We start from the raw sequence: 115,343 nt of genomic DNA, 5'->3' as shown, positions 1-115,343 counted from the left end.
GGAAATCTTGGAGCAGCAGCAACTGCCGCTCGGTGTTGCCGCCCGACACCGGCACGACGACCATGCCCAGCAGTTCGGCGCCGTAGTGCATGCCCAGCCCGCCGGTGAAGAGGCCATACCCGTACGCGTTGTGAAACACGTCGCCCGGCCGCGCCCCGCTCGCCGCGAGCGACCGCGCGCAGACCTCCGCCCACATCCCGAGGTCGGCCCGCGTGTAGCCCACCACGGTCGGCTTTCCCGTCGTGCCGGACGAGGCGTGCAGGCGCACCACCTGCTCGAGGGGCACCGCGAACAGCCCGAACGGATAGTGATCCCGCAGATCGGACTTCCGCATGAACGGGAGCCGACGCAGGTCGTCGAGCGACCGGATCTGCTCCGGGCGGACGCCGGCGCGGTCCAGCGTTGCGCGGTAGAACGGCACCCGCGCGTGGGCGCGGGCGACGAGATCGGCGAGGCGCCGGCGCTGCAGCGCCTCCAGATCGGGACGGGGCATCGTCTCAGCGGTCCGGTTCCAGATCATCCCGCGACCTCCCTTATCTCGCCGCTTCCGGGTCCGGCGCGGCGCGGCAGCCCGAGCGCCGCCGCGAACGTGGTGGCCGCGCCGGCGAACGCCGGCAGAAAGGCCGCCGCCGGCAGGCGCGTGACGTCCCACGCGACGCCGCCGAGAAGCGGCAGCAGAAACGAGTACGCGTAGCCGGAGGCGAACATACCGGCCGACACGTGATGCACCTCCGCGGCTTCCGCGACGAGCGGCGGCAGCGCCATCGACAGCACGAGCCCGAAGGCGCAGCAAAAGCCGATCACCCCGGCAGCCGGCACCCACAGGGAGGGCGGCGCCGCCAGGAACAGGGCGAGACTCAACGCAATCGCAGCCGGCACGACGAGGAGCGGCGCGCGGCGTCCTGTGATCGCGCGCGCGACAACCAGTGCGATCGCCGACGCCGGCAACTGGCCGGCGTTCAGCGCCGCGAGGCACGGGCCGATGAGGTCGGCGCGGCCGGCGGTCCGCAGGTAGTCCGGGATGAAGGCGTTGCTGCCGAAGTACGCGGTCCCGACGCCGCCGAGGATGAGGCCGAGCCGCCAGGTCTCCGGACGCCCCCAGTCGGGCCACCAGCGTGCCTCCGGGCCGACCGCGGCGTCCGGCAGTCGCCCCCCGAACCCCAGCACCAACCCGGCGGTCAAGAGCGGCAGCACCGACCACACCGCGAGCGCGGCCGGCCAATTTCCACGAACCACCGGCAGGACGAGCGGCAGCGTGAGCGCCGCGCTCAGAGTCTCCCCGACCAGCAGGCCGTTCACGTAGAGCGCGGTCGCGAAGCCGACGCGGTCGGGACACCACCGCGCGACCAGCGCCGGGACCGCGGGCTGCATCACGGCGATGCCGGCTCCCATGACGAGCGTCATCGCGAACAGCGTCACGACGGACGGGCCGACGCCGCGCAGCGCCGCCGAAACCGCGACGATGACGAGGCCCGCGATCGCCGCCCGACGCGCCCCCGCGCGTGCGATCAGCAGCGACCCGGGCACGGCCGCGGCGGCCATCATCAAGGCGGGCAGAGTGGTCAACGCGCCGACCGCCGCTTCGCTCAAACCGAGGTCGCGATGGATCAAGATGAGCAGCGGCGGCAGCGCCAGCATCGTTACCCGCAGGTCGACACCGGCCAGCCACAGCACGGCCAGGCGGGTGGGAGTCGATCGCTCCGTGTCGGTGCCGGACGTCACCAGGGATCGGAGTAGCGCTCTTCCTTCCAGGGGTCGCCGCGGATGTGGTAGCCGTTCTGCTCCCAGAAGCCGGGGCGCTCCTCGCGCATGAACTCGAGTCCTCGGACCCACTTCGCGCTCTTCCAAAAATACAGCCGCGGCACGACGAGGCGGCACGGCCCGCCGTGCTCGGGCGGGAGCGGCCGCCCGTCGTGGGTGAAGGCAAACAGCACGTCCTCCTGCGTGAGGTCGTCGAGCCGGAGGTTCGTCGCATAGCCGCCGTACGAGTGGACCATGACGAAGGCGGTCCCGGGGCGCGGATGCGCCCGGGCGACGACCTCGGACGCCGGCACGCCCTCAAAGAGGTTGTCGTAACGCGACCACGCGGTCACGCAGTGGATGTCGGCGCGGGCGCTCCGGCGGGGTAGCGCGATGAACTCGTCCCAGGTCCAGCCGGCCGGCGTCTCGACCTCGCCCTCCACCGTGAACATCCACTTGGCCGTGTCGATCTTGGGAATGCCGCCGTAATGGAGGACCGGCCACTTCTCCGTGAGGGTCTGGCCGGGCGGCAGCCGGGACGCGTCCATAGCGGCATTTCTTCGGCCCGGGGCGGCGGCGCCCCTCGAACCCCGAAAAGCGAAGACGGCGGCCGCCCGGCCGCCGTCTCTCATGCCGCGAACCCGCGGCGTTTACGGCTTGGTGGGACCGGCGCCGTCGACCGGCGCCGTCGACGGCAGCACGGGGTTCCGCGCGGCCGAGCCGGTGCGGTCGAACCACGGCGGCGTTGCCGCGCCGAGCGACTCGAGCGTGTCCGGCAGAAGGAACGCGCCCTGCCCGTGCAGACCGGCCTGCAGCTCGTGAATCAGCGACGGCTGCTCGGCGAGCTGCGGCACGGACACCCGCCGTTCGAGCGAGAGGGCCGCGGCAACGCCCACGGCCTGGCCTTCTTCCATCGTCGTCGGGATAACGCGGCACGACGCCGCGGCGGCGTACGTCGCGGAGATCGACCGGCTCGCCATCAAGAGATTCGCCGTGCCGTACGGCACCAGCGAGCGGAACGGGATCGTGTACACGAACCGCTTCGGCGCGTACGGATTGAACTCGCCCATCTTGTACGGATGGATGTCGATGGGGTAACTCGCAACGCCGACCGCGTCCCAAAACACCCGGCTGTTTACGATGTCGTTCGCCGTCAGCACATACAGCCCGCGGACGTGGCGCGTTTCGCGGATGTAGAGGTAGTCGGCGGTCCGGACCAGATCCGCCTTCGCGAAGCCGGGCGCCGTCTCACGCAGGAACTCCATCAGGGTCGGCAGCTCGACCTTCGCCCGCCGCATGCCGTCCGCGACCGAGGCCGGATCGGTGCCGTCCACGCCGAAGACGAGGAGCCCGTTGATCAGCACTGTGTGATTGTTCTGGAGCCCGATGTTGAGGTCGTAGATCGCGACGTTGGGCTCCACCGGCTTGTACATCCGCATGATCGGCCCGTAGCCCCAGACGTTGCCCTGGTAGACGCCGCCGCGCCGCATGTGCTGCTCGCGCACACCCGTCACGTAGTTGGTGACCTGATGCCAGTTGACGTCCTTGACCTCGAACACGAGCGTCGCCGACATCATCGCGCGGTCGATGCCCGAATCCTCTCGGCCGATCGTAAACGGCGCCCCGGCCATCGCCGCGATGTCGCCGTCGTCGGTCGCGTCGATCACGCGCTTCGCGCACACGGTCTGACGCTGTCCGCTCTTCGTGTCGTCGAATATGACGGCGGTCACCCACGGGCCGCTCATCAAGACCTCGACCGGCCTGCGGTGCAGCCGCAGCGTAATCAGCGGCTCCCGCTTGACCTCGTCCATAAAGACGCGCTTGGCAGTTTCGACGTCGAAGGTCATGCCGAGCTGTTTGTAGACGTCGGAGAATACGCCGCGCGCGAGATGCTCGCCCGTGAGGCCGAAGTCCATGTCGAGCATGTTCAGCATCGCGCCGGTGAGGTCGCCGCCGAGGTACGGCCGCGCTTCGGTCTCGTACACGGCCGTCCCGGTCCGGGCCGCCGCGACGGCCGCCGCCACGCCGGCGGGCGTGCCGCCGACCACGAGGAGCGGCGTCCGCACGTCGCAGGCATCCGTCACCACGCCGGCCGCGACCGGTGCCGCGGGGCCCATCGACAGCGGAGCCGCCACGCAAAACGCGAGCACGGAAGCCGCGAACACGCGGACTCCGCGCCGCACCGGCATCGACCTCCCAAGATTCATGCGTCCCCCCGACGCCACGGCGTCCAGTGCGCCATAGCGACCTCTCGTACCGCTTAATACGCCATTATAACAATGACGGTTCGCTCCGCAATAGTGTGAGGACCCGAGACGCGCGGCGCGGATACCGCCCCGGGCGAGTCCCCTCCCGTCTGAAGCACTCCCAAGCGGAGAACCCCGGCCGGGCCGGCGCAGCGCGGCAGGGCTGTCGCCGCCTCGGACACTATCAGTCTTCCCTTTTCCGCCAAACGTGTGAACGTTCTATAGAAAGGGCACGGCCCGGACGGCGCGGGGCGGCCGGGGGCGCTACCCGCTCGAGCGGACCGGTTGGGCGGTCTTGGCCGGCGGCCGGATGAAAATGCGGCAGAGGACGATGCTGAACTCGTAGAGCATGGCCATCGGGACGGCGACCAGCATCATCGTGACCGGACTCCAATCCGGCGTCCCGAACACGGCAATTGCCGCGATGATCATGTAGGCGATGCGCCACTCCCGCCTCAGCGTCTGGGGCGTGACCAACCCCAGCATCGCGAGCGACAGGATGACGAGGGGGGTCTCGAACGTCCCCCCCACGATCAGCAGAAAGAACAACACATACGAGATGTAGGCGTTCGCGGTAAGCAGCACCTGAAATTGGCTGCCGGCCTGCGCGAGCAGCCAGTGCGTGCTGATGGGCAGGACGAAGAGGTACCCGAAGACGAGCCCGATCGCGAACAGCACGCCGGCGAGCAGGGCGAGCGGAATGGTCTTGCGCCGCTCGTTGTCCGTCAGCGCCGGCGAGATGAACGCGTACACCTGGTACATGATCCACGGCATGCTGACGGCGAGCCCGAACAGGAACGCGATCTTGACCTTGACGAGAAACGGCTCCAGCACCGTGAGCGTGGTAAGCTTCATGTGCCCGGTCGGCCGCAGCAGCAGCGCGAGCAGCGGATCGACGAAGATGAAGCCGACCAGCGTCGCCACCAGGAGGCCGATGATCGACCGGGTCAGCCGGACGCGCAGCTCCTCGAGGTGCTCGATGAGCGTCATCGGCCGGTCGCGCGGGGTGTCGGAACGTTCGTCCGTCACGGCCTGCATTGATTCGTCAAGCCCGCGTCCGCGACCCTGTGTCGGCTATTGCGCGTCGCGCGCGAGCTCGGAGACCGTGACGAGGGCGTAGCCGCGCCGCCGCAGCTCGACGAGGATCGACGGCAGCGCCCGCACGGTGTTGAGCGTCGTGCTGTGCAGCAGGATGATCGCGCCCGGTTCGGCGCGGGCCAGCACGCGGTCGATCACAATGCGGTACGCCGGCAGCGCCCAGTCGCCGGAGTTCGACGTCCACATCGCGATGCCGAGCCGGTGCCCCCGGGCGTCCGCCGCGACGCCGGCGGTATAGTCGCCGCCGGGCGGCCGGAACCACTCCGCCGGCCGGCCGGCCGCGCGGTCGATCACGGCGGCGGCGGCCGCGATCTCGCTGTCGGCGACGAGGGCGGGCAGGGTCGTCATGTTGGGATGGTGGAACGTGTGATTGCCCACTTCGTCGCCTTCGGCGACCATTTCGGCGACCACGTACGGATAGGCGCGCGCGTGCTGCCCGATGACGAAGAACGTGGCATGCGCGTGGTACCGGCGCAGCACCGCCAGCAGGAGCGGCGTCGTCAGCGGACTCGGACCGTCGTCGAAGGTCAGCGCGATCTCGCGCCGGCGCGGGTTGCCGCGCCACAGCATGCCGCGGCTCTCGGCGCCGAAAAGCAGACCCTGCAGCCGCACCTTGGCATCGACGATCTGCTGGAGCAGCGTGCCCTGGAACCGTTCGGCCGCTTCATACGTGCGGTCGCCCGGAAGCACCGGCGCCCGCGCGCCGGCCGGCAGGTGCGGATCGTGCGCGACGGGCAAATGCGGGACCACCGCCCCTTCCAGTAGTTCGGGCGCGAGCCAGACGTGTCCGGCCGCCTCGAGCGCCGCGCGCGGATCGCCGCCGGGAGGCAGCGCGAGCAGGCGCGCGGAGGAAAGGGCCGCGGTGAAGGTCGCGTCGGTGCGGCGTCCGTCGAAGCGTCCCGCCAGGTGATAGTAGCCGCTGAGCGTGATCCGGTCGACCCGGGGGTCAGCCTGGGCGGCCACGGCCGCGAGCGCCCGCGCGGTGCCGGCGGCCTCCCGCGCCATGGCGCCGGACGCCCCGGTACGGTCCATTCCGTAGACGAACCAGATCCAGGCCAGCCGCGCGAGCCGGCCGTCGGGCAGCTTGGTCACCCCGTCGCTCGCCACCGTCACCTTGACCACGACCGGCATAAGGCCCTGGTCGACGAACGCCTGCCAGATGGGTGTTTCTTCGGCGTGGATGCCGGGCCCGATGGGGTGGGTGTTGTTCGTGATGTAGGGCGAGACGGGCACGGGTGGAACATCGGGCCAGCCGGACGGTGGCTGAGCCTTCGCCGGCAGCGCGGCCTCCGCGACGGCCGGAGCGAGCGCCGCGCGAAGCCAGCACGTGGCGCGCCCCACCCACGACGGGGCCCCGTTCTCGACACGTGCGGCGGTGCCGCCCAGCCGGAGCGGTGTATCCGACGAGCCGGCCGGCGGCACCGACCTGCCGACCCGCACGAGCTCGACGGACGCGACGTCGCCGACGAGCGTCATCGAGATGCCGTTGGCGTTCCAGTGCACGACGGTCGCAAGGCCGCGCGCCTGCACCGTGCCCTCGAACGGGCCGATGCGCACCGGCTGTCCGCCGGCCCCCCCCATCTGCGCCCCGCGGCTCTCGAACAGCCTGATGGTCGCGACGCCGTCGGAGAACACGAACGTCGCCGTCGGCGTGCCCTGAATCGTCGCGACGTTCGACCGGATGAACTGGTAACCGGGCGGCAGATACGCGGGCAGCTGCGGAATGAAGCCGACCCGCCGCGAGATCTCTTCGATCGTGAGTCCGGCGCGGGGGGCCGCCTGCGACGGACGCGTCTGGACGTGAGCGCCCGCCGGCGGCGAGACGATGAACAGACCCGCCGACAGCACGGGGTTGAGCTGTACGCTCAGGAACGCGGAAGTCTCCCGCAGCGCGCCGGCCGGGCCGTAGCTCTCCAGGCGCAGAATCAGGCGCGTCTCTACGTCGAGCCACAGCGTGAAGCGGGGCCGGCCGGGCAGGCGGCCCTGGATGTCGACGATGCGCGCGGGCCGGCCCGCGACGCGCTCCGCGCCGGCGAACCGGACGTCGTAGTTCGCGGCGAGTTGCGGCAGAAACTGGCGGATCAGAGCGTCCTCGTCGGTCTGCGGCGCCTGGCCTTCGATGTACCGCCCGCGGCCCGGCACGAACTCGGTCTGCCGCCCGCCGTTGATCACGACGATCCGCTCGGGCTGATCGCCGGCCGCGAGGTAATCCAGCCGCGTCCGGTCCGGCGCCTGATGGTAGATGCGCACCTCCGACGCGCGCACGGTCTGCGCCCACACGGTCACGGTCTTGGTGCCGGAGTAGCTCACCCTGCGCGGCGCGAGCGCGGCCTCCTGCAGCCAGCGGATCGGCTCAGTCTGGCCGGTCGCGGGGTACCCCGGCGCCGCCAGCGCGGCACGGTCCGAAGCGACGGCGGCTAGAAGCGCGCAAACCGCGAGGAATGCGATCCGCCTTTGATGGCACGATGGCCGCCGAGTCCGCCGGCAGGCGGTCCGGCGGCGGCGAAGGCGGAGGATCATCTTACCTCTGGACAGTCGACTCCGGGAGGGCCGTATGGGCGATAACGGTTCGGGTCACGTCGTCCGTCAGGCGATCGGACGAGGTCAGCAGATAGTCACGCACGTACGCATCCGGATCGAACGTCGTCCCACGCGGAGCGAACAGCCCCGACACCCAGCCCCCCGGCAATCCGATCACGACCAGCATCGTCGCCGCCGCCAGCGCCACCCGCAGCGGCCGCGCCACGGGCCGCGGCAGTACCGCCCACGCCGCAGCCCACGGTGACGGCCGGCGGGCTGCCTCGCGGGTGAGCCGCCAATGGATCCGGTCGGCCAGTCCCGCGGGCACCGCCGGTTCCGGCAGCTCCCGTAGAAGGCCGCGCAGACTCCGCAGCTCCTCGTACGCCCGGCCGCACGTCCCGCATACCTCGAGGTGCGCCTGCACGTGCTCCAGATCGGAGGCCGGCAGGGCGCCGTCGAGATACGCCGAGAGGTGGTCGGCAACGTGCAGGTCCTTCACCCTTCCCCTCCCCTGAGGTATGGCCGCAGCGCCGTGCGAAGTGCTTCGCGGGCCCGATGCAGGCGCGACCGAACGGTGCCCACCGGGCACTCGGCCGCGGCCGCGATTTCATCATACGAGAGTCCCTCGATGTCCGCAAGAACGACGACCGCCCGGAACTCCGGCGGCAGGCTCTCGAGCGCCGCCTGAATCGGCCCGTCGAGATCCTTGATCTCGGTGAGATGTTGCGGATCGGACGCGGTGTCGCCGAGCCGCGCGAGGAGCGGATCACCCTCCGGCGAGGCGGGCGCGTCGAACGACACCTCGGGCCGGCGGCCGCGGTGCCGGATCCAATCGATGTGGGTACGGTGCATGATCCGGTAGACCCACCGATCGAAGTACGTGCCGGGCTGGTACCGGTCGAACGCGCGAAACGCCTCCGCCACGGCCTCCTGCATCAGGTCTTCCGCGTCGTCCGCGTTGCCCGCGAGGCGGTAGGCCACGCGGTAGATACTGCGCAGGTGGCGGTTGAGCAGCTCCTCAAACGCCGCCAGGCGGTGCGCGCCGGTCTCCGCGGCCTGCGCCCCCGCGTTGAGTACGCTCAGCGCTGATACGGCTTCCGTCACGTCCGACCCCCGGGTAACGGCCTCCTTTTCGGAAGCGTTGCCGGCCGGCCGGAAGTTCCCCTCAGACACGGGGGTCTTCGGACCGGGGGGACCTTTGGACGCCCCCGGCCGGGTCCGGCCCGGCTTCGCGAGAGCCCGCCGGGCGGGCCGGCGTCTCCCGGACGTTGATCCGGTTCATCGCCGCCTCCAGCCCGTCGCTGACGACGGCGAGCGCGGCGCCGGCGGCGCGCTCGACGGCTTCGTCGATCACCGTGCGCTCGCCGGGGGCGAACCGCTGAAGGACGAACTCTTCCGCGTCCACGCCGGCCGGCGGACGGCCGATGCCGACCCGAAGGCGCGGGAACGCCTTCGTACCGAGATGCTCGATGATCGACCGGATGCCGTTGTGGCCGCCGGCGCCGTTGGCCGGCCTGAGACGCAACCGGCCGACGGGAAGGTCGAGGTCGTCATAGATAATGAGCAGATTCTCCGGCTTCACGCGGCGGCGCCGGGCGATCTCGGAGACGGCTTGTCCGCTGACGTTCATGTAGGTCTCGGGAATGGCGAGCAGCACCGGGGCCCGGCCGAACTGGGTCCGCGCTGTTCGGGCGAATCCGTCTTCGTTCAATTCCACGCCGAGCTTCTCCGCCACGCGGTCCACCACGTCGCGGCCGAGGTTGTGCCGCGTGCCTCGATACCGCCGCCCCGGATTGCCGAGCCCCACGATGGCGATCATCTCATGCGCTCATGTGCAACCGATGAATTTTCGGCGATAAGCATGAGGGGCGCGGCCCGATCCCACGCCCCTCATGCACCAAACCACGAACGCGCAGCCGAACCGCGTTACTCCTTCTTCTCGGCCTTGGCCGGCTTCGCCTCGGCCTTGGCGGGTTTGGCCTCCGCCTTCGCGCCGCCCTTGGCGGCCTCTTCGGCGGGCGTCTCGCCCTCCGCGGCCGCGCGGCCCACGACCTCGGGCTCCGCCGGCGCTTCGCCTTCCGCCGCCGCCGGCGCAGCCTCCTCTTCGACCGCCGGCGCGGAGACCGCCGCGATCACTTCTTCCGGCGGCGTCAAAATCTCGATGCCCTCTTCGACCTTCAAGTCGCCAACGTGGATCGACCCGCCGACGCGCAGCCCGCTGACGTCGACGGTGAAGCGGTCGGGAATCCGCGTCGGGAGGCACTTGACCTCGATCTCTCGGTGGATTTGCTCGAGTACGCCGCCGCCGGAAGTCACACCCTCGGGGGTGCCGGCGAGCACCACGGGCACGCTCACCTCGATCGCCTCGGTCAGGCTGATCAGATGAAGGTCGATGTGCAGGATCTCGCGGCGGATGTGATCGCGCTGGATTTCCTCGATCATCACGACCTCGGTCTCCGCGTTCCCGTCCTGCGCGATCCTGAGATCGATCAGCGCGTTCCGGCCGGCGGTCTGCAGCGCCGACACGAGCTCCTTACGGCCCACCGACACCGGGCGCGGCGTCCGGCCGCGGCCGTAGACTACCGCCGGCACCTGCCCCTCGCGGCGTGCGCGCTTGGCGCCGCTCTTGCCGGTCGCCGCGCGCACCTGGGCGCTCAGGCTTACCCGTTCCATGACAGGTCCCCTCCAATCCGTTCGGTACGACGGCACATTATAGCACTCAGCGGGGGCGCGGTGCTACGCCGGCACCGGCACGAGCCGGCTGAACGCGATCGACGCGTCAGTCAGCAGCCGCTCGGCGACGGGATCCGGGTACGGCTCGTCGTAGACGATGCGAATGAGGCCCGCGTTCACAATCATCTTCGCGCACGTCAGGCACGGTTGGTGCGTGCAATAGATCGTGCCGCCGGCGATCGGCACGCCGTGGTACGCGGCCTGCACGATCGCGTTCTGCTCCGCGTGGAGACAGAGGCAGGTGTCGAGCGAGGTGCCGGAGGCGGCCGCCGACGCGCAGCGCGCGCAGCCGCCCTCGCCGCAGTTCGGCAGCCCGCGCGGAGTGTCGTTGTAGCCGGTGCTGAGCACCATACGGTCCTTCACGATGATCGAGCCGACGTGCCGCCGCGTGCACGTCGACCGCGTCGCCGCGAGGTGCGCCAGGCTCATGAAGTACTCGTCCCAGGACGGACGCGCCACTAGCGCAGGGCCTCCACCGGCTCGGGGTAGATCGGGAAGGACGCGCACAGCGCGCGCACCTCGGCCCGGACGCGCGCCCGCACCGCCTCGTCGTCCGGCGCGCTCAGCACGGTATCGATCCAGCCGGCAACGATCCGCATCTCCGCGCCCCGCATGCCGCGCGTCGTCAGCGCCGGCGTACCGATGCGCACGCCGCTCGTCGTCATCGGCTTCTCCGGATCGAACGGGATCATGTTCTTGTTCGCGACGATATGCGCGGCCTCGAGCGCCCGTTCCGCCTTCCGGCCGGTGAGCTTCTTGCTGCGGACGTCGAGCAGGACCATGTGGTTGTCCGTGCCGCCGGAGACGACGTGGTAGCCGCGCCGCAGAAACTCCTCCGCCATCGTGCGCGCGTTCTCCACGATGCGCGCCGCGTAGGTGCGAAACTCTGGGTGCAGCGCTTCTTTGAAGCACACGGCCTTGCCCGCGATCACGTGCATGAGCGGCCCGCCCTGCATGCCGGGGAAGACCGCCTTGTCGATCGCCGCGGCGAGGCGTTCCTTGCAGAGAATCAGGCCGCCGCGCGGTCCGCGCAGCGTCTTGTGCGTGGTCGAGGTGACGATGTCCGCGTACGGCACCGGATCGGGATGGGCCCTGCCGGCCACGAGCCCGGCGAAGTGGGCCATGTCCACCATCATCACGGCGCCGACCTCATCGCAGATCGTCCGGATCTTCGGAAAGTCGAACTGCCGCGGATAGGCCGTCGCGCCGGAGACGACGACCTTGGGCCGGTGTTCGCGCGCAAGCTTCGCCAGTTCGTCGTAGTCGATCAGCTCCGTGTCCGCGCGAACCCCGTAGGGGATGATGCGGTAGAGCTGGCCGGAGAAGTTGACCGGGCTGCCGTGGGTCAGGTGGCCGCCGTGCGCAAGGTTCATCGCGAGCACCGGATCCCCGGGCTTGATCACCGCGAAGTACGCCGCCATATTCGCCTGGGCCCCGGCGTGAGGCTGCACGTTGGCGTGCTCCGCGCCGAAGAGCGCGCGCACGCGGTCGATCGCGAGGCGCTCCACGACGTCCACGTACTCGCAGCCGCCGTAGTAGCGCTTGCCCGGGTACCCCTCGGCGTACTTGTTGGTCAGCACGCTGCCGAGCGCTTCGAGCACCGCGCGGCTGGCGTAGTTCTCGGACGCGACCAGATTGACGTAGTAGCGCTGCCGCTCGACGTCGTTCGCGATGGCCTCGGCGACTTCGGGATCCGTGCGGCGCAGTTCATCCACAGCGCGTCACTCCTTCCAGCCCGAGGATGATCGCTCGGGAGGACGTTCACTCAAGATTCGGTGGGCCGCCGCCTAGGCCTGCGCCGGTTCGGCCAGGGGGCCCGTCACCTCGCGCAGTTCGTCCGCGGACACCCCGCCGGCGCGGACGATCAGCGGCGGCGTACGGGTGATATCGATCACCGTGGACGGATGGCCCCCGGGGCACGCGCCGCCGTCGAGGATCAGGTCCACGTGGCCGCCGAGGTCCATGCCGACCTCGATGGCGGTCACCGGCGCCGAGTTGCCGTGCGTGTTGGCGCTGGTGCCGGTAACGGGCATGCCGAGGGCGCGGCACAACGCGGCCGCGAGGACGGACCCCGGCAGGCGTACGCCGATGGTATCGCCGCCGCCCGCGAGCAGCGGCGGAAGGTGCGGCGCCCGCCGGCAGACGATGGTGAGCGGGCCCGGCCAGAAGCGTTCCGCCAGCCGCAGCGCGATTTCCGGCAGCTCCGGCACGAGCATCCGCCACTGGCCCGTGTCGGCGACAAAGACGGGCAGCGGTTCCGTCTCCGGGCGGCGCTTCGCCGCAAAGACCCGGGCCACCGCCACGCCGTCCAGGGCGCACGCCCCGAGCGCGTAGTATGTGTCGGTCGGAAACGCGACGAGCCCGCCGTCGAGCAGCGCGCGTACCGCCTGGCGCGGCACATCCTGCGAAGCCGGATGGACGCCGATGACCTGCATCGGGCGCGCCGGGTGTCCCCTGATCACGGAGTGTCCCCCGATCCCGCGGGCGCCGCCAGCCGCGTCGAGACGACAACACGATCGAGCCCCGCGTAGTCTTTGACGATCCTCGCCGGAGCGAACCCGCCGCCCGTCGCGATGAGCGCCGCGACCGCGCGAGCCTGGTGCCCTTCGGCGCAGGTCTCGAGCGCCAAGAGGCCGCCCGGCTTGAGATACGACGCCGCCCCCGCGATGATGCGTCGGTGAACGCCCAGGCCGTCCGGGCCGCCGTCGAGCGCGGCCCGCGGCTCGTGGTCGCGAACCTCTCGCGGCAGCGCGTCCACGTCCGCGCTCGGCACGTACGGCGGGTTGGCGCAGAGAGCGTCGGCGCCGGCGGCGGGCACCACCCCGGCGAGCGCGCCGAGGCCGTCGCCGCACCGCCAGGTAACGCGGCCAGCGAGGCCGAGCCGCTCGGCGTTCCCGCGCGCGACGGCGAGCGCGCCGCGCGAAACGTCGGTGGCGACGGCGCGCGCGCCCGGCAGCAGGTGCGTAAGCGCCAGGGCGATCGCTCCGCTCCCCGTGCCCACGTCGACGACGAGCGGAGCCGGACGCGCCGCGAGCGCGGCCGCGACGACCTCCACCAGCCGCTCGGTCTCCGGACGGGGGATCAGGACGCGCGGATCGACGTCGAGCGCGAGTCCGCAGAACTCCCGGCGTCCGACGAGATATGCCGACGGACAACCCGCCGCCCGGCGGGCGATGAGGGCCGCGTACGCGGCCCCGGACGCATCGCCGACCGGCGCGCGGGGACGCAGCAGCGTCTCCTCCCGCGTCAGGCCCGCGGCGTGCCGGAGCAGCAGGTCGGCCTCCACCCACGCGGCGCGCACGTCCAATCCGGCGTCGCGCAGGCGGGCGCGGCCCCAGGCGTGCGCCTCCTCACGCGAGGCGAATTCGCCCGCGACGAGACCCGGCCGCTCCGCGCGCGGGGCGGCCGGCCCGCTCCGATGCGGCGTCATGACCCCGCGGACGCGGCGAGACTTTCGAGGCGGTCCGCGGCGGCGAGCGACTCGATGACATCGTCAAGGTTGCCGTCGAGGACGTCCGGCAGATTGTGCACCGTCTTGCCGATGCGGTGGTCGGTTACTCGGTCCTGAGGGAAGTTGTAGGTGCGGATCTTTTCGCTGCGCTCGCCGGAGCCGACCTGCTTCCGGCGGGCCTCCGCGATCTCAGCGTGCTGCTTCTCGATCGCCTGCTCGAGCAGGTGCGCGCGCAGAATCCGCATCGCCTTCTCGCGATTCTGATGCTGCGACCGCTCGTCCTGACACGCGATCACGAGCCCCGACGGAAGGTGCGTGATGCGGACGGCGGTTTCGACTTTGTTGACGTTCTGGCCGCCGGCGCCGCCGGCGCGGTAGGTGTCGATCTGCAGCTCGTCCGGCCGGATGACGATGTCGACCGCTTCGGCCTCCGGCAGGACGGCGACGGTCGCGGTGGACGTGTGGATCCGGCCGCTGGCTTCGGTCGCGGGGACGCGCTGCACGCGGTGGACGCCGCTCTCGTACTTGAGCCGGCTGTAGGCGCCGCGCCCTTCGATGCCGAGCACGACTTCCTTGAAGCCGCCGAGGCCGGTGGGGTTGCTGGACAGGATCTCGGACCGCCAGCCGCGGCGCTCCGCGTAGCGCCCGTACATGCGCGCGAGGTCGCCGGCGAACAACGCCGCCTCTTCGCCGCCTGTGCCGGCGCGGATCTCGATGATGACGTCGCGTTCGTCGCGGGGGTCGCGCGGGAGCAGAAGCGCTTCGAGTTGCTGTTCGAGCGAGGTGCGCCGCGCGGTGAGCGCCGCGCGTTCAGCCTCTGCGAGCGCCTTCAGTTCGGGATCGGTTTCGGTGCGAAGGAGTTGCTCGGCTTCCTCCAGCTCGCGGCCGACGCGGCGGTACTCGGAGAACGCGTCGACGATCTCGGCGAGGCCGGCGTGCTCCCGAGCGACCCGGCGATACTGCGCCGGGTCGCCGAGCACGGACGGATCGGCCATCGCGCGGGTCAGTTCCTGATAGCGGGACTCCTGCGCGGCGAGCCGTGCGAGATACTCCTGGCGCACTCAGACCCCCCGCGGAGCGGGCGCGACGTCGGACGCGGGCTTAAATCTTGAGGCCGTACTTCTTGGCAAACTTCTGCACGCGGCCCTCGGAGTCGACGAACTTGCGCTGCCCGGTGTAGAACGGGTGGCACTTCGAACAGATCTCGACCCGGATGTTCTCTCGAGTGGACCCGGTCGTAAACGTCTCGCCGCAGGCGCACGTGACGGTGGTCTGGCGGTAATTGGGATGAATGCCGGTTTTCATGGCGGACTCCTTGGCGTCTTCGATGGGACAGGCCGAAGAACAACGACCAGCATTTTATCACGGCTGGACAGCTTGCGCAACGCGCACCGGTTACCGGGAGCGTCCCTGCGGCTCCCCTCCACTCCCCGGCTGTGCGGGCAGCACGGCCGACATCCTCGACACCGCTTCGTTCAACACCGCCTCCGGCTGCAGCAGCGTCGTGCGTACGTATCCCTCGCCGCTGCCGAAGCCCGTACCCGGAAACACCAGCACATTTGCCTGCTCCAGCAGCTTCACGCAGAACTCGTAAGAAGTCAGGCCCGCATCCGGAACACGGGGATAGACGTACAAGGCGCCGCGCGACCACCGGCCTCCCATGCCCAGCCGCTCGTACCCCTCCAGCAGGATCCGGCGGCGCGTCGCGTAGATGTCGTGCATCTCCGTGACGCACTCTTGCGGGCCGGTCAGCGCCGCGAGCCCCGCCGCCTGCGACACCGCCGGGGCGCAGATCGTCAACGTGTGTTTCACGATCTCCACCGCCGGAACGAGTTCCGCGGGCACCACCATGTAGCCGATGCGCCATCCCGTCATCGCGTAGGTCTTGCTGAAGCCGTTGATCACAATCGAGCGGCCGAAGAGGCCCGGCTCCGCCGCGATGCTGGCGTGCGGCGGACCTTCGTAGACGAATTTCTCGTAGATGTCGTCCGCGATCACCATGAGATCGTGGCGGAGCGCGATGCGCCCGAGCTCCGCGATCACCGCCGGCGGAATGACGGCGCCCGTCGGGTTGTCCGGCGTCACGACCACGAGCAGCTTCGTGCGGGGGGTGATCCGGGCTTCCGCATCCCGCGGGTCGATGACGAAGTCCGTCTCCTCACGCGTCGGCAGGAACACCGGCACGCCGCCGGCCAGGCGCACCGCGCGGGAGTATGAAGTATAGTGCCGGTCGGCCAGCAGCACCTCGTCGCCGGGATCGAGCAGGGTCTGAAAGGCGACGTACACGGCTTCCTGGGAACCGGCCGTGATGACGACTTGGGCGGCGCTCACCTCGGCGCCGTAGTCCCGCCGGCACTTCTCCGCCACCGCGTCGCGCAGGTCCGGCCGCCCCTGCCAGTGCGTGTAGTGCGTCGCGCCGGTGTCGAGGGCGCGCTTCGCGGCCTCGATGATATGGGCGGGCGTCGGGAGATCGGGGTCGCCGCGCCCAAGCGACACGACGCCCTTACGGCCCTGCGCGAGCGCGAGCAGCCGCTCGCGCTCGCCTGAGCGCACACCGGCGACGCGCTTGGACGCGCGCGCGGCCATGGAACGGTCTTGCGAGACGCTCAACGCTCTCCCTCCCGGTACCGGTGTCGGCCTATGCCGTGCCGATCGTCGAGTAGTCCCCGCACCACCCGCTGTCGTCCGTCACGCCTTTGACGCCCGAACGGAAGGCGGCCGGCACTGCGCATCGCAGAAAGACGAGATAGTCGCCCACCCTCCTAAGGCATCGACATCGGGCGCATCACGAGCGACCAGCCGCCGTCGATGAGCACGTCCTGGCCGGTCAGGTACGCGGACGCGTCGGAGGCGAGAAAGACGCACAGACCGACGATGTCTTCGGCCTTCGACACCCGCCCGAGCGGGATGAGATCGAGCGTCATCTTGTAGCGGGCCGATGCGGGGTCGGCCGGCCGGTCCGGCGACGCGATGGATCCGGGCGAAATCGAATTCACGGTGATGCCGTCCGCGGCCCATTCCACCGCGAGGCCGCGCGTGAGCGCAATCACCGCTCCCTTCGAGGCGCTGTAGGACGTGCGGCGCGCCATCCCCTTGCGCGCGGAGATCGACCCGATGTTGACGATGCGTCCCCGGCGCTGCCGGCGCATGTGCGGGTAAACCGCCTGACAGGCGTGAAAGAGCCCGCGGACGTTGACGCCCATGATCCAGTCGAAGTCCGCCGCGGTGTGCTCGACGGCCGTTTTGTCGACGCGCACGGCCCCGTTGTTGACGAGGATGTCGACACCGCCCCACCGGTCCGCGGCGAACGCGGCCATCCGCTCGCACGCCGCGGGATCGCTCACGTCGGTCGCGCACGCGGCGGCGCTCCACCCTTCCCGGCGGAGCGTCTCGGCCGCCGCCTCGCCGCTCCCTGCGTCCCGGTTTGCGATCAGGACGTGGGCGCCCGCACCGGCGAGGCCGCGGCTCAGCCCCAACCCGAGGTTCCGGTTGCCTCCGGTCACGATCGCGACCCGGCCCGCGAGCGAGAAAAGTTCCAGGGTAGGGAGACGTGCCGACAGTCCCATGCCCGTGCGGTCACCCCTTTCGCGGACGCTCTGCGCGTGGGAAGAAAAACGACGTTCCGTATTTGGTGGCCAAAATCTCGGTTCCTGCCTGTGGTGTTTCCAGAAACGCCAGGATTGGAAGGGGATTTCATTTCGGAAGGTGAAACGGCTACTAGGGCCGGAGATCCGTCCGGCGCACGGGGGGACCAATGCCGAAATCCGACTCCGTCAAAACGGTCAAGCGCTCGATCGACATTCTCAATTTGCTAGCGGAAGACGGCAACCAGATCGGCGTGATCGAACTGAGCAAGCGGCTCAAGACGAGCCAGAGTACCGTCTACCGGATTCTCTCGACGCTCGCGGCCGAAGGCTACGTGGCGCAGGATCCCCGCACCGAGAAGTACCGGCTCGGCCTCCAGGGCATCATTCTCGCCGGCGCCGCGCTCAACCAGCTCGAGATCCGCAAGCAGGCCATCTCGCTGCTCGAGCGCCTCACCGCCGCGACGAGCTGCAACGCGAACCTCGGCATCCTCCACCAGCAGCACGTGATGTATATCGCGCGCATCGACGGCCCCAAGAGCGCGCGGATGTACACGCCGCTCGGCCGGCGCGCTCCGGCGCACGCGACGGCGCTCGGCAAGGCGATGCTCGCCATTCTGCCGGAGGACCAGGTGAACCGCATCCTCGCCGACGATCTGGCGGCCTGCACGCCGCGCACGATCACGGACCGGGCCGCGCTCGCGCAGGAGCTGCGGCGCACCCGGCAGCGCGGCTATGCCATCGACGAGGAGGAGTTCCTCGCCGGCATTCGCTGCATCGGCGTGCCCGTGCGCGGGCCGTCCGGCACGGTCGAAGCGGCGCTGAGCCTGTCGGGGTCGGTCTTCCAAATCCGCGAGGAGGACATCGAGCAGCGCGCGCGGCTCCTCCAGGACGCCGCGTACGAACTGTCCGGCCGCCTCGGCTACCTCGTGTAGCAGTGGCGCTCCCGCGGGTCCTCGTCGTCACAACCGGCGGCACGATCGCCGGCGCGCGGCGAGCCTCAGGCACCGTCGAGCCGGCCCTCGGGCCTGCGGATCTGCTCGCGCGCATCCCCGCGGCCGCCTACGCGCGGTGCGACGTCGACCCGTGGCTGGCGATCCCGAGCAACGCGATGCGCTTCACCGACATGCTCGGCCTCGCCCGCCGGGTTAAAGCCGCGCTCTCGGATCCGGATCTCGCGGGCGTCGTCATCACGCACGGGACCGCCACCCTCGAGCAGACCGCCTATTTCGTCGACGTGACGCTCGGCGAGGACCGGCCGATCGTATTCACCGGCGCGATGCGCAACCCGACGCTGCCGAGCGAGGACGGGGCCCTCAATCTGCTGAACGCGATTCAAGTCGCCGCGTGCGACCGCTCCCGAGGCCTCGGCGTGTTGGTCGTCATGAACGGGGCGATTCACTGCGCGCGGGACGTAACGAAGACGCACTCCGCGAACGCCGCGGCGTTTCAGTCCCCGGAGTTCGGTCCGCTCGGCGCCGTCGACGAGGACTACGTCTTCTACGCGCGGCGGCCGTTCTCGCGGATCCGGGCGGTGATGCCCCCGGCCCTGACTGCCCGCGTGGAGCGCATCCCCTCCGCCGCGGACTCAAGCGACATGCTGCTGCGCGCGGCCGTCGACGGGGAGGCCGACGGCGTGGTCGTCGAGTCCGGCCGGCTGAGCGCGGCGCAGGTGGCCCTGCTGACCCGGGCGATGGGCCGAGGTACGACGGTGGTCGTAGCCAACCCCTACGGCGCCGGTCGGCTCCACCGCGACACATATAGGCACGAAGGCGCGGAAGCGCACCTCCTGTCGCTCGGCATGATCTTCACGGGCACGTCGGGACTCAAGGCGCGAGTGAAACTCACGGCGCTGCTCAGCGCCGGCCTCCCGCGGGAAGAGATTCGCGCCCTATTTCACGCGGAGTGGCAGTAGCGCAGCCGTTCAGGCGGTCGCCGACTTCCGGCCCCGGAAGAAGGCGTGCAGGTGGTCGACGACGTACGCGACGTCGTCCTCGGTCATCTGCGGATACAGCGGCAGCGTCATGATCTCGCGGGCGAGCCGCTCGCTCACCGGAAGCGCCCCCTCGCGCAGGCCCAGTTGCTCACGGTAGGGCGTGTCCAGGTGAATCGGCGTCGGATAGTGCACCTGCGTGCGGATGCCGTGCTCGTCGAGATACCGCCGCAGCGCCGGCCGCTCGCGCTCGCGCACGCGGACCTCGAACCGGACGTACGAGTGGTGGGCCCACGGCCGCTCGCCCGGCAGGTCGATCGGCAGGTCCCGCGCCGCGATCATCTGCCGGTAGACGCCGGCCCGGCGGCGGCGCTGCTCGATCCACGCCGGAAGCCGGCGCAGCTGCACCCGCGCGATGGCGGAGAGAATCTCCGACTGCCGGTAGTTGAATCCGACCTCGTCGTGGGCGGTCGTGACCGTTTCGTCGTCACGGCCGCGGTGGAACTGCTCCCCGCGCGCGTGATTCGCGAGATTGAAGACGCGGCGCACCCGCACCTCGTCGAACGACCCGACGGCTCCGCCCTCGCCGCCGCACGTCATCGCCTTGTTCTGAACGAAACTGTAGCAGCCCATCTCGCCGAACGTTCCGACCGAACGGTCCTTGTAGCGCGCGCCGATAGCCTGGCACGCGTCCTCGATGACGAGCAGATCGTGCTTCCGGGCCAGGATGAGAATCGGATCGAGGTCCGCCGGATGCCCCGCCGTGTGCACCGGCATGATGGCACGGGTGCGCGGCGTGATCGCCGCCGCGGCCGAGGCCGGATCCATATTGTAGATGTCCGCCTCGACGTCGACCGGCACCGGCCGGGCGCCGACGAGAGACACGCAGTGAGCCACGCTGACGAACGTGTTGGACGGGATGATGACCTCGTCGCCCGGGCCGACGCCCTGGGCGAGCCACGCGAGGTGCATCGCGGCGGTGCCGTTGGCGACGTTGGCGACGTGCGGACGCGGCCCGCCGGGCGCCGCGAGGAACGCGCCGAACTCTTCTTCCAGGGCCTTGCCCTCTGATGCCTCGTACGGAGACGTCCGGATGTAGTGGCCGGAATCCAGCACCCGGCACGCGGCATCTTTCATTTCCTGGTCGACGACGGGCCGGAACGCGACGATCCGAGTGGTCATGCGACCCTCCCGCGGTGCGCGATCGTGGACGGCCCCAAGAGGGTTCAGGTGCCTCGCACCGAAGTCCTGCGTACTTTGAAACACCGTTTCGCGCACGACACGCTCCAACCTCGGTTTCAACATATCAGTTCCAGAACCCGCCCAACGGTGGACAGCGGCAAGGACGGTGCCTGAGGTGACCAGCACGCCGTGGTACTGCATTCGCACGGAGTCCCGGCGCCTGCCGTCGTACGACATCCGGGTCGAACGCGAGATCCTCGAGGCCAAAGGCGTCCGGCTCGAGTCGATTGACATGGACGACCCCGCGGCGTTCGACCGAGTGGCCCCGAGGATCGACGCCGTTCTGCACTCCCGAGGCGTCCTGGACGCCGCGCGGATCGCGCGGCTCACCCGCTGCCGGATCATCGCGCACTACGGCACGGGTGTAGACCGGGTCGACGTCGCCGCCGCCACGGAACGCGGCATTTGGGTCACCAACGGACCGCGGTATGCCGTGGACGAGGTATCGTCGCACGCGATCGCCCTGCTGCTTGCGGCCGCCCGGAAGATCGTCGCCGCGGACCGGGCAGTCCGCGGCGGGGCCTGGCACATCAAGCCGATCGTGCCGCTCCACCGTATCGCGGGGCGGACTCTCGGCCTCCTCGGATTCGGCAACATCGCCCGGGCCACCGGACGCAAAGGGAAGGCGCTCGGCCTCAACGTCATTGCCTACGATCCGTACCTGAGCGAGTCGGTGTTCCGCGAGGAAGGCGTCCGCCCGGTGGATTTCCGCACGTGCCTCGCCGAGGCCGACTTGGTATCGATTCACCTGCCGCTCACCGACGAAACACGGGGCGTCGTCTCGAGGGAAGCGCTCGGATGGATGAAGCCGGGTGCTCTCCTCGTCAATACCTCCCGCGGCCCGGTCGTGGACGAGCCGGCGCTCATCGACGCGCTGCGCTCCGGGCGCCTGGCCGGAGCCGGGCTCGACGTGTTCGCGGCGGAACCGCTGCCGACGGATCATCCGCTGCTGGCGCTGCCCAACGTGACCGTGTCCGGGCACATCGGGTTCTATTCCGAAGAATCGATCCAGCAGATGCAGCGCGACGCGGCCGAGCAGGTCGTCGAGGCGATGGAAGGCCGGCCCCCCGCGTTTCTCGTGAACCGGCAGGTGCTCGAGCGGCCGGCCCGCTGAGGACCGCTACCGCGGAGGAGGAACGATCGTGGCTAAAGCGATGAAGGACCGCGTGTTGTGCGTCAGCGCGCACGCCGCCGATTTCTGCGTGCGGGCGGGAGGAACGCTGGCCCGGTACGCCGCGTCGGGCGCCGACGTCCGCGTCGTCGTCGTCAGCCCCGGCGCGCGCGGCGAGTCCAACGAGTTCTGGAAGGCACGCCAGGGCAAAACGACGGAGGACGAGGTCGCCGAGGTTCGCCGCGCGGAGGCGCGCGCGGCCGCCGAGATCTTGGGCGTCGAACTGGTCTTCTACGACTACCGCGACCAGCCGCTCACCTTCGACTACGAGCGGCTGATGCGGCTTGTTCGCGAGATCCGGACGTTTCGACCGCGGGTCATCATCACACACCCGGCCAAGGAACCCTACAATCCCGACCACACGACGGCATATGCGGCGACGATGGAAGCGGCGTACTACACCGGACTCGCCGGCGTCGAGCCGGACCTCCCGGTCCTGTCACCGACCCAGATCTTCGCGTGCGAGCCGACCCAGCCGCTCACGGAGATGACCGGGTTCGTCCCCGACCACTTCATCGACATCACGGACGTGATGGATGTGAAGATGCGCGCCACCGCGGAGTTCCGGGCGCAGCCGTACCACGTGGAGCGCTACCGCACGCGGTCGCAGCAGCGCGGCACGCAGGCGGCGTACATCGCGGGCGACCCCGGCATCAAGTTCGCCGAGGCGTTCCAGCGCCTCACGCCGTGGCAGGGACGGCTCTTCCCCTAGCCCGCGGCTAGCGCATCGTCACGGTCTCGAGCCGCTCGTTCCCGTCCGGCTGGGGCACCAGCCCGTCGACCCGCCGGCTCATCAGAATCGGGACGCCCGCGTGGGCGATCGGAATCAGCGGAATGTCCTGCGCGATCAAATTCTGGGCCTGCGCGTAGAGCCTCCCCCGCTCGGCCGGGTTGCCGAGGGACCGTGCCTGGGCGATGAGCGCGAACACCTTCGGGTTGTCGTACGAATGAATCGCGCTGTCGTCGTGGCCGCTGAAATAGAAGCTGAACCAGTCGTCCGGATCGCCCGTATCCCCGATCCACCCGTACATCCACAGCGGCAATTTTGTCAGGCGGTCCTTCCGATACGCGGCCCAATCCTCCGTCACCAAGTGGACGCGGATCCCGACTCTCCCGAAATCGTTCGCGATCGCCGTCGCAATCGACCTGGCGTCGGGGAAATACGGCCGGCTGACCGGCAGGTACCAGAAGTCCAGCGCGACGCCGTTGGCGTATCCGGCGTCGGCGAGCAGCTTTCGCGCGACGTCCGGGCTGTACGGATACACCGGCACGTTTCGTGAACGGCCCCACATCACCGGCGGCATGATCTGGTCCGCCACCTCGCCGAACTTGCCGTACAATGCGTGCACGATCGCCGTCTTGTTGATCGCACGGGCCATCGCCTCCCGTACGCGGCGGTCCCGCAGCAGCGGATCACGCAGGTCGAACTGGAGCCACCCGGTGCCAAACGCGGGCCGCGGCCCGACCCGTAGCGCCGGATCCGATTCCGCGGCCTGCACGCTGTCGGGATCCGGCAACTCCATCGCCTGAATCTCGCCGGCCTTCAGGGCGAGATAGCGCGCCGAGTTGTCCTTGATGATCCGATAGACGACGCGGGAAAGCCGGGGCAGGCCGGCGCGGAAGTACCGGGGGTTGGCCTGCAGCGTGATGTGGTCGGCCCGCGACCAGTCCACGAAACTGTACGGTCCGGTGCCGACCGGATGCGTCCCCGCCCCGTCCGCGCCGAACTGCCTCAGTGAGGCGGGGCTGGCGAAGTCGAACGCCGGGATCGCGAGATTGTTGAGCAGCGGTCCGAGCGGCGTCTTCAGGACGAACTGCAGCGTGTACGGCCCGGTGACCCGGACCTCATCCACGCCCTTCGCCATGAAGTCGTTCCAATAGGCGAAGTCGACGCCCTGGCCGTGATACGGATTGTGCGGGTCGGCCCAGCGGTCGACATTGAACTTGGCCGCCTCGGCGTTCCAGGGCGTGCCGTCGTGGAACATCACGCCCTGCCTCAGGGCGAACGTCCACGTCCGGCCGTCCGGCGAGACCGTCCAGGAGGTTGCGAGGTCGGGCTCGAGGGCGGTACCGCCCGCCTTCATTCGGACCAGGGTGTTGAAGATCTGCGTAACGACCGGACCGGCCTCCCCGTTGTACGTGGCCGGATAGTCGAGGCTGTTCGGATCCCCACCGAGCCCCCATACGAGCGCCGGACTCTCGGCGGTCCAGGCGGGCCGGACGCCCGGCGTCAGCAGGACACCCACGCCGAGCAAAGCCGCGATCAGGGCAAACACCCGGCGCGTCGCGCCGGTCGGAGCCGCTGAGATCATTCCGTTCATTCCCCCTATGCGGCGGCGCGGGCCGCCGGTGGTCAGTCGCGGTAAAATTGGGAGATGCGAGCGACCACGTACTCGGCGTCGGCGTCGTCAAGCCACGGGTGAATGGGCAGGGTGAGGATCTCTCCGGCGAGGCGTGACGCGACGGGATAGACCGCCGGGCTGGTCGGATAGTGCTCACGATAATACCGCATGTCCGGAAGCGGCTGCGGATAGTGAATCAACGCCTCGACGCCGGTCTCGACGAGAAAGTCGCGCAACCCATCGCGCCGGGGGGCGCGAACCACGTAGTGCAGGAACGCGTGCTTGGTCCACGGGTGCACGACCGGCGCATGAACGGGCACGCCGGCCTCGGCCAGAAGACGCGTGTACAACGCCGCGACCTCGCGCCGGCGCGCGTTCCACTCCTCGAGATGCCGGAGGCCGATCCGTCCAATCGCGCACGGGATCTCGTCCAATTGCAGATTTAGCCCCGGCCTGGCCGAGTCGCGATCGAGCGGCGACATACCCGACATCGGAGAATCGGCGAAGGCGATCTGCCGGTAGAACGACGGCGTAACTGAGAGGCGCCCCCATCCGTGCCGTGAAACTCTGGCCGCCTCCTCGTAGAGCCGCGCCGAATTCGTGGCGACGGCGCCGCCGGTCGCGCACATCGAGATGTTCTTGCTCCCGAGGCTGAAGACCGCGGCGTCCCCGAACGCCCCGAGTTTCTTGCCCTTGTATTCCGCGCCGAGGCCGTGGGCGCAGATTTCAATGACGCGCAGCCCCCGGGCGCGAACAATTTCGAGAATCGGGTCCAAGTCGACCGCGTGGCCGTACATGTGCGTGACGATGAGGGCCTTCGTGCGAGACGACAGCCGCGCGCGCAGCGTCTCGGCCGTCATGTTGGCCGTCGCCTCGTCGACGTCGCAAAACACCGGGACCGCGCCGAGGAACGCCGGCACTTCCGCGCTCGACACATAGACGTTGGCCGGGACGATCACCTCGTCCCCGGGTCCGATTCCGAGCGCGATCGCCGCGGCGAGAAGCGCGGATGTGCCGGAGTTCACCGTGAGCACGTGCCGTACGCCGAGGTAGGCTGCGAGCTCCTGCTCGAACCGGTACGCCTGCTCGCCACCGTAGTACACACCGCGATCGAGCTGCGCCAACACGGCCTTCCGGATTTCGTCCGTGATTTCGATGCGCTTCGACTGGACCTTCCGGGGCCGCAGCTTGGCGGATCGGTCGCGCGCAGTCATCCTTCCGTGTCCGCGTCAGGCCGCGGCGCGGTCTGCCTTGAAGAACGCGATCACGGCGTCGGCGACGCGGGCGAGCATCTCGTCGGTCATGTGCGGGCCGACCGGCAGGGAGAGGTTCTCGCGGCACAGCCGTTCCGCCACGGGGAACTGCCCCTCGCGCGTGCCGTACCGCGCCTGCACCGGCTCGAGGAGATGCAGCGGCAGCGGATAGTGCACACCGACCCCGATCTCGCGCGCCCGCAGAAACTCCACCATCGCGTCGCGCTTTGGGGTCCAGATCGCGTAGTGCAGATACGACGGGTTGGCCCAGGGCCGCGACGGAGGGAGCCGCACCGGCAGCGCCGCGTCGGTGAACCGTGTTGTGTAGTAGGCGGCCGCCCGGCGGCGGTGCTCGGTGAACCGCGCGAGCAGGGGAAGCTGGAGGCGCCCGAGCGCGCAGGCCATCTCGGAGAGGTGCATGTTGTAGCCGATCCAGCGCTGGTCGTACCACGTCGCGTCGGTGCGCCTGATGAAGCTGATCTTCTCGTCGCGCAGACGGCCCTGATCGCGCAGGCTGGAAATGCCTTCGGCGAGACGGCGGTCGTTGGTGACGACCGCGCCGCCCGTGCTGAACACCGTGATCATCTTGCCGGAGAAGCTGAAAAACCCCGCGTCGCCGAGGCCGCCCGCCTGGCGGCCCTTGTACTCGGCGCCGAGCGCGTGGGCCGCGTCTTCGAGCACGAACACTTCGCGCGCGCGGGCCGCCGCGACGATCGGGTCCATATCGCACGGAAAACCGTACATATGGAGCGGCACGATCGCGCGGGTTTTCGCCGTGATCGCGGCGGCCGCCGCGTCCGGACAGATGTTGCCGGTGCCGGCCTCAGCCTCGACGAACACGGGCGCGGCGCCGAGCTTCACGACCGCGGCGAGGACGCCGATGTAGGCATTCGCCGCCATGACAACCTCATCGCCGGGGCCGACGCCGCGCGCATCGAGCGCGAGCATTGTGACGGACGTGCCGGAGTTGGCGCTGACGCCGTAGCGCATCCCGCACCGCTCCGCGAGCTCCACCTCGAAGCGCTCGGTCTCGGGCCCGCCGAACGTCGTCCCGCTCTCGAGCACCTCGAGCGCTTTGCGCCGCATCTCGTCCGTGACGACCGGCGCGCGATAGGGAATCTTCATGCCCGCCCCCCTCCACCGTGTTCCGTCCGGCGCCGCGCGTCGGCGCGGCCGTGGTAGAACTCTGCGACCCCCGCCACGACGTACCGGATCTCGGCTTCGCCCACGGCCGGATGGCACGGCAGCGACAGAATCTCCCGGCAGGCCCGCTCCGTTTCGGGGAACTGGCCCTCGCGGTACGGCAGGCGGCCGGCAAACGCCGCGTGCCGGTGCACCGGCACGGGATAGTGCACCGAGGTCGTGACGCCCCGTCCTCGGAGGTATTCCATCAGCGCGTCCCGGGCGTCGAGCCGCACGACGTAGTGCAGGAACGTGTGCTCGGCGTACGGCAGCTCGACCGGCAGTCCGAGCGGGACGCCGGCGTCGCCGAGGCGCACCGTATAGTGCTCCGCGTTGCGCCGGCGCTGCGCGTTCCACGCCGGCAGGTGGTCCAGCTGGCACGACGCGACCGCGGCAACCATCTCCGTCAAGCGGAAGTTGTAGCCGAGGACGTGCGTCTCGTAGCCGGCGCGCCGGCCATGGTACCGGCGGTCGACCAGGTCCTGCGCCATCCGCTCGTCTGCCGCCGTCGCGGCGCCGCCGACCCCGCACGCGGAGATCCCTTTGTTGCTGAACGCGAACACGCCGACGTCGCCGAGCCCGCCGGTGGGCCGTCCCTTGTACCGGCCGCCGAGCGCGTGCGCCGCGTCTTCGAGGATGCGAATCCCGCGCGGCTCGGCGAGGCGCCGCAGCGGATCCATGTCGACGGCGTGGCCGTAGCTGTGCTGCACCGCGATCGCGCGCGTCCGCGGCGAGAGCGCCGCCTCCACCTGCTCCACCGAGATGTTGTATGTCCGCGGGTCGATGTCGACCAGGACCGGTGCGGCGCCGAGCTGCAGCGCGGCCTCGGGGACGCCGGCGTAGATGTTCGCGGGCATGACGACCTCGTCGCCGGCGCCCACTCCGCAGGCGTGCAGGCCGAGAAGCAGGCAGGCGCTGCCCGACGAGGCCGCGACGGCGCGCTTCGTCCCGCTCAGCGCGGCCAGCTTCGCTTCCAGCGCGTCGGTGTACGGCCCGAAGTAGTGAATCCGCCGGCGCAGCACGTCGGCGACCGCGCGCTGCATCTCGTCGGTCACCGGGTACGGGAACTTGTACGGGATCTCCATCGCGGCGCGCGCCTCAGACGCCATGGGGCTCTCCCGGTACCGCCGGCGGCAGGAACCCATGGCTCACCTCGGGATCGTCGACGGCCTCGGCGGGCACGCGGGCCAGTCCCGCGCGGTTCGCCTCGACGATCTTCGCGATCATCGCAAGATCGTCACCGTCCACCGCGATGCCGAGGCGCCCGAGCTCCTCGCGAATGCGTTCGGTTGAACCGCTCATGCCGCCGCCTCCGGAAGCGCCGGGTGCCGGCTGTGCCACGGCGTCGACTGCTCGTACGCGTGGGCGATGCGGAACAGAGTCGCCTCGTCGAAGTACCGGCCGGCAAGCTGCATCCCGACCGGCAGCCCCGCCGCGGTGAAGCCGCAGGGCAGCGACAGCGCGGGATGCCCGGACAGATTGAAGTGGCGCGTCCCCCAACTCGTGTCGGGCGGCTCCCCGGCCCGCTGCACCTCGACGGTGAACGCGGGGTGCGGCACCGTCGGCGTGACGATTGCGTCTACGCGGTCGAGCGCCCGCGCCACCTGGCGCGTCCAGGCCCCGCGAATCCGCAGCGCCGCCTCGTACTCGCCGCTCGTGTAGCAGGCGCCCGACGCGATGCGCCGGCGGGTGCGCGCGCCGTAGTCCGCGGCGCGCTCGCGCAGCTGCGCGGCGTGCAGCCCGTAGGCTTCGGCCATGATCAGAATGCCGCCGGGTCCGGCGAGGTGGCCGGCGAGCGGAAGATCGACCGGCTCGAGGCGGGCCCCCGCGCTCTCGAGGTGCCGCAGCGCCGCGCGCACGGCCGCGTCGACCTCGGGATCGAGCCCGTCGTAGAAATGCTGCTTCGGGACGCCGAGCACCATGCCGCGCAGGCCGGCATCCAGCCCGTCGGTGAAGTCCGGCACCGGGGCCCGCGCGCTGGTGGGGTCCAGCGGATCGTGGCCCGCCATCGCGCCGAGCAGCAGCGCGCAGTCGGCGACCGTCCGCGCCATCGGACCCACGTTGTCCATACTCCAGCTCAGCGGAATCAGCCCGTACCGGCTGACGCGCCCGTAGGTCGGCTTGAGGCCCACGATGCCGCAGAAGCTCGAGGGCACCCGGATCGATCCGCCGGTGTCGGAGCCGGTGGCCGCGGGGGCCATGCCGGCGGCGAGCGCGCTCGCGGACCCCGCGCTCGAGCCGCCGGTGTAACGGCCCGGATCCCAAGGGTTGCGCGCGATGCCGAAAACGTCCATCGTCCCGCACGCGTACTCGGTCGTGTTCGTCTTGCCGAGGATGATCATGCCCGCCTCCGCGAGACGGCGAACGTGCGTCGCATCTCGGTCCGGCACGTGCTCGAGCAGGCAGCGGGAGTGCGCGGTCGTGCGGACGCCCTTCGTCAGGCTGATGTCTTTGTGCGCGATCGGCAGACCGTGCAGCCGCGTGCGGCGGCCGCGCCCGCCGGCCATCTCCTGCTCGGCGCGCCTGGCCTGCACCGTCGCCGCCTCGGCGCAGACCGTCAGGTAGCTCACGAACCGGCCGTTGTACCGCTCGATCCGCGCGAGCGCCTCGGCCACGATCTCGACGGGCGACACCTCCCGGGAGTCCAAGAGACGGCCGAGTTCGGTGAGCGAGCGGTACGCGAGACCGGGCGCCACGGGGCCCTACCGCGCGGCGGCGGCCGCGCCGGCCGCCTCGTCCAAGCGCCCGCCGTAGAACTCGGCCACCTGATCGAGCACGTAGTCCACCCCGTCGCCGCCCATTTCCGGGTGCGACGGGAGCGTGGCGATGTGCGACGTGATTCGATCCGCCACCGGCCGCGGCCCGGGGTCCTCGCCGGTACGCGCGATGTACACCGGCTCGCGGTACACGGGATGCTTGTAGTGAATGCCGGCCTCGACGCCGCGCGTGCGGAGAAACGCGATGAGATCGTCGCGCCGCGGCACGCGGATCACGTAGTGGAACCACGCGTGCGACGCCCACGGCAACTCGACGGGGACCGCCGCGCCGAGGCCGCGCGCGGTGAGGCCGCCGGTGTACCGGCGAGCGTTCTCGCGGCGCACGGCGTTGTGCCGGTCGAGCCGCGACAGCGACACGCGGCCCACCGCGGCGAGCGACTCGCCGAGCGTATGGTTGAAGCCAACCAGGCTGATCCGGCTCCGGTACGCGTGGCCGCGTTCCCAACCGTGGCGCCGCAGCAGCGCGATGCGGCGCGTCCACTCCGGGTCGGCGGTAAAGGCCATGCCGCCCTGTCCCGCGACGGTAATCCCCTTGCGCGCGAAGCTCGTGAAACTCGCGTGTCCGATCGAGCCGAGCGGACGCCCCTTGTACCGCCCGCCGAAAGCGTGCGCGAGATCCTCGATCACGAACAGGCCTCTGCGGCGCGCCAGATCCATGAGCGGATCCATGTCCACGGGATGCCCGTAGAGGTGGACGGCCACGATCGCCTTCGTGCGCGGCGTCAGCACCGGTTCGACGGTCCGCGCGTCCAGGTTCGCGGTCTCGTCGAGCACGTCGCAGTAGACCGGCTTGGCCCCGGCCTGGATCGCGCATTCCGCGCCGCACACGTAGCCGTTCGCGGCGCAGACGACCTCGTCGCCGGGACCAATCCCCATCGCCAGCATCGTGAGGTACAGGGCCGTTGTTCCCGACGAAACGCCGACGCCGCGCGCGACGCCGAGGTAAGCCGCGGCCTCGCGCTCGAACGCCTCGACCTCGGGGCCGTCGTAGTACACCGGGCCCGGCGTGGGACGCAGCATGGCGTCCCGCATCTCGGCGTCGAACGGCGTCCAGAGACACCGGTACTTCACGGGAAGCGGCCCGCCGCCGGCCGGGTCGCGGCTACTCACGGTAGAACTGCCGGATGGCCTCCGCGACGTATCCGATGTCGTTGGCGTCGAGCGTCTGATAGCACGGCAACGTCAGGATCGTCTGCGCGAGCCGCTCCGTGACCGGAAACGTCCCCTCGGGCGCTCCGCAGTGGCGCTGGTAGGCGTGGTCGAGGTGAATCGGCGTGCCGTACTCCACCATGACGTGGATGCCGCGGGCCTCGAGATACGCGCGCAGCTCGTCGCGCCGCGGCGTCTGCGCCACGAACCGCATCATCGCATGCTCGGCGTACGGCTTGGCGGCCGGCAGCGTCAGGTCGTGGCGGAATCGGCTCAGCAGCGTCCCGTACAGTGCCGCGTTCTCGCGCCGGCGGGCGTTCCAGCCGTCGAGGTACTTGAGCTGGATCCGGCCAATCGCCGAGTGAAGCTCGTTCTGCCGGTAGTTGAAACCCACCAACTCGATCTGCTGGGCGCGGTAGATATGGTAGGCCTTGTGCCCCTCGAACCACCGCCGTCCGCGGCCGTGGTTGCACAACATCATCGCCGTCTCCCAGACCTTGGGGTCCGAGGTGACCATCATGCCGCCTTCGCCGCCGACGGAGATGCACTTGTTCTGCACGAACGAGAAGCAGCCGGCGTCGCCGAACGTCCCGAGATAGCGGCCCTTGTACTTGGCGCCGGCGGCGTGGCAGACGTCCTCCATCACCTTCAGACCGCGCTTCCGCGCGATCGCCATCAGCGGGTCCATATCGACCGCGTGGCCGTTCATGTGCACCGGCATGATGGCCTTCGTCCGCGGCGTGATCGCGGCCTCGACCTGCCCGACGTTCATGTTGTAGGTGTCGGGCTCGACGTCGACCAGGACCGGCTTCGCGCCGCAGAGGATGATGACGTCCGCGACAGAGGAGAACGTGTTCGGAACCGTGATGACCTCGTCGCCGGGCCCGACGCCGAGCGCCAGCAGCGCGATGTGCATCGCCGCGGTGCCGCTCGACATGTTGACGGCGTGGGGCGCGCCGATGTAGGCGCAGAACTCGTCCTCGAAGCGCTTGCCCTCGGAGTCCTCCAGCGGGAAACTGCGGATGTACTTGCCGCTGCGCAGCACGCGGGTCGCGGCGTCGATCATTTCGTCGGTCATGACCGGCTTGTAGCGGATCTCTCGGACGGGTGCCTCGCGCGCCATGGTCTCCCCTCCAGGAAAACGAGCAAGGAGATCGTTCGAGGAAAAGAGAAACAACCCCTCTACTATCTTCCGTATTCATCCCGAAAAACGAAATGGCGTTTTGATAATACGGTCACCATCTGTTAAGGGGGACGGGACAACGATGGCTCGTGGGTACCGAAGGTCTGACAGGTCTGATGGGAAGGGCGATCTCTCGCGGCGCGACCTCCTCCGCCTTGCCGGTGCCGGTGCCGGCTTTTCGTTCCTCGGCCTGCTCGAGGCGGCGCGCCCCGCCTTGGGCGCGGCCGCGTCGTCAACGCTCACCGTGGGCGGGGCCGGGTTCGACATCAAGACTCTGGACCCCGGTCGGGAGTTGGAGAACGGCGCCAACAACATCGACCACGCGACGTACGACTCGCTGGTGACGTTCGAGGGCGAGGATCTGAAGACGCCTAAGCCCTCGCTCGCCACCGCCTGGACCGTCTCGCAGGACGGCAAGACGTATACCTTCAAGCTGCGGCCGAACGTCAAGTTTGCGAGCGGCAACCCTCTGACCTCCGCGGACTTCAAGTGGTCGATCGACCGCGTGCGGTACCTCAAGGGCAACGCCGCGTTTCTGCTCGAGGGCCTGGACGAAGTGCAGACGCCCGATCCCCTCACGGTCGTCATCCGGATGACCGAGCCGCACCCGGCGATCCTGCCGATCCTCTCCAGCCCGGTGCTGAGCGCGATCGACAGCAAGCTCGTGGCGGCCAACGGCGGCGACGCGAGCCCGGACGCCAAGACCAAGGACCAAGCCGAGGCCTATTTGAACGCGCACTCCGCGGGCACCGGCGCGTTCACCCTGGACCACTACATCCCGAAGCAGGAGATCGTGCTCGTCAAGAACCCCAACCACTGGCGCGGTGCGCCGAAGATCGACCGTGTCGTCCTCCGCAACGTCGCCGAGCCGTCGGCGCAGGAGTTGATGATCAAGAAGGGCGACCTTGACGTGGCGACCGGTATCGGCGCCGACCAGGTCCGCAGCCTCGCCGGCGTTCCCGGCGTCACCGTGAAGACCAGCCTGGCCTCGACGCTCGTGTACGTGATGATGAACCAAAACCCGCAGGTCGGCGGGCCGTTCGCGCACCCGAAGGTCGTCGAGGCGGTCCGGTCCGCCATCGACTACAAGGGAATGCTGACCCTCGCGGGTAAGGGCGCGCTCCGCCAGGCCGGCATCATCCCGAACAACTTCCCGGGCGCGCTGCCCGCCGCCGAGGCGGCGCGGACCGACCGCGAGCACGCGAAGCGCCTGCTGAAGGAAGCCAACCTCGGCGAGATTTCCGGGACGCTTACGTTCGCGGGCGACCTCGTCTTCTACGGCATCCAGGCGAACCTGATCGCGCAGAAGGTACAGGAAGACCTCGCCACGGTCGGCATCAAGATCAACCTCAACGGCCTCCCGTACAGCGTCGCGATCCAGCAGTACCGCGACGGCAAGAACCAGCTCGGCATCTGGCAGTGGGCGGCCGACTATCCCGACGTGAGCGACTACCTCGTGTTCGTGCCGGGCCGCACGGTGGCCAAGCGTACAGGATGGATGCCGGAGGCCAGCCCGGTGGCGGCGCAGATCGCGCAGTTGGCCAAGACGACGGAAACCGAGATCGACACGGCGAAGCGAGTGGGGCTGTACGAGCGGCTCAACCGGATGATTGCCTCGTACGGTCCGTGGGCGCCGCTGTTCCAGCCGGTCACGCCGTACGCGTTCCGGTCCAACGTGCGCGGCGTTACCTTCGCGAGCGCCTGGATGGTCGACTACTACACGGTCAGCAAGACGTAGAGAAAGGCGGCGCGGGCCGGACGACGCCGGCGACGGTGGCGCATCCCGCCACCTAGTCCCGCGAGTGGGGCGACGGTGGCGCATCCCGCCACCCGGTCCCGCCCGCGCGGGACGAACGCGGCGCCGTCCGGCATTTTATGACGCTCTTCCGCTACATCGTCCGGCGGGTACTGCTGCTGGTCCCGATGCTGGTCGGGATCACGCTGCTGAGTTTCCTGTTGTCCCACGCCGTCCCGGCCGATCCGGTGGCGGCCAATCTCGGCGACCAGGCCGCCGCGGACCCGACGATCGTCGCCGCGTTTCGCCATCGCTGGGGGCTCGACCAGCCGCTCTACAAGCAGTACCTGATCTATCTCTGGAACCTCGTCCACGGCAACATGGGCGTCTCGATCTCCACGCGCCAGCCGGTGCTGCTCGACCTGCGGCAGCACCTACCGGCGACGATCGAGATCGCCGTCGCCGCGATGCTGCTGAGCCTCGTCGCCGGGATCCCGCTCGGGATGCTGGCCGCGGTCAACCGCGAACGGCCCATCGATCAAGCCGCCCGCGTCACCTCGCTCGTGGGCGTCTCCACGCCGGTGTTTTGGCTCGGCCTCGTCGCGATCGTCGTCTTCTACGCGCACCTCGGCTGGGCGCCGGCGCCGGGACGGCTCAGTCCGGTGATTACGCCACCGCCCTTCGTCACCGGATTCGTGCTCATCGACGCGATCCTCAGCCATCGCTGGGACGCGGCGGCCGACTGGCTGCAGCACCTCGTCCTGCCGGCCGTCGTGCTCTCGTCCTACAGCCTCGGCATCGTCACCCGGATGATGCGCGGCAGCATGCTGGAAGTGCTCGGCGAAGAGTACGTCCGCACCGCCCGGGCGAAGGGCGTCACCCGCTGGGCCGTCATCGTCCGGCACGCGGCACGCAACGCGCTGATCCCGATCATCACGATCGTCGGCCTCAGCTTCGGCGGGCTCTTGTCCGGCGCCGTCGTCACCGAAACGGTGTTCAGCTGGCCGGGCCTCGGCCTCTACGCGTTTAGCAGCGCCACGTCGCTCGACTTCCCGGCGATCATGGGCAGCGGCATCGTCGTGGCCGCGGTGTACGTCATGGTCAATCTGGTCGTCGACGTGGCCTACGCGTTCTTCGACCCGCGCATCCGGGTCGCGTGAGCGTGGACGCCGCGGTCACCACCACGGAGACGGCGCCCGTGCCCCGGCGGGCACGGCGCCGGTGGCGCCGCCTGCTGCCGCGTCAGCTCTCCGGCTCGCCGCTCGCGCTGCTTGCCCTCGCGATCGTCGCCGGCTGGATCGCCGCGGCCGCGCTCGCGCCGTCGCTCGCGCCGTACCCGCCGCTCGCGCAATCGATCGCCGGACGCCTGCAGCCTCCGGGCCCCGAGCACTGGCTCGGCACGGACCCGCTCGGGCGCGACATCCTGAGCCGCATTCTCTACGGCGCGCGCCTCTCGATCCCGGTCGGCATCGTGGCCGTGGCGCTCGCGGTCGTGCTCGGCACGCTGATCGGCGGGACCGCCGGCTTTCTCGGGGGGGTCGCCGACGAGGCGATCATGCGGGGCACGGACCTGATGCTCGCGTTTCCGACGGTCATCCTCGCCCTCGTCATCACGGCGGCGCTCGGCGCCGGCATCCGGAACGCGATCATCGCGATCATGGTCGCGTGGTGGCCGTCCTACGCCCGGCTCGTCCGCGGCCTCGTGCTGGCGCTGCGGGACCGCGAGTACGTGCTCGCGGCGCGCGCGGTCGGCGGTTCGCGCCCGCGGATCTTCCTCCGGCACGTGCTCCCGCAGACGATCTCGCCGGTGGTGATCCTCAGCACGCTCGACGTGGGCCACGCCATCCTCACCTTCGCGTCGCTGAGCTTCCTGGGACTCGGCCCGCCGCCGCAGATCCCGGAATGGGGCTCGATGATCGCCGCCGGGCGCAACTATCTCGACCAGTGGTGGATCAGCACGTTCCCGGGACTCGCGATTCTGACGCTGGTGTTGGCGATGAACGTGCTCGGCGACGGACTGCGCGATCTGCTCGATCCGCGCTTTCGTTCGCGATAGCCGCACGCGCGCCGGCGGCACACGGGAGGTTCAATGGAGACACGGCATCTCGGCACGACCGGACGGCGGCTCGGCATCGAGGTCGGCGGTACCTTCACCGACTGGGTGCTGTCGCGCGGAGACCGCATCGAAGCAACCGGCAAGGTCATGTCGACACCGTCCGATCCGGAGCGCGCGGTGCTGGCCGCCGTCGAGGAGTGCGGCGCGGCGCCGGCGGACCTCGCCGCGCTGATCCACGGATCGACGGTCGTCACGAACGCGGTCCTGGAACACAAGGGCGCGCGCACGTGCCTCCTCACGACGAAGGGATTCCGCGACGTGCTGCTGATCCAGCGCCAGGCGAAGACGCGCCTCTTCGACCTCTTCTACCGTCAGCCCGAACCGCTCGTGTCGCGAGACCACATCGTCGAAGTCGACGAGCGCATCGGCCCGGACGGCGCGGTGCGGCGGGCGCTGACGGACTTCGGGTTCGTCGACGACGTGCGCCGCTTGGCGGCCGGGGCAGGCGTCCGGTCGATCGCGATCTGCCTCTTGCACGCCTACGCGAATCCCGCGCACGAGCTCGCGGTCGAAGCGGCGCTCACCGCGGCGCTGCCGGGCGTCGCCGTCACCCGCTCGTCCGACGTGCTGCCGCAGTTCCGGGAGTACGAGCGCACCAGCACCTGCGTGATCAGCGCCTATGCCAAGCCGGTCGTGGACCGCTACCTTTCGCGCCTTGAAGAGGGTTTGCGGGCGCGGGCGTTCCGCGGGCCGCTGACGATCGTGCAGGCGAACGGCGGCACGGTACCGGCGCACGCCATCCGCCGGCACGCCGCGAAGATGATTCTATCCGGACCGGCCGCCGGCGTCGTGGGGGCCACCACCGCCGCGGTCGAGGCGGGGTTTCCGAACGTCATCACGTTTGACATGGGCGGCACCAGCACCGACGTCTGCCTGGTCACGGACGGCCGCCCCGGCGTGACGCGCGAGTACCGGATCGCCGGCCTGCCCCTCAACGTGCCGATGATCGACATCGCGACGGTCGGCGCCGGCGGCGGCAGCATCGCGGATGTCGACCGCGGAGGCATCCTCAAGGTCGGCCCGGAGAGCGCCGGTGCCAACCCGGGGCCGGCGGCGTACGGAAAGGGCGGCACGGCCTTCACGGTTACGGACGCCAACGTGCTGGCCGGGCGGATCCGGCCGGAGGCGTTTTTCGGCGGCCGGCTGCGGCTCGACGCCGGGGCGGCTGAGTCGGCGCTCGCCTCGCTCGCGGACCGCGTCGGGCTGCCGCGCCGGGAAACCCTCGACGGCGTGCTCCGGCTGGTGAACGTCACGATGGCGCAGGCGATGCGGCTGGTGTCGATCGAACGCGGCTACGACCCGCGCGACTACACGATCGTGGCGTTCGGGGGATCGGGGCCGCTGCACGCGGCCGCGGTGGCGGCGGACCTCGGCATCGCGCGCGTGCTCGTGCCGGTCAATCCGGGACTCCTCTCCGCGTACGGCCTGCTGATCGCCGACACGCGCCAGGATTTTTCCATCACCCGCGTGCAGCCGGCCGGCCGGGTCCGCGACGCCGCGGCCGCGGAGGTGTTCGCGGACCTCGAAGCCCGCGCGCGCCGCGAGTTCGAAGCGTACGAACGGCCCTGGAGCGACGTCCGCTGCCGCCGCGAGATGGACCTTCGCTACACGGGCCAGGCGTACGAGATCAGCGTGCCCGCCGACGGCCTCCGGATCGCCGATGTGGTGGAAGCGTTTCACGAGGCCCATCGGACGCGGTACGGACACGCCGTGCGCGATCAAGATGTCGAGGTGGTCGGCTACCGGCTGATCGCGGCGGCGCCGTCTCCGCTCCGCAGCGTCCGCTCGGCCCCCGGCGGGCGGCGCGGCGGCGCGCCGCCCGCCGCGGGATACCACCCGCGGGACGAAATCGAACCCGGCACGCGCCTCCGGGGGCCGTGCGTGGTCGAAGAGCCGACGGCGACCACGTACGTACCCGAAGGCTGGTCGGCCCGGGCGGACCGACTGGGGAACCTGGTGCTGGAGGCCGGCGAATGAATCCCGTGACCCTGTCCGTCATCGGCCACGCCTTCGCCGCGACCGCGGAAGAGATGGGCGTCAACCTCTACCGCTCGGCGCACTCGACGATCGTCCGCGAAGTGCGCGACATCGCGACGGCGATCCTCGACCCGCGCGGCAACACCGTCGCGATCGCAAACTACATCCCGCAGCTGCTGAACGCCATCGACCCCGCCGCCGCCGCGATCGCCGAGCAGTACGAGTTCGCCGGCCTCCAGGACGGCGAGGCCTTCATCACCAACGATCCGTTTCACGGCGGCCAGCACATCAACGACGTGCTGTTGTTCACCCCGATCCGCTTCGACGGACGGCTGCTCGGCGTCACATGCGCCAACGTCCACCACCTCGATCTCGGCGGCGGCGCCGCGGCCAGCAACGCCCGCGCCACCGACGTCTTCCAGGAAGGCATCGTCTTCCCGCCGATGCGCATCCCGCTGGACGCGGGGTGGCGGGCCAGCCCGTTCGGCAAGTTCTTCGCCGCCAACGTCCGCGCGCCGCGCACCGTGCTGGCCGATTTCGACGCGCAGATCGCCGCCTGCCGGACCGGCGAGGCACGGGTGAAAGCGCTCGCGCGCAAGTACGGCCCGGACGCGATCGCGGAGTTCACAACGAACGTCCAGGACTACGCGGAACGCATCTCGCGCCAGGCCATCAGCGCGATCCCCGACGGCGAGTACCGCGGAGAGGCGTACATGGAGGACGACGGCACGGACGCGGGCCCCTTCTACGTCCGCGTCGCGGTCCGCATCGCCGGCAGCGAGATGACGATCGATTTCTCGGGCACCGACGGCCAGGCCAAGGGCTTCATCAACGTGCCGTGGGGCTCGACGCTGTCGAGCGTGCGGACGACGGTGGTCGCGATCCTCGGCGTGACGCACATGCTCGTCAACGCGGGTAGCATGCGGCCGGTGCGCGTCACCGCGCCGCTCGGTTCGCTCGTCAATCCGCGCTGGCCGGCCGCGACGCGGGCGCGCACCAGCGCATGTTACAAGATCTTCGACGCGATCAACATGGCGCTCGCGCCGGTGCTGCCGAGGCAGGTCATGGCGCCGGGGTTCGACGCGCAGACGGGCATTACGTTCGGCCACCGCGCGGGCGGCCACACGCGCATCCTGTCCGAGGTGCTGGGCGCGGGCAACGGCGCGCTGTGGTGCCAGGACGGCGCCGACGGGATGATCATGCCGCTCACCAACGGCCATAATACGCCGGTCGAGTCGGTGGAGATCGAGTTCCCGTTTCTGGAGGTGACGCGGTACCGGCTCGTGCCGAACTCGGGCGGCGACGGCGAGTACCGCGGCGGCCTCGGGATGGAGCGCGCCTACCGGATCCTCGAAGACGACGTCACCTTCGGCCTGCATTCCGACCGCCACCGCCACGGCGCGCCGGGCCTCTTTGGCGGCGGCACCGGCGCGCCGGGCGCGTGCGTGCTGGTGCGCGACGGCGCGGCGCGCGTCCTCGGCTCGAAGGTGCACGAGACGCTGCGCCGCAACGACCGCCTCGTCGTGCGGGCGGGCGGCGGCGGAGGGTACGGACCGGCCGAACGCCGTTCCGAGGACCGCCTCGCGAGAGACGCGCGCGAAGAACGGCAGACGCGCGGCGCGCCGGTCCCCGAGCCGGCGGAAGACCTCTAAGCCGGCGGCTTCGGCCTAATCCGCGGTCACGGCCGATTTGGCGCCGGCGGCTCCGGCGGACGGCCTCGCCCTGAAGTAGCCGATCACCGCGTCCGCGACGTACGCCAGCAGTTCGTCCGTCATGTGCGGGCCGGCCGGGATCGACAGCGTCTCGCGGCAGAGCCGCTCCGCCACCGGAAACTGTCCCGCCCGCGTCCCGTACTGCTCCATGACGGGACGCGCCAGGTGCAGCGGCGTAGGGTAGAGCGCGATCCCCTCGATCCCGCGGGCGGCAAGCGCCTCGCGCAGCCCTTCGCGCTCGGGAGTCCAGACCGTATAGTGCAGGTACGACGGCGCCGCCCACGGCCGGGACGGCGGCAGCCGCAGCGGCAGCCCCGCGTCCCGGAAGCGCTCGGTGTAGTAGGCCGCCGCGCGGCGCCGGTGCGCGACGAACGACGGCAGCATGCGGAGATCGATGCGCGCGAGCGCCGCGCACAGCTCGGTCATGTGCATGTTGTAACCGACCCACCGCTGGTCGTACCACGTCGGGTCCGTCCGCCGCACGAAACTGATGTGCTCGTCCCGTACGCGGCCCTGGTCGCGCAGACTCGCCAGCCCTTCGGCGAGGTCCCGATCGTCCGTCACCGCGCCGCCGCCGGGTCCGAACGCCGTGATCATCTTCCCGGAGAAGCTGAAGAACCCCATGTCGCCGATGCCGCCGGCGCGCCGCCCCTTGTACTCCGCGCCGAGCGCATGGGCCGCATCTTCGATCACGAACAGCCCGTGGCGCCGCGCGGTTTCCATGATCGGATCCATGTCGCACGGAAAACCGTAGTCGTGAATCGCCACGACCGCGCGCGTACGCGGCGTCACCGCGGCGGCAATCGCGTCGGGGCGGACGTTGGACGTGTCGGCGTCGGCCTCGGCGAAGATCGGGGTCGCCCCGCGCTTTATCACCGCCGCCAGCACGCCGACATAGCCGTTCGCCGGCAGGATCACCTCGTCGCCCGGCCCAATGCCCTTCGCGTCGAGGGCCAGCAGGCAAATCGACGTGCCGGAGTTGGCGGTCGCACCGTACCGGCGGCCGCACCACGCGGCCAGCTCGATCTCGAAGCGCTCGGTCTCTTCCCCGCCGTACGTCCTTCCGGTCTCGAGAATCTCGAGGGCCTTCTGTCGCTGCTCGGGCGTCGGTATCATCTTGCGGTTGGGAATCTGCATGCGCACCACCGTAGGTGAGAGTCGCGATCGACCGGCGTCAGTCCGCCGTCGCCGCGTGTTCCGGGGCCGCAGCGGCCTCGGGAAATCCGTACAGTTCGCGCGCCGTCTCGTAAAAGATGCGCCGGTGGAGCTCGTCCGGCATGCGCGGGAACGCGTCCGTCGGCGAGTCGAAGTCCCAGTGCGCGTAATCCGACGCGAACATGAGCGTCCGCTCCGCGCGGTTCCACTTGAACACCTCGAGGAGATCGGCCGGCCGGTCCGGCTCCTCGAGCGGCTGCGACGTGAACCGGACATGCTCCCACACGTATTCGCTCGGCGGCCGCTTGACCCACGGCGTCTGATGCCGCAGCCCGCGCCAGTCGGCGTCGAGCCGCCAGAGAAACGGCGCGAGCCACGCGTAGCCGCCTTCGATGAACACGGCGCGGAGCTTCGGAAATCGCTCGAAGACGCCTTCGAAGATCATGCTCGTGAGATGCGTCATGTAGCCCTGCGGCCGGACTTGGCGGTTCTCGACGTAGTAGGAGCCGTAGCCGGCCACGGACGGCTGGCCGTTGATGCCGGCGCCTTCGCTGCCCGTGTGGAGCGCGAACGGCAGGCCGAGCGCTTCGCAGGCTTCGAGGATCGGCTGATAGTAGCGGTTGCCGTACGGCAGCCGCGCGCCGTTCGCAACCAGGACCTGGACGATGGCCGGATGGCGGCCGATCCGTTCGATCTCCCGGACGGCCTGCGGCACGTCCTGGGTCGCGATCAGCATCGCGCCGCGAAGACGGGCGTCCCGCGCCAGCCAGTGCTCGATCAGATAGTCGTTGTACGCGCGGGCGAGCGCGGCGGCGTAGTCGGCGTTCGGCAGCGTCCCGAGCGGCCGGAGTTCCTGGCCGAGCAGGATCGCGTACCGGACGTGGAAACGGTCGAGCAGCTGCGCGCGCATGAGATCCAGGTCGGAACCGGGGAACCCGTCCTTCGGCCAGGAGTCGCCGCGGTAGCCGCGGTCGCCGCCGTTCAAGTAGCCGACGCCGGGGAGGTTGATCCCCCACTCCCGCACGTCTTCCTGGTAGGCGCGGGGCAGGTACGGCCACAGCGAGGTCATCTTGCCGTCCTTGAATCGGTTGTGCACGTCGCAATCGATGATCGGCATCGCCCTGAGACCGTCGGTCACGTCCGTCCTCCTCCTTACGCGTGCAACACGACGAGATCGCCTTCGGTGGTGACTTCAAACGTCTCCAGCGTCACGTCCTCCTCGAGTTGCGCCGCCGCGGCGCCCCGCTCGACGGTGACATCGTACGTTTTCACACGCATGCGGTGCGGGTTGAAGTACGTGCGGCCGGTGGCGATCTCGAACTCCCAGCCGTGCCAGGGACATTGGATGATTTCCCGGTCGCGGCCGTAGACGTACTGGTACGGAGGGCCCGGCAGCGTGGTGCCCTTCACCCGGCCTTCGCACAACGGCGCCCCCTGATGCGGGCAGCGGTTGCGCAGCGCGTAGAAGCGACCGCCGATGTTGAACACCCCGATGGAACGTCCGTCGACCGTAACGATCCGCCGGCTTCCCGGCGGCAGCTCCGTGATCGTCCCCACGAGGTGCCGCCTCATACGTAGGTCTTCGCCGGTCGCCCCCAAACTCCCACAGCGCTGCACGGCCGCCGGCCGCGGTCGGCGGACGGTCCGGGCGGCGCCTACAACGCGGCGGTCGCGCCGCGGCGCAGCCACCGGCCCCGCCCGCGCACGGCCGTGACGCCGCTCCGATCGAACACGACGTCGCCGCGGCTGATCGTGTAGACCGGCCAGCCGCGGACCTCGCGCCCGTCATAAACGGAATAGCCGGCGCGCGAACGCATCGACGCGCCGTCGATCGTCCGGGATGCCTCGGGATCCCAGATCACCACGTCGGCGTCGGAGCCGACCGCGATCGTCCCCTTCCGCGGGTACAGACCGAAGAGCTTGGCGACGTTCGTGCTGGTGAGCTCGACGAAACGGGAGAGCGTAATCCGCCCGCCGCGCACGCCCTCCGAGTACAGCATCGGCATCAAGGTCTCGAGGTCGGCGACGCCGTTGCGCACCGTGGCCACGGTGAGCGACGGGTCGAGTTTCTGGCGCAGCGTCCAGGGGGCGTGGTCGGTGCAGACGCTTTGGACGTCGCCGCTGCGCAGGCCGGCCCAGATCGCCGCCACGTCGGTCGCATCACGGAGCGGCGGCGCGCCGGTGTACTTGGGACCGTCCGGCTCCTCGAGGCGCTCGCGCGTGAGATACAGGTACAGCGGCCGGGTTTCCACGTACACTGGAAGGCCCTCCGCGCGCGCCGCCCGGCAGCGGGAGAGCGCCGCCGCGGACGAGAGGTGCACGACGTAAATCGGCGCCCCGGTGGCCTGCGCGAGCGCGATCGCGCGCTCGGTCGCGACCGACTCGGTGTAGATCGGACGGCTGTCCGGGTAATATCGCAGACCCGCGCGGCCTTCCTCCGCGAGGCGCCCCTTGAGAAACCGCTGCAGTGCGCCGTCTTCGCAGTGCATCAGCACGATCAGGCCGCTCTTCGCGGCCGCGTCCATCGCGCGCAGATACATGTCGGCTTCCGCGTCGAAATTGTCGCGGCTCATGAAGAGCTTGAGGCTGGCGTGCCCCTGCGCCGCCAACGCGGCCACCTCGTCCACGGCGGCGGGCGTCGGCTCGGTGAGCACAGGATGCAGGATGAAGTCGACGGCGGCGTCGCGCGCAGCCGCGGCGAGATCGCGCTCCAGCGCATCCCGCAGGCGCTCGCCCGCCCACTGGAACGTCATGTTGCCGATCGTGGTGATGCCGCCCGCGATCGCGGCCTGCGACCCGGTGAAGAAGTCATCCACCCACAGCTCGCGTCCCGGTTCGGGGCGCGCCGCCTGGCTGAGGTGCACGTGGACGTCGACGCCGCCTGGAAAGACGTAGAGGCCGGACGCGTCGATCTCCCGGCCCGCCCGCATCTCCCCGCCGAGCTGCGCGATTTTCCCGGCGCAGATACCGATGTCGGCGACGCCGTCCGCGGCGGCGGTGACAACCCGCCCGCCGCGGACCACGAGGTCACATTCCATGGGCGGCTGAAAAAACGCTAGTTGAGGTACCGTGCGGGGTCGACGGGAACGCCGTTCCGCCGCACCTCGAAGAACAAGTGCGGCCCGGTGCTCCAGCCGGAGCTGCCGATGCGTCCGATGGCCTGGCCCGGCTCAACCTCCTCGCCGGGGTTCACGAGGGCGGCCGAGAGATGCGAGTACGTCGTCTGGAACCCGCCGCCGTGGTCGAGCACAACGATGCGCCCGTAGCCGGACTTCCAGCCCACAAAGAGGACCACACCGGCGCGCGCCGCGATGACCGGCGACCCGTAGCGCGTAGCGATGTCGACCCCGGTATGAAATTCCCTGGTTCCAAAGATCGGGTGCATGCGCCAGCCGAAGCGCGACGTGATGACGCCTCCGGACGGCCGCAGCAGTGCGAGGGACAACGCCTCGGCCGCCGCCGGTGGCGTCGCCGCGGCGGACGGGGCCGCCCCCCGTTCCGCCGGCACACCGCCGGCAACGTTTGCGCGCGGGGACAATTCGGCGTCGCCCCCCCTCGCCGCCGCCGGGGCCGCCTCGCGCCCAGTCCATGGAAGAGCGACGGCCGCCGCGAGCTGCAAGACCCCGGGCGCCGGGGCTCTCATCACGGCGGGTGTGACGTTCTCCCCGCCGGCCGCCGCCGGGCGATCCCCGATGGCCGGCGTCCCTCCGTAGCTGATGACAGCCGCGCCGATCCCGATTACCAGCATCCCGCACGTCGCGGCAGCGGCCGCGACAAACCGCACGCCGGCGGCCCGGCGCCTCTCGGACGAGGCCATGGATCCTCCTGGAGTCTTTCCGCGGATTTGCGGGGCGAACACAACTGGCAACCGTACGGTGAGCGGGCACCACGTCCCGCCCAGTCAGGGCGAGCGAGAGCCGGTGTCCGAGCAGTGTCTCGTGACTTGCCCCGACAACCTTGTTGGGGCGAAGCGGGGCAGATTCCTGCCGGTCAGTTGAGGTAACGGGCGGGATCCAGCGGCACGCCGTTCCGCCGCACCTCAAAGAACAGGTGCGGACCGGTGCTCCAGCCGGAGTTGCCGATGCGGCCGATCAGCTGGCCCTGCGTCACCCGCTGACCGGGGCTCACGAGGGCCGCGGACAGGTGCGAGTACGCCGTCTCGATGCCGCCGTCGTGATCGAGCACGACGATTCGGCCGTAGCCGGACTTCCAGCCGACAAAGCGGACCAGACCGGCGCAGGCCGCCACGACCGGGGAGCCGTACCGAGTCGCGATATCCATGCCGGTGTGAAATTCGCGACCGCCGAAAATTGGATGGACCCGCCAGCCGAACCGGGAGGTGACGATCCCGCCGGCCGGCCACAGCAGCGCGAGATGGCTCGCCGCACCGGAACCGGGGGCCGCCGGCAATGCCGCCGCGCGCGACGGGACGGAGGTGCGTTCGGGCGCGGCCGGGCGAACCGACGCCGCCGGGGCGGGAACCGGCGTTGCCGGGTGCGGAATGGTCAGCACGCGTCCGAGCTTGAGCACCGAGTTTTCGGTGAGACCGTTCGCGGCGGCCAGCGCATCGACGCGGACGCCGGCGGATAGGGCGATCGCCCACAGCGTGTCGCCGGCGACGATGGTATGGCGAGTCTCCGGCAGGGCGGCCGCGCCTTGAAGCTGCGGCGCGGCCGGCAGCGGCAGCGCGGGCATGCGGAGATGAACAGTCGCCGTCACGCCGGCCGGCGCATGCCGGCCGTCCCCCCCGATCGGCTCCCGCGCGAAAGCCGGCGCCGGAACCGCTGCGCAGACCGCGCTCACCACGGCCGCGGCCACCCGCCTCCACGAGGTCGGCATTGACCCTCCCATGGAAGTTCGGTTGTGCGTTACGGTGCGGGGGTTAAAACGGCAGGCGATCGTGCGCGAGGCGGACGCGGGCATGCGTCCGAACGATGTCCGGTGGCTCTCCCCCAATCGGGGGCTTAAGCCGGGGCCGCGCGGATTCCTGCTCCGCGCGGCCCCGGCTGTGTCGTGTGTCTCTCGACTGCGGTCGAGCCGTCCCAGACAGACCGGACGGGCTAAGCGTCCTCCTCCGCGCTCTTGATGATCGAGCGCAGGAAGCCCGCGTTGTTCGGCGTCTTGCGCAGCCGGTCGAGGATCAGCTCCGTCATCGCGACGGTGTCCAGCGACTCCAGGCTCTTGCGGAGCACCCAGACCTTCCGCAGCTCCTCCTCGGTGAGCAGCAGCTCCTCGCGCCGGGTCCCGGAGAGCTTGATGTCGATCGCCGGGAAGGTGCGGCGCTCCTGCAGCTTGCGGTTGAGGTGGAGCTCCATGTTGCCGGTGCCCTTGAACTCCTCGTAGATCACGTCGTCCATCCGGCTGCCGGTGTCGATCAGCGCCGTCGCGACGATGGTGATGCTGCCGCCTTCCTCGATCTTCCGCGCCGCGCCGAAGAACCGCTTCGGGCGGTGCAGCGCCGCGGGGTCGAGGCCGCCGGAGAGCGTCCGGCCGCTCGGCGGGATGACCAGGTTGTTCGCGCGCGAGAAGCGCGTGAGGCTGTCGAGCAGGACGACGACGTCGCGGCCGCCCTCGACGAGGCGCTTTGCGCGCTCGAGGACGAGGTCGGCGACCTGCACGTGCTCTTCCGGCGGCCGGTCGAAGGTGGACGCGACCACCTCGGCCTCCACCGAGCGGCGCATGTCGGTGACCTCTTCCGGCCGCTCGTCGAGCAGCAGCACCATCAGGTAGACTTCCTGGTGGTTCTGCACGATGCTCTGGCCGATCTTCTTCAGCAGGGTCGTCTTGCCGGCCTTCGGCGGGGAGACGATCATCGCGCGCTGGCCCTTGCCGATCGGCGCGAAGAGATCCACGATCCGCACGGTGAGGTCGCTCTGCGGCAGCTCGAGCTTGAGCCGCTCGTGCGGGAAGACCGGCGTCAGTTTTTCGAAATCGGGCCGCGAGCGCGCCTGCTCGGGGTCGAGGCCGTTGACGGCCTCCACCCGCAGCAGCGCGTAGTACTTCTCGTTGTCCTTGGGGGCCCTGACCTGCCCGAGCACTTCGTCGCCCACGCGCAGGCCGAACCGCTTGATCTGCGAGGGGGAGACGTAGATGTCCTCGGATCCCGGCAGATAGCCGCTCGTGCGGAGGAAGCCGTACCCCTCCTGCATGATCTCGAGGATGCCGGAGCGGAACATCAGTCCGCTCTGCTCGGTTTGGGCTTGCAAGATCTTCATAATCAGCTCCTGTTTACGGTAGCGTCGAACATTTTGGACGTTGAGTTCTTTGGCGAGGTCCTGCAGTTCGTTGAGATTCTTGCCCTCCAGCTCCGCGATTGGCACGCCCGCGCCACCTCCACGCCTCCCGGCCTAGAGGGCCGCGCCGCGGTGGCGCGGCCGGCCGGCGAGGTGCGGGCTCCGCGCTAGGGACCGGTCGCTTCGACGTACCCGGCGCGTCCCCGCGGGCCCGTGAGCAGCAGCAGCACCTTGTCGTTCGGTTTGAGATCCCCGGCCGCGGCCGGCTTGTCGTTCCGGTAGATCGCGACCTGCGGCGTCAGCGCGTAGCTCGTCACCGCCTTCTGGTCGTTGGCGATCGTGATGTCGCTCTTGCTGACGGACGCGAGCGTCCCCGACACATAGTTGAACCGCTTCTGGGCGTCCATGATCGCCGCCACCGCCCCCGCCGCCTCGCCGCGGGTCGTCGGCGCGTTCGGTCGGAACTGGTTGTTCGTCGCGGCCATCAGCTTGTGATCGATCGCCACGGCGACGTAGCCGTGGAGCGGCGCGGGAACGTCCGCCGCGTCGCTCACCGCGAGCTGCGCCTGCGACTTCTGCGTCGCCTCGCCCTGGAGGCCGAGCGCCCGCACGAGCAGCGCGGAGAATTCGGCCCGCGTCACCCGCGCCTGCGGCCGGAACGTGTTGTCGGGGAACGCGGTGAGGATGCCCTTCTGGAACTCGAGGTTCACGGTCACCGGCTTGTCCTTCAGCGGAAAGATCGCGGAGATATTGTAGGTGCCGGGCCCCACCACGTGGCTGTCCTGGTCCTTCTGCAGCCAGCGCGTGTTGAACGTCATCGACTTTCCGGCCGCGAGGAACAGCGGCTGCGGGTTCGCCACAAACGTCTGGCCGAGCGACCACCGCGCGATCTGCTCGTCGCCGCGCTTGATCACGAAGTCGTAGTACTGCGTCGTCGGAAACTCGAACTTCACGTCCGCCTTGCCGGTGTTCGTGATGGTGAAGGTCAGGTCCACCGGGTCGTCGATCCCGTACACGGAGCGGTCGGTCGTCAACGTGTAGGTGACGTCGTCCTGGGTCACCGTGGCCTTCTGTTCCGACGCGGCGCCGGTGTTGAGCAGCGCGGCGATCGTCGGCCGCACCGACTCGGGAATTTCGGCGAGGTCTTTGAAGTTCGGGATCTGCCCGCTGCCCTTCACGTCGAGGCCGCGCGCGAGCGCCTCGACGACGGCGAGGCGCGTGATCGGCTGGTCCGGCTTGAACGTCCCGTCCGGATAGCCGCCGATCACACCCACGATCGACAGTTTTTCGATCGCGCGCGCGTACGCGCTGCCCTGCGTGTCCGAGTACAGCGCCGCGCCCGCGGGTCCCGCAAGGGTCAGCGCGAGCGCGGCCGCCGCCGCGACGGCGGCGAACCGTTGTGTGAGCGCGGGTGCGATCATCTTTTTCATCGTGCTTCTCCTCCCCCTCACTCTACCCACCGGCGCCGTCCCGGAGACCGGCCCGGCGTCGCGCGAGTTACGGCCGCGCGGACCCGGATGCGGCGGCGCGGCGTGTGCGGCCGCGGAGGCTGAAGGACGTCGCCGGCTGGAGATCTCGCCATACGCAGGTTGGTCGTCGCGATCGGTCGAAGCGCGGACAGACCATCTCAATGTTGCGCCGCGTATTCGGCGCACGGCAGACTTCTCCTCCCTACGGCCGCTCCATCCGCTCGACGGCCGTCACGCCGGCGAGGTCGAGTGTGTTGCGCAGTGCCCGCTGCGAGGCGCCGACCAGCACCAGCCGCGCCGCGGTCAGGGCCGCGTCGTCCGTCAGCACCCGGCACTGTCCGTAGAATACGTGAAACGCCTCGGCGAGTTCCCTCGCGTACGCGCACAGGCGCTGCGGCTCCCGCCGCGTCCCGGCCGCGAACACCACATCCGGCATCGCGGCGATCCGTTTCGCGAGGCTCCATTCCTCGGGAGTGCTCAGCGGGAGAAGATCCGTGCGCCGGGCGTCAGGGAGCGGGACGCCCTGGCGCTCCGCTTCCCGGAGAATGCTCGAAATCCGGGCATGCGCGTACTGTACGTAGTATACCGGATTTTCGGCGGATTGGCGCGTCGCGAGCGCAAAATCAAAGTCCATCGGCGCCGACGGACTCGTCAGGATGAAGAAAAACCGCGCCGCGTCCCGGCCGACGGCCTGAATCAGCTCGCCGAGCGTGATGAACTCCCCGCTGCGCTTGCTCATCCGCACGGCCTCGCCCTCATTGCGGAGCCGCACGTGTTGGTAGAGGATAAACTCCATCGTCTCCGGGTCGTGCCCGAGCGCCTGCAGGCCGCCCCGGACGCGGGCGGTGTCGCCGACGTGGTCCACGCCCCACACGTCGATAAGGTGCTCATACCCGCGCGCGTACTTGTCCATGTGGTAGGGAACGTCCGCGGCAAAGTACGTCGGGCGGCCGTCGCTGCGCACGATGACGCGGTCCTTGTCGTCCCCGAACTGCGTCGAGCGGAACCACAGCGCCCCGTCCTGCTCGTACACCACGCCGCGGCGGCGCAGCTCGGCGAGACACCGCTCGACCGCGCCGCTCTCGTGCAGGGTCCGCTCGCTGAACCAGGTGTCGAACGTGATCCCAAATTCCTCCAGCGTCGTGCGGATCTGGCCGAGCAGCAGACGCAGCGCCGTGTCCCGGATCAAAGGCAGGCGCTCGGCGGACGGGACGTCGGCGAGCCCGGCCCCGTGCTCGTCGACGATCCGCCCCGCGATGTCGCGGACGTAGTCCCCCCGGTAGCCGTCCTCCGGGAACTCGGCCGGCCGGTTGAGCAGCTCGAGGTAGCGCGCCTCGACTGAGCGCGCGAGCGTGTCCACCTGCGTGCCGTAGTCGTTCACGTAATACTCGCGGGCCACCGCATAACCGAGCGCGTCGAGGAGCCGCGCGATCGTCTCGCCGACCGCGCCGTTCCGGCCCGTGCCGACGTGCAGCGGGCCGGTCGGGTTCGCGCTCACATACTCGACCAGCACGCGGCGGCCGCGACCGACGTCGGTGCGCCCGAACCGCCGGTCCTCCGCGTGCGCGCGGCGCAGCCAGCGGTGGAGGAACGCCGGCGCGAGGTGCAGGTTGAGGAAGCCGGGGCCGGCGATCTCGACGGCGCGCAGATCGTCCGAGGGCGCGGGGAGGTGGGCCTTGATCGCGGCGGCGATCTCCCGCGGCGGGCGGCCGAGCATCCGCGCCAGCATGAGCGCCGCGTTCGCGGCGTAGTCGCCGTGCTTGGGGTCCCGGGGCGGTTCGACCTCGAACGGCGGCAGCGGTTCCGGGGGCGCCGGAATGGCGCCCGCCGCCGCCGCCCGTCCGATCGCGTCCGCGACGAGCCGCCGGAGTTCCTGAGTGACCACGCTAGAGCCGGATTTCGCCCACGCGGCTCGGTTCCTGGATGTGAATGGTGTCGATGAACCGAACCTGCCGGCTCTGGGCGGTCATGACGATCGAGTGAGTGCGGACGCCGCCGCCGAAAAAGCGGACTCCGCGGAAGAGCTCGCCGTCCGTGATGCCGGTCGCCGCGAAGAGTAGGTTGCCGCCGGAGCACAGCTCGTCGGTTCGGAAAATGCGCTCGGGGTCCGTGATGCCCATCTCGTGCGCCCGCTGGCGTTCGGCGTCGTTGCGGTACCAGAAGCGGCCCTGGATCTCGCCGCCGAGGCAGCGCAGCGCGGCCGCGGTGAGCACCCCTTCCGGCGCACCGCCGATGCCCATTACGGCGTGCACCGCCGTACCGGACACCGCGGCCGAGATCGCCGGGGCCACGTCGCCGTCGGAGATCAGCTTGATCCGCGCCCCGGCCGCCCGCACCGCCGCGATCAGATCGGCGTGGCGCGGCCGGCTCAGGATGACGACCGTGATGTCTTCGATCCGGCGGCGCAGGCACTCCGCCAGCACCTGCAGGTTCCGCTGCGGCGGCCAGCGCAGGTCCACCTTGCCGGCCGCCTGCGGGGGCACGACGAGTTTCTCCATATAGATGTCGGGCGCGTGAATGATGCCGCCGCGCTCGGCCACGGCCAGCATGGCGATCGAGTTCGGGAGGCCGTTCGCCACCAGGTTGGTGCCCTCGACCGGATCGACCGCGATGTCTACGGCCGGGCCCCGGCCCGCCGCGCCCACTTCCTCGCCGATGAAGAGCATCGGCGCCTCGTCGCGTTCGCCCTCGCCGATCACGACCCGCCCGTGAATCGGCAGCGCCGTGAGCATCTCGCGCATCGCGGTCACGGCGGCCTGGTCGGCGCGGGTCGTATCGCCCTCGCCCATGTGGCGGGCGGCGGCGATCGCCGCCGCCTCGGTGACCTTCACGACATCCAGAACGAGCGTCTGCTCCACCGGCGGCCTCCGGGCTGTACGCCGTAACGCTCCGCGGCTAGGCGGGCTTTTCCTCCAGAACGACCGGGACCTTCCGCGTCGTCGTCCCGCGCACGATCGTCAGCGTCACGGTCTCCCCGATCTTCTTGCTGATGACGTCACGGACGAAATCGCTCCAGGTGTCGACCTGCTCGGAGCCCACCGCGGTGATGATGTCGCCGGACGCGAGGCCGGCCTTCTCCGCGGGCGAGCCCTTCTCCACGCTGCGGACCAGCACGCCGTGGTTCGATCCGAGGCTGTAGGCCCGCGCGGTCTGCGCGTCCACGTCGCCGCCGTACACGACGCCGACCCACGGCCGCACGATGTGGCCGAGGGCGATCAACTGCTGCATCTCCGACCGCGCGAGGTCGCTCGGGATCGCGAACCCGATCCCCTGCGCGTTCGGGATGATCGCCGTGTTGATACCGATGACGCGCCCCGACGTGTCGACGAGCGCGCCGCCGCTGTTGCCGGGGTTGATCAACGCCGACGTCTGGATCAGGTTCTCCACGATCAGGTTCGGCAGCTGAATGTTGCGGTTGAGCGCGCTGATGACGCCGGTCGTGACCGTGCTGCCGAGCCCGAACGGGTTCCCGATCGCGATCGCGATCTGGCCGACCTGGAGGTCGCGGCTCGAGCCGAGGGCCGCGGCGGGCAGCGGCTCCGCCGACTCGACTTTGATCACGGCGAGGTCGGCGATCGGGTCCGTGCCGACGATTTTGCCGGCCAACACCTTGCCGCTCAGCAGCGTCACCTTGATCTTCTGCGCGCCCTGCACCACATGGTTGTTGGTGAGGATGTAGCCGTCGGGCCGCACGATCACCCCGGAGCCCGCGCCCTGCTGCGGGAAGACGCCGAACATCGTCTGGACCTGCGCTTCGGTGTCGATGTTGACCACCGACGGCCGGACGTGCTTCACAACGTTGATGACGGTATTCTCTTCCTGCGTGAGACCGACGGACGGAACCGGCGTGGGAAGAGCCGGCGCCTGCGCGGCCGGCGGGTTCGCGGCCGGCGCCTGTCCGGCCGGCGGCGCGGACAGCTGCTGCGGACCGCCCGGCGGCGCGGGGTGCCCCCCGAAGACCGGATGAAAGTATTGGGGAAGCACCATGCCCCCAACGCCCGCGCCTACGACCACGGCGGCCAGGGCCAGCACCACCGCCGCGGTATACCCCAGCCGGCCGCGGCGGGGCGCGGACGGAGCATCGGTAACCATTGAAGTATCCCTCCCTAACTGTCCCGGCGTTTCCATTATAACATCCGGTAAGATGGCGCCTCCGCCTCACGCTCCCGCGCGCGTTTGCCGCCTCGGAGGGCGTACGGTATAATCGCGCCGTGGCGAAACCCTCGGGGCGGGCCGTGCCGTGCTGAACTGGCTGAACCGGCCAAAGGTCGCCTCCTCCGGACGCCGGGAGATCCCCGCGGGCCTCTGGATCAAGTGTCCCCGCTGTACCGGCCTCGTATACCGCCGGGAGTTGGAGCGCGCCTATCGCGTCTGCCCGAGGTGCGGCTACCATCACCGGCTGTCCGCGGCCGAGCGCCTGGCGCTGGTGCTGGACGCGGGGTCGTTTCGCGAATTCGACGGACACCTCGCGCCCGACGATCCGCTTTCGTTCGTGGACGAGAAGCCTTACCCGCTGCGCGTGGACGAGGCACAGCGGCGGACCTCGATGCCGGAGGCTGTGCTGACCGGCACCGGCGCGATCGAGGGCGCTGGTCTCGTCGCCGCGGCGATGGAGTTCGCCTTCCTCGGAGGCAGCATGGGGTCCGTCGTAGGCGAGAAGATCGCCCGCGCGGCGGAGCGCGCCGCCGACTCGCGGACGCCGCTCGTCGTGTTTTCGGCGTCCGGGGGCGCGCGCATGCAGGAGGGGACGCTGTCCCTCATGCAGATGGCGAAGACCAGCGTCGCGCTGGCGCGCCTCGCCGACGCCGGCGTCGCCTTCATCTCGGTGCTCTGCGATCCCACGACCGGCGGCGTCGCCGCGTCGTTCGCGTTTCAGGGCGACGTCGTGCTCGCCGAACCGGGCGCCTTGATCGGGTTCGCCGGGCGGCGCGTGATCGAGCAAACGATCCGCCAGAAGCTGCCGGACGGGTTTCAGACGTCCGAGTTCGTGCTCGAGCACGGCCTGATCGACGCGATCGTCCCGCGCGCCGAGCTCCGCGCCACGCTGGGCCGCCTCCTGCGTCTGTGCGGCGCGCCGGTCGACGCCGCCTGGACGGACGCGGCCCGAGGCGCGGCCTGGCCGACCGAGGAGGTTCCTGCCGGTGAACAGCCGAGCGTCTGACGCGCCGGTCTCCGCGGGCGAGGCCCTCGAGCGCGAAGTCGCCGAGGTGGAGCGGCAGATCGGGGAGCTCCGCAAGATTACGAGCGTGCAGCGGATGGACCTCAACGCCCAGATTACCGTCCTCGAAGCGCGGGCGCAGGAACTGCGCGAGGCGATCGCCCGCGATCCGTCGCCGTGGCAGACCGTGCAGCTGGCCCGCCATCCGGAACGCCCCAAAGTCGGCGACTACGTCGCGGCGCTGGCGCGAGACTTCGTCGAACTGCGCGGCGACCGCATGCACCGCGACGATCCCGCGATCGTCGCCGGGCTCGGCTGGATCGACATGCCCGAAGGCGGCCGTGCCGCGGCGCTGATCGGCCACGCCAAGGGGCGCGACACCCGCGAGAACATCGCCCGCAACTTCGCGATGCCGAACCCCGAAGGCTACCGCAAGGCCGTCCGCGTGATGAAGCTCGCGGAGAAACTGCGCCTCCCGGTCGTAACGCTGATCGACACGCCCGGCGCCTACCCCGGCAAAGACGCCGAGGAACGGGGGCAGAGCGAGGCGATCGCGCACGCGCTGCTCGAGATGGCGCGGCTGCGCACGCCGATCGTCACCGTGATCACCGGCGAGGGCGGCAGCGGGGGCGCCCTGGCGATCGGCGTCGGCGACGCGGTGCTGATGCTCCGGCACGCGGTGTACTCGGTGATCTCCCCGGAAGGCTGCGCCGCGATCCTGTGGCGCGACGGCACGCGCAGCCGTGAGGCCGCGGCCGCGTTGCGCATCACCGCACCGGACCTCGAGGCGTTCGGCATCGTGGACGAGATCGTCCCCGAGCCGCCGGGCGGCGCGCACGCGAACCGCGGCGCCGCGGTCAACGCGGTGGCCGGCGCGGTCCGCCGCCACCTCGAACGCCTGCTCGAGCAGCCCCTCGATGCCCTGCTCCACGCCCGCTACGAGAAGTTCCGCCGCATCGGCCGCGTGCGCGAGATGGACGTCTCCCCGGCGCCGGTCGCCGGAATGACGTCTGCGCCGGCGAGTCCGCCGGCAGAGGGCTGAGATGGCCGACCGGGACCGCATCGACCTTGACGAGATTCGCGCGATCATTCAGCTGGCGGCTGAAGCAGACATCGCCGAACTCGAAGTGGAAGCCGCGCACGTCAAAGTCAAGGTGAAGAAGACGGCCCCGGTCACGGCCGCCGCGCCGTCCGCGGGCGGTCCCGCCCACCCGGGCGCCGAGGCCGCAGGAGCCTCGCCCGACGGCAGCCGCCCCGCCGGAGACGGCGCGGGGCGCTACGTCCCGATCGTCGCGCCGATGGTGGGCACGTTCTACCGAGCGCCGAAGCCGGACGCCCCGCCGTTCGTCAGCGAGGGCGACGTGGTGCAGACCGGCCAGACGGTCTGCGTGCTGGAAGCGATGAAGATGTTCAACGAGATCCCGAGCGAAGTGGCCGGCCGCGTCGTGCGCGTGCTCGCCGAGAACGGTGCGCCGGTCGAGTACGGGCAGCCGCTGTTCCTCGTCGACCCCCGGGCCTGATCCGCCCCGATGCTCTTCAAGAAGGTGCTGGTCGCCAATCGCGGGGAGATCGCCGTGCGCGTGATCCGCGCGTGCCACGATCTCGGCATCCTGACGGTGGCGATCTACTCCGACGCGGACCGCGCCTCGCTGCACGTGCAGATGGCCGACGAGGCGTTCTGCGTCGGCCCGGCACCGAGCCGCGAGAGCTACCTCAACGTCCCCGCCATCATGAGCACCGCCGAGCTCCTGAACGTCGACGCGATCCATCCCGGCTACGGCTTCCTCGCGGAGAACGCCCACTTCGCGGAGATCTGCCGCGACTGCAAGATCACGTTCATCGGCCCTTCGCCCGAGGCGATCGCGAAGATGGGCAACAAGTCGCAGGCCAAGGAGATCATGCGCCGGGCCGGCGTGCCGGTCGTCCCGGGAAGCTTCGGCCCGATCCGGGACGAGGCGGCCGCGCTGGCGACCGCGCGGGCGATCGGCTACCCGCTGATCATCAAGGCGGCCGCCGGCGGCGGCGGCCGCGGCATGCGCGTCGTCCACCGCGCGGACGACGTGGCCCGCGCGCTCGCGGCCGCGCACGCGGAGGCGGAAGCGGCGTTCGGCGACGGCGCGCTGTACGTCGAGAAGTACCTCGAAGAGCCCCGGCACGTCGAGATGCAGATCCTCGCCGACGGGCGCGGGACGATCGTCTCACTCGGCGAGCGCGACTGCTCCGTACAGCGGCGCCACCAGAAATTGATCGAGGAGGCGCCGTCGCCCGGCGTCACGCCGCGCCTCCGGCGCGCGCTCTCCCGGGCCGCCGTGCGCGCGGCCGAGGTGGTCGGCTACGCGAATGCCGGAACCGTCGAGTTTCTCGTCGACCAGGGCGAGCACTTCTACTTCATGGAGATGAACACGCGCGTGCAGGTCGAGCACCCGGTCACGGAGGCCGTGACCGACGTGGACATCGTCAAAGAGCAGATCCGCATCGCCGCGGGCGAGCGCATGACGATCCCGCGCGAGATCGAGCCGCGCGGCCACGCGATCGAATGCCGGATCAACGCCGAGGATCCGGGCCGGGACTTCCTGCCGTCGCCCGGGCCGATCACCGCCTTCATCCAGCCGGGCGGCCCCGGCATCCGGGTGGACACCCACGCCTTCGCCGGCTATACGATCCCGCCGCACTACGACTCGCTCGTCGCCAAGGTCATCGCCTGGGGTCGCGACCGCGACGAATCGATCGCGCGGATGACGCGCGCGCTGCGCGAGTTCGAGGTCGGCGGGATCCGGACGACCATTCCATTCCACCTCGCGGTACTCGACAATGCCTTCTTCCGGCGCGGCGAAGTCTACGTCAACTTCGTCCAGCGGCGCATGGACCTCTCCGCGATCAGAGCCTAAGCGTGAGCCCTTCTAAAGCGGCCGGCGCGGGGGCATAACAGCCGGTATCCGCCACGTCTGGGGGCCGGCATGGACCTGCGAAGCAAGCTAACCTACTGGTTTGCGGCGCTGCTGTGCGCCACGCTCGCCGCGCTGACCGCCCGAACCGTGCACGCCCAGGTCACGCTGCCGCAGTCGGTGACGGATCCCCACGGACGGTTCGCGATGAGCTTCCCGGTCGATTGGAACGTCGCCACCAGGATCGACGGCATGGTCGCGCTGCTGGGCGCCGGCCCGGCGAAGGCGGGGCACCGGCCGACGGTCAACGTGGTGGTGGAGCCTCTTCCAAATCCCATGCCGCCCCAGACCTACGCCGCGGCGGCCGAACAGCTGGCGAAGACCGCGTTTCACAAGTACACCGTCGTGCAGGAATCGGGCGCCAGCGTAGGCGGACGCCCGGCCTACTACCGCTACTTCACCTGGGAGACGAATACCGGCGTGACCCTGTACCAGTTGCAGGTCTTTTTGACGGACGGACAGACCGGTTACGTCGTCACCGCCACCACGCTCAACGACCACGACAGCATCATGCAGGACATGCCGATCATGACGCAGATCATCGAGACGTTCCGGGTAGGACCGCAGTAACCCCACAGGATCGGCAAGGCGGCGGCGCGAACCGTCGCGGCGAGAAGACCTGGGGGGAGTGCGCCTATGGGGATCGCGCTCGGCATTCTCATCATTCTCGCGATCATTCTGTGGAACGGCATCAAGGTCGTCCGCGAGTACCAGCGTCTCGTCGTCTTTCGGCTCGGCCGCAGCATCGGTCCGCACGGTCCCGGCGTCGTGTTCCTGATCCCGATCGTCGACAAGGCGGTGTGGGTGGATCTCCGCGAGGTGTTTCTCGAGATCCCGGCCCAGACGTGCATCACGAAAGACAACGCGCCGATCTCGATCGACTTCCTCATCTACTGGAAGGTCATCGACCCGTCGCTCAGCGTCATCCAGGTCGGCAACTTCGCCGGCGCGGCGCAGGGCATCGCGACGACCGGCCTGCGCGCCGTGATCGGCGACATCATTCTCGACGACGTGCTGGCCAAACGCGATCAGATCAACCAGATCCTGCGGACGAAGCTCGACGAGGTCACCGAGCGATGGGGCGTCAAGGTGACGACGGTCGAGATCCGCGAGATCACCCCGCCGAAGGACGTGCAGGAGGCGATGACCCGTCAGATGTCCGCGGAGCGCAGCCGGCGGGCCCTCGTCACCGAGGCGGACGGCAAGAAACAGGCCGCGATCACGATCGCAGAAGGCGAAAAGCAGGCGGCGATCCTCAAGGCCGAAGGCGACCGGCAGGCGGCGATCCTGCGCGCCGAGGGCTTCTCGCTCGCCCTGGACAAGATCTTCAGCGTCGCGAAGGACGTGGACACAAACACGATGAGCCTGCAGTACCTCGACGCTCTCAAGGCGCTCGGGTCGAGCGCGTCGACGAAGTTCGTGTTTCCGATGGAGTTCGCGCGCTTCCTCCAGCCGTTCGTCGCGCCCCCGACCAAGGGCGACGGCGGCGGGCGATGACTTAGCGGCTAGGTCATTGGCCGGTGAAGGAATCGGCGGGAGGGGTATGAATGGTGACGAGCCGGGCGAAATGCCCGGCGGAGGCGGGCCCGCGCTCGCGGGCGGCGCCGGATTCAACGACCGGCCCGCGAACATGCTGATCTGCGCGCTCGCCGCGCGCGACGGTAACGCCATCCTCTCGGTCTCGGGTGAATTGGATTTGGCCGCCGGCCCCGCGTTCCTCGGCTATCTCAAGCGGGCCTCGGACGGCGGCGCGCACGTCGTGCTCGACCTGAGCGGACTCCGCTACATCGACTCGACCGGGATCAACGCCCTCCTGAACGCGCACGCGAAGTTCGCGCGAACCGGCCGGCGCATCGCGCTGGCCGCGGTCCCGCCGACGATCCGCCGCATTCTCGGCGTCGTCGCCGTCGAGGACGTGATCCCGGTGTTCCCAACGGTGGAGGCGGCACTCGAGAGCCTGCGGAACCCGCCGAACGGGCAATAACCTCTCAGGGGGCCGTCAGGAACGCGCCGCCGCACGGACGGTCCCGCCGGCGCGCGCGAGAGAGAAACGGTGTCCGGACGCCGCGTCTTGGTGGGCATAAGGCAATCGACAGACCAGCCCGCGAGCGGCGCCAAGGGGAGACGGCAGCCGTCGCGGGGATCGGCCGCGACGACTGTGACCGGCAGGCAGCCAGAGACCACCTCGCTCGCCCACCTCGCGGCGATCGTCGAATCATCGAGCGACGCCATCTTCACGCAGAGCCTCGACGGCGTCGTTCTCACCTGGAACCGGGCCGCGGAGGAGATGTACGGCTTTGCCGCCGCGGAAGCAATCGGCCGGCCGCTTACCGCCCTGGTCGCGGCCGGCTCTCCGGAGGACGCCTCCCGGCTCCTCGGGCGGCTCACGCGAGGCGAGCGAATCGTCCAGCACGAGACGCGCTGGCAGCGGAAGGACGGCCGGTCCCTCGACGTATCCCTGACGATCTCGCCGATCTACGACGCCTCCGGCGCGCTCGCGGCGACCTCGACGATCGCGCGCGACGTCACGGAGCGCAAACGGGCCGAGCTGGCGCTGCGGGAGCTCAACGCCGAGCTCCGGCACAAGGCCTATCACGACGCGCTGACGGGGCTCCCGAACCGGGTCTTATTCGCCGACCGTCTTCGCCAGGCGCTGGCGCGGGCGCGGCGATACGGTCACCGGGTGGCCGTGTTCCTGATCGACGTGAACGGCTTCAAGCAGATCAACGACACGCTCGGCCACCACGCCGGCGACGACGTGCTCGTGGAAATCGCGTCGCGCCTGCGGGCCCGCATCCGCGAGAGCGATACCGTCGCGCGATGGGGCGGCGACGAGTTCAGCGCGGTGCTGTCCGACGTGCGGACGGCCGAGGACGCGGCGCGCGCGGCCGAGCGGCTCCTCGCGGCGTTCCGCGCGCCGATGCGCGTCGCCGCGCGCGAGCTCGGCGTCACGATCACGATCGGCATCTCGCTGTTTCCCACCGATGGGGAGGCGCCCGACGACCTGCTGCGGCGCGCCGACCACGCCATGTACCAGGCGGATGCCGCCGGCGAGCGCGAGAACAGGTTCGCGTTCTTCGGGCTGGTACGCTGACTCCGGATCCGCGCGGGCGGAGTGCCCGGAGCACCGCCCTGCCCCCGGGCAGGCGACCCACGGAGCGGCCGTCAGACCAAAGGCTCTCCGTCTGAGTCGGACGCGAACACGACGCGCAGCAGTTCCTCGACCGTCGTGACACCCTGCAGGGCCTTCTGCATCCCGTCGTGCCACATCGGCCGCATGCCGTACTCTTGCGCGGCCGCCCGCACCTGGCTGGCCGACGCCCTGTCCACCACAAGTGTGCGAAGCCGGTCGTTCATCTCCAGCAATTCGAACACGCCGAGCCGTCCCCGGTACCCCGTGCCGCTGCACTCTTCGCACCCGCGGCCTCGGTAGAGGCGCAACGTCTTGTGTTGACTCGGGTCGAGGCGCAATCGACGCAGGGCTTCAACCGGCGGTGAATACGCCTCCTTACACGCCGGACAGATCACCCGAACGAGCCGCTGGGCCAGCACACCGACGAGCGATGCCGTGACCAGGAACGGCTCGACCCCGATGTCTGCAAGGCGGAGCGGCACGCTGGGGGCGTCGTTCGTATGCAGGGTCGTCAGGACCAGGTGGCCGGTCATCGCCGCCTGCATCGCGATCTGCGCCGTCTCACGGTCCCGTATCTCTCCGATCAGCACCACGTCGGGGTCCTGTCGGAGAATGCTCCGTAGGCCCGAGGCAAACGTGAGTCCCGCTCTGGGGTTGACCTGCACCTGCTTAATGCCCGGCATGCGATATTCGACAGGGTCCTCGATGCTCACGATATTCCGTTCGCGTGTGTTGATTTGCGCCAACGACGCGTACAACGTCGTCGTCTTGCCGCAGCCGGTCGGCCCGGTGACCACGATCATCCCGTGCGGCGTGGCTATCAGATCATCCCAACTCGCCGCCATGTCACCGGAGAAGCCGATTTGCCGCAACGAGACGGCCGTGCCCGATTGTTCGAGCACCCGGATGACGACGCTTTCACCGAAGACGGTCGGCAACGTACTGACGCGGAAATCGTAGCCTTTCCCGTCGACGCGCATGTGAATCTGGCCGTCCTGCGGGACGCGCCGTTCAGCGATGTCCAGATTGGCCAGGATTTTCACGCGAGAGGCCAGCGCGGGCTGCAGCGCCTTCGGGGCCGTCATGATGTCCCGGAGCAGCCCATCGATACGGAAGCGCACCGTCAATTCCTGACCGCCCGGTTCAAGGTGAATGTCGCTCGCGCGTGCCTGCACGGCCTGTTGAACCACTTGGTTCACGAGACTGACGACCGGCGCGTCCTCCACCATCGAACGCAGCCGCTCAACGGTCACGTCGTCGTCCGGCGGCGAAGTCTCGACGGTGGCCTTATCGGACCCTGGGGACGCGGTCTTGAGAAATCGCGCGACCTCGGCGGCAATGCCGTGGCAGCGACTCTGGGCCCGGGCGATGTCCTCGACACTCGCCACCACGATGTCGATATCGAGCCCCGTCAGGAGCCGGATATCGTCGGTGGCCACCACGTTCGTGGGGTCAGACATCGCAACAACGAGCCGGTCCCGCGCACGGGCGATCGGGATCACCTCGTGCCGCTTCGCGACATGAACGGGAAGGAGGCGCGCGGCCTCGAGGTCGACCTGCGACTCGGCTAGCTCCGTGAAGGGCAACCCCCACCGCTGGGCGACGGCTCTCGCGTACTGGCGTTCGTTCAGGACGCCCGTCTGCACGAGTGCACGAGTCAGGCGCGGACCGGTCTGCCGGAGAATTTGGTGGGCCTGCTGCATGATTCCGTCGGATAGCGCCAAGGAACGCAGCGCCTTCATGGAGCGGTCAAATTCGTCGCGTTTCCTGCGCCCGGTCAGCGTGCGGTCACGTCGATCCACCTCCGTCGCTGTGGCCGCGGCAAATGCCGTCGCAGAACGAGCGGAAATCGGACCCGCGCTGGGGTCATTCATCTTTTGTGCTGATCACCAAATCGGGCACGAACGGCGATTGCATAAGATGTGCACCCGCACCCGAAGTTTCGTGCGGCGGAAGAGTGCCCGGACCGCTTTCGGTCGCCGCCACCCTGGGGTTGGGGAAGAACAGCGTAATCGACAGCCGGTTCACCGCCAGGAACTTCGTGACGATTCGCTCTCCGTCGGGACTGGACAATTTCGACATCCTGACTTCGGTCAGCGGGACAAAGTCTCGCCCTTGCTCGTTAAGGTCGTCAAGGAGGCGTCCACCGTTGTCGTATGCGTGGTAGAGGCCCTCGATCTTGTGGGTCGACGTATAGATGACGACCGGGACGAGCTTCTTTTCGACCTTAGGCGAAGACATTTGGCTTACACCTCCGGCGTCAATACTTCACGCCAACCGACGGCACGTATGTCGTATGCCCCGATCCAATTCCCGGCAGACCGACCGCACGAAATTAGTGGCTGCCTTGCGCTGCGGCCCCCGTCGAGACAGATTGGCCGGGCGCCAACGGGGCCCGCTTCGAGTGGTCGTGAATCGGCCTCGGAGGCAGGTCCGTCGCTCTGCGTTGCCGGGCAGCGGGGCTAAACCCGAAGGTAAATGGGCATGACGGCGTGTGAGATTCGCGAAAGATTCGGCTACGTTTGACTTAGGGTTGAGGCAAGAACCACAGGAGACTTTGCCCGCCCGAGCGTGGCCCACCTAAAGGAGCGCCACACGACGATGGCAGCCGAGCGTCTCGTTCCGGGGAATTTGGAATCGGCTCAGCCCGCCGTCGAGGGCTCCCCGATCCATGTGCGTGTGGCGGTACGTACTGACATTCCGCAGATCGCCAGTCTTGTCGAGAATAAACGCACCGAATACCGACAGTATCACTCAAGGTTCTGGCGAGAGGCGACGGATGCGCGCGGAAAACTCGTTCCCGCGATGGAGAATCTGCTTCACGATAACCGCGCCATCGTCCTGGTCAACGTGCAGGACAGCAACGTCAACGGCGTCATCATCGGGACCCTTCAGCAACCCCCGGCCGTGTACGACCCCGGGGGCCTCACCTGCGTCGTCGATGATTTCTTCGTTGGTGCGCCTACGCTATGGAACAGCGTCGGCATGGCCTTGCTCTATACGATGGCCCGTGAGGCCAAACGCCGAGGCGCGGTTCAAGTGGCCATCACCTGCGCACGCAAAGACATGCGGAAGCGGTCGATGCTCGTGGCACACAAGTATGATGTGACCGCGGAATGGTTTGTCCGTGATCTGTCAGTCGGTTGAGGCCGCTAGAGCGGAGACGTCGTTATAAGGCGGCGCCGCGCGGCCGTTACGGTGCGTTCTGTGCGCCGATCCATGTACTGATCCGGGCGACCGGGTTGGCAAGCACGGGTTGCAGGGCAAAAGCTGCTACGACCAAGAAGAGCGCCAGGCCCATAATGATCAGTGCGTACTCGACGGTAGCCTGGCCGCGCTCGCCGACGTGTTGCCCTCTGGCCGCCACCCACGTCCGAATCAACGTAAACGTTTGCATCGTCGGTACCCCTTCCCCGTCTATCGGGATGCCGTCACCTCGTACCCACACGATACCCGGGACGGCCGCGGAGTCACACTACCCAGGCGGGTAGTTTTGGAATCGCCTTCGACCTTCGCCGGCCCCTACAAAATGGCCGCGTGCGTCTCCGGGTTGAAGAGATGCATCTTCCCGGGCCGTGCGGAGGCCGAAAGGTTTTCGTTGTGGTTCACGGATTTTCGATCCGTTTCGATTACGCTGAATCGGCCTCCTTTCATGTTGATCGGCCGGGGCGGCTTGGGAATACAGTGGAGATCGTCGGGATCGGGGACCTCAGTGACGTGATGCGCCGTCGCGACGAACAAATCCGTGCCACGTGACACCAGAACACCACTGCCCATCGTCGGCCCTTTGGCGGGCACCAGCGCGACCGTGTAGCGCCAAGAAAGGTAGAATCTCGCACACTACATGGGGCTGCGGCCGATTCGTCGCGTGACGAAAGACAATATGAGCACCCACAAGAAACTGCCCGCCACTAAAACCGCACTGAACAGCATGGCAAGATGCGTGGTCCACACGACCGAACCTGGCAGAAGCATTGCCTCTGGAAATAGCAACAACAGGAGGGGCAAGGTGGTCAGACTTTGCTGGTTCGTCCATACATGGTAGACAAGAAACCATAGCACACCAACGCGAACCATCGCGACGCCAGTCCCCCAGCACCAAACCCTATTCGTCATGGCTATCCAAGTGCTTCGGGCCCGGTACGAGGAAGCCGTCCGCTCAACCGTCGACTCCGCCGTCACCCACTCACGCGCACTAGCAGTTTACCGAAGTTGCGACCCTGCAGAAGCCCGATGAACGCCTCCGGGGCACGCTCCAGCCCGTCGACCACGTCCTCCCGATACTTCATCGAGCCGTCCCGGACCCACGCCGACACGTCACGATAGAACGCGTCCCAGCGGTCGCTGTGGTCGGACACGATGAACCCGCGCACAGTGAGCCGCTTGGTGAGCACGGACGAGAGGTTCGGCCCGAGCCGAGGCTCCGCATCGTTGTACTGCGCGATCAGCCCGCACACCGGCACGCGAGCGAAATCGTTGAGCAGCGGCCAGACGGCGTCTTGAACGGCACCGCCCACGTTCTCGAAGTAGACATCGACGCCGTTCGGACACGCCCGGGTGAGCGCCCCGCTGAGGCCGGGCGCACGGTGATCCACACACGCGTCAAACCCCAACTCCTCGATCACGTACCGGCACTTCGCGGCCCCGCCCGCCACGCCGACAACTCGGCAGCCCTTGATCCGGGCGATTTGCCCGACTACCGAGCCCACCGCGCCCGATGCCGCCGACACGACGACGGTCTCGCCCTCGCGTGGCCGCCCGATGTCGAGGAGACCTACGTAAGCGGTCATCCCCGGCATCCCCAACACCCCGAGCGCCGTCGACACCGGGGCCGCCGCCGGGTCGAGTTTCCGGAGGCTGGCCGCCGGGAGCGCCGCGTAGTCCTGCCAGCCGCCCGGCCCGAGCACGATGTCGCCGGGACTGAAGCCGGGGTCGCGGGACTCGGCGACCCGGGACACGGTACGGGCCACCATCACGCCCCCGAGGGGTACGGAGGGCGCGTACGACTTCCGGTCGCTCATCCGCCCCCGCATGTACGGGTCCAGCGACAGCCACAACGCGCGCGTCAACACCTCGCCGGCGCCCGGCTTGGGGACCGGGCTCTCGACCATCGCGAAGTCGTCGCCGGCAGGGATCCCGACGGGCCGACGCTGCAGCACGATCTGCCGGTTCGTCACGCCGATCGGCATCATAGGGTCTCCCTTCCCCGCGCACCCGTAGGGTCAACGACCCCAACGGAGTCGCCTCACCGGTCGCGCTCGAACTCCCCCTCCCGGTTCGCGTCCCCCGTGGGAGACGCCTCGCAGGGGCCGCCACCAGTCTCTCGGTGGTCGATCGCCTCCGGCGGCCGCCGCGACCTGCGAGCACGATCCCCCCGACGCCCCAGTCGTCGAGCGCGCCTTACCCGACTCCGGTCGGCCTGCCTCGGCATCCCGGTTATCAGGAACGCACCTAGCCCCTCGCGCAGCGCCTGCTCGGTCACGTCCACGACCCGGCCCGTCCGGATGATCTCGTCCATCCAGGCGTTCCACGCCGCCAATCTGCTACCGCGCTCGTCGCGTCCGTCATCCTGCATACCCGCCTCGCTCTCGGAGCCATCAACAAGCAGGCGGAAACGCAAAACCCCTCCGCGCAGGAAGGGGGCGCGCGACCCTTGGGTTCCCTCGCGGGCCTATCGCCTCAGGATCGAGGCCGGGCACCTTGGCGTCGCCACCAGGTTGCCGGGCGCGTTGCCTACCGCGCCGCTCGTGATAGTCTCTCTTATGCGATTATGAACCGAGCATACCACAACGCGTATCGTGCACCGCAGCGATTTTCCCAACTTCCGCCCTGTGCGTCGAACCGCTCGACACAGCCCCGGCTCAACCAACGTCGCGGCCGCTTGGGCGCGTGCGGATGTCAGCGGGCGCGCGGCGGTTCTCGCGGGCGGTTCGAACAAAGTCGTCGTTCGTGAGGAGGACTACGATCCGCCGCACCTACGCGTCCGACGCAAGGTTCGTCGCATCAGAGGCGGGTGGGTGTTCGACGACTATCTCAAGACGCGGGCCGGTGAACGTACAATCACGATCCCGCCGTTCGCCCAGGTGACGCTGGGCGAGGTGATGACGGGCAAGGGCGGGCTACTGTTCCGGTCGCCGACAGGGGAGCCGCTTCACGCGCAGGTCATCCAGGAGGAACTCGACCGAGTCGCCAAGGCGGCGGGCATTCCCCGTATTCCGTTCCACGGGCTGCGGCACACGGTGGCCACCGTACTCGCCAACGCCAGCGTAGCGCCCCAAATTATCCAGCGCCGCCTGGGACACGCCCGCATCGGCATCACGATGGACCTCTACGCGCACAAGGCGCCCGGCCAAGACGCCCCCGCAGCCGAGGTTCTAGAAGAGTTCTTCGGCGACGATCAGCAGCGGAAAGGTGATCGTTGAATGCCGGTAGCAGCCGGTAGCAGAATCGCCCTCTTGGTCTTCGGCAGGTCTCATAAAATCGCCGCGTGCGTCTCCGGGTTGAAGAGATGCATCTTGTTCATGTTGAACACGACCTCGGTCGCCTGCCCCATCTTCGCCTGGGTGTGCGCGTCGACGCGGGCGACGAGGCTGTGCTGCCCGGCGCTCAGGTAGAGGATCACGTCCGAGCCGAGCGGCTCGTGCACGTCCACTTGCGCGCGCAGCACCGCGCCGTTGCCCTCGGCGTGCGCGCGGTCCGAGACATCCTCGGGACGGATGCCGAAGATGACCGGTTTACCGGCCCAGTCGCCGACCGACGGCGCCAGACCGGCCGGCACCTCGGCCTTGAACACGCCGCCGTCGACCAGCAGCTTGCCGTCCTGCCGCGCCAGCCGCGTCTCGAGGAAGTTCATCGCGGGCGAGCCGATGAAGCCCGCGACGAACAGGTTGGCCGGCTTCTCGTAGAGGTTCATCGGCGAGTCGACCTGCTGGACGACCCCGTCCTTCATCACGACGATCCGGTCGCCCATGGTCATCGCCTCGACCTGGTCGTGCGTCACATAGACGGTCGTCGTCTGCAGCCGGGCGTGGAGCTTCTTGATCTCGGCGCGGGTCTGCACGCGCAGCTTCGCGTCGAGGTTGCTGAGCGGCTCGTCCATGAGGAAGACCTGCGGCTCGCGCACGATCGCGCGGCCGAGGGCGACGCGCTGCCGCTGGCCGCCGGACAGCTGCTTCGGCTTGCGGTCGAGCAGCGTCTGAATGCCGAGCATCTCCGCGGCCTCTTTCACCCTCCGGTCGATCTCCGGCCGCGGATACTTGCGCAGGCGCAGCCCGAACGCCATGTTGTCGTAGACCGTCATGTGCGGATAGAGCGCGTAGTTCTGGAAGACCATCGCGATGTCGCGGTCCTTCGGCGCCACGTCGTTGACGACGCGCTCACCGATGTAGATGTTGCCGGACGTCGCCTCTTCGAGGCCTGCGATCAGCCGGAGGCACGTCGTCTTGCCGCAGCCGGACGGGCCGACGAGGACGGTGAATTGCCGGTCGGGGATATCGAGGGTGACGTCGTTGACCGCGGTGACCTGGCCGAACTGCTTGACGATGTGCTCGAGCAGGACTTTCGCCATGACGGGCCTCCCGGCGGAAGACCAGTCTCCGCGCGGCGCCCGCGGGCGCCGCGCCTGGGAGTTTCTTCCGCGCGCTCCGTCTCTACGACGCGGATGATGACCTGCCCTGCTATCCGCGCATCCGCTGCTTGAGCGCCGTGATCGCGTCGATCGGCGTGGGATCCACCCCGCGGAGGTAGGCCAGGTAAACGCTGGTGAGATCCCCGATCAGCACCAGCGAGAAGAGCCGGGCGAGCCGGCTTTCGCCGCAGCCGGCGACCTCGTGGACGCCCGCGATACCGCCCGGCATCGCCTCGGCTGCCGCCTCGACGAGCCGCCGCGTCCGTGCGTCCTCGGTGCCGGCGAAGAGCACGACCATCTCGAGGAGGCCCGCGATCTCCGCCGCGGCGCCCCACCCCACCACCTCGTTGTGGGCCAGTTCGGGAAAGGTGTTCCATGCGGCAACCGTCTTGCTGTTCTCGTTGAACTGTGACTTCCAGCGGCGCGCCGCGGGCTCGACGCCGGGGCTCGCCGCGTAGACGACCGGAAGCCGCCCGTGAAACCGGCCGGCGAGGCGCTTGGCGGCGTTGCGCTCCTCGGGCACGGCCGGGGTCAGGTTGCGGCCGAGCTCTTCGAGCACGCCCGCGGTCTCGTCGACGTCGCCCGCGCACGGCGGGCACACGTCCCACCGTTCGAGCGCCGCGAGCACCGGCCCGACGAGGTAGCCGAGCGCAGCGCGCGGCGGCAATCCGCCCGGCACGCGGACGACCGTTTGCCCGCGCGACTCCACGAGCGCGGCGAGCCGGCCGCCCGAGGTCACCGCGAGAAGCGACGCCCCGGCGTCGAGGGCGGACCCGGCGGCTTCGACGGTTTCGTCCGTCTCCCCCGAGTAGCTCGAGGCGACCACGAGGGACTGAGGCCCTATATATGAAGGAAGACGCGCATCGCGGACGACCACGGCCGGGAACGGCAGCCCCGGCGCGAGCGCCGAGGCCAGCAGGTCCCCGCCGATCGCCGAGCCGCCGAGCCCCGCGAAAACAACGTGGGAAGGCCGCCTGCCGAGCGATGCGGGTGCCGCGGCGCGGCCGAGCCGCCACCCCTCGCGGAGTTGCTGGGGAAGCGAGAGCACGTGGTGGAGCATGCGGGACGGATCGGCGGTCCCGTCGGCCGCCCGCTCGTCGAGGTGTCGCATCGCCGGTTTACTTCCGGAGACGGCGGTGCGCGCCCTCCCGTTCGCGCCGGCGCGCGGCGTGATGCACGCCACGCCGGCCGCGCCCGCAGGGGGGGCCCGCGGTGAACCCGAACGATTGCCGACAATGCCACTTCGAAGCCCGCACGCGGCGATCGCCCTCGTGCACTTCACGGGCCCTCCCATCATCGGCGGCGTGGAGTCGGTGCTCGGGCGGCACGCCCGCCTCCTGGCCGAGCGCGGGCACGACGTCCGCGTGATCGTCGGCCGCGGCGGGCCGCTCGGGGCCCGGGTCCGCGTGCGGCGCGTTCCCCTCCTCGACTCCCGGCACCCGCGCGTCCTCGCGGTCACCCAACAGCTGGCCGAGGGCCGCGTGACGCCCACGTTCGCCGCGCTGTCCGCGCAGGTCCAGGACGGCCTCGAGCGCGCGCTGGCCGGCACCACGGTCTGCGTCGTCCACAACGCGCTCACGCTCCACAAGAACCTCGCGCTGACGTCGGCGATCCACCGGATCGCCGCGCGGCGGCCGCCGATCCGGTTTGTCGGGTGGTGTCACGACCTCGCTTGGACCAACCCGCAGTACCGCGAGGAGTTGCATCAAGGGCAGCCGTGGCGGCTGCTCACGACGCCGCTGCCCGGCGCCGCCTACGTCACCGTCTCGCGCGACCGGCAGCGGGCGCTCAGCGCGGCGCTGCGGCTCAGCGCGTCGCAGATCGACGTGATCCCAAACGGCGTCGACCCGGCGGCGTTTCTACGCCTATCCCCAGGCGGCCGGTGGCTCGCGGACACGTTGCGGCTCTGGGACAAGCAGATCGTCCTGCTGCTGCCCGTGCGCGTCACGCGGCGCAAGCAGATCGAATACGCCCTCCGCGTCGCCGAGGAGCTCGTGCGGCGCGAGCTGTCGGTGCGGCTCTTGATCACCGGACCGCTCGGCGCCCACAACCCGCGCAACCGCGGGTATCTCGACGAACTGCACGCGCTGCGCTCCGCGCTCGGCCTGGAGGAACAGGTCGTCTTCTGCGGGGAGGTACCCGGCCCGGGCGGCGGACCGATGGCGCTGACCGACCGCGTGGTCGCGGACCTCTACGCCGTGGCCGACGCTCTGCTGCTGCCGAGCCGCGAGGAGGGATTCGGGCTGCCGCTGCTCGAGGCCGGCCTTACCCGCGTGCCGGCGTTCGTGAGCGACATTCCGCCGTTCCGCGAGATCGGCGGCGACGCGGTGCAGATCTTCGGCCTCGACGAGTCGCCCGCGGCGTGTGCGCAGCGTATCATCCACGGCCTGATGGACGACCGCAGCTACCGGCTCCGGCGGCGCATCCTCGGCGCCTACACGTGGGACGTCATCATGCGGGACCGGATCGTGCCGCTGCTCACGCAGCTGACCGCCGCGGCGAAGCGGACGTGACGGCCGCCGGCCTGCCCCCGGCGGCGTGCCCGTGGCGGTCCGCCGTCGATGCGTGGTTCGCGCGGAATACGTTCCAGGCGCGGAGGTTCGGCGACGTCCGGGCCCTGGCGGCGCTGAAGCGCCGCCAGGGCCTGACGATCAGCCTCGGACTCCCCGCGCTCAACGAAGAGCTCACGATCGGGGACGAGATCGCCGTGCTCCGCCGCGCGCTGATGGACGAGGTCCCGCTGCTCGACGAAGTCGCGGTGATCGACAGCGGCTCCTCCGACCACACGGCCGCGGTGGCACGCGGGCTCGGCGTGCCGGTCCACCAGCACGCGGAGATCCTGCCGGAGACGGGCGCCTTCGATGGCAAAGGCGAGGCGCTGTGGAAAAGCCTGCACGTGCTGCGGGGCGACCTGATCGTCTGGCTCGACACCGACATCCGCAACATCCACCCGCAGTTCGTCTACGGCCTCGTGGGGCCGCTGCTGCACGACCCGCGGATCGCCTACGTCAAGGGCTACTACCGGCGGCCGCTCGGCGAGGGGCCGTCGCACGCAGCCGACGGCGGCGGGCGCGTCACGGAGCTGACCGCGCGGCCGCTCCTCAACCTGTTCTTTCCGGAGCTGTCGGGCCTGATCCAACCGCTCGCCGGCGAGTACGCCGGGCGCCGCGAACTGCTCGAGCGCCTGCCGTTCTTCACCGGCTACGGCGTCGAGATCGGGCACCTCATCGACATCCTGGAGCGATTCGGGCTCGACCGGATCGGACAGGTCGACCTCGAGACCCGCGCCCACCGCAACCGTGGGCTCGACTCACTGTCGTTGATGGCGTTCGCGATCATCCAGGTCGTGATGGCGCGCGTCGGCGATCGCGCCGGCTACGCGCTGCGCGAGCAGATGAACACCGCGATGAAACTCATCCGCTCCTCGCCGTCGCCCGCGCTCGACGTGCGGGAAGTCCGCGAGCACGAGCGGCCGCCGATTGCGACCGTCCCCGCGTATCTCGCGCGGCGCGCGGCCGCGGTCTCCGCGCGGCAGGAACCCGCCGGCCACCCGGCGGCCGGCTAGCGCGATGTCGGGCGGCGACGTCCTGCAACAGATCGCGCGCGACGTGGGCGACCCCCGCGCCTGGGCCGCCGTGGTGGAGCACACCGTCGCCATTCTGATCATCGCGGTCGCCGCCTGGAGCGCCATCGCCGCGGTGAGTCCCGCGATCCGCCGCGCGGGACGGCGTCCCGGCCGGCCGGTCACGTTCGCGCCCCTCGCGGAGAGCGCCGTCCGCTACACGATCGGCTTCGCCGCGCTCATCCTCATGCTGCAGGTCGTCAACGTCAACCTCACGGCGATCCTCGCCAGCGCGGGGGTGGTCAGCCTCGCCCTCGGGTTCGGCGCGCAGTACGTGATCCGGGACGTGCTGGCCGGCCTGTTCCTGATCTCGGAGGGCGTCGTGCAAATCGGCGACGTGGTGCGTCTCGACGCCGACACGGGCACGGTCGAACGCATCACGCTGCGGATGATCCAAATCCGCAAGTTCAACGGCGAGCTCCTCACCGTGCCGAACGGCGCCGTAACCCGCATCGGCAACCTGAGCCGCGGCCTCGGGCGGGCGATCGTCACGGTCACCCTGCCCTATCGCGCCGACGTCGGCCGCGCGCTCGAGATCCTCGCCGCCGCGGGCCGCGAGTGGGCCGCGGCGCATCCCGACGATGCGCGCGGCGCGCCGTCCGTGGACGGCGCCGTCGAGTTCAAGGACGCCGGCGTCGCCGTGCAGCTGTCCATCCTGGTGCCGGCGGGCCGGCAGTGGGGCGCGGAGTCCGCGATGCGGCGGCGGGTCCTCGAGCTGCTCGCCGAGCAGGGAATCAAGATCGACACGCGGGTTTCTGTTACAATATAAAAGCCGATAATAATACCAGGTGCGGACGTTCGCGGCGGGACGGCGGGGAAACCGGCTCATCCTCTGGACCGGTAGGGGCCCCCCCGATGCGGAAGGTTGCGGCGCATCCCCGTGAGGTACATGGCGAAATCCGACGCGTTCCTGGTCTTCACGCTTCACACACACCTGCCGTTCGTTCTCAACCACGGCCGTTGGCCGCACGGCAGCGATTGGCTGTGCGAGGTCGCGGTGGAGTGCTACCTTCCGCTGCTCGCCGCGCTCCGGCGGCTCGCCGCCGAGGACGTGCACGCCGGCGTCACCATCAACTTCTCGCCGATCCTGAGCGAGCAGCTCGCGAGCGACGCGTTCCGCGAAGAGGTCGACGCGTTCCTCACGCACCGCCTCGAAGCGTGTGACAGCACGCGCCGCTACTTCATGGACCAGCACGAGGAGCATCTCGCGGCCCTGTGCGACTACTGGGCGGCGCAATACAACCAGGCGCGGGCGGACCTCGACGCACTGCACGGCGACATCCTCGGCGCCTACCGGCGCCTCGCCGAGCGCGGCAGCGTCGAACTCATCACGACCGGCGCGACCCACGGCTACATGCCGCTCTTGAGCCGGGACGAGAGCATCGATCTGCAGTTCCGGGTCGCGGCCGCGACCCACACCCGGCACTTCGGCGCGGCGCCGAAGGGAGCGTGGCTGCCGGAGTGCGCGTACCGCCCGCGGTACGAGTGGACGCCCCCGGCCGGGCCGAACAACGGCAGGGTGCGCTACCGCCGGCGCGGCGTCGAGGAGTTGTTGGCAGCCCACAACCTCGCCTACTTCTTCACGGACATCCACCTGATCCGGGGCGGCCGGGCGCTCTCGGCCTACGGCGACTACTTCCCGCGGCTCAAGGCGGTACAGGGGCCGGAGCCGCAGCAGACGCGCCGCGGCGGCCACTCGCCCTACGTCCCGCGCCACGTCGCTTCGCGCGGCGGCACGGGCGACGCGGTGGCGTTCGTGCGCGACCCCGAAACAACGCAGCAGGTCTGGAGCCGCGACTCCGGATACCCCGGCGACGGGGAGTACCTCGAGTTCCACAAGCGCCACTTCCCGGGCGGCCTGCGGCTGTGGCGGGTGACCGACCCGAAGGCGGACCTCGGGGCGAAGCAGCCGTACCACCCGGAGCGCGCCCTGGCGCGCGCGCGGGCGCACGCCGAGCACTTCGTGCGGCTGGCGAGCGACGTGCTCGATCGCTACGCCCGCCGGTCCGGTCCCCCGGCCGTCCTCTGCACGCCGTTCGATACGGAACTGTTCGGGCACTGGTGGGGTGAAGGACCGTCCTGGCTCGAGCACGTGCTGCGTCTCGCCGCCGACGCCGCGTTCACCCCGTCGACCGCCTCGGCCTGCCTCGACCAGTTCCCGGTGCAGCCGGCGATCACGCTGCTCGAGGGATCGTGGGGCGAAGGCGGCGACCACCGCGTGTGGCTGAACAAAGACACCGAGTGGACCTGGGAGATGATCTATCAGGCCGAGGACGACTTCTGGGCGCTCGCGCAGACGCCCGGGTGGCGGCGCAACCGGACGCTCGAGCGGCTCGTGGCCCAGCTCGGCCGCGAGCTGCTGCTCCTGCAGGCGTCCGACTGGCAGTTCCTGATCACGACCTGGGCGGCGCGCAACTACGCCGAGACGCGGTTCGCCGAGCACGCCGCGGACTTCCGGCGCCTCCACGAGATGGCGAAGCGCGTGCGCGAGGGCGGCTCGCTCACGTGGGACGAAGAGCAGTTCCTCACCACCAAGGAAGGACAGGACTTCTGCTTCCCAGACGTCGCGGAGCACATCGAGGCCGCCGCGGCGCTGGCGAAGGCTTAGCGTGGCGTCCCGGCCCCGGATCCTGGGGCTGGTTCTCGCCGGCGGCCGGGGCGAGCGCCTGCACCCGCTGACCAAGGACCGCAGCAAGCCGGCGGTGCCGTTCGGCAGCAAGTACCGGCTGATCGACTTCGTGCTCAGCAACTTCGTGAACTCGCAGATCTACTCGGTCTACATTCTGGTGCAGTACAAGTCCCAGTCGCTGATCGACCACATCCGGCGCGGCTGGCGGTTCGGGGGGCTCTTGCCCGAGCAGTTCATCATCGCCGTCCCGCCGCAGATGCGCTGGGGCGACATGTGGTACCGGGGGACCGCCGACGCGGTGTTTCAGAACCTCAACCTCGTGCGCGACGTGGACCCGGATCTCGTCGCGATCTTCGGCGCGGACCACATCTACCGGATGGACCTGCAGCAGATGGTCGACGCGCACCTCGCCCGCCGCGCCGACGTCACCGTCGCCACGCTCCCCGTGCCGGTCGAGCAGGCGTCGGGCTTCGGCATCGTGGAAACGGACGACGAAGGCCGGGTGATCGGCTGGGAGGAAAAACCGGCCTCGCCGCGGCCGATGGCCGCCGATCCGACGAAGGCGCTCTCCTCGATGGGCAACTACATCTTCAACACGGACCTGCTGGAAGACGTGCTGGTGGAGGACGCCCGCCGCAGCACCGACCACGACTTCGGCCGCACGATCGTCCCGGAGCTGTACCCGTACGCGCGGGTCTTCGCCTACAACTTCCTCGCCAACGAGATTCCGGGGCTGCGCCCGACCGAGGAGCGCGGGTACTGGCGTGACGTGGGGACGATCGAGGCGTTCTGGCAGGCGAACATGGACCTCCTCGGCGCGACCCCCGCGCTCGACCTCGACAACCCGCGGTGGCCGATTCTCTCCGCGCCCTTCGAGGGGCCGTCGGCGCGGATGATCGCGGGCGAGGTGCAGGACGCGATCCTGGGCGAAGGCTCGGTGATCGCGGGGGGCACCGTGCGCCGCTCGATCCTCGGGCAGGGCGTCGTCGTTGAGCGCGGCGCCGTCGTCGAGGACAGCGTGATCATGGACAACACCGTCGTCGGCAGTGCCGCGCGCGTGCGGCGCGCGATCGTGGACCGCTTCAACATGATCGAGTCGGAGCGGACGATCGGGTGGGACCGCGCCCGCGACCTCGAGGCGGGACTGCTCGACGTGCCGTCCGGGATCGCGGTGGTGCCCAGGGGCACGACGCGCGTACGGGGAGCCGTGCCGGTCACGCGCTGAAGCGCGGGATCCCGGAGCATGGCCGACCGTTCGCCTGCCGGCGCCGCCGGCGGCCCGCCCGCCCGCCGCATCTGCGTCCACGGGCACTTCTACCAACCGCCGCGCGAGAACCCGTGGCTCGAGGCCGTGGAGGTCGAGGACTCCGCGCGGCCCTATCACGACTGGAACGCCCGGGTCACCGCGGAGTGCTACGCGCCGAACGGCGCCTCGCGGGTGCTGGACGCCGAGCGCCGCATCCTCCGGATCCGCAACAACTACCGGCATCTGAGCTTCAACGTCGGCCCGACGCTCGCCACGTGGCTGGAGCGCGGGGCGCCGGAACCCTACGGGCGGATCCTGGAGGCCGACCGCGTGAGCGCGTCGGAGCGCGGCGGGCACGGCAACGCCATCGCGCAGGTCTACAATCACATGATCCTGCCGCTCGCCAACCGGCGGGACAAGGAGACACAGGTCCGCTGGGGCATCGCAGATTTCCGGCACCGCTTCGGCCGCCCGCCCGACGGCATGTGGCTGCCCGAGACCGCGGTCGACACCGAGACGCTCGAGGTGCTCGCGCAGCACGGCATCGCGTTTACGATTCTCGCGCCGCATCAGGCGGTCCGGATCAAACCGCCCGACGGGGACTGGATCGACGTAAGCGGCGGCCGGATCGACCCCCGCCGCCCCTACCGCTGCGCGCTGCCGAGCGGGGCGGCGATCACGCTGTTTTTCTACGACGGCCCGGCGTCCCACGACATCGCCTTCGGCGGCCTCCTCGACAACGGCGAGGCGTTCGCGAACCGCCTCCTCGGCGCGTTCGCGGGGGACGACCCGCGGCCGCAGCTGGTGCACGTCGCGACGGACGGCGAGTCCTACGGCCACCACCACCCGTTCGGGGAGATGGCGCTGACCTACGCGTTCGAGGTGATCGAGTCGCGGGGCGATGCGCAGCTCGTGAACTACGCGCAGGTGCTGGCCGACCATCCGCCCGACCACGAGGCGCAGATCGCCGAGCCGACGTCGTGGTCGTGCGGGCACGGCGTCGAGCGGTGGCGCGCGAACTGCGGCTGCCGCGCCGGCCACCCGGAGTGGTCGCAGGAGTGGCGGCGGCCGCTGCGCGAGACGCTCGACTGGCTGCGCGACGGGCTCGCCGCGGTGTTCGAGGAACACGGCCCCAAGTATCTCCGGGATCCGTGGGGCGCGCGCGACGCGTACGTCGAGGTGGTCCTGGACCGGTCGCCCTATTCCGTCGACGCGTTCCTCGCGGAGCACGGCCGGCCGGACGCCGGGGACGGCGGGCGCGTCCCCGCCCTGCGCCTCTTGGAGATGCAGCGGCACGCGATGCTGATGTACACGTCGTGCGGCTGGTTCTTCGACGACATCTCCGGGATCGAAACGGTCCAGGTGATCAAGTACGCGGCACGCGCGCTGCAGCTGGCGGAGGAGTTCGGCGCCAAATTCGAGGACGAGTTCGTGAAGCGGCTCGGCGCGGCCAAGAGCAACCTCCGCCAATGGCGCGACGGGGCGACGGTCTACCGGCGCGCGGTGCGCCCGTCCTTCGTGACGCTGCCGAGGGTGGTCGCGCACTACGCGATGAGTTCGCTCTTCGAAGCAGAGTACGCGGACATCGAAGAGGTATTCTGCTTCACGGTGCGCCGGCGCGACGCGCGGCGGGAGAACGGCGGCGGCCACGTGCTGACGACCGGACTCGTTACCGTCACGTCGCAGATCACCGACGAGTCGACGACGGCCGGCTACGCGGTGCTGCACCTCGGCGGCCACGACCTGCAGTGCGGCGTGCGGGCGGGCGTGACGCCGGAGTGGTACGAGGCAATGAAGAGCGGGCTGGCGGGCGCGCTCGTCGAGCACGGGGCGAGCGCCGCGGTGCGCATGCTGGACGCTCAGTTCGGGGGTCCGCTCTTCGGCCTGCGCGACCTGTTCACGGAGGAACGCCGCAAGATCCTCGGCCTGCTCGTCGAGGAACGCCTCAGCCGCTTCGAGGGCGTGTACGACTCGCTCTATGAGCAGTCGCGCCCGCTGATCGCGCTGATGCGCGACTCCGACGTGCCGCTGCCGGCCGCCTTCCGCATGGCCGCCGAGGAAGTGCTGATCCGCCGCATGGCCGACGAACTCCGCGCCGTGGCGGCGGCGCCGCTGTCGGACCGCGCCTTCGAGATCGCCCAGGAGATGGTCGCCTTCGACCTCGTCGGGGAGTGGCCCGAGGCCGAGGTGCTCCTCCGCCGCGCGATCGAAACTCGCGCCGAACGGCTTCCCCGCCAGCCCCTCGGCGACGACCTCGACCAGATCCACCGCCTGCTCGACCTGGCGGAAGCGCTCGGCGTCACGCCCAATCTCTGGCAGACGCAGAACGTTTACCACGCCGCCGCGCTCGCGCACATGAACGCGCTGCGCGATACCGACGACGCGTCCGATCGCGTCGCGCTGTTCTGGAAGCTCGGCGAGCGCCTCCACTTCAACCTCGACGCGCTGCGGGCCTCCAGCTAGCAGCCATCCGCTCCGCCCGGGGGCGCAGTCTCATGTTCGGTATTGACATATTCCTATATGGGAATGTAATATCATGCCATGGCACGGGCGGCGACGACGACGGATGCGTTCAACGCGATCGCGGAGCCGCGGCGCCGCGCGATCATCGGCGCGCTCCGCGACGGACGTCACCACACGGTCCGAGACGTGATGGGCCGGCTCCGGATGGCGCAGCCGACCGCGTCCAAGCACCTCGGCGTGCTCCGGAGGGTGGGAATCGTCTCCGTACACCGGCAGGGCCGGTTCCGCCTGTACCGGCTGAACGCGGAGGCGCTCAAGCCGGTGCACGATTGGGCGCAAGAGTTCGAGCGTTACTGGACGCACCAGGTCGACCGGATCAAGGCCCGGGCCGAACGTGAAGCCCTGGAGCAGGCACTCAAGCGGCGCGCGGGCGCCGACGACAAGGAGGCGGAGTGAATGGCGACGACCACGCAAGAGTCCGCGGTACAGACCGTCGAGATCACGAAAACGGAAGAGATCGCAGCGCCCATCGCGACCGTGTGGGAGGCGCTGCTCGAACAGCTGGGCCCCGGCAGCGAGCTGGGCCCCGGACAGTCGATGCCGATGGTCCTCGAGGCCTGGCCCGGCGGGCGGTGGTACCGCGACCTCGGCAGGCAGAGCGGCCACTTCTGGGGACACGTTCAGGTGATCAAGCCGCCGGCGCTGCTGGAGATTACGGGACCGCTCTTCATGTCGTATCCCGCGGTGTCCCACGTACAGTACCGGCTCGCGGAGGAAGGCGGCCGCACGCGGCTAACGCTCCTCCACCGGGCGATCGGGCGGATCAGCGCGGATCACCAGGATGGCATGAACAAGGGCTGGGCGTTTATCGCCGGGCGGATTCGCGAGCGCGCCGAGCGGCGGTGAGCCCGGCCCGCGGCTCCGCGGAACGAATCGGGGCGCACCGGACTCGAAGGGTGCGCCCCACCTCGCCCCGCGTCTGGACCTAGAGGGCGCTCGCCGGGGAGCCTACCCGACGCACCAAGGGGGTCGACCATGCCGGACCACCATAAAGTCGTATCGCACGAGAAATGGCTGGAGGCGCGGCGGAAGTTCCTGGCCAAGGAGAAAGCGTTCACCCGCGTGCGCGACCGGCTGAGCCGCGACCGCCGCAACCTGCCCTGGGAACGCGTGGACAAGCCGTACGTCTTCGAAGGGCGGGACGGCAGCGAGACGCTGCCGCAGCTCTTTGCCGGGCGGCGCCAGCTCGTCGTCTACCACTTCATGTTCCTGCCGGAGTGGGACGCGGGATGCCCCAACTGCTCGTTCTGGGCCGACAACTTCGACGACCAGGTGATTCATCTGGCGCACCGGGACGTGACGCTGGTCGCGATCTCGCGCGCGCCCTACCCCAAGCTCGCGAACTACGAAAAGCGGATGGGCTGGTCCTTCAAGTGGCTGTCGTCGGCCGGGACGGACTTCAACTACGACTTCGGGGTCTCGTTCCACCCCGAGGAACTGGCCCGCAAGCGCGCCCTGTACAACTACACGATGCAGAACCCGGGAATCTCCGACCGCGAGGGCGTCAGCGTCTTCTACAAGGAGGGCAAGACACTCTATCATACCTACTCCGCGTACGCCCGTGGGATCGACATCCTGAACACCGCGTACAATTACCTCGACCTGGTGCCGAAAGGCCGCGACGAGCAGGGACACGCCTTCGCCCAGTTCTGGGTGCGCCGGCGCGACGAGTACCGCTAACGCGGCGCGCGCGAACGCGGCGGTGGCCGGACCGGGGCTCGTCACCGTCGCCGCGGCCGCGTGGATCTCCCTCGCGCGCCACGGCGGCGGGCGTCCCGTCCGCGCGCCGCACGAGCACAGCCGCCGAGCACGACAACATGCGTAGACCGACGCACGGTGCGCCTCCCGTTCCGATCTCGATCTGTAAGACCGGAAAGGCGCCCAGTTTGTGACGCGCTTATCGTGTCGCGGGTGGAGCGGCCTCGCGGAGAAGCCCTCGAAGCAGGTGCACGGCCGCCGCTTTGTCGAGCGGCTCGTTCAGGTTGCCGCACTTCGGGGACTGGATGCAGGAGGGACACCCGGCTTCGCACGGACACGACTCGATCACCTCGAGCGTCCGGGCGAGCAGGCCGTCCAGCAGGTCGTAGCCCTTCTCCGTCACGCCGACGCCGCCCGGATACCCGTCGTAAATGAAGATCGTCGCCCGGCCGGTCTCGGGGTGCACGGGGTAACTCACCCCGCCGATGTCCCACCGGTCGCACATCGCAAAGAGCGGCAGGATCCCGATCGCGGCGTGTTCGACGGCGTGGATCCCGCCCGCGAGATCGAGCCCCCGGTCCCCGACGCCCGCCGCGACGGCGGGCGGGAGCACCAGCCAGAGCGCGGTCGTGCGCAGCTCCTCCTCCGGCATCTCGAGCGGATGAACGCCGAGCACCGTCTCGCTCGCCAGCTGCTTGCGACGGTATTCGATGACCTGCTGCGTGACGCAGACGTCCCCGAAACAGGCCGTCACGCCGGATGAGCCGAGCGGCCGGGAGGCCCGCTCGCCTGTGATCGTGAGATCCGTGAGCACCCGCGCCTCGGTGTAGTAGCCGCCGTCGTCGCGCTCGACCAGCGCGTGGTGCGTCTCGAAGTCCAACCGCAGCACGCGGTATGCTTCACCCTGGTGCAGATAGATCGCCCCGGGGTGCACCTGCTCGAACGCGCGCGACGAGTCCACGGTCCCGAGCAGCCGGCGGGACTCGGCTTCCACGATCCGGTAGGCATCGCCGGACGCCGCGCGGATGTCGACCTGGCGCGCCGGGTAGGCGCGCGTCCGCGGATGCCACTTCTCCCGCCGGCGGACAAGCTCCCCCAGTCCCTCGAGCGCCCTCGCCACCTCCGCCATCCGCGGCCCGAACAACGCCTCGTCCCTCACGTCGAGCGCGAGCTCCGCCGCGGCGCAGCGAAGGTGGGCCGCGAGGATGTAGGGGTTGTCCGGGTCGACCGTCGCGTGCTCGACCGGCCGCCCGAAAAAGTAGGCCGGGCGCCGCATGAGATATTGGTCCAGCGCATCTTCGAGTCCGATGAGCACCGAGAGGGAGGCCTCTGTCCCCCGCCCCGCCCTCCCGGTGCGCTGCCAGACGCTTGCCATCGTCCCCGGGTACCCGACCAGCACCGCCGCGTCGAGGGCGCCGACGTCGATCCCCAACTCGAGGGCGCTCGTGCTCACCACCCCGAGGAGTTCGCCGCGAAAGAGCCGCTGCTCGATCGCGCGTCGGTCCTTCGCCAGGTACCCCGCGCGATACGGGCTCAACTGCGAGGCGAGCGCCGGCGCGTCCGAGAGCGCATCGGTCGCGTACTTGTAGACCAGCTCGGTGATTTTCCGCGCCTTCGTGAACACGATGGTGCGGGCGGACCGGCGGACGAGCGACGCGAGCAGCCACGCCGCTTCCGAGTACGGGCTGCGCCGCCGCATTTCGCGGCGCGCAACGACCGGCGGGTTCCAGAGCACGAACCGGCGAGGCCCGCGCGGTGCTCCGTCGTCGTCCACGAGCCGCAGGGGCCGGCCGGTGAGCCGGCTCCCGAACTCCTGCGGGTTCGCGATCGTCGCCGAGGTGCAGATGACCTGCGGCGCGGACCCGTGCACCCGGCAGGTCCGCCACAAGCGGCGCAGCACGAGCCCGACGTGGCTGCCGAAGACGCCGCGGTAGACGTGCATGTCGTCGAGCACGACGTACCGCAGCGACTTGAGAAACGGCCGCCACCACCGGAAGTGCTGCGGGAGGATCCCGACGTGCAGCATGTCGGGATTGGTCAGGAGCACGCGGCCGGCCTGGCGCAGGCGCCGGCGTTCCTCCGCCGGCGTATCGCCGTCATAGGTCCCGTAGATCAAACCGGGGAGCAGCGACGCAAACTCGCCGATCGCGTCCGCCTGGTCCTGGGCGAGCGCCTTGGTCGGATAGATGAAGAGCGCCCGGGCGTCGGGGTCGCGGACGAGCTCCTCGAGCACAGGCAGCAGGTAGCAGAGCGTCTTGCCGCTCGCCGTGCTGGTCGTGACGATGACCGACTCGCCGTCGCGGATCGTGTCGAGCGCCGCCGCCTGGTGCGTGAAGAGCCGCGTCACGCCGCGCCGGCTCAGTGCATCGGCGAGCGGCGCGGAAAGCGGCCGCGCCGGCTCCGCGTACCGCGCGGATCGGGCCGCAAACGCCTCCTCGTGCACGATCTGATCGCGATAGCGAGGGTCGCGGCGGACGTCGGCAAGGACGCGGGCAACATCCACACCACGATGTTCGCGGCGGCGGGAACGGGCGCCTTGCGATTGCCGGGACGCGGTCCGCCGGGGTCGGGACGCCTAGTGCGTGATCAAGTTGAGCCCCAACGCCAGGAACCCGGAGAACATCACGCCGAGCAGCCAAAAGAACTGGCTCCGCATCTCGGCGCGAACCTGGGCGAAACCCGCGTTCATTCGTTGATCCAGCACGGTGATGCGGTTCTCGACGAAGCCGAGCCGTGTCTCCAACGCACCGAGACGTCGATCGACCTGCTCGCACGCGCCGTCGAGACGAGCGGTTCTAAGTTCCCAAGCGTCCGCCGCCATCGCCGTGTGCTCCTGCGCATGTGATCTTATCGCGCTCGACCGCACTCAGGTCAACCGCGTGTGCCGGCCCATGTGAGTGACAAGGCGGCGCAGTAGCTGCGGCTCCAACGCCTCCACCGCGCGTCGCTCGAGCACAAAGAGCGGCTGCACGCGTCGCACCCACCGAAGGGCTACCCATCGGTGCACAACCGCCGGCGCTCTCTCGCGCCCGCCCAACAACCGAAAAGCCACCGCGGGTTGGACCCGCACCTCAACCGCGCGATCTCCGCGACACACAACATGAGGATCGGGGCCATCGCGGTCGCTGCCCAGGAGAGCTCGGACGAAACCGTTCAGAGTGTCGGCATCGTCAGCCGCAACCACAGGAAGAACAGCGCCGCCCGCCTCGACGGGAGCCGGCATCGCTCCCTTGGGCGACGCTGTGAGCGCGTCGCCCGACGACCGGAGCCGATGCCTGATCGCAATCTCCACGGTCGACGGGGCGATCTCCGGAATCAGCCCCGCGTACGGGAAACGCGCGTGAAACGGCGGACACCACAAGCGCGCCGGCGGCAGACGGGAGCACCGCAGCAAGATCTCATCCTCCGCCGTGTCGATGCCTTGAAGGTCCTCAGGCTTGCTGAGCGGTACCTCCACCAGGTGCGTCTGCGCGGCGTCCCGACGGCCGTTTCCACCCCAGACCCGACTGTGCGACGTCCGCGCAACCGTTGTCGTGCCGAGGGCGTGGCTCAAGCGTTCCGCGTCCGGATCCGCCAATGACGACAAGTAGATCTTCGTAACGAAATTGGCCGAGATCGCCGCCCAGCCGCTTGCCCCATAGACGGCTTCGCCCTGAGCCTCGCTCTGCACCGTCGCGACAATGGCCACGTCGCGGCTCCGGAACGTCGCCAAATGGTCCGCCAGACCGGGCAGCGGACCCCACGCCGGCAGCTCTTCGAGGACGTACACCACCGGAACCGTCTCGTCACCCCCGCGCGGCTGCAGCATCTCCGCGGCGAGCATCCGCATGAAGAGCTGACAAACGGGACGGAGCCGTAAGAGGGCGGCCTGCGGCACCCCGATCAGCAGCAGTGTCGGCTCGCGGCGCAGCCGCGCGAGTGAAATCGCGTCCGGCGCCTGATTGTCGCCGGGATCCGCGGTGGACAAAGCAACACGTTCGTCAGCCCACGGCTCCAGGCGGGCTGCGATTCCCTGCAGGATGCCCGCCCGGTCTTTCGGCAGCATGGCGCCATAGGCACCGAGGCGCGCGTTGATCTCTCCTGCGCGCGGATGCCGGCGGAGATACGCGACGACCGCGTCCGGGCCGGCCTCGGCAAGCGCACGCAGGCGCGCGATGGAGGGCGCGCCGCCGTCCGTCACCACGCCCCAAACGAGCGCCGCGCAGACGTGCCGCTCGGCGCCCGTCCAATAACCGAAGTCCGCCGTTTCCCGAGCATCGTCGGGAAAGAGGTGCACCGCAAGCGCATAGGCGTCGCCCATCGAGCGGCATGCGCCGAGCGGATTCCACCGCAGGGAGGCGCCGTCCAGCGGAGCGTAGACGAGCACGGCGCGGCCGTGGCGCCACCACTCCGGAATCGCGCCGGCGAGGCTGTCGCGTTCGCCGTACTTGAGATCAAAAGCCACGGCCGACACACCCGCCGCCGCCGCATCCGCAAGCGCCGGCAGTATGACCGCGGTCGTCTTGTGGGCGCCGGTAAGTCCAGTGATCAAGACGTGTCTTGCGAGATCCGCGGCGGGCAGACACAGGCGAGGACCGCGCAGGCACGCCGGCGCCGCGGATCGCGAGAACCGGCGCCACCAGGCGAGGGCCGCCGGCCACGGAGGAAGGTAACCCAGCGGGAACCACGCCGTCAGGGACGGCCGAAGGCGCCGGCAGAGTTCGCGACGTCGCGCAAAACGGGCGTCTCGTGAAGCGGATGAACGGACCGACATCTCAGCGGACGAAAGGGATGCCGTATCCTTCAGGAACGGCACGAACGACCACGCCGCACCGCCAGCCCTGCCACACGACGAAGGCGAAGACGGCGTACCCGCGCCGTTCATAAGTCCTCAGATCGGCAATGGCGGGAGCGAGCGACTTCGCGGCTTCAAAGATAGGATCTCCCGGAGCGCGAAGGCCCGAAACGACCTGCCGGAGCTCCGGCGTATCGACCGGCCCCATCGACCCACGCCGGACGGCTTCCGCCAGGCGGTTGCCCGCCGCGACCGCGATCGGATCGTCCGGTACGACCGAGGAGCCGTGATCGATGCGGCCCGGTGCCGTCACAAGAATCATGACCGCACCGACCCCCGGACAGCCGCTCCAGAAGTACGGGACGTAGGGATACACGCTGACATCCACCGGAGCGTCGGGCCAGTGGCGGACGACTTCGACCCGTCCGGCCGCGGCGTCGACAAACGACAGGACAGCCGCGCTGAAGCCGGCCGGGATCAACTGCCCGCGGGCGGAAACGGGCGTCCACACCAACCACGCCACGATCGCTGTTCCGAGAACCACCCGCCACCGGCTCGCGCGCCGCTTCACTGCCACGGCCGGCGACTGCCGCGCAGCGCCGCGGCGTCCTGCGCACCACCAGCCCCCTGATCCGCCGCTGCGCGCTGCTCGAGGAACCCCCCCGCCCCCGCGCCGACGCTTGCCTCGGGCACGCCGCGGGCGGCGCGCGCGTACGCCACGGCAATCTGACCGCGGGCCCACATCGGCCCGGCCAGCACGGACTGCCCGAACGAGGGACTGTCGACAAACTGGGCAACGAGCCGTTCGACGCGAAGCATTGCGTATACCCCGATCACCGTACCGACGAGCATGAGGAACAGGAGCACGGCGAGCCGCCACAAGATCGCGCCAAAGCCGGCGAGTCCCGTGCCGCTCTGCGGATCGGTTGGAAGAGCGGCGGCGACCTCGCGAAAGGGTACAATGACAGCGAGGTACAGTGCCGCGGCGTGTACCAGCCGCACGCAGAATACCACGAGCCCCACCCGCACGACGATCAGCGCCCACCGGGCCGTCCATCGTTGCGTCGAGGGAGCGGCCAGGAGCGCGATCGCCACGGGGGCAAGGAACAGAGCCACGAGCAGCGTGAGATGCGCGAAAAAAAGAATGGCCAGATACACCGCGGTGCCGATCCCAAAGAGCACGACGCCCAATCCCGCGCCGGCGACCAGCACGGCGATGGCCCACGGATAGACGAACCACGCCGACGATACGCGGAGCATCTGACCGAACTGGGGAATCAGCGTACTCTGCACAAATTGACTCCACGTCTGCCCGATGAGGCCGTCCAGGACGGCCGCACCGGCGCTCCGAAACGTTTCGAAGCCGAGAAGAATCGCGCGGGTCAACCCGCCGATTCCCGAGAGCAACCCTCCCACCAGCAGCAAGCGCGCAAACGCGCCGACTAAGTCGGGCTCGCGGCCCGGCCTCGTGGAGACCGCGATGTGGGCGAGCCAGACGACCGACAGCACAGCCCAGGCCAGCCGCATGATAGACGCGGTCGCGCCGGTCGTGACCAACCAGGCGTCAAACGACGCAAAGACGTCTGCGATGCCGTGCTCGAGGCCGGTCACCGGCAGCGCTCAGTACAGCGGCCCGATCCGAATCTCATCGGCCGGCTCGCCCGCCCCGAGAAGCAGTTGCCGCAGGAAATCGGTGCCGCCGCGGGCGGCGTCCGCGAGTCCGAGACGGGCGTCGAGAGCGTCTCGATCCCGCTCGAGCGCACGCTCGGTGAAGAGCCCCGTCGCCGAGGCGAGGCCGCCGATCTGGCTGCTCAATTGGGCGGACTGCTGCATGAGGCCGACAAGGCGGTCCGCGAGGGCGGTCGTGAGGGCCGCCTGATCTCGCAGACCGGCGCCCGCGCCCGCCACGAGCAACTCGATGCCGGCGCGCGAACTGGGGAGATCTCGGGCGCCGGATGCCAGCATATCCGCCGCGCTCTGCGCCGCCGCGACCGCGAGAGGCAGCGAGGTGTCGCCGGCGGCCGCTGAGGCAAGCGCCTGCGTGGAGGCGGCGGCGATCTCCTGTTGGGCGGCACCGGCGATGAGCTGCTGGTCCGCCGCCGCGATCGTAACGGCCTCGTGGGACAGTTGAGGGCTGCCGGCGATGTCCCGTCGACGCCGGGTCTGGGCCGCATCCGCTAGATCGAGCGGCCGGAGTTTCGCCAACGCGCCGGCAATGATCGAACGCCACGCGTCGGGCAGGCCCGCCAGTTGTGTCAGCACGTCGGCGGGCGCGACGGGCCCAGGGACCCCGATCGGAAGCGGTAGCACGATTTGCGCCAGGGCCGCGGCTGCGGTTTCGCGCAGCGACTCCATGAACTGACGGAGTTTGTCTACGCCGGCCTGCACGACCGCGATAACGTCTCCGAGCGCGATCGCGGCGGCCGGGCCGATCGCGCCCCCGGACGGAGCAGATCCGGGCCACGCAGGTCCGGCGGGGTCCGGAATCGCCGGGGGCCACGGAAGAAATGGCGGTGGGGCAATCTGAGCCGCCGCGCCGAACGTGCAGAGCAACGGAAAACCGGCCAGGCCGGCCGCGATGGCACAAACCCGCAGCACCCGGCTCATCCTACGGATCCACATCGTTCCCTCCGCCGACGCGCCAGCTCGTCAATGGCCGGCCATGCGCCGATTTTCGCAGCGAGGCGGTCGCGCTCGAGGCATTCGGCCGCGGTCGTCGTGCCGATCAGATAGTCTTCGGGAATCTCGCGCAGAACGACGACGCCGCCCTCCCGCCCCTCCAGTAGGTCGAGGAGCACGAGCACTTCGTTGAGCACACCGGGCCGCTGCGTGAGACTTTTCCACAGCATCCGGTGTTGGTCGTTGAGATTGAGAAGCGGCGCCACGCGGTCGATATCGGCCGCTCGCGTCAGCACCTTGAGCGGCGCGTTCTCCAAAATCCCGCGCGCGTGTTCGTTCTCGAAGTCACCCAGTCTTTGGCTGATGGCCATAATCCCGGCACCAAATTTCCGAAACCGGCGAAACATCCCGACGAGGGACTCCGCCGCGACCCGGTTGAGCAACGACGCCCATGTTTCATCGCTCACGACATACTTGAGACGGCCGCGGTCGGAACGCACGCGCTGATAGATCAGATGGTTCGCGAGCAGCGCGACAATCGGCGCGAGTTCCGGGTATTGTTCATCGAGGCCCTCGGTGTCGAAGCAGACGATATCGGCCCGCAAATCCATCGTGGACGGCCGGTCGAGCAGACGCCCGTACACGCCATCGTGGATCCACAGATCCAAGCGCCCGGCAAGGTCCGCCGCCGTACGCCAATCGTCGGTCCCCGCCCCCCGTGCGCCCGCCTGCTCGAATGTCCGCAGCGTGTGGCACACATCATGAAGAAAGACCGGCGCGCCGCCGGCACGCGCGTACGCCTGCCGGATCGCGTCGTCGATCAGTGCCATTTCCCTGCGCCCCGGCGCCTCGCCGGGCTCCGCAACCATCAGCGCGATCAGCGCCCGGAGTAGCCCGAGATGCGCGGGATCGGGTTCGGTTTCTCCGGGCAGCAGCGCGAACGGATTGATCGACACGTCTGCGCCCGGATCGATATGCACGTGCTGGCCGCCGTACACGTGGCAAAAGGTCCGGTAGGCGCCGCCCTTGTCCACGATGAACACGACGGGCTCGAGCACCAACAGGCGAGACAGCCAGGCGAGGGCAAAGTGAGTTTTGCCGCCTCCGGACTCGCCGACCACGACGGCGTTCCACGACGGAAGGCGCGGGTCGAACGGATCGAGCGCAACGAGACTATGCGCGCGGGTCGTGAACAGACACACCGGGCGTTCGGCTCCGCGCCAGGGCGCTGCGCATGGGAAGAAATCGGCGGCGTTGCTTGTCAGCATGCGAAGCAACCGTTCGTTGGGCAGTCCGCTGAAGGGCGCCAGTTGAAAGAACTGTCGTCGAAGCGCGACCGATTCAATGCGCGCGTCCACGCCGGGAATTTGTCGGAACGCGTCAAGGGCCCGGCGGGCGGCCTCACGCGTCCGCTCGGGGCTCGGTTCCTGGACTACGACTGCCGCGCCGACCCGCATCACGCGCTCGCCGGTCAGCTGCATCACGTCCAGAGCCCCGGCCACCTGCTGCTCGACGGCTCGCGCATTCGAATCTCCGCCGTCCTGAGCGAGCACTGCCTGACGGCTCAAGCGGCTCTTCAACTCGAGGCGCTTCAGTTGCTCGGACCGCCGGTCGTTCCAAGCTTCCACAATGAGCCAGTAGGAGCCGGGCAGTTCGAGCAACGGGGCGATGAGGTTCGGCGTCGTGGGTCGATCGGGCAGGACGTCCATCGCGACGACCGCGTGGGCACACCCGTCCATCCACAAGAAATCCCATCGACGGTGGAGGTCGGATCGCACCAGCGCCGTTCGCAGGGAGCCGCGGCCAAACGACGGCTCCGTTTGCAGGAGCCGCCGGGGGATTTCGAGCGAGATGTCTACCGGGGCCGACGGCGCTCTATCCCGCCTCTTTCGGCCGGGGTTGAAGAACCGCCAAATCACGGCGGAGAGTCCGCCATCATCGAGCGGGCAGGCGCTAAACCCGCAGCGCGCGCAGTGTGTCGTCATTACTTCCCGAAGCGCGTGCAGCTCGACTTGGTGGATCCGGTAGGTCTCGGCGTCCACCGACGTCCACCAGCGCCGCGCACGCCGCGGAGGATGATACGACAGGTCCAGTACGAGCCGGTAGTTCGCGAAGCGGCCGGCATCGTGCTCGGCGGCGAGCGCAGCCGTCCGGCGTCGGTGGAGCTCCAACACACGCTCCTGCTGCGGGCGCGCGGGAACTTGGGCATGGGCGTGAAGCACCTCGCGGCAATCGTCGTGCACTTCGAGCAGTACGCGGAGACATTCACCTTCCGGGACCGCTGCATTGAACAAAGTTCGAAGCTGGTCGTTGCTACGGGCGAGCTGCGCAGCATCCCACAATTCCGTTCCCGGAAGCCTGAGCTCGAACCCCAACCGGTAGCTACCGTCACGAAGCACGACGGCGCCGTCCCGGATGGTCCAGTACGGCAGCTCACGCGTCAGATTTCCGGGCGGTTCAAACGGCCACATCAGTCGTCAACCGACGTACGGATTGACGTCCCGATCGGCCACGAGCTCGTACGAAGCGGGCTCACCGACAAACTCCAGGAAGTGTCGCAGGAAATGCCGAGGCGCTCGCTCGCGGACGCCACGCCAGGCGGCGAAAACCAGTCCCGTGGCGCACGCGGACACCCCGGCCTCGGCACGAGGCCATCCGAGTGCCTGTCCGACAAGCAGATCACTCACCCGGGACAACACCACGAACGCCACGCCGAGCCCGAACCAGTCTTCGAGCTCCACTCCGAGGAACGTGACAGGAGCATCCAGCTTGCGGTACACGGCATGTCGGGGCAGCACAACGTACCTCCTCGACCCTACCCGTGGATCATCCGAATAATCTGCCCGCCGAAGAACAATACTACGGAACCGATGATCACCCACAGGGCGTTCCGGATGCCGTTACGATGATCGGCAATGATCACCGCGCCGGCGACGAGCAGCGCCGCCGTCGCATAAGCCAGCCCGAACGCTCCCGACAGACTCAGGGCCGCCTGGTTGAAGAGATTGGTGAGCGGTGCAAAGAGATCACCGCCGGCGCCGGGCGTCTGAGCGTAAACGCGTGTCGTCCCGGACAGGACGATCACGGCTGTCAGAGCGCTCGTTACAGCTCGCATTTTCAAGGAGCTCCGGTGATCAGAATGAGGCACGGCGCGCCCGGTCCCACTTCGAATGTTTCGATTGCGATACGTGCCGTCTGCGAGTTGAGCATGTCGGCGAAGTGTGACGCCGCGTACGTCCATCCGGGCGCGGGTCCACCTACGGTAATCTGCGTCCCACCGTCGGACACCGTAAATTGAGCGGCGCGCGCGACCGCCTGAACGTACTCGGACGCGGCCTGCGCAACAGCCGTAATCGAGGCGACGACGGTCGCGCCCGGCCGAATCACGGCTCGGCCTGGCAGGCCCGGCGACATGCTTTCGGGATCGAGCGCCACCCCGTTGATCCCCGCGAGCGGCAGGCCGACCTCGGAGCTGGCACCCGCGTGATCGACCGCGCGAAAAGAGATGTGAACCCGGCGATCGGACTGAAGCCCGGCGTAGCCGAGCCAGGTTGAGCCGTCGCCGCCCTGGGCGACCACGGGCACGGGCGGGACGTCGGCCGCGACGATCACCGCCGTCACGAGCCGCGCGGCGATTCGATCGCCAACCTTCAGCGTTGGAGGACCGAGCAAGGCGCGCGGTGCCGCCGGTGCCGAACGCGGCTCCGGCGATGGAGCGGTGTCCCCGGTCGCATCACGGGCATAAACAACGGGAGAGCGACGCACGGCCGAACCGCCCGGCTCCGCGTCGGCCGGCGCGCGGTTGAAGACGATCGACGGTGGCAGTGGCGCGCCGGCGAATGCGAATCCGCCGGGCCCCTGCAGTGCGAGCGGCGGAACCGGCGGCAACTGTGGGGTCGCGCGAGCCGCCACCGGAAATTTTGCGGCAGCGGCCAATACCGTGTGTCCGGACGCGGGCGGCCACCACGGACCCTCGCGTGCCGACCGAGGGCCAATCGTGGATCGTCCGGTGCGCAAGGACAGACCAGCCGGCTGCGTCACGGGAAAGGGCGCGCTTCCCGCCGGCAGGCGAGTCGGCCGATGGAGCAGCGAGGAGATTCCCGCCGTCGCGAGCATTACGACGGCGAGTGCGAGCGGCACCGCGGCTGCGACGCGGCGTTTGGCTACAAGCCGGTCGCCCGCTTCGCTCTCGTACTCACCCCAGCCGAACAACACGCGCCGGAGTGCATTGCGGCGATGACGGCGGTGCAGGGTCCGCTCGCTGTCGAGCCGGACGTCTGACCCCGAAAGCGTGTCGAGGATTTCTGAATAGAGCGCGGGCGATTCTTCCGCGAGACGCGCGAGGGCCCGGGGCACCGCGGCCGGCGAGAGATCAATGTCGTCGCCCAAGACCGCGCGGATGCGGGCGGCTGACTCGGAGCCGAGCGTAATTTCCATGTCGGGCTTCTCCAAGACGGGCGCGGATGTGTATATGTTTCAATGTACAAATATCAATATACGGAAGCGGCCGGCTTCGTCAAGAGGCGAACGCCTGCTCCTAGACGAACGAGAAGAACGCGATGTCAGCTCCACTCGATGACAGCCGGCGACTCGGCCCGGACGCGCTCCGCCGCACCTGCGACGCCGCGAGTCTCGGCTTCAAGACCACCGCCGAACTGCAGTCGGACGTGAGTCCGCGGCTGGTAGGCCAGCCGCGCGCGGTGCAGGCGCTCGACTTCGGCATGCGCATCGACCAGCCGGGCTACAACATTTTCATCAGCGGGCCGTCCGGCACGGGACGCATGACCTTCGCGCGCACGGCCGTCCAGGACGCCGCGAAGGAGGGGCGCGTCCCGCCGGACTGGTGCTACGTCCGCAACTTCGCCTCCCCGAGCCAGCCAATCGCGATCATGCTGCCGCCCGGACTCGGCCGCAAGTTCCAGCACGACGTACGGGAACTGCTCGTCGAGATCCGGGAAGGCCTCCGCCAGGCGTTCACGAGCGAACTGTACGAACGCCGGCGCGCCGACGTCGTGAAGCGCTACGAGCAGCGGGTCGGCCAGATCTGGGAGAACCTCGAGACCGAGGCCCGCGGCAAGGGCCTCATGCTGCAGCGCACCCCGACGGGCATCGCGACGGTGCCGGTCGATCTGCAGGGCAAGCCGGTGCCGGAAGAGGTGTTCAACCAACTGCCGGAGGCCGACCGGACGAAGCTGCAGCAGCGCACGACCGAACTCGGCGATTCCGTGACCGAGGCGCTGCGGCAGGTGCGGGCGCTCGAACGGGAGGGCCGCGAAGCACTCCGCGACCTCGAGCGGCAGACGGCCCAATACATGATCGACGCGCCGATCCAACGGCTCCGCGAGCAGTACGCGGACCACCCGCGGGTGCTCGCGTTCTTCGACGCCGCCAAGCAGGACATGCTCGACCATCTCGCCGAGATCACGCAAACCGGCGACGACGAGGGCCAGCGCCCCCCGGAGTTGCCCGGCATGCCGCGGCGGGACCCGGTCGCGCGCTACCAGGTCAACCTGCTCGTCGACCACGCGGACACGAAGGGCGCGCCCGTGATCGTCGAGACGAACCCCACGTATTACAATCTCGTCGGCCGGGCGGAGCTGCGCGTCGAGTTCGGGGCCCTCGTCACGGACCTCAGCATGATCAAGCCGGGGGCGCTGCACCTCGCGAACGGCGGCTACCTCATCCTGCTCGTCCGCGACGTGCTGACGAGCCCGTTCGCCTACGAGGGCCTCAAGCGAGCGCTGCGCGGCGGCGAAATCCGGATCGAGTCGCTTGGGGAGGCCGCCGGCGCCTTGCCGACGGCGACCCTGCGCCCCGACCCGATCCCGGTCAACATCAAGGTCATCCTCGTCGGGACCCCCGATCTCTACCACCTGCTGTACGCGCTCGACGAAGACTTCGAGCAGCTGTTCAAGATCCGGGCGGACTTCGACGTCGTGGTCGAGCGCACGCCCGAGACGATGCGCGAGTACGCGCGCGTGATCACCGGCATCGCCCGGCGCTGCGGGGTCTGCGAGTTCGACGCCCAGGCGGTGGCCGAGGTGATCGACCACGGCACCCGCGTCGCGGGCGAGCAGGGCAAATTGAGCACACGCTTCAACGAGGTCACGGAAATCGTCTTCGAGGCGGCGGCCTGGGCCAAGAAGGCCGGCCGGGACATCGTCACGCGGGAAGACGTGAAGCGGGCTGTGGAACAGAAGGCGCATCGCAGCAACCTGATCGAGGAGAAGATCCGCGAGGCGATCGAGAACGGCCAGATCCTCGTCGACACGGACGGCGCGGTGGCCGGCCAGATCAACGGGCTCGCGGTGCTCCAACTGGGGGACTATGCGTTCGGGCAGCCGAGCCGGATCACCGCCCGCGTGTACGTCGGCTCGCGGGGCGTCGTCAACATCGAGCGGGAGACGCAGATGTCCGGGCGGATCCACAGCAAGGGCGTCTTCGTCCTCTCGTCGTTCTTCGCCAGCCGGTTCGCGCAGCAGGCGCCCCTCAGCCTCTCCGCCTCGCTCGCCTTCGAGCAGCTGTACTCCGAGGTCGACGGCGACAGCGCAAGCTCGACCGAGCTCTACGCGCTGCTGAGCGAACTCGCCGGCGCCCCGATCAGCCAGGGCATCGCCACGACCGGCTCTGTGAACCAGCGAGGCGAGATCCAGCCGATCGGCGGCGTGAACGAAAAGATCGAGGGCTTCTACCTGACGTGCAAGGCGCGCGGCCTGACCGGCCGCCAGGGCGTCATCATCCCGCACCAGAACGTCCGCAACCTGATGCTGCGCGCCGAGGTGGTGGACGCGGTGCGCGAAGGCCGATTCCACGTCTGGACCGCACGGACGATCGACGACGGGATCGAGATCCTGACCGGCGTCCCGGCCGGGACGCCGGACAAGGACGGCAACTATCCGGCCGGCACGATCAACGGCCGGGTCCAGCGCCGGCTCGCGGATCTGGCGCAGCGGCTCCAGAAATTCGGGGACCGCCGCGAGGTGCGCGAAACGATTATCATGCAGGGCGGACCCGCGACGCCACCGCCGCCGGGACCGCCGCCCGGCCCGCCCGAACCGCCTCCGCCCGGCACTCCGCCGCCCGAGCCGCCGCCGCCGGTTCCGCCGCGTCCCGGCGCGCCGTCCACGGAGAACGCGCCCCAAGACCGGTAGGATGGCGTGGCCTAACGGCAGCGCAGAACCCCGAACGGTACCCCGGTCGCCGGCCTCCCGGCGGCCGGCCTGATACTAACCGGCCGTGTGCCGCCTGCGGGCCGGCCGACGATGCGCCACCTGCGGGACCGGCGCCGCGCGCCGCGGACTCGTCCGGCCGGAAATCAACTGGCCGATCCGAGTGTACACGCGCCGGAGGCCCGTCCAAGTGTTAGGATCGTCCAGGCCGCGACGGGTCAGGTAGTCGTGCAGCAGGGAGAGCAGCATGCCCGACGACATCCGGCTGAGCAGCCGCCGGCTCGCGCGGGCGACTGCCTCCAGTTCCACGATCTGCTCCTCTAGGACGTCGTCGTCGAGGTCCTCCCCAGCCCGCTGCCGCCGTGCGTGGACCAACTCGTGGAGGATCGTGAATTGCTTCTCCGGCCTCGGCAGCCCGGCTTCGACCCAGATCTCGTTCCCGTCGTCCCCCATGTTGAGCAGACCGTCGAACGTCGTATCGGGGCTCAGGGGGATGTCCGTGAGCTGTCGGGCCAGCGTCCGGAAGCGGCGTAGGTACTTCTCGCGAATCACGTAGGAGCGTCTCGGGAGCCGCGTGAGGCGGGCGGCCCGCTTTCCCGAGCGAACGAGATGAATGCCGCCCACCGCAGGGCGCCTCAGGCGCACGGTGCGCGTCCGTGTCTTGCGCGACATATGTCCTCCGCTTGACTCGGTGCCAAAATGTACCCGGCCAAACGATGGCGAGGAGCCGAATGTTCCGGGCGAGGTCGGCAGGCGTCGATCAGGTGTTCGGGTCAATTTTCCCGTGCCGGTGTCCGTTCTTTTCCCAGGATGGGATGCCGGACAACGACACGCTTCCCCAAGGCTAAATTCAGGGATTTACTGAGAGGTCGCCGTTCTATGCGGGCGCCGCGGGCTGTGGAAGGCCGCGGCCGGAAACTAGGCGGCGGCGGCCCGCATGTGCTACTGTGAATCCGGCCCCGATCGTCTAGGTCGGCCTAGGACATCGGCCCTTCAAGCCGGTAACGCGGGTTCGAATCCCGCTCGGGGCACCATGCGTTTGACTGCACCCGGCTGCTAGATGTTGTCAGAAGGCACGTGCGCTGTCCGGCCTAACCGCAATGCGCGCGCCCTTACATGATTGAAAAGAAGGATCGTCTGCCGTCGTGTGTTCACCGCAATCGCAAGAGCCAAGAGCACGAAGATTGCGTGGTCGGTAACCTGCACCCATTCGCCGGTCAGCCAGAACCTACGGGCGGTCAGAAGCAGCAAGTAAGCATACTGAATCTGTCCAACCAGCTTGGCGGTGACGGTTGGGGCGAATACAATGTCTCCCGCCGAGACCGCATACAGGGTTTGCGTGACCGCCATGAGCAGGCCTGTCACCAGTATGACGGCCCATTTCCACCAAGGTAGGAGCCCGATAATGAACAACACCGTGAACAGGACGTAGATGACCACAAAATCGATTGCGCTGTCGAATGCCCCGCCGAAGTTGCGGACCCGCGGCATCAAGCGGGCGATCCGACCGTCAATGAGATCGCTGACAATCACGGCGGCCAGCAGTCCCGCTCCGAGCCCCGCCAGCCGTTGTGCGAGCGCATAGACGAGGAATGGCAACAGCACGAGTCGGCAGCCCGTGACTGCATCGGCAAGCGTGAGCGGCGGATTCGCCACGGAGAGCCTGCGCTCGGCGGGCGCCTTGCTCACCATGCCTCCCGCAGGAGGCGTCGCCGGATCGCGGCCGGGGTTGCTCTTGCGCCCTTGCTCAGCTGCCGGCGCGCGAGGGACATAAGAAGGCGCTACCGCGGGAACCAAGTCCCGCAGAACGGGTATGGACACGCCGTCACCGAGTCGGGCGCGCCCGACGGGTCGCCCAACGAGGCGAACGAGCCGTCCCAAACCATGAAGAGGTGGCCGAGAATAAAGTAAAGCGCCATAAGGCCCGCCAGCCACAAGACACCCGCGAGAACCGAGGAATGCCGATCGGCCGGCGCGCTCGCTAGCATCGGTGCCGCCCCCGAAGCCCGACGTCCAACCTTGTTCCGTCTCCGACGATAGAAGGGACGGCCGGAATGCACATCGGTCGAAGGGCCCACGGGAGGGTCCGGCCGGGCCGTCGAAAACGCCGTTCCGGATGGCCGACCAGACGCGCCCGGCGGGAATGTGGATGCACCGGCAGCGGGCTGTCACCTTGCTGGACTGGGTGTTCCTCGTCGGCCTTGCGTTGTGGCGGACACTGCTCGGTCCCTGGCCCCTCTACCTCTACGAGCTAGCGGGAGGGTCGGCGCTGTACCTTGCGGCGCGCACCGCGATCGTGCTGCGGCGCGAGGTCCCGATGTGGGCCGAGTACCTGTTTGTTTTCATCGACGCGGCAATCGTCGCCGTGGTGGTCCGGATGCTCGGCGGCATCCGGGACGATTTCTACCTGGCTTACTTCTTCGTCTTCGGCGAAGCCGCGGTGACCCTCGACTTCTGGCTCGTGGTGGCGCTGAGCGGCTGGATCGTCCTCGGCTATCTGCTCGCGACCCGACCCGCCAACTTTGACGAGACCTGGGTCGTCGGCTACCGACTGTTCTTCATGCTTGTTGCCGGCGTGGGCGCCGGGTGGATCGCGTGGCGGGAGGCCACGCACGGACGGGAGGTCGCGCACCTACGCGAGCAACTGCTCCTCGAGGAGGAGCGCGGCCGGCTTGCGCGGGAGATCCACGACGGCGTGGGGCACATCCTGGCCGCGGGGGCGCAGTCCGTGGAACTGGTCGAACGCCTGCTGCCCACGGATCCGCAACGCGCCCAGGCACTTCTGCCTGACGTGAAGCGTCTGTTCCGGCAGGGTCTGGATGAGATCCGGCTGCTTGTCCTCGGGCTCCGGTCCCCAGGGCCGTCGGCGGGAGACGCGGTAGCCGCTGCGCGACAATACCTCGCCGCGCTGTCCACTCGCACCGAGATCGCAACCGAGGTCCGCAGCCGCGACGCGGCGATTCCGTTGTCACCCGCGTCGGAGTTTGCGTTTCGGCGCATCCTCCAGGAGACGCTCACGAACGTCGCGCGGCATGCCCGTGCCCGCCGCGTGGCGGTGACCCTCGATCACACCGCCGGGACCTTGACGTGCAGCGTGCAAGACGACGGCGTCGGCTTTGACGCCGCCGGTGACGGCGGCCGACGCGGGTTTGGGCTCGACCACATTCACGAGCGCGCCGCGGAGCTCGGCGGCACCCTGGATATTGCCTCGAGGCCGGCGGGCGGCACCACGGTCACCTTCTCGCTCCCCCTGCGTGCCGCGCCGCGGCCGCGCGAGAGGATGGCGTGAGCGAGGCTCCATCGAAAGTTCGGCTGCTCGTTGCCGACGATGACAGCGTCTTGCGGCACACCCTCGCGAACCTGCTCGCGATGACGGACGGCGTTGAGATCGTGGGCGAGGCCGCCGACGGCGATGAGGCGGTGGAGCTTGCGGTGGCGCGGCAGGCCGGCGTCGTCCTGATGGACATCGGGATGCCGCGCTGCGACGGCATCGCGGCGACCCGGCGCCTTGCGGAGCGGGCGCCCAACATCAAAGTGGTCATTCTCACCATCTACGCCGATGACGACCGCGTCTTTCGCGCGCTGCAGGCGGGGGCCCGCGGGTATCTCCTCAAGGACGCCGCTCCGGACGAGATCGTCCGCGCGGTGCGCGCGGTGCACGACGGCGAGGGGATCCTGCACCCCGGTCTCGTGGGCCGGGTCATCCGCGAGTTCACGCGCGTCACGGAACGCGACCCGGAGCGGGAGCAGCGGTTCTCGGAGCTCACGGCGCGCGAGCGCGAGGTGCTGGACCTACTGGCGTGCGGCCTTCGCAACCAGGACATCGCGGCGCGCCTCGCGATCGCGGAAAAGACCGTCAAGCATCACATCAGCAACATTCTCTCAAAACTGCGGGTCAACCACCGGACGGAAGCGGCGATCCTGGCCTCGCGCCTGGGTCTCGGGCGGCACATCGAAGCGCGCTGATCTCCGCTCCGGCCGGCAGGACGAACGCCACGAGGTAGGCGGTGCGCCGCACCGGGCGCGAGCCCCCGCGGCTCATACCTGGGCGCCCGCGGCGTCGACCATGGCCTGGATAGCGATCCGCAGGTCCCGCGTGAGCCGCAGGACGGTCTCTTTGCGGGTGCCGCGCGCATCGTGGACGCGGTGGTACAGGTCCCAGGCGGGATCCGGGCGGAGGCCCCACTCCCGCTCCTGGCGGCCGAGCAGTTCGACGCCGAGCGCGTAGATGCGGTCGTAAAGCGGGCCGGTCCGGCGATCTCCGAAGTACACCGTCTTGAGCTCCGCCGCCAACCGGCCCAGTACGGGCAACACGTCGTCGAGATATCGGTACTTGATCGCGACCGGGACGATCACGACCGGCCGCTCCGCGCGCCCTTCCCGGCGGTGCTCGCTTGCCATATCGAGCGCGAGCATCGCGACACCCGGTTTGAACGGCATCACCACGTCGTTGAGCAGATATACCTCGCCCTCGGGAAAGATCAGGAGATCGAGCTCCGTCACCACCATGGCGTCGGCGAAATCCGAGTGGTTGAGAGCGATCAGCACGCCCGGCGGCAGGCTTCGCAGCCGCTCGGCGTCCCGCGTCTCGCACGAGAGGCGCGCCCGCGGCATCGCGTAAGATCGGTTCACCAGCCGCATCAGCCTCGTGAACGTCCGGCTGAGCTTGGCCGGCCGAAATTCCGTGATCGAGGGCGGCGGCTGCACGGCGCATTCCACCTTTTTCACGCCGACGCTGACAAGTGCTCCTCAAAGAAACCGATGACGCGCCGGTGGTATTCCTCGATACCTACGCGGCGCGTGCGGGCGTGCCCGGCCCGTTCGACGACCCAGAGCGCCTTGGGCTCGCCGCACGCGCGGTATAGGGCGTGGGCGTCCCCGACGTCGGTCAGCCGGTCCCGCTTCCCGTGGATGATCAGAACCGGACGTGGACTGATCGCGGCGATCGCCTCGACGGGCGCGACCGACGCCAGCGGCACACCAATCAGGCGCTCGCCGACCCGCCGGGCTCGGCGCCACGCCAAGACCGCGAGCGGCCCGCCGAGGCGGCGCGCCACCCGCTCGGCGGCGTGGTCGAGCCTCGCGTAGCTGCTGTCGGCGACGACCGCTTTGATCGCCGGGCTCCGGGCGGCGGCGAGGATCGCCGCGGCGGCGCCCATCGAGAGCCCCACGATTCCGATCCGGCGCCGCGGTCCGGCGAGGCGCTCCACGAGTACCACAGCCCCCAGGATGTCCTGAAGTTCTCGGTGCCCGAGGGTGACCGCCGTGCGCGCGCTCTCTCCCCAATTCCGGAAATCGAACGCGAGCACGGCGAACCCCGCGTCGATGAGCGCGCCGGCCAGACCGGCCATGTCGCGCTTATCTCCGGGCACGCCGTGGCAGAGGATGATCGTCGCGGCGGCCCCGGGCCGATCGCCGTACCATCCGGTCAGCCTGATCCCATCTGCGCTCTCGAACTCCACCGACCGGAGCCGTGTGTCCGGAATCCACGGTCTCTGTGTGAGCCACGCGAGCGTACGAGTGCGAAATGTGGACGTGAGCAGTGCCCGCATCGACGGCTCTATCGCGCGCCCTTGATTTTCCAAACGAAGACCGAGCCGAGCGCGACTTCGACCACAGCCAGCAAGAAGATGACCGAATACCCAAGGTTGGGCCCCGTCCGGTTGAAGACGTCGAGCAGCGGCCCGGCGATGGCGGGCGCGAGCACCTGGGGCAGTGTGTTCGCGATGCCCCAAATCCCGAGATCCTTCGCGGCCGAACGGCCCGACGGGAGAACGTCGATCGCAAGCGCCCAGTCGACACTCGCGTACGCGCCATAGCCGATACCGAACAGCACGCCGATCCACAGCAGCGTCTGGTACGGCGGCTGAAAGAGCAAACCCAGGACCGTGAACGCCAGGAACATCCCGGCCGTCGAGACGATTCCCTTGCGGCCGATCAGATCCGATGCCGGCCCGGCGGCGATCGCGACCAGCGCCCCCGAGGCGATGACGACCGCGCTGAGGGTCCCCGTCGCCTGCGCTGCGTGGAGGCGGGAGAGGTGCAAGGTATCGCGGACGAAAAACTGGAGGAAGGTGATGACCGTGTAGAATCCGAGCATGACCAGTCCCCGCGTCGCGAATAGCCAGGCGAAGTCGGGGTAGCGGGCCGGATCGACCCAAAAGGATCTGAGAAATGCAGGCAGCGCGAGACGCGGAGCGCACCGCAGCGGTGTCTCTTCAACCTTCCAGACGATCGCAACCGCGGCCGCGAGGAGGACGCCGGCGACGATCGAGTAGACGGCACCGGTCAGGCCGGCGCCGACCAGGCGGCCCGACAGCAGCGCGGCCGCGATCGTGCCGCCCATCATCATGCCGCCCATTACCCCCGACATCGCCCCGCGCTGGAAAGCAGGGACCTTGTCTGGAATCAGACCGTTGAAGGCACTCCCGGCGGCGTTGACCGTCAGTTGAACCCAGAGCAGTGCGGCAGCGAACGCGAGATAGGTCGGTGCGTACCGCATGCCGAGAAGCCCGGGCACCGCGAGCAGCGCGCCGGCCGCGACAAACGGCCGCCGGCGCCCCATGGGAAGTGTGGAGCGGTCGCTCAACGCGCCGACGACGGGCGACACGATCATCGCGACGACGGCGCCGCCCGCGAAGAGCAGCCCAAGGTACAGCCCCTTCTGTGGCTCGGGAACGAACCGGAGAAGCTCCGCGGGCACGACCACCGTAAGCAGCGCGCCCCAGACGAAGCTGACCGCAAACCAGAAGACGCCAAGCCAGAGGAGTTGAGCGAGCGGAAGCGGCCGGCCCGGCTGCGGGTCCACGGCTATTCCTCCTCCCCGCTCCGCGCCATCTCGGGAACCCCGGCGTCGTAGTGCCGAAGCCAGGGCCGGTCCATCGGTATCACCTCTTGCCCAGACCCGAGGGACACAGACCGAGCGGGATCGGACTCTCCGTATCCGGCGCGCCCGTCAAGCGTGTGATCGCCTGCATCACGCGCGCGGTCAGCGCCGATTGCTGGCGCCGTGCCGGCGCCTCCGCCGGGACGATCGCCTCGCCGACGCAAACGGTAATCCTTCCCGGGCGGGGCATTCTCGTCCCGAGCGGCCACACGTCGTAGGTCCCGCCGATTCCCACCGGGACGATCGGGACCCGGGCTCGGCCGGCAAGGAACGCGAGACCGTCGCGGGGACGCTGCAGGCGGCCGTCGGTGCTGATCTTACCTTCCGGAAAAATCACAAGCGCGTCGCCGCGATCGAGACGCGCGAGGCACTCCTCGATCGCACCGCGGTCGAACCGTCCGCGCCTGACCGGAACCACCCGGAACGGACGGATCAGCGCGCCCAGGACGGGCATTGTAAGCAGCTCCGCCGCGGCGAGGAACGTGCAGCGCCGCGGCACGGCCGCCGCCATCACGAGAGGATCGATTTGGCTTCCGTGGTTGGCGGCGAGAATCACGGGACCGTCCCCCGGGATGCGCCCCACGTCCCTGACCTGGAGACCGAAGCCGAGCCTCAGGGTTCCCTTGACGATCCACTGGAACGCCGCGTAACCGTCCATGGCCCACCCCGCCCGCTAAGGAGTTCCGATGGCCTGACCCGACGGTACCGTACGCACCGGACCGCCGGCATCGGCCCAAAGGCCCAGCCGAGGAGCACCGTCCCGGCGCCCGAGCCGTTGGGTCCAAAGACCGATGCCGGCTTCGCGCGCCCCGGTTATCCTCCAGCCGAGGGCGATCAACGGGAGGAGTGACCGATGGACATCCGCGGCCCGGAACGAGCGGTGGAAGCGGTCCTAGGCGTCACGATCACGCTGATCTGCGTAGTGGCGGCGTTCGTTGTCTGGCGCTACGCGCTGTCCGTCGTCTTTCAGTAGCTCAAACGGGGGTGCCGAGGTGGAAACTTACTTCTTCCTTGAAACCCTAGTTCGGGAGAAGATTGCGGAGGCCCGGGCCGAAGCGGCGCGGGAACGGCTGTTGCACGCGGCCGGGCAGCCCGACCGGCGCCGCGGTGATGGAGGGGCCCTCTGTCTCCTGCGCAACCTTTGGGCTCTCCTGTTCAGAGGACCGAGCCAACCGAGCAAAGACCGCGCGCTGACCGGGCAGGGGCGATAGCGATGCACACCCATGTCGCCGCGGTGACCGTTCTCACGATGTTAGGCGGGTGTCTCGCCGCGCCGGGAGCCGGCCGGGCGGCGCCGGCGGTTCGGTACGCGCGGAATGTCTTGCGCGTGGAGACCGGGCGGTCATCCGGATTCGTTGGACCATGATCACCCGCGACAGGGGAAGCGCTCTCGATCCGCGAGGCGCCTGATCACCTCCATCACGCGCGCGGTGAGCGCCGATTGCTCGCGTCTGGACGGCGCCGCCTCGGGGACGATCGGCTCGCCGACGCGAACCGTGACCGTCCCCCGGCGGGGCCACCTTGCTCCCGACGGCCAGACTTGGCGCGTCCCCGAGATCCCCATCGGAAGGATCGGAACGCGGGCGCGGGCGGCGACAAATGCCATGCCGTCCTGGGCGGGTAGGAGGCGTCCCTCGGCGCTGATCGTGCCCTCGGGGAAGATCACGAGCGCCTCGCCGTGCTCGAGGCGTGTCAGGCACTCCTCGATCGCGCGGCGGTCGAACTGCCCGCGTCTGATCGGGATGACCCGGAACGGGCGGATCAGCCTCCCTAGGACAGGCCTCGTGAGCAGTTCGGCCGCGGTCAGGAACGTGCAGCGCCGCGGCACGGCCGCCGCCACGACCACAGGGTCGATGTCGCTTCTGTGGTTCGCGGCAAGAACGAGCGGGCCCCTTGGGGGAATGTGCTGCCCGCCAATGACCGTCAGTCCGAACCCGAATCTGAGAATCGTCCGGAAGAGCCACCGGACCGCCGAGTATCCGCCCATCACACGTTCGCGCCTCCCCCGCTCCCTTAGTCACCGCGTCGTACTCCCGGTGGGCCCTTCGGCCGATGCGGGCGACGCGGCGCGCTGGTACCGTTCGAGACGCGTAAGACTGCAGACCAGGGGGGACGGACGTGAATGTCGTCAAACGCGATGTGGTCCAGGCTGCCGCGAACGCCGGGGTCTCGTACGAACAGACCGAGGCCCTCTGGGAGACGCTGGAGAGCCGTCAGGACCGGTCCGCGCGCTTCGACGTGCCCACCGTCGCGTACTATCTGGGCGCGCTCGTTGTGATGGCCGCGATGGGTTGGTTCATGACGACCGCGTGGGAGCGCTTCGGCGGCCGCGGCATTCTTCTCATCGCGACGACCTACGCCGCCTGTTTTGCTACCGCCGGGTACCGGCTCTGGCAGAAAAGCTCCTATCGAGTGCCGGGCGGGTTGCTCATGACGCTGGCGGTCTGGATGGTGCCTCTCGCGATCTACGGCTTGGAGCGGATGACCGGCATCTGGCCGCAGGGAGACCCGAGCGCCTACGCCGGTTACCACGAGTGGATCAAGGGCAGCTGGCTTCTTATGGAAATCGGCACCATCGCAGCCGGTCTCGTAGCGCTCCGGTTCGTCCGCTTTCCGTTTCTGACGTTCCCCGTTGCGTTTGCCTTCTGGTACATGTCAATGGATCTGGCTCCGGTGCTTCTTGGACGTCCGAACGTCGGGTGGGAAGCCGCCTGGGACGAGAGGCTGTGGGTGTCGGTCGGCGTGGGCCTGGTCATGCTGGTCCTCTCGGGCCTTGTCAACCGGAGGAGCCCTGAAGATTATGCACGGTGGGGATACCTCTTCGGCCTGCTCTCGTTTGCGAGCGGCCTCACGGTGCTGATGCGCACGGAAGCGTCGTGGGCGGCATACGGCGCGGTCAACCTGGCGTTGATGTTCACCGCGGTGCTTCTGCAGCGGCGCGTGTTCCTCGTCTTCGGCGCGATCGGAGTCTACGTGTACCTCGCGCGCCTGGCCTACGTGGTGTTCAAGGACTCGGTAATGTTCCCGTTCGCTCTGACGGCGCTCGGGCTCGCCGTCATCTACGGCGGCGCGCTGTACGAGCGGCACCACGGTCGGATCGAGTCGAGCCTTCGCGGGACGCTGTTCGGGCCGACCCGCGCGAACGGGGAGGCACGGTGATGAAGCACCGGCGTTGAAACCGTCGATGGTAACGCCCGCTCCCGCCGTCCCCGGCAGGAGCACTCGACGTGCGCGCTCGAACCCCAGGGGGTGTTCGTCGAGATTCTGGTCCTGTCGATGTTCGCGGGCGTGCTCGGCGCGCTCCTCGGACTCGGCGGCGGCATCATCATCGTTCCGGCGCTCACGCTGTTGGTCGGTCTCCCGATTCGCTACGCGATCGGGGCCAGCATCGTCTCCGTGATCGCGACGAGCAGCGGAGCGGCGGCCGCCTACGTCCGGGGCGGGCTCGCAAATTTGAGGATCGCGATCGGCCTCGAGGTGGCGACGACGGTCGGCGCGGTCTCCGGCGCGTTCATCGCGGGCCTCGTACCGGTCCGGGTCCTGTACGTCATCTTCGGTCTCCTGCTGGCCTACTCGACGATCGCGCTGCTCGGCCGCGTCCGGCTCGAACTGCCCGGCGAGGTGCCGTTCGATCCGCTCGCCAGCCGCCTGCGATTCCACGGCGACTACCACGATCATGTCCTCGAGCGGCGCATCGCCTACACGGCGACCGCGGTGGTCCCCGGCGGTCTGATGATGTACGTGGCGGGGCTCATGTCGGGCCTGCTCGGCATCGGCAGCGGCCTCTTCAAGGTGCTGGCGCTCGACGTGATCATGCGGCTGCCGATGAAGGTGTCGACCGCCACGAGCAACTTCATGATCGGCGTCACCGCGTCTGCGAGCGCGGGCGTGTACTTCGCCCGCGGCGACATCCACCCGCTCGTCGCGGCGCCGGTCGCCCTCGGGGTGCTCGCCGGCGCGTGGGGGGGCACCCACGTGATGGAACGGCTCAGAAACACGACGCTGCGGAAGCTCTTCGTTCCCGTGCTCGCGGTGATCGCCGTGGAGATGATCCTCCGTGGACTCGGAGTCTAGCGCCCCGCGGCCGGCGGCGTCCGAGATGCCGCTCGACGAGACGAGCCCCACCGCCCGGGCGCTCGGCGTCATCCTCCGGGCCGGGGTGCTCGTCTCCGCGGCGATCGTCCTCCTCGGGGTGGGCCTCTTCGCGCACCGCCGCGGCCTCGGCTTCGTGCTGTTCGGGTCCCGCGACGCGATCCTCGGCTCCGGCGAGAACCCGGCCAGCCTGCGCGAGCTGCTCGACGACCTCCGCAACAACGCGCACGTGCCGGGGGCGGTCACCGACATCGGGCTGCTTACGCTCATGGCCACGCCGGTCCTCAGCGTAGTGGTATCGCTCGGGTTCTTTGCGCGGCACCGCGAGTGGACCTACGTGATTTTCGCGTCGCTCGTGCTCGGAATGCTCGTCCTGGGGTCCGTCCTCGGCAGCATCTGACCGCTAGCGTCCCGTCCAGCGCGGCGCGCGCCGTTCGTTGAACGCGGCGATGCCTTCGCGGCAGTCGTCGCTCGCGTAGAGCATCCGCTGGAGCTCCCCTTCGAGCTTCAGCCCGTCCTCGAACGGATGGGTGAGGCCGTAGCGGATCGCCTGCCGCGCCGCCCGCACCGCCAGCGGCGCGTTGGCCGCGATCGCGCGCGCCGTTTCGGCGACGGCCGGGGCGAGCTCCGACGCGGGCACGACCGCGTCGACGAGGCCGAGCCGGTGGGCCTCCGCTGCCGTGATCCGGCGGCCGGTCAGCACGAGGTGCATCGCGCGCGCCGGCCCGATCAACCGGGCGAGCCGCTGGGTCCCGCCCGCGGCGGGGATGATGCCGCGCGTGACCTCGGGGCAGCCGAGTTCGGCGGTGTCGGCCGCCCAGCGCAGGTCGCAACCGAGCGCGACCTCGCACCCGCCGCCGACCGCGAGCCCGTTGATCGCGGCGATCGACGGAACCGGCAGCGCCTCGAGCGCGAGCGGCAGCTGGAAAATCGCGCGGTTGTGGCGCCAGATCTGCGCTTCCGCGGCCCCCGCCCTTTCCTTGAGGTCGGCGCCCGCGCTGAACGCGCGCCCTTCGCCGGTCAGCACCAGCACGCGGGCCGCCGGGTCCCGCCCCACCGCCTCGAGCGCCGCTACCAACTCCCGGCACAGCGCGCTGCTGAGCGCGTTCAGTACTTCCGGACGCCGCATCGTGAGCGTCACGATGCCGTCGCGCGATTCGACCGTCACGAGCGGCGCAGCCATCCCCGTCCCTCCCATCGACTTCCGCGGCCGGCGACCCGTGTGAGCGGGTGGGCTCAGGCGCGGCGCCGCGAGGCGGCCAGCGCCGTCACCGCGGCCGCGACCGCGTCGGCGATCTCATCCGCGTCTTGATCGGTGATCGTCAGCGGCGGCGCGGCGATCACGGGATTGTCGGCGAAGCACAGCATGCCGCGGTGCCGCAGCTCGCGGTCCAGCCGATCGATGCCCCGCACGCCCAACGGCAGCGGCGCACGCGTCGTCCGGTCTTCCACCAATTCGACCGCGGCCATGAGGCCCATTCCCCGCACCTCGCCCGCGATCGGGCAATCCCGCAGGCGCATGGACAGCCCGTCCACGAGACGCCGTCCGAGCGACGCCGCACGCTCCACGAGCCCCTCCTCCTCGATGACCCGGAGACACGCCAGCGCCGCCGCGCACGCGGCGGGATGGCCGCTGTAGGTGAATCCGTGCGGCACCAGCCGGCGCGCCAGGCGCTCGGCGACGTGCCGGCGCAGCGCGACCGCCGCCAGGGTGTGGTAGCCGCCGGTCATGCCTTTGCCGAGGATCATGAGGTCCGGCGTCACCTGCCAGTGCTCGCACGCAAACCAGCGGCCCGTCCGCCCGAACCCCGTCACCACCTCGTCGGCCACGAGGAGCACGCCGTGGCGGTCGCAGATCTCGCGCAGCCTCGGCCAGTACGCCGGCGGCGGCACCAGCACGCCGCCGGGCCCCGGCACCGGCTCCGCGAACACCGCGGCCACACGGTCCGGGCCGGCGTCCTCGATCGCGCGCTCCACTTCGTCCGCGCAGGCGAGCGTGCAGGCGTCGAGCCGGGCGCAGTGGGGACAGCGGTAGCGGTACGGGGCGTGCACGAACCGAATCCCGGCGATCGGCGCGCCCATCCCGCGCAGCAGCCCGCGGTCCGGGTCGCTGAGCGACGAGCCCGCGTACGTGCTGCCGTGGGCGGAGTACTCGCGGCTGATGATCACCCGCCGCCGGCCGGTGCCTCCCGCGCTGTGGAACAGCCGCGCGAACTTGAGCGCGGTGTCGACGGCCTCCGACCCGGTCGGCACGGGCACGATGCTCTCGAGGTCCCCGGGCAACACCGACTTGAGCCGTTCGGCGAGCGTCTCGACAAGCGGCGACGCCGCGTCGGTGAGCGGCGCGAACGAGAGCGTGCGAAGCTGCTCCGCGATCGCGTCAATGATCTCGCCCCGCCCGTACCCGACGAGCGCGGCCCACAATCCCGAGCGCGCGTCGAGGTAACGGCGGCCGTCCGCGTCCCAGACGTGCGTGCCCTCGCCGCGCACGAGGCGCAACGGTCCGCCCCGGCGCGCGAGCGCGGCCTGGACCTGCCCCTGATACCAGACGGACGGCGGGGACGGCGGCTGCGCGGGCATCGGCTGAATCCTTCTAGGCAGGAAGCACTCGGACCCGCAGACAATGGTCCGGACACCCGCGGGATCGCAAGGAGGCGTGGAGATGACCGTCAAGGAGTATCCGCTGTTCATCGACGGGCGCTGGGTGAACGGCAACGGACGCGGAGGGTTCGAGGTCATGAACCCCGCCACGGCCGAACCGATCGCCACCGTGGCCGACGGGAGCGCCGCGGAGGCCCGCGCCGCCGTCGACGCGGCCGCCCGGGCGTTTCCGGCGTGGGCCGCCAAAACGGCGCTCGAGCGCGGCGCCATTCTATTGAAGGCTCGCGACATCCTCACGAGCCGGGTGGACGCGCTGGCGCGTCTCGTCACCGAAGAGAACGGCAAGCCCGTCGCGGAAGCGCGCGGCGAGGTCTCGTTTGCGATCCAGTACCTCCCATGGTTCGCGGAAGAGGCCCGCCGGGTCTACGGCGAGATCGTGCCGCCGCCGGTCCCGCACAAGCGCCTGTGGGTCGTCCGCCAGCCTCTCGGGGTCGTCGGCGCGATCACGCCGTGGAACTTCCCCGCCACCATGGTGCTGCGGAAGATCGCGCCGGCGCTCGCGGCCGGGTGCACCGTCGTGCTGAAGCCGGCCAAGGAGACGCCGCTCACCGCGATCGAGATCGCCCGCGCCTTCGAGGAGGCGGGCCTGCCGCCCGGCGTCTTCAACGTCGTCGTCGGCCGGCGCGCGGCCCCGATCGCCGACGTGCTCCTCTCGGACCACCGCGTGCGAAAGATCGCCTTCACGGGCTCGACGGAGATCGGCAAGGCGCTCATGCGCGGCGCCGCCGATCAGCTGAAGCGGCTCACGTTCGAGCTCGGCGGCAACGCCCCGTTCATCGTCTTCGAGGACGCCGACCTCGACCGCGCGGTGCAGAACGCGGTCGCGATCAAGTACTTTCGGGTCGGCGGCCAGTCGTGCATCTGCGCGAACCGGCTGTACGTGCAGCGCAGCATCGCCGACCGGTTCCTCGCGAAGTTCGTGGATGCGGTGCAGGCGATCAAGGTGGGCCCGGGCACGGAGCCGGGCGTGCAGGTCGGCCCGCTCATCAACGCCGAGACCCTGGAGAAGGTCGAAGCGATGGTCCGGGACGCGATCGGCGAAGGCGCCAAGCCGCTCGCCGGCGCGCGCCGGCTCACCGACGGGGCGTTCAAGCGCGGCTTCTTCTACGCGCCCACGGTCCTCACCGACGTCCGCGAGGAGATGCGCGTCTCGAAGGACGAGACGTTCGGGCCGGTGGCGCCGATCCTGCCGTTCGACACCGAGGCGGAAGTCATCGAACGCGCCAACAACACGACCTTCGGCCTCGCCGCCTACCTCTCGTCGCGGGACCTCGCGCGCGTCGTCCGCGTGAGCGAGGCGCTCGAGTACGGCCTGGTCTGCGTCAACGACGCGACCGGCTACACCCACGAGATCCCGTTCGGCGGCGTCAAGGAAAGCGGCCTCGGCCGCGAGGGCGGACGGCACGGCATGCACGAGTACACGGAGGTCAAGTCGATCTCCATCAACATCTCGTAGCCCCGCCCGGACCGCGGAATGCAGCCGACCGACCGCGTTGCCGACATCTCGTGTGACGTGCTCGTCTGCGGCGCGGGCCTCGGCGGCGTCGCCGCGGCGCTGCGGGCCGCACGGCTCGGCCTGCGCGTGTGCCTCACCGAAGAGGCGTCGTGGCCGGGCGGGCAGGTCACGACCCAGGGCGTCTCGGCCTTCGACGAGCACCAGTACATCGAGACCTTCGGCGGCACCGCGGCGTACTATGAGCTGCGCAACGGGATCCGCGCCTACTACCGCGGCGCCTACCGGCTGTCGCCCGCGGCGCGGTTCGGCGGCCCGCTCAACCCCGGCAACGCCTGGGTCAGCTCGCTGTCGTTCGAACCGCGCGCCGCGGCGGTCGTGCTCGAGGCGATGATGGCCTCGGTGCACAACTCCGGGGCGCTGCAGGTCTTCTATCACACGCGCGCGATCGCCGCGGAGGTCTTCAGCGGTCAGGTGCGATCGGTGCTGACGCGCCAGAGCGAGAGCGGCGCGCTCATCCGGTTCAGGGCGCGGTTCGTGCTCGACGCGACCGACCTCGGCGACCTGCTGCCGCTCACCGCGACGCCGTACGCGATCGGCGCCGAGTCGCAGGCCGAGACCGGTGAACCGTCGGCCCCCGCGACGGCGGACCCCGCCTGCCTCCAGTTTCTGACGTTCCCGTTCGCGGTGGAGTGGCGGCCCGGCGAAGACAACACGATCCCGAAGCCGGACGGCTACGACACGAACAAGACGGCGCAGCCCTACTCGTTCACCTACAAGACCGCCGACCCGGTCGCGCCGGTCTACCGGATGTTCGGAAAGGCGGAAGGGACGCACGGCGCGTTCTGGACCTACCGCCGCGCGCTCGACGCCGCGAACTTCGAGGACGCGCGCATCCCCAACGACGTCAGTATCATCAACTGGACGAGCAACGACTACCGCGGCCCGGCGCCGATCGACAAGACGGCGCTCGGGCTGGCAGCGATCTACCGCGACGCGCGCAATCTGAGCCTGGGGTTCCTATACTGGCTGCAGACCGAAGCCCCCCGCGACGACGGCGGCGCCGGCTACCCGGAGCTGCGGCCCCGCCCGGACGTGATGGGCAGCGTAGACGGCGTGTCGCAGATGCCGTACATCCGCGAAGGACGGCGCCTGCGGGCGCTCGTCCTGATCCGCGAACAGGACATCACCGCCTCCGCGCAGCGCGGCGCGCGCGCCGCGGCCGTCGCCGCGTCGGCCGGCGTGGGCCTCTACCCGATCGACCTGCACGGCTGCAGCGTGAACACCGTGAGCCTGCCGACCCGGCCGTTCCAGATTCCGCTCGGCGCCCTGATCCCGCAGCGGACCGCCAATCTGCTGGCCGCCGCCAAGAACATCGGCACGACGCACCTCACGAACGGCGCCTACCGCCTCCACCCGGTGGAGTGGGCGGTCGGCGAAGCCGCGGCGGTCCTCGCCGCGGTCTGCCTGCGCACGGGGCGCACGCCGCAGGAGGTCCACGACGATCCGCGGCTCGTCCAGCGTCTCCAAGTTCTGGCACTCGACCAAGGCGTGCCGCTCTACTGGTACGACGACGTCCCGCTCGGCCACCCGGCGTTCTTCGCGACGCAGCTGCTGGCGGTCACGAACGTCTGGCCGGGCGCAGACGATTCGCTGTCGTTCCGGCCGGACGAGCCGGTCAGCCGGTTCGACGCGAAACGCACGATCGGCGCGGTGGCCGCCATCGTCCAGGCCGCAGGCGGCCGGGCGTCGCCGGTGAGCGAGACCCTGCGCCTCTCGTTGGGCGACGCGCTCACCCCGATGTCGAGCAACGCCGCGACCCAGGCGCTCACCGACGCGCTGCCCGACGCGACCGACCTGCTGAACCCCGCGCTCACCGATCCCGTGACCCGGGCGCACCTCGCGGTGCGGCTCGCCGGGGTCGTCCGGCGAATCATCGAGACGAACCGGCCGGGCCTGTAGCCGGTGCGGCACACTCAGGCGAGCCCGCGCGACGCGGCGCCGCGCGGGCTGCCGTGGCCCGTGATCCTGACGGTCTGCCTCGGCACGTTCATGGGCGCGCTCGACGGCAGCATCGTCCTCGTCGCCTACCCTACGTTCACGGCGACGTTCCACGTCCCGGTCTCGCTCGTCCAGTGGGTCGGCGTCGCCTACCTCTTGACGTCGTCGAGCCTGGTCGCGATCTTCGGCCGTCTTTCCGACATGGTCGGTCACAAGCGCATCTACGTCGCGGGGTTCGCGGTGTTTCTCGCCGGCTCGGTCCTCTGCGGGGCGGCGCCCGGCGTCGGGCCGCTGATTGCGTTTCGGGTGCTGCAGGCGGTCGGCTCCGCGATGCTCGTCGCCAACAGCGTCGCCATTCTCTCCCACACGGTGGGCGGCGCCCGGATGGGGACCGCGCTCGGCATCCTCGAGACCGCCGTGTCGGTGGCGCTCGTCGTCGGTCCGGTCGTTGGCGGGGTGCTGATCCAGACGTTCTCGTGGCGGATGATGTTCTATATCAATGTACCGGTCGCGATCGGCGCGATGCTGCTGGCGCGGCGGTCGCTGCCTCCGCTCGAGGGGCGCGGGCGGGAACAGCGATTCGACGTGGCCGGCGCCGTGACGTTCGGGCTGGGGCTGGGCATGCTACTGCTGGGCGCAAGCCTCGGGCCGGTGCTGGGGTGGACGGCCACGGCGGTCGACGGACTCATCGCCGCCGGCACCGTGCTGCTCGGGGTGTTTCTCGCGATCGAGCGGCGGGTGCGCCCGCCGATGCTGGACCTCTCGCTGTTCCACAGCCGCGCGTTCGCGGGCGCCAACACGGCCAAGGTATGCGCCTACGCCGCCTCGTTCACCGTCGCGTTCGTGATCCCGTTCTACCTCCAGCAGGTGCTGCACTACAAGCTTGGCGCCGTCGGAATCGCGATGACGCCGATGCCCGCCGCGCTGGCCGCCGGCTCGCTCCTCGGCGGGCCGCTTTCCGACCGGGTCGGTTCGCACGTGCTGGCCCCGCTGGGGATGGCGGTCGCCACCCTTGGCGGGATCCTCTTCACGCTGGTGTCGCCGGCCCACGGGTACTGGTCGCTCGCCCTGGCCATGGTCGTGATGGACTTTGGGATGGGCCTCTTCATCGCGCCGAACGACGCCGTGATCATGAACAGCGCGCCGCGCGACAAGCAGGGCGTGGCCGGCGGCGTGCTCGCGATGATGCGCAGCACCGGCATGATCGCGGGGCTGACGCTCGCCGCGACGATCCTCCAGTCGCGGCTCGGACGGGCCGCGTCCGGAGGCGTGCCCGGCGCGGACGCAGGCCGTATCACCCCAGACACGCTGATCCAGGGGATTCACGCCGTGTACGCCGCGACGATCGTCCTGTGTCTGCTGTCTACCGGCCTGTCACTGCTCCCAGGCCGGACGTCCGCGAGTCCAGCGATCGCTCCGCCGACAGACTAGCGGGCGACGACTTGCGCGATCCGGCTTCGGACCCTTGGAGGTCCACCGCATTCGCATTGACGACAGTACGCTGTTCAGGCCGGTACGAGCGCGAGGACCCGGACGGGGCTCCCGCTGCCGTCGACGATCTTCAGCGGGGCGGCGATGACTACCGCGCCGGTCGCCGGGAGCTGATCGAGATTGCACAGGCTCGTCAATCCGAACTTCCCGGCGCCGTGCATGATCGTGTGGTTGGGAAACGGCGGATCGAACGTTCCGGCCTGGCCGGCGTCGGTGCCGACCGTCTCGACGCCCACGCCGAGAACGTCCCGGTCTCGGGCGAGCAACTGCGATGTGGTCTTGTGAAAGCCGGGGGCGTGCGGGCCGTCGTGCTGCACGTTGAGAAACTCCTTGGGATCCTGGCGGCGGCTCCAACCGGTGCGCAGCAGCACCCACGACGCCGCGGGAATGCGCCCGTGGCGTCCCTCCCATGCCGCCACATGTTCAGGCATCAGCAGGAAGTCGTGATTGCGCGCGACGTCGTCCGTGACGTCGAGCACGACGGCCGGACCGACGAAGCGACCGGCGGGAATCGTATCGCAGGCGTTGCCGGGGAGGTCCTTTCCCGTGACCCAGTGGACGGGCGCATCGAAGTGAGTGCCGGTATGCTCACCCAGGTGGAGGGTGTTCCAATACCAGGCCGGCCCGCGTTGGTCGTACCGGGAGATCACTTCCATCGAAAACGCCGGCGACGGGGCGAAGATGGGCGGCAGCCCAATGACCGGCGTCTCCGGTCCGAGGGGCTGCGACAGATCTACGACCTTGATCCGCCCTCCTTTGAGCTCCTGCACCAACTGGGTCAACGCGCTCGCCATCGTCCCTGCCCCTTTCCGCCCGGCCGCCCGGCGGTGTCCCGCGTGTCCGCCGCCCGCGTTCACTTCTGGCCGGCGCGTAGGCTCCTCAGGTGCCGCTGAAACTGAAAGCGATTCTCGAGCATCGGCAGATCGGTCAAGTACACCGGCGGTCCCTTCGCCGCCACTTTGGCCACCAGCGTCGTCAGTTCTTTGGCCCGCAGGGCCCCGCCGAAGGCGGCGGTGAACTCGGGGATCGTTCGCACGGTCGCCGTCCGAGGAACGCCCGCCGCCGCCGCCATCCCCGCAATGTCGCTCCCCGTGGCGGTCGCCGTGGGGAACCCGCCGACCGAGAGGAGGCTCTCGTTGTCGAACACAACGTGGACAAGGTTGCGCGGACGGTAGCGCGCCATCGTCGTGAGAGACCCAAGATTCATGAGGATCGAGCCGTCGCCGTCCAGCACGACCACCTGCAGCTCCGGACGAACGAGCGCAATGGCGAGCCCCATGGACGACGCCAGTCCCATGGAGTGGAGCAGGTAGAAGAATCCGGGCCGGTGACCTAGGGACTGCAGTTCTGCCGAAACGGCGCCCATGATCGTGACCACGACGCACCGCTCCAGGCCGGGATAGATCGCCCGCAGCGCGTCGATGCGGAGCATTTTTTCTCCGGGTTGGGCGGGCGCCGTCACTCTTCCCACATCAGGTCTCGGCACAAGAGAAGCGCGACGGGCTTGAGCGACGATTCGGCGAGCATCTGCGCCTTCTTGATCAGATGCCCTGCGTGGGCCGGATTCTCCAGCCGTTCGTAGGGAATGTCGAGGGCCTGCAGCACGGGCTCGGTTACCCCGCCGCCTTCCGTCTGCCACGGGTCGCGCTCGCCCAACTCGCCCCGGTAGCTGATGAGCATGAGCAGGGGAATCCGGTAGAGCCGCGCGAGCGACACGATCCCGTTTACGCTCTGCAGGAAGCCGTGGTTCTGCATCAGCATCGCCGATTTCGCGCCCGCCAGGTGCGCACCCGCCGAGAGGCCGGTGCCTTCCTCTTCCTTGGCGAGACGGACGAGGACCATCTCGGGGTCGTCCTCCGCCATTCGGATGAGGTGAACGAGCCAGGTCTCGGGAAGCGCGGACACCAGGCCGATGCCGCACGCTTTCAGCGCGTCGTAGATCACCTGAGAGTTCTTTTGAGAAACCGGCACTCTCGCCTCCGCCCCCACGCCGCCGCATCCGTGGAGTTCGCGACCGCCGGCCGCTTTTCTTTCGCGGCGAACAACCCGAGGATCTCGCTTTCGCCGTTCGTTCGCCGCTTGACACGCGGCCTCGAATGACCCTGGTCACGGCCAACGTAACGGAGTTCTCGCGAGTAAAGGGCCTCAAGTGGCAGGATTGGGCGAAGTGACGATGTCGCCTGCAAACCACGGAGTCGCCTAGCGCCCGCAGATCCAACGATCACGGCTTCAGGTAGTCCTCGCGCAGCGGGTAGAAGACGTCGAGCACGATCGCAGCGCCGCCGACGGGCCGGCCGCCGTGCGGCACGCCGCCCGCGATCATGTACATGTCACCCGGCACCATGACCTTGCGCTCGTCCCCGATCCACATCTCGAACCGGCCTTCGACGACCATGCCGCCCTGCTCGTGCGGGTGGCTGTGGGTCGGGACTTCGCTTCCCTCGGCCAGTTCGACGTAGTTCAACATCACGTTCTTGCCGGGCAGGGGCTTCATCACCACGCCCTTCGCGACTTCTTTGCCCCGCAACTCTTTGGCGGACGTAAAGTGGCTCGGCATGTCTTCCTCCCCGGCGACCGTCGGTCTGACAGTATTGGACGGTGCGATTGGTGAGTCCCGCCCGGCACCGAGCCCTCTCCCCGAAGGCGGAGCGGCAAACGCTCGAGGAAGGCGCCGCCCTCGCGGGCGGCCCCGTTGCCATCTCTCCGCCTGTGCTCGGCCGCGCGCTCGATCGACTGCGCTCGATCGAGCGGCAGCGCGCCGCGGCCGTCCGTCGCCTGCGCCGGCGGGGCATGGTCACAGCGATCGGTGGACATCAGTCGTTTTCGAGAGAGGTGAATGCCGTGGTTGTGCTGGGACTGCTGATCGTAATCGGCGTCGTACTCTGGGCCACCGGCCACATGATCGTTCACTAAGCAAGGGGTGAGATGACGTGAGACACTCGCGACTTGCGCTGTTGCTGCTGGTCGGTTTCGTGCTGTCGCTGCTCGCGCCGGTGTCGGCGCGCGCCGACGGGAAAGACGACCGACATCGTCGCGTCACCGAATACGCGGAAGGCAACCCCTACTGCCCGCGCCGACCGATTGTCGTCGGGCGGGTCGTGGTGCCGGCCAGGCGGTGTTACACGCTTGCCGTCGTCCGGAACGACCGCGGCGCGTACCTCGCCTTCCTCGACCCTTCGGTCCGGCTGCGCCGGGACGAAGCGGAGCGGCTCGGCAGTCTCGACGGCCGCCGGGCGTGGAACCAGATCCTGTTTCTCGTCCCGGTCCCGCGGGACGCCCGCATCGGGATGATTCCGATGAACACCATTCGGCTCATCAGGCTGCGGGAGGAAGACGACGAGGACGAGGACGGTCCGCGCCCCGCGCGATCCGCGCTCGTCGTCATGGTCCCGGCGGCGGTCCCGAACGTGTCTGCGACGATCGTGATCAATTTCTGACGCGCCGCGCTTCCGGGCGGAAGGCGGCCACCCGCGTAGGGGTGGCCGCCTCATTTCACAAACGGATCGGGCGGCGCGGCATGAGGACGGACAAATCGGGGGAAAAGGCCTGGGGACGGGAACCTGTCCGTCGACTTCGGCGTTTCCCTCATCACGGTGAGGATCCAAGCCGGGCCCT

At 69.5% G+C, this 115,343-nt stretch carries 108 protein-coding genes, 1 tRNA gene and 1 riboswitch (1 of these 110 running past the window's edge); of the genes, 41 read left to right on the top strand and 68 right to left on the bottom strand.

Features of this window, described 5'->3' with window-relative positions; genetic code table 11:
* The 18 genes from VFL28_16030 to VFL28_15945 all read right to left on the bottom strand — a co-directional run.
* Nucleotides 1-520, bottom strand: partial view of a phenylacetate--CoA ligase gene (locus VFL28_16030; protein ID HET7266173.1) — the 5' portion only. It extends 800 nt beyond the left edge of the window; only the first 520 of its 1,320 coding nucleotides appear in the window; it begins with the start codon at nt 518-520; its stop codon lies beyond the left edge, outside the window.
* Nucleotides 517-1,722, bottom strand: coding sequence for an MFS transporter (locus tag VFL28_16025; GenBank protein ID HET7266172.1), 1,206 nt, complete (start codon nt 1,720-1,722; stop codon nt 517-519). Before VFL28_16025 ends, VFL28_16030 begins: the two co-directional genes overlap by 4 nt.
* Entirely contained in the window at nt 1,719-2,288 is a 570-nt protein-coding gene (locus tag VFL28_16020; protein HET7266171.1) for a sulfite oxidase-like oxidoreductase, read from the bottom strand. The genes VFL28_16025 and VFL28_16020 overlap by 4 nt, the downstream gene beginning before the upstream one ends.
* A 102-nt stretch (nt 2,289-2,390) precedes the next feature.
* Nucleotides 2,391-3,923, bottom strand: a complete 1,533-nt coding sequence (locus VFL28_16015; GenBank protein HET7266170.1) for an FAD-dependent oxidoreductase — start codon at nt 3,921-3,923, stop codon at nt 2,391-2,393.
* Nucleotides 3,924-4,250: 327 nt separating this feature from the next.
* Nucleotides 4,251-5,015, bottom strand: a complete 765-nt coding sequence (tatC, locus tag VFL28_16010) for a twin-arginine translocase subunit TatC (protein HET7266169.1) — start codon at nt 5,013-5,015, stop codon at nt 4,251-4,253.
* A 45-nt stretch (nt 5,016-5,060) separates the two neighbouring features.
* On the bottom strand, nt 5,061-7,604 hold the full coding sequence (locus VFL28_16005; GenBank protein HET7266168.1) for a polysaccharide deacetylase family protein: 2,544 nt from the start codon (nt 7,602-7,604) through the stop codon (nt 5,061-5,063).
* A 1-nt stretch (nt 7,605) separates the two neighbouring features.
* Entirely contained in the window at nt 7,606-8,103 is a 498-nt protein-coding gene (locus tag VFL28_16000; GenBank protein ID HET7266167.1) for a zf-HC2 domain-containing protein, read from the bottom strand.
* Entirely contained in the window at nt 8,100-8,708 is a 609-nt protein-coding gene (locus tag VFL28_15995; GenBank protein HET7266166.1) for a sigma-70 family RNA polymerase sigma factor, read from the bottom strand. The genes VFL28_16000 and VFL28_15995 overlap by 4 nt, the downstream gene beginning before the upstream one ends.
* Nucleotides 8,709-8,769: 61 nt before the next feature.
* Nucleotides 8,770-9,423, bottom strand: coding sequence for an aminoacyl-tRNA hydrolase (gene pth / locus VFL28_15990; protein HET7266165.1), 654 nt, complete (start codon nt 9,421-9,423; stop codon nt 8,770-8,772).
* A gap of 107 nt (nt 9,424-9,530) precedes the next feature.
* Complete coding sequence (locus VFL28_15985; protein ID HET7266164.1) at nt 9,531-10,277, bottom strand: 50S ribosomal protein L25; 747 nt, start codon at nt 10,275-10,277, stop codon at nt 9,531-9,533.
* Nucleotides 10,278-10,340: 63 nt separating this feature from the next.
* Nucleotides 10,341-10,796: a cytidine/deoxycytidylate deaminase family protein gene (locus VFL28_15980; GenBank protein ID HET7266163.1), complete on the bottom strand. Its 456-nt coding sequence runs from the start codon at nt 10,794-10,796 to the stop codon at nt 10,341-10,343.
* Nucleotides 10,796-12,052 (bottom strand): serine hydroxymethyltransferase, encoded by a 1,257-nt coding sequence (gene glyA / locus VFL28_15975; GenBank protein ID HET7266162.1) that lies wholly within the window; start codon nt 12,050-12,052, stop codon nt 10,796-10,798. The genes VFL28_15980 and glyA overlap by 1 nt, the downstream gene beginning before the upstream one ends.
* Nucleotides 12,053-12,124: 72 nt before the next feature.
* Nucleotides 12,125-12,799, bottom strand: coding sequence for an L-threonylcarbamoyladenylate synthase (locus VFL28_15970; protein ID HET7266161.1), 675 nt, complete (start codon nt 12,797-12,799; stop codon nt 12,125-12,127).
* A complete protein-coding gene (gene prmC / locus VFL28_15965) occupies nt 12,796-13,767 on the bottom strand; it encodes a peptide chain release factor N(5)-glutamine methyltransferase (protein ID HET7266160.1) in 972 nt (323 codons plus the stop codon). Before prmC ends, VFL28_15970 begins: the two co-directional genes overlap by 4 nt.
* Nucleotides 13,764-14,783 carry a peptide chain release factor 1 gene (gene prfA, locus VFL28_15960; GenBank protein HET7266159.1) on the bottom strand — a complete coding sequence of 340 codons (1,020 nt, stop codon included), beginning with the start codon at nt 14,781-14,783 and terminating at the stop codon, nt 13,764-13,766. The genes prmC and prfA overlap by 4 nt, the downstream gene beginning before the upstream one ends.
* A 106-nt stretch (nt 14,784-14,889) precedes the next feature.
* Nucleotides 14,890-15,093 (bottom strand): 50S ribosomal protein L31, encoded by a 204-nt coding sequence (rpmE, locus tag VFL28_15955; GenBank protein ID HET7266158.1) that lies wholly within the window; start codon nt 15,091-15,093, stop codon nt 14,890-14,892.
* A 90-nt stretch (nt 15,094-15,183) separates the two neighbouring features.
* A complete protein-coding gene (locus VFL28_15950; GenBank protein HET7266157.1) occupies nt 15,184-16,398 on the bottom strand; it encodes a pyridoxal phosphate-dependent aminotransferase in 1,215 nt (404 codons plus the stop codon).
* Nucleotides 16,399-16,550: 152 nt separating this feature from the next.
* Nucleotides 16,551-17,354, bottom strand: a complete 804-nt coding sequence (locus VFL28_15945) for an SDR family oxidoreductase (protein HET7266156.1) — start codon at nt 17,352-17,354, stop codon at nt 16,551-16,553.
* A gap of 188 nt (nt 17,355-17,542) precedes the next feature.
* On the opposite strand from VFL28_15945, the gene VFL28_15940 reads away from it, so the two are divergent.
* Together VFL28_15940 and VFL28_15935 are read left to right on the top strand one after the other, a co-directional pair.
* Nucleotides 17,543-18,307: an IclR family transcriptional regulator gene (locus VFL28_15940; GenBank protein ID HET7266155.1), complete on the top strand. Its 765-nt coding sequence runs from the start codon at nt 17,543-17,545 to the stop codon at nt 18,305-18,307.
* A gap of 2 nt (nt 18,308-18,309) precedes the next feature.
* On the top strand, nt 18,310-19,287 hold the full coding sequence (locus VFL28_15935; protein ID HET7266154.1) for an asparaginase: 978 nt from the start codon (nt 18,310-18,312) through the stop codon (nt 19,285-19,287).
* A gap of 9 nt (nt 19,288-19,296) precedes the next feature.
* On the opposite strand, the gene VFL28_15930 is transcribed toward VFL28_15935, so the two are convergent.
* Nucleotides 19,297-20,487 (bottom strand): DegT/DnrJ/EryC1/StrS family aminotransferase, encoded by a 1,191-nt coding sequence (locus VFL28_15930; protein ID HET7266153.1) that lies wholly within the window; start codon nt 20,485-20,487, stop codon nt 19,297-19,299.
* A 175-nt stretch (nt 20,488-20,662) separates the two neighbouring features.
* Here VFL28_15930 and VFL28_15925 point away from each other — a divergent pair, with 175 nt between their 5' ends.
* Nucleotides 20,663-21,661 (top strand): C-terminal binding protein, encoded by a 999-nt coding sequence (locus tag VFL28_15925; protein ID HET7266152.1) that lies wholly within the window; start codon nt 20,663-20,665, stop codon nt 21,659-21,661.
* A gap of 28 nt (nt 21,662-21,689) precedes the next feature.
* Nucleotides 21,690-22,430, top strand: a complete 741-nt coding sequence (locus VFL28_15920; GenBank protein HET7266151.1) for a PIG-L deacetylase family protein — start codon at nt 21,690-21,692, stop codon at nt 22,428-22,430.
* Between the two features lie 7 nt (nt 22,431-22,437).
* On the opposite strand, the gene VFL28_15915 is transcribed toward VFL28_15920, so the two are convergent.
* Genes VFL28_15915 through VFL28_15880 form a run of 8 tightly spaced genes read right to left on the bottom strand, consistent with a single transcriptional unit; the run spans nt 22,438 to nt 31,544 of the window.
* Nucleotides 22,438-24,030 carry an ABC transporter substrate-binding protein gene (locus tag VFL28_15915; protein HET7266150.1) on the bottom strand — a complete coding sequence of 531 codons (1,593 nt, stop codon included), beginning with the start codon at nt 24,028-24,030 and terminating at the stop codon, nt 22,438-22,440.
* A gap of 41 nt (nt 24,031-24,071) precedes the next feature.
* Nucleotides 24,072-25,274, bottom strand: coding sequence for a DegT/DnrJ/EryC1/StrS family aminotransferase (locus VFL28_15910; protein HET7266149.1), 1,203 nt, complete (start codon nt 25,272-25,274; stop codon nt 24,072-24,074).
* A gap of 15 nt (nt 25,275-25,289) precedes the next feature.
* Nucleotides 25,290-26,438, bottom strand: a complete 1,149-nt coding sequence (locus VFL28_15905) for a DegT/DnrJ/EryC1/StrS aminotransferase family protein (protein ID HET7266148.1) — start codon at nt 26,436-26,438, stop codon at nt 25,290-25,292.
* Nucleotides 26,435-27,604, bottom strand: coding sequence for a DegT/DnrJ/EryC1/StrS family aminotransferase (locus tag VFL28_15900; GenBank protein ID HET7266147.1), 1,170 nt, complete (start codon nt 27,602-27,604; stop codon nt 26,435-26,437). Before VFL28_15900 ends, VFL28_15905 begins: the two co-directional genes overlap by 4 nt.
* Entirely contained in the window at nt 27,594-27,797 is a 204-nt protein-coding gene (locus VFL28_15895; GenBank protein ID HET7266146.1) for a hypothetical protein, read from the bottom strand. The genes VFL28_15900 and VFL28_15895 overlap by 11 nt, the downstream gene beginning before the upstream one ends.
* Nucleotides 27,794-29,191 carry an amidase gene (locus VFL28_15890; GenBank protein HET7266145.1) on the bottom strand — a complete coding sequence of 466 codons (1,398 nt, stop codon included), beginning with the start codon at nt 29,189-29,191 and terminating at the stop codon, nt 27,794-27,796. Before VFL28_15890 ends, VFL28_15895 begins: the two co-directional genes overlap by 4 nt.
* A gap of 6 nt (nt 29,192-29,197) precedes the next feature.
* Complete coding sequence (locus VFL28_15885; GenBank protein HET7266144.1) at nt 29,198-30,382, bottom strand: DegT/DnrJ/EryC1/StrS family aminotransferase; 1,185 nt, start codon at nt 30,380-30,382, stop codon at nt 29,198-29,200.
* Nucleotides 30,375-31,544 (bottom strand): DegT/DnrJ/EryC1/StrS family aminotransferase, encoded by a 1,170-nt coding sequence (locus VFL28_15880; GenBank protein ID HET7266143.1) that lies wholly within the window; start codon nt 31,542-31,544, stop codon nt 30,375-30,377. Before VFL28_15880 ends, VFL28_15885 begins: the two co-directional genes overlap by 8 nt.
* A 142-nt stretch (nt 31,545-31,686) precedes the next feature.
* On the opposite strand from VFL28_15880, the gene VFL28_15875 reads away from it, so the two are divergent.
* From VFL28_15875 to VFL28_15855, 5 genes are all read left to right on the top strand, one after another.
* Nucleotides 31,687-33,342: an ABC transporter substrate-binding protein gene (locus tag VFL28_15875; protein ID HET7266142.1), complete on the top strand. Its 1,656-nt coding sequence runs from the start codon at nt 31,687-31,689 to the stop codon at nt 33,340-33,342.
* A gap of 137 nt (nt 33,343-33,479) precedes the next feature.
* Complete coding sequence (locus VFL28_15870; protein ID HET7266141.1) at nt 33,480-34,499, top strand: ABC transporter permease; 1,020 nt, start codon at nt 33,480-33,482, stop codon at nt 34,497-34,499.
* 38 nt (nt 34,500-34,537) lie between these two features.
* Nucleotides 34,538-35,395: an ABC transporter permease gene (locus tag VFL28_15865; GenBank protein HET7266140.1), complete on the top strand. Its 858-nt coding sequence runs from the start codon at nt 34,538-34,540 to the stop codon at nt 35,393-35,395.
* A 33-nt stretch (nt 35,396-35,428) separates the two neighbouring features.
* The gene (locus VFL28_15860) at nt 35,429-37,432 is read left to right on the top strand and encodes a hydantoinase/oxoprolinase family protein (GenBank protein HET7266139.1); all 2,004 of its coding nucleotides are present in this window, start codon (nt 35,429-35,431) and stop codon (nt 37,430-37,432) included.
* Entirely contained in the window at nt 37,429-39,084 is a 1,656-nt protein-coding gene (locus VFL28_15855) for a hydantoinase B/oxoprolinase family protein (protein ID HET7266138.1), read from the top strand. Before VFL28_15860 ends, VFL28_15855 begins: the two co-directional genes overlap by 4 nt.
* Nucleotides 39,085-39,099: 15 nt before the next feature.
* Here VFL28_15855 and VFL28_15850 read toward each other — a convergent pair whose 3' ends face one another.
* The 11 genes from VFL28_15850 to VFL28_15800 form a co-directional block, all read right to left on the bottom strand.
* A complete protein-coding gene (locus VFL28_15850; GenBank protein HET7266137.1) occupies nt 39,100-40,281 on the bottom strand; it encodes a DegT/DnrJ/EryC1/StrS family aminotransferase in 1,182 nt (393 codons plus the stop codon).
* A gap of 37 nt (nt 40,282-40,318) precedes the next feature.
* The gene (locus tag VFL28_15845) at nt 40,319-41,437 is read right to left on the bottom strand and encodes an amidohydrolase family protein (GenBank protein HET7266136.1); all 1,119 of its coding nucleotides are present in this window, start codon (nt 41,435-41,437) and stop codon (nt 40,319-40,321) included.
* A 14-nt stretch (nt 41,438-41,451) separates the two neighbouring features.
* Nucleotides 41,452-41,871 (bottom strand): Rieske (2Fe-2S) protein, encoded by a 420-nt coding sequence (locus tag VFL28_15840; GenBank protein HET7266135.1) that lies wholly within the window; start codon nt 41,869-41,871, stop codon nt 41,452-41,454.
* 83 nt (nt 41,872-41,954) lie between these two features.
* The gene (gene hydA, locus VFL28_15835) at nt 41,955-43,322 is read right to left on the bottom strand and encodes a dihydropyrimidinase (GenBank protein ID HET7266134.1); all 1,368 of its coding nucleotides are present in this window, start codon (nt 43,320-43,322) and stop codon (nt 41,955-41,957) included.
* A 32-nt stretch (nt 43,323-43,354) separates the two neighbouring features.
* Nucleotides 43,355-44,116 carry a M23 family metallopeptidase gene (locus VFL28_15830; protein HET7266133.1) on the bottom strand — a complete coding sequence of 254 codons (762 nt, stop codon included), beginning with the start codon at nt 44,114-44,116 and terminating at the stop codon, nt 43,355-43,357.
* 173 nt (nt 44,117-44,289) lie between these two features.
* Nucleotides 44,290-45,138: a M23 family metallopeptidase gene (locus VFL28_15825; GenBank protein HET7266132.1), complete on the bottom strand. Its 849-nt coding sequence runs from the start codon at nt 45,136-45,138 to the stop codon at nt 44,290-44,292.
* A 221-nt stretch (nt 45,139-45,359) separates the two neighbouring features.
* Nucleotides 45,360-46,619, bottom strand: coding sequence for a transcription termination factor Rho (gene rho / locus VFL28_15820; protein HET7266131.1), 1,260 nt, complete (start codon nt 46,617-46,619; stop codon nt 45,360-45,362).
* Between the two features lie 80 nt (nt 46,620-46,699).
* A complete protein-coding gene (locus VFL28_15815) occupies nt 46,700-47,962 on the bottom strand; it encodes an S-layer homology domain-containing protein (GenBank protein ID HET7266130.1) in 1,263 nt (420 codons plus the stop codon).
* Between the two features lie 241 nt (nt 47,963-48,203).
* Nucleotides 48,204-49,886: an arginine--tRNA ligase gene (argS, locus tag VFL28_15810; protein HET7266129.1), complete on the bottom strand. Its 1,683-nt coding sequence runs from the start codon at nt 49,884-49,886 to the stop codon at nt 48,204-48,206.
* A 1-nt stretch (nt 49,887) separates the two neighbouring features.
* Nucleotides 49,888-50,859 (bottom strand): class II fructose-bisphosphatase, encoded by a 972-nt coding sequence (glpX, locus tag VFL28_15805; protein HET7266128.1) that lies wholly within the window; start codon nt 50,857-50,859, stop codon nt 49,888-49,890.
* Between the two features lie 37 nt (nt 50,860-50,896).
* Complete coding sequence (locus VFL28_15800) at nt 50,897-52,093, bottom strand: trypsin-like peptidase domain-containing protein (GenBank protein ID HET7266127.1); 1,197 nt, start codon at nt 52,091-52,093, stop codon at nt 50,897-50,899.
* Nucleotides 52,094-52,241: 148 nt separating this feature from the next.
* On the opposite strand from VFL28_15800, the gene accD reads away from it, so the two are divergent.
* The 8 genes from accD to VFL28_15760 all read left to right on the top strand — a co-directional run bounded on the left by accD (nt 52,242) and on the right by VFL28_15760 (nt 59,198).
* On the top strand, nt 52,242-53,162 hold the full coding sequence (accD, locus tag VFL28_15795) for an acetyl-CoA carboxylase, carboxyltransferase subunit beta (protein HET7266126.1): 921 nt from the start codon (nt 52,242-52,244) through the stop codon (nt 53,160-53,162).
* Nucleotides 53,143-54,201: an acetyl-CoA carboxylase carboxyltransferase subunit alpha gene (locus tag VFL28_15790; protein HET7266125.1), complete on the top strand. Its 1,059-nt coding sequence runs from the start codon at nt 53,143-53,145 to the stop codon at nt 54,199-54,201. The genes accD and VFL28_15790 overlap by 20 nt, the downstream gene beginning before the upstream one ends.
* A gap of 1 nt (nt 54,202) precedes the next feature.
* Nucleotides 54,203-54,679 carry an acetyl-CoA carboxylase biotin carboxyl carrier protein gene (accB, locus tag VFL28_15785; GenBank protein HET7266124.1) on the top strand — a complete coding sequence of 159 codons (477 nt, stop codon included), beginning with the start codon at nt 54,203-54,205 and terminating at the stop codon, nt 54,677-54,679.
* Nucleotides 54,680-54,688: 9 nt separating this feature from the next.
* Entirely contained in the window at nt 54,689-56,047 is a 1,359-nt protein-coding gene (accC, locus tag VFL28_15780; protein HET7266123.1) for an acetyl-CoA carboxylase biotin carboxylase subunit, read from the top strand.
* A gap of 69 nt (nt 56,048-56,116) precedes the next feature.
* The gene (locus tag VFL28_15775; GenBank protein HET7266122.1) at nt 56,117-56,674 is read left to right on the top strand and encodes a DcrB-related protein; all 558 of its coding nucleotides are present in this window, start codon (nt 56,117-56,119) and stop codon (nt 56,672-56,674) included.
* A 66-nt stretch (nt 56,675-56,740) separates the two neighbouring features.
* A complete protein-coding gene (locus VFL28_15770; protein ID HET7266121.1) occupies nt 56,741-57,601 on the top strand; it encodes an SPFH domain-containing protein in 861 nt (286 codons plus the stop codon).
* Nucleotides 57,602-57,671: 70 nt separating this feature from the next.
* The gene (locus tag VFL28_15765; GenBank protein HET7266120.1) at nt 57,672-58,088 is read left to right on the top strand and encodes an STAS domain-containing protein; all 417 of its coding nucleotides are present in this window, start codon (nt 57,672-57,674) and stop codon (nt 58,086-58,088) included.
* Between the two features lie 174 nt (nt 58,089-58,262).
* Entirely contained in the window at nt 58,263-59,198 is a 936-nt protein-coding gene (locus tag VFL28_15760; protein ID HET7266119.1) for a diguanylate cyclase, read from the top strand.
* A 71-nt stretch (nt 59,199-59,269) separates the two neighbouring features.
* Here VFL28_15760 and VFL28_15755 read toward each other — a convergent pair whose 3' ends face one another.
* Together VFL28_15755 and VFL28_15750 are read right to left on the bottom strand one after the other, a co-directional pair.
* Nucleotides 59,270-61,039 (bottom strand): GspE/PulE family protein, encoded by a 1,770-nt coding sequence (locus VFL28_15755; GenBank protein ID HET7266118.1) that lies wholly within the window; start codon nt 61,037-61,039, stop codon nt 59,270-59,272.
* A 64-nt stretch (nt 61,040-61,103) separates the two neighbouring features.
* Nucleotides 61,104-61,478, bottom strand: coding sequence for a hypothetical protein (locus VFL28_15750; GenBank protein ID HET7266117.1), 375 nt, complete (start codon nt 61,476-61,478; stop codon nt 61,104-61,106).
* A 360-nt stretch (nt 61,479-61,838) separates the two neighbouring features.
* Here VFL28_15750 and VFL28_15745 point away from each other — a divergent pair, with 360 nt between their 5' ends.
* Nucleotides 61,839-62,384, top strand: coding sequence for a hypothetical protein (locus VFL28_15745; GenBank protein HET7266116.1), 546 nt, complete (start codon nt 61,839-61,841; stop codon nt 62,382-62,384).
* Between the two features lie 46 nt (nt 62,385-62,430).
* On the opposite strand, the gene VFL28_15740 is transcribed toward VFL28_15745, so the two are convergent.
* The 3 genes from VFL28_15740 to VFL28_15730 form a co-directional block, all read right to left on the bottom strand.
* Nucleotides 62,431-62,634, bottom strand: a complete 204-nt coding sequence (locus VFL28_15740; protein HET7266115.1) for a hypothetical protein — start codon at nt 62,632-62,634, stop codon at nt 62,431-62,433.
* Nucleotides 62,635-62,759: 125 nt separating this feature from the next.
* On the bottom strand, nt 62,760-63,035 hold the full coding sequence (locus tag VFL28_15735) for a hypothetical protein (GenBank protein HET7266114.1): 276 nt from the start codon (nt 63,033-63,035) through the stop codon (nt 62,760-62,762).
* Between the two features lie 380 nt (nt 63,036-63,415).
* Nucleotides 63,416-64,426: an NADP-dependent oxidoreductase gene (locus VFL28_15730; GenBank protein ID HET7266113.1), complete on the bottom strand. Its 1,011-nt coding sequence runs from the start codon at nt 64,424-64,426 to the stop codon at nt 63,416-63,418.
* 455 nt (nt 64,427-64,881) lie between these two features.
* A riboswitch (SAM-I-IV-variant riboswitch) is annotated at nt 64,882-64,996 on the bottom strand.
* A gap of 258 nt (nt 64,997-65,254) precedes the next feature.
* On the opposite strand from VFL28_15730, the gene VFL28_15725 reads away from it, so the two are divergent.
* Nucleotides 65,255-65,659, top strand: a complete 405-nt coding sequence (locus VFL28_15725; protein HET7266112.1) for a tyrosine-type recombinase/integrase — start codon at nt 65,255-65,257, stop codon at nt 65,657-65,659.
* Nucleotides 65,660-65,709: 50 nt separating this feature from the next.
* Here the strand turns inward: VFL28_15725 and ugpC are convergent, their stop codons facing one another.
* On the bottom strand, nt 65,710-66,804 hold the full coding sequence (gene ugpC / locus VFL28_15720) for a sn-glycerol-3-phosphate ABC transporter ATP-binding protein UgpC (GenBank protein ID HET7266111.1): 1,095 nt from the start codon (nt 66,802-66,804) through the stop codon (nt 65,710-65,712).
* Nucleotides 66,805-66,913: 109 nt separating this feature from the next.
* The gene (locus VFL28_15715; GenBank protein ID HET7266110.1) at nt 66,914-67,975 is read right to left on the bottom strand and encodes a bifunctional phosphoglucose/phosphomannose isomerase; all 1,062 of its coding nucleotides are present in this window, start codon (nt 67,973-67,975) and stop codon (nt 66,914-66,916) included.
* Between the two features lie 124 nt (nt 67,976-68,099).
* Between VFL28_15715 and VFL28_15710 the strand changes: the two genes are divergently transcribed.
* From VFL28_15710 to VFL28_15670, 9 genes are all read left to right on the top strand, one after another.
* Nucleotides 68,100-69,377, top strand: coding sequence for a glycosyltransferase family 4 protein (locus VFL28_15710; GenBank protein ID HET7266109.1), 1,278 nt, complete (start codon nt 68,100-68,102; stop codon nt 69,375-69,377).
* A complete protein-coding gene (locus VFL28_15705) occupies nt 69,374-70,429 on the top strand; it encodes a glucosyl-3-phosphoglycerate synthase (GenBank protein HET7266108.1) in 1,056 nt (351 codons plus the stop codon). The genes VFL28_15710 and VFL28_15705 overlap by 4 nt, the downstream gene beginning before the upstream one ends.
* 4 nt (nt 70,430-70,433) lie before the next feature.
* The gene (locus VFL28_15700) at nt 70,434-71,255 is read left to right on the top strand and encodes a mechanosensitive ion channel domain-containing protein (GenBank protein ID HET7266107.1); all 822 of its coding nucleotides are present in this window, start codon (nt 70,434-70,436) and stop codon (nt 71,253-71,255) included.
* A gap of 120 nt (nt 71,256-71,375) precedes the next feature.
* Nucleotides 71,376-73,094 carry a 1,4-alpha-glucan branching protein domain-containing protein gene (locus VFL28_15695; GenBank protein HET7266106.1) on the top strand — a complete coding sequence of 573 codons (1,719 nt, stop codon included), beginning with the start codon at nt 71,376-71,378 and terminating at the stop codon, nt 73,092-73,094.
* A gap of 1 nt (nt 73,095) precedes the next feature.
* Nucleotides 73,096-74,340, top strand: a complete 1,245-nt coding sequence (glgC, locus tag VFL28_15690) for a glucose-1-phosphate adenylyltransferase (protein HET7266105.1) — start codon at nt 73,096-73,098, stop codon at nt 74,338-74,340.
* Between the two features lie 18 nt (nt 74,341-74,358).
* Nucleotides 74,359-76,824, top strand: coding sequence for a DUF3536 domain-containing protein (locus VFL28_15685; protein ID HET7266104.1), 2,466 nt, complete (start codon nt 74,359-74,361; stop codon nt 76,822-76,824).
* A 78-nt stretch (nt 76,825-76,902) separates the two neighbouring features.
* On the top strand, nt 76,903-77,280 hold the full coding sequence (locus VFL28_15680; protein ID HET7266103.1) for a metalloregulator ArsR/SmtB family transcription factor: 378 nt from the start codon (nt 76,903-76,905) through the stop codon (nt 77,278-77,280).
* A complete protein-coding gene (locus tag VFL28_15675; GenBank protein ID HET7266102.1) occupies nt 77,281-77,730 on the top strand; it encodes an SRPBCC domain-containing protein in 450 nt (149 codons plus the stop codon).
* Nucleotides 77,731-77,859: 129 nt separating this feature from the next.
* Entirely contained in the window at nt 77,860-78,564 is a 705-nt protein-coding gene (locus VFL28_15670; protein HET7266101.1) for a DUF899 domain-containing protein, read from the top strand.
* A gap of 217 nt (nt 78,565-78,781) precedes the next feature.
* Here VFL28_15670 and VFL28_15665 read toward each other — a convergent pair whose 3' ends face one another.
* The 10 genes from VFL28_15665 to VFL28_15620 form a co-directional block, all read right to left on the bottom strand.
* On the bottom strand, nt 78,782-81,085 hold the full coding sequence (locus VFL28_15665; protein ID HET7266100.1) for a DEAD/DEAH box helicase: 2,304 nt from the start codon (nt 81,083-81,085) through the stop codon (nt 78,782-78,784).
* A 72-nt stretch (nt 81,086-81,157) separates the two neighbouring features.
* Nucleotides 81,158-81,403: a hypothetical protein gene (locus tag VFL28_15660; GenBank protein HET7266099.1), complete on the bottom strand. Its 246-nt coding sequence runs from the start codon at nt 81,401-81,403 to the stop codon at nt 81,158-81,160.
* Between the two features lie 45 nt (nt 81,404-81,448).
* A complete protein-coding gene (locus VFL28_15655; protein ID HET7266098.1) occupies nt 81,449-83,335 on the bottom strand; it encodes a type IV secretion system DNA-binding domain-containing protein in 1,887 nt (628 codons plus the stop codon).
* Nucleotide 83,336: 1 nt separating this feature from the next.
* On the bottom strand, nt 83,337-83,879 hold the full coding sequence (locus VFL28_15650; protein ID HET7266097.1) for a hypothetical protein: 543 nt from the start codon (nt 83,877-83,879) through the stop codon (nt 83,337-83,339).
* A 44-nt stretch (nt 83,880-83,923) separates the two neighbouring features.
* The gene (locus tag VFL28_15645) at nt 83,924-84,967 is read right to left on the bottom strand and encodes a hypothetical protein (GenBank protein ID HET7266096.1); all 1,044 of its coding nucleotides are present in this window, start codon (nt 84,965-84,967) and stop codon (nt 83,924-83,926) included.
* A gap of 9 nt (nt 84,968-84,976) precedes the next feature.
* Nucleotides 84,977-85,978: a hypothetical protein gene (locus tag VFL28_15640; protein HET7266095.1), complete on the bottom strand. Its 1,002-nt coding sequence runs from the start codon at nt 85,976-85,978 to the stop codon at nt 84,977-84,979.
* Nucleotides 85,960-88,446 carry a TraC family protein gene (locus VFL28_15635; protein HET7266094.1) on the bottom strand — a complete coding sequence of 829 codons (2,487 nt, stop codon included), beginning with the start codon at nt 88,444-88,446 and terminating at the stop codon, nt 85,960-85,962. Before VFL28_15635 ends, VFL28_15640 begins: the two co-directional genes overlap by 19 nt.
* A 6-nt stretch (nt 88,447-88,452) precedes the next feature.
* Entirely contained in the window at nt 88,453-88,773 is a 321-nt protein-coding gene (locus VFL28_15630; protein HET7266093.1) for a hypothetical protein, read from the bottom strand.
* Nucleotides 88,774-88,790: 17 nt separating this feature from the next.
* Nucleotides 88,791-89,060, bottom strand: coding sequence for a TrbC/VirB2 family protein (locus tag VFL28_15625; GenBank protein ID HET7266092.1), 270 nt, complete (start codon nt 89,058-89,060; stop codon nt 88,791-88,793).
* Between the two features lie 32 nt (nt 89,061-89,092).
* Nucleotides 89,093-89,647: a hypothetical protein gene (locus tag VFL28_15620; protein ID HET7266091.1), complete on the bottom strand. Its 555-nt coding sequence runs from the start codon at nt 89,645-89,647 to the stop codon at nt 89,093-89,095.
* A gap of 408 nt (nt 89,648-90,055) precedes the next feature.
* Here VFL28_15620 and VFL28_15615 point away from each other — a divergent pair, with 408 nt between their 5' ends.
* Together VFL28_15615 and VFL28_15610 are read left to right on the top strand one after the other, a co-directional pair.
* A complete protein-coding gene (locus VFL28_15615) occupies nt 90,056-90,256 on the top strand; it encodes a hypothetical protein (GenBank protein HET7266090.1) in 201 nt (66 codons plus the stop codon).
* Between the two features lie 278 nt (nt 90,257-90,534).
* Nucleotides 90,535-93,126 carry an ATP-binding protein gene (locus VFL28_15610; protein HET7266089.1) on the top strand — a complete coding sequence of 864 codons (2,592 nt, stop codon included), beginning with the start codon at nt 90,535-90,537 and terminating at the stop codon, nt 93,124-93,126.
* Between the two features lie 75 nt (nt 93,127-93,201).
* Here the strand turns inward: VFL28_15610 and VFL28_15605 are convergent, their stop codons facing one another.
* The gene (locus tag VFL28_15605) at nt 93,202-93,816 is read right to left on the bottom strand and encodes a hypothetical protein (protein ID HET7266088.1); all 615 of its coding nucleotides are present in this window, start codon (nt 93,814-93,816) and stop codon (nt 93,202-93,204) included.
* A gap of 284 nt (nt 93,817-94,100) precedes the next feature.
* Here VFL28_15605 and VFL28_15600 point away from each other — a divergent pair.
* A tRNA-Glu gene (locus VFL28_15600) sits at nt 94,101-94,178 on the top strand.
* A gap of 22 nt (nt 94,179-94,200) precedes the next feature.
* On the opposite strand, the gene VFL28_15595 is transcribed toward VFL28_15600, so the two are convergent.
* Nucleotides 94,201-94,836: a CDP-alcohol phosphatidyltransferase family protein gene (locus VFL28_15595; GenBank protein HET7266087.1), complete on the bottom strand. Its 636-nt coding sequence runs from the start codon at nt 94,834-94,836 to the stop codon at nt 94,201-94,203.
* A gap of 424 nt (nt 94,837-95,260) precedes the next feature.
* Here VFL28_15595 and VFL28_15590 point away from each other — a divergent pair, with 424 nt between their 5' ends.
* Nucleotides 95,261-96,433, top strand: coding sequence for a sensor histidine kinase (locus VFL28_15590; protein HET7266086.1), 1,173 nt, complete (start codon nt 95,261-95,263; stop codon nt 96,431-96,433).
* On the top strand, nt 96,430-97,110 hold the full coding sequence (locus VFL28_15585) for a response regulator transcription factor (protein HET7266085.1): 681 nt from the start codon (nt 96,430-96,432) through the stop codon (nt 97,108-97,110). The genes VFL28_15590 and VFL28_15585 overlap by 4 nt, the downstream gene beginning before the upstream one ends.
* 72 nt (nt 97,111-97,182) lie before the next feature.
* On the opposite strand, the gene VFL28_15580 is transcribed toward VFL28_15585, so the two are convergent.
* The 5 genes from VFL28_15580 to VFL28_15560 all read right to left on the bottom strand — a co-directional run bounded on the left by VFL28_15580 (nt 97,183) and on the right by VFL28_15560 (nt 102,017).
* The gene (locus VFL28_15580) at nt 97,183-97,851 is read right to left on the bottom strand and encodes a hypothetical protein (GenBank protein ID HET7266084.1); all 669 of its coding nucleotides are present in this window, start codon (nt 97,849-97,851) and stop codon (nt 97,183-97,185) included.
* 17 nt (nt 97,852-97,868) lie between these two features.
* A complete protein-coding gene (locus VFL28_15575; GenBank protein ID HET7266083.1) occupies nt 97,869-98,696 on the bottom strand; it encodes an alpha/beta hydrolase in 828 nt (275 codons plus the stop codon).
* Between the two features lie 8 nt (nt 98,697-98,704).
* Entirely contained in the window at nt 98,705-99,952 is a 1,248-nt protein-coding gene (locus tag VFL28_15570) for an MFS transporter (protein ID HET7266082.1), read from the bottom strand.
* Between the two features lie 79 nt (nt 99,953-100,031).
* The gene (locus VFL28_15565; GenBank protein HET7266081.1) at nt 100,032-100,688 is read right to left on the bottom strand and encodes a lysophospholipid acyltransferase family protein; all 657 of its coding nucleotides are present in this window, start codon (nt 100,686-100,688) and stop codon (nt 100,032-100,034) included.
* Between the two features lie 708 nt (nt 100,689-101,396).
* Complete coding sequence (locus VFL28_15560) at nt 101,397-102,017, bottom strand: lysophospholipid acyltransferase family protein (GenBank protein ID HET7266080.1); 621 nt, start codon at nt 102,015-102,017, stop codon at nt 101,397-101,399.
* Between the two features lie 131 nt (nt 102,018-102,148).
* Here VFL28_15560 and VFL28_15555 point away from each other — a divergent pair, with 131 nt between their 5' ends.
* The 3 genes from VFL28_15555 to VFL28_15545 all read left to right on the top strand — a co-directional run bounded on the left by VFL28_15555 (nt 102,149) and on the right by VFL28_15545 (nt 104,522).
* Entirely contained in the window at nt 102,149-103,189 is a 1,041-nt protein-coding gene (locus VFL28_15555) for a DUF2157 domain-containing protein (protein HET7266079.1), read from the top strand.
* A 117-nt stretch (nt 103,190-103,306) separates the two neighbouring features.
* Nucleotides 103,307-104,104 (top strand): sulfite exporter TauE/SafE family protein, encoded by a 798-nt coding sequence (locus VFL28_15550; protein HET7266078.1) that lies wholly within the window; start codon nt 103,307-103,309, stop codon nt 104,102-104,104.
* On the top strand, nt 104,088-104,522 hold the full coding sequence (locus VFL28_15545) for a DUF1634 domain-containing protein (protein ID HET7266077.1): 435 nt from the start codon (nt 104,088-104,090) through the stop codon (nt 104,520-104,522). The genes VFL28_15550 and VFL28_15545 overlap by 17 nt, the downstream gene beginning before the upstream one ends.
* Nucleotides 104,523-104,525: 3 nt before the next feature.
* Here VFL28_15545 and VFL28_15540 read toward each other — a convergent pair whose 3' ends face one another.
* Together VFL28_15540 and VFL28_15535 are read right to left on the bottom strand one after the other, a co-directional pair.
* The gene (locus VFL28_15540) at nt 104,526-105,305 is read right to left on the bottom strand and encodes an enoyl-CoA hydratase-related protein (protein HET7266076.1); all 780 of its coding nucleotides are present in this window, start codon (nt 105,303-105,305) and stop codon (nt 104,526-104,528) included.
* A 53-nt stretch (nt 105,306-105,358) separates the two neighbouring features.
* The gene (locus VFL28_15535; GenBank protein HET7266075.1) at nt 105,359-106,702 is read right to left on the bottom strand and encodes an aminotransferase class III-fold pyridoxal phosphate-dependent enzyme; all 1,344 of its coding nucleotides are present in this window, start codon (nt 106,700-106,702) and stop codon (nt 105,359-105,361) included.
* Between the two features lie 82 nt (nt 106,703-106,784).
* Between VFL28_15535 and VFL28_15530 the strand changes: the two genes are divergently transcribed.
* The 3 genes from VFL28_15530 to VFL28_15520 are packed head-to-tail and all read left to right on the top strand — an operon-like array spanning nt 106,785 to nt 111,668.
* Nucleotides 106,785-108,239 carry an NAD-dependent succinate-semialdehyde dehydrogenase gene (locus VFL28_15530; GenBank protein HET7266074.1) on the top strand — a complete coding sequence of 485 codons (1,455 nt, stop codon included), beginning with the start codon at nt 106,785-106,787 and terminating at the stop codon, nt 108,237-108,239.
* A gap of 18 nt (nt 108,240-108,257) precedes the next feature.
* Nucleotides 108,258-110,198 (top strand): FAD-dependent oxidoreductase, encoded by a 1,941-nt coding sequence (locus VFL28_15525; GenBank protein HET7266073.1) that lies wholly within the window; start codon nt 108,258-108,260, stop codon nt 110,196-110,198.
* A gap of 3 nt (nt 110,199-110,201) precedes the next feature.
* Entirely contained in the window at nt 110,202-111,668 is a 1,467-nt protein-coding gene (locus VFL28_15520; protein ID HET7266072.1) for an MFS transporter, read from the top strand.
* 74 nt (nt 111,669-111,742) lie between these two features.
* On the opposite strand, the gene VFL28_15515 is transcribed toward VFL28_15520, so the two are convergent.
* The 4 genes from VFL28_15515 to VFL28_15500 form a co-directional block, all read right to left on the bottom strand.
* A complete protein-coding gene (locus tag VFL28_15515; GenBank protein ID HET7266071.1) occupies nt 111,743-112,522 on the bottom strand; it encodes a cyclase family protein in 780 nt (259 codons plus the stop codon).
* A gap of 59 nt (nt 112,523-112,581) precedes the next feature.
* Nucleotides 112,582-113,160 (bottom strand): thiamine pyrophosphate-dependent enzyme, encoded by a 579-nt coding sequence (locus tag VFL28_15510; protein ID HET7266070.1) that lies wholly within the window; start codon nt 113,158-113,160, stop codon nt 112,582-112,584.
* Nucleotides 113,161-113,186: 26 nt separating this feature from the next.
* Nucleotides 113,187-113,699 carry a thiamine pyrophosphate-binding protein gene (locus VFL28_15505; protein ID HET7266069.1) on the bottom strand — a complete coding sequence of 171 codons (513 nt, stop codon included), beginning with the start codon at nt 113,697-113,699 and terminating at the stop codon, nt 113,187-113,189.
* 250 nt (nt 113,700-113,949) lie between these two features.
* The gene (locus VFL28_15500) at nt 113,950-114,285 is read right to left on the bottom strand and encodes a cupin domain-containing protein (GenBank protein ID HET7266068.1); all 336 of its coding nucleotides are present in this window, start codon (nt 114,283-114,285) and stop codon (nt 113,950-113,952) included.
* Nucleotides 114,286-114,335: 50 nt separating this feature from the next.
* On the opposite strand from VFL28_15500, the gene VFL28_15495 reads away from it, so the two are divergent.
* Nucleotides 114,336-114,641, top strand: a complete 306-nt coding sequence (locus tag VFL28_15495) for a hypothetical protein (protein ID HET7266067.1) — start codon at nt 114,336-114,338, stop codon at nt 114,639-114,641.
* Between the two features lie 17 nt (nt 114,642-114,658).
* On the top strand, nt 114,659-115,165 hold the full coding sequence (locus VFL28_15490; GenBank protein HET7266066.1) for a hypothetical protein: 507 nt from the start codon (nt 114,659-114,661) through the stop codon (nt 115,163-115,165).
* Nucleotides 115,166-115,343 lie beyond the last annotated feature (178 nt).

The sequence above is a fragment of the bacterium genome, from assembly GCA_035691305.1.
Lineage (GTDB): Bacteria > Sysuimicrobiota > Sysuimicrobiia > Sysuimicrobiales > Segetimicrobiaceae > DASSJF01.
Note: the sequence above shows the minus strand (reverse complement) of the source record. Positions and strands in the feature narration are given on the sequence as shown.

Excerpts from the sequence above, each read along its gene's own strand:
- VFL28_15750 (HET7266117.1), bottom strand. The coding sequence starts at position 61,478 with ATGTCTTCGCCTAAGGTCGAAAAGAAGCTCGTCCCGGTCGTCATCTAT.
- VFL28_15565 (HET7266081.1), bottom strand. The coding sequence starts at position 100,688 with ATGGACGGTTACGCGGCGTTCCAGTGGATCGTCAAGGGAACCCTGAGG.
- VFL28_15840 (HET7266135.1), bottom strand. The coding sequence starts at position 41,871 with ATGAGGCGGCACCTCGTGGGGACGATCACGGAGCTGCCGCCGGGAAGC.
- VFL28_15590 (HET7266086.1), top strand. The coding sequence starts at position 95,261 with ATGGCCGACCAGACGCGCCCGGCGGGAATGTGGATGCACCGGCAGCGG.
- VFL28_15550 (HET7266078.1), top strand. The coding sequence starts at position 103,307 with ATGTTCGCGGGCGTGCTCGGCGCGCTCCTCGGACTCGGCGGCGGCATC.
- VFL28_15910 (HET7266149.1), bottom strand. The coding sequence starts at position 25,274 with ATGACTGCGCGCGACCGATCCGCCAAGCTGCGGCCCCGGAAGGTCCAG.
- VFL28_15930 (HET7266153.1), bottom strand. The coding sequence starts at position 20,487 with ATGACCACTCGGATCGTCGCGTTCCGGCCCGTCGTCGACCAGGAAATG.
- VFL28_15945 (HET7266156.1), bottom strand. The coding sequence starts at position 17,354 with ATGGGACTGTCGGCACGTCTCCCTACCCTGGAACTTTTCTCGCTCGCG.
- VFL28_15825 (HET7266132.1), bottom strand. The coding sequence starts at position 45,138 with ATGCCGACCTCGTGGAGGCGGGTGGCCGCGGCCGTGGTGAGCGCGGTC.
- pth (HET7266165.1), bottom strand. The coding sequence starts at position 9,423 with ATGATCGCCATCGTGGGGCTCGGCAATCCGGGGCGGCGGTATCGAGGC.
- VFL28_15525 (HET7266073.1), top strand. The coding sequence starts at position 108,258 with ATGCAGCCGACCGACCGCGTTGCCGACATCTCGTGTGACGTGCTCGTC.
- VFL28_15685 (HET7266104.1), top strand. The coding sequence starts at position 74,359 with ATGGCCGACCGTTCGCCTGCCGGCGCCGCCGGCGGCCCGCCCGCCCGC.
- VFL28_15730 (HET7266113.1), bottom strand. The coding sequence starts at position 64,426 with ATGCCGATCGGCGTGACGAACCGGCAGATCGTGCTGCAGCGTCGGCCC.
- VFL28_16020 (HET7266171.1), bottom strand. The coding sequence starts at position 2,288 with ATGGACGCGTCCCGGCTGCCGCCCGGCCAGACCCTCACGGAGAAGTGG.
- VFL28_15710 (HET7266109.1), top strand. The coding sequence starts at position 68,100 with ATGCCACTTCGAAGCCCGCACGCGGCGATCGCCCTCGTGCACTTCACG.
- VFL28_15895 (HET7266146.1), bottom strand. The coding sequence starts at position 27,797 with ATGAGCGGTTCAACCGAACGCATTCGCGAGGAGCTCGGGCGCCTCGGC.
- VFL28_15670 (HET7266101.1), top strand. The coding sequence starts at position 77,860 with ATGCCGGACCACCATAAAGTCGTATCGCACGAGAAATGGCTGGAGGCG.
- VFL28_15900 (HET7266147.1), bottom strand. The coding sequence starts at position 27,604 with ATGGCGTCTGAGGCGCGCGCCGCGATGGAGATCCCGTACAAGTTCCCG.
- VFL28_15940 (HET7266155.1), top strand. The coding sequence starts at position 17,543 with ATGCCGAAATCCGACTCCGTCAAAACGGTCAAGCGCTCGATCGACATT.
- VFL28_15610 (HET7266089.1), top strand. The coding sequence starts at position 90,535 with ATGTCAGCTCCACTCGATGACAGCCGGCGACTCGGCCCGGACGCGCTC.
- VFL28_15540 (HET7266076.1), bottom strand. The coding sequence starts at position 105,305 with ATGGCTGCGCCGCTCGTGACGGTCGAATCGCGCGACGGCATCGTGACG.
- VFL28_15660 (HET7266099.1), bottom strand. The coding sequence starts at position 81,403 with ATGGCGGCGGACGCTTGGGAACTTAGAACCGCTCGTCTCGACGGCGCG.
- VFL28_15715 (HET7266110.1), bottom strand. The coding sequence starts at position 67,975 with ATGCGACACCTCGACGAGCGGGCGGCCGACGGGACCGCCGATCCGTCC.
- VFL28_15605 (HET7266088.1), bottom strand. The coding sequence starts at position 93,816 with ATGTCGCGCAAGACACGGACGCGCACCGTGCGCCTGAGGCGCCCTGCG.
- prmC (HET7266160.1), bottom strand. The coding sequence starts at position 13,767 with ATGACGCCGCATCGGAGCGGGCCGGCCGCCCCGCGCGCGGAGCGGCCG.
- VFL28_15655 (HET7266098.1), bottom strand. The coding sequence starts at position 83,335 with ATGTCGGTCCGTTCATCCGCTTCACGAGACGCCCGTTTTGCGCGACGT.
- VFL28_15680 (HET7266103.1), top strand. The coding sequence starts at position 76,903 with ATGGCACGGGCGGCGACGACGACGGATGCGTTCAACGCGATCGCGGAG.
- VFL28_15815 (HET7266130.1), bottom strand. The coding sequence starts at position 47,962 with ATGAAAAAGATGATCGCACCCGCGCTCACACAACGGTTCGCCGCCGTC.
- VFL28_15675 (HET7266102.1), top strand. The coding sequence starts at position 77,281 with ATGGCGACGACCACGCAAGAGTCCGCGGTACAGACCGTCGAGATCACG.
- VFL28_15640 (HET7266095.1), bottom strand. The coding sequence starts at position 85,978 with ATGTGGATCCGTAGGATGAGCCGGGTGCTGCGGGTTTGTGCCATCGCG.
- VFL28_15985 (HET7266164.1), bottom strand. The coding sequence starts at position 10,277 with ATGGAACGGGTAAGCCTGAGCGCCCAGGTGCGCGCGGCGACCGGCAAG.
- VFL28_15745 (HET7266116.1), top strand. The coding sequence starts at position 61,839 with ATGGCAGCCGAGCGTCTCGTTCCGGGGAATTTGGAATCGGCTCAGCCC.
- rpmE (HET7266158.1), bottom strand. The coding sequence starts at position 15,093 with ATGAAAACCGGCATTCATCCCAATTACCGCCAGACCACCGTCACGTGC.
- VFL28_15800 (HET7266127.1), bottom strand. The coding sequence starts at position 52,093 with ATGGTTACCGATGCTCCGTCCGCGCCCCGCCGCGGCCGGCTGGGGTAT.
- VFL28_15775 (HET7266122.1), top strand. The coding sequence starts at position 56,117 with ATGGACCTGCGAAGCAAGCTAACCTACTGGTTTGCGGCGCTGCTGTGC.
- VFL28_15595 (HET7266087.1), bottom strand. The coding sequence starts at position 94,836 with ATGGTGAGCAAGGCGCCCGCCGAGCGCAGGCTCTCCGTGGCGAATCCG.
- VFL28_15695 (HET7266106.1), top strand. The coding sequence starts at position 71,376 with ATGGCGAAATCCGACGCGTTCCTGGTCTTCACGCTTCACACACACCTG.
- VFL28_15500 (HET7266068.1), bottom strand. The coding sequence starts at position 114,285 with ATGCCGAGCCACTTTACGTCCGCCAAAGAGTTGCGGGGCAAAGAAGTC.
- VFL28_15765 (HET7266120.1), top strand. The coding sequence starts at position 57,672 with ATGCCCGGCGGAGGCGGGCCCGCGCTCGCGGGCGGCGCCGGATTCAAC.
- VFL28_15860 (HET7266139.1), top strand. The coding sequence starts at position 35,429 with ATGGAGACACGGCATCTCGGCACGACCGGACGGCGGCTCGGCATCGAG.
- VFL28_15770 (HET7266121.1), top strand. The coding sequence starts at position 56,741 with ATGGGGATCGCGCTCGGCATTCTCATCATTCTCGCGATCATTCTGTGG.
- VFL28_15615 (HET7266090.1), top strand. The coding sequence starts at position 90,056 with ATGGAGCAGCGAGGAGATTCCCGCCGTCGCGAGCATTACGACGGCGAG.
- VFL28_15905 (HET7266148.1), bottom strand. The coding sequence starts at position 26,438 with ATGAAGATTCCCTATCGCGCGCCGGTCGTCACGGACGAGATGCGGCGC.
- VFL28_15870 (HET7266141.1), top strand. The coding sequence starts at position 33,480 with ATGACGCTCTTCCGCTACATCGTCCGGCGGGTACTGCTGCTGGTCCCG.
- VFL28_15560 (HET7266080.1), bottom strand. The coding sequence starts at position 102,017 with ATGGGCGGATACTCGGCGGTCCGGTGGCTCTTCCGGACGATTCTCAGA.
- VFL28_15875 (HET7266142.1), top strand. The coding sequence starts at position 31,687 with ATGGCTCGTGGGTACCGAAGGTCTGACAGGTCTGATGGGAAGGGCGAT.
- VFL28_15515 (HET7266071.1), bottom strand. The coding sequence starts at position 112,522 with ATGGCGAGCGCGTTGACCCAGTTGGTGCAGGAGCTCAAAGGAGGGCGG.
- VFL28_15510 (HET7266070.1), bottom strand. The coding sequence starts at position 113,160 with ATGCTCCGCATCGACGCGCTGCGGGCGATCTATCCCGGCCTGGAGCGG.
- accC (HET7266123.1), top strand. The coding sequence starts at position 54,689 with ATGCTCTTCAAGAAGGTGCTGGTCGCCAATCGCGGGGAGATCGCCGTG.
- VFL28_16005 (HET7266168.1), bottom strand. The coding sequence starts at position 7,604 with ATGATCCTCCGCCTTCGCCGCCGCCGGACCGCCTGCCGGCGGACTCGG.
- VFL28_15850 (HET7266137.1), bottom strand. The coding sequence starts at position 40,281 with ATGCAGATTCCCAACCGCAAGATGATACCGACGCCCGAGCAGCGACAG.
- VFL28_15535 (HET7266075.1), bottom strand. The coding sequence starts at position 106,702 with ATGCCCGCGCAGCCGCCGTCCCCGCCGTCCGTCTGGTATCAGGGGCAG.
- VFL28_15575 (HET7266083.1), bottom strand. The coding sequence starts at position 98,696 with ATGCGGGCACTGCTCACGTCCACATTTCGCACTCGTACGCTCGCGTGG.
- VFL28_15530 (HET7266074.1), top strand. The coding sequence starts at position 106,785 with ATGACCGTCAAGGAGTATCCGCTGTTCATCGACGGGCGCTGGGTGAAC.
- prfA (HET7266159.1), bottom strand. The coding sequence starts at position 14,783 with ATGGCCGATCCGTCCGTGCTCGGCGACCCGGCGCAGTATCGCCGGGTC.
- accB (HET7266124.1), top strand. The coding sequence starts at position 54,203 with ATGGCCGACCGGGACCGCATCGACCTTGACGAGATTCGCGCGATCATT.
- VFL28_15880 (HET7266143.1), bottom strand. The coding sequence starts at position 31,544 with ATGGCGCGCGAGGCACCCGTCCGAGAGATCCGCTACAAGCCGGTCATG.
- VFL28_15740 (HET7266115.1), bottom strand. The coding sequence starts at position 62,634 with ATGCAAACGTTTACGTTGATTCGGACGTGGGTGGCGGCCAGAGGGCAA.
- VFL28_15635 (HET7266094.1), bottom strand. The coding sequence starts at position 88,446 with ATGTGGCCGTTTGAACCGCCCGGAAATCTGACGCGTGAGCTGCCGTAC.
- VFL28_15830 (HET7266133.1), bottom strand. The coding sequence starts at position 44,116 with ATGGCCTCGTCCGAGAGGCGCCGGGCCGCCGGCGTGCGGTTTGTCGCG.
- ugpC (HET7266111.1), bottom strand. The coding sequence starts at position 66,804 with ATGGCGAAAGTCCTGCTCGAGCACATCGTCAAGCAGTTCGGCCAGGTC.
- VFL28_15915 (HET7266150.1), bottom strand. The coding sequence starts at position 24,030 with ATGATCTCAGCGGCTCCGACCGGCGCGACGCGCCGGGTGTTTGCCCTG.
- VFL28_15700 (HET7266107.1), top strand. The coding sequence starts at position 70,434 with ATGTCGGGCGGCGACGTCCTGCAACAGATCGCGCGCGACGTGGGCGAC.
- VFL28_15855 (HET7266138.1), top strand. The coding sequence starts at position 37,429 with ATGAATCCCGTGACCCTGTCCGTCATCGGCCACGCCTTCGCCGCGACC.